Annotated in this window: 94 protein-coding genes and 1 pseudogene (1 of these 95 running past the window's edge); 51 read left to right on the forward strand and 44 right to left on the reverse strand. The window is 55.2% G+C overall.

Annotated elements, in window-relative coordinates:
• Positions 1–191: 191 nt before the first annotated feature.
• Positions 192–2,249 carry a prolyl oligopeptidase family protein gene (locus H6F59_RS00025; RefSeq protein ID WP_190694067.1) on the reverse strand — a complete coding sequence of 686 codons (2,058 nt, stop codon included), beginning with the start codon at positions 2,247–2,249 and terminating at the stop codon, positions 192–194.
• A 283-nt stretch (positions 2,250–2,532) separates the two neighbouring features.
• Here H6F59_RS00025 and ligA point away from each other — a divergent pair, with 283 nt between their 5' ends.
• Positions 2,533–4,641 (forward strand): NAD-dependent DNA ligase LigA, encoded by a 2,109-nt coding sequence (gene ligA / locus H6F59_RS00030; protein ID WP_190694068.1) that lies wholly within the window; start codon positions 2,533–2,535, stop codon positions 4,639–4,641.
• A gap of 447 nt (positions 4,642–5,088) precedes the next feature.
• On the forward strand, positions 5,089–6,351 hold the full coding sequence (locus tag H6F59_RS00035) for an EAL domain-containing protein (protein WP_190694070.1): 1,263 nt from the start codon (positions 5,089–5,091) through the stop codon (positions 6,349–6,351).
• A gap of 122 nt (positions 6,352–6,473) precedes the next feature.
• Here H6F59_RS00035 and H6F59_RS27460 read toward each other — a convergent pair whose 3' ends face one another.
• A complete protein-coding gene (locus H6F59_RS27460; RefSeq protein ID WP_190694072.1) occupies positions 6,474–6,866 on the reverse strand; it encodes a DUF559 domain-containing protein in 393 nt (130 codons plus the stop codon).
• Positions 6,867–7,150: 284 nt separating this feature from the next.
• On the opposite strand from H6F59_RS27460, the gene glmS reads away from it, so the two are divergent.
• The 4 genes from glmS (at position 7,151) to H6F59_RS00060 (ending at position 11,368) form a co-directional block, all read left to right on the forward strand.
• Positions 7,151–9,058, forward strand: coding sequence for a glutamine--fructose-6-phosphate transaminase (isomerizing) (gene glmS / locus H6F59_RS00045; RefSeq protein WP_190694074.1), 1,908 nt, complete (start codon positions 7,151–7,153; stop codon positions 9,056–9,058).
• A 280-nt stretch (positions 9,059–9,338) separates the two neighbouring features.
• A complete protein-coding gene (locus H6F59_RS00050; RefSeq protein WP_313887073.1) occupies positions 9,339–10,208 on the forward strand; it encodes an HNH endonuclease in 870 nt (289 codons plus the stop codon).
• Between the two features lie 132 nt (positions 10,209–10,340).
• The gene (locus tag H6F59_RS27465) at positions 10,341–10,433 is read left to right on the forward strand and encodes a nucleotidyltransferase domain-containing protein (RefSeq protein WP_279308332.1); all 93 of its coding nucleotides are present in this window, start codon (positions 10,341–10,343) and stop codon (positions 10,431–10,433) included.
• A gap of 302 nt (positions 10,434–10,735) precedes the next feature.
• Positions 10,736–11,368: a hypothetical protein gene (locus H6F59_RS00060; RefSeq protein WP_190694075.1), complete on the forward strand. Its 633-nt coding sequence runs from the start codon at positions 10,736–10,738 to the stop codon at positions 11,366–11,368.
• Between the two features lie 86 nt (positions 11,369–11,454).
• Here the strand turns inward: H6F59_RS00060 and H6F59_RS27470 are convergent, their stop codons facing one another.
• The 3 genes from H6F59_RS27470 to H6F59_RS00070 form a co-directional block, all read right to left on the reverse strand.
• A complete protein-coding gene (locus H6F59_RS27470) occupies positions 11,455–11,598 on the reverse strand; it encodes a hypothetical protein (RefSeq protein ID WP_348251347.1) in 144 nt (47 codons plus the stop codon).
• Positions 11,535–11,864: a hypothetical protein gene (locus tag H6F59_RS00065; RefSeq protein ID WP_199325438.1), complete on the reverse strand. Its 330-nt coding sequence runs from the start codon at positions 11,862–11,864 to the stop codon at positions 11,535–11,537. The genes H6F59_RS27470 and H6F59_RS00065 overlap by 64 nt, the downstream gene beginning before the upstream one ends.
• 268 nt (positions 11,865–12,132) lie before the next feature.
• Complete coding sequence (locus H6F59_RS00070) at positions 12,133–12,369, reverse strand: helix-turn-helix transcriptional regulator (RefSeq protein WP_190694078.1); 237 nt, start codon at positions 12,367–12,369, stop codon at positions 12,133–12,135.
• Between the two features lie 102 nt (positions 12,370–12,471).
• On the opposite strand from H6F59_RS00070, the gene H6F59_RS00075 reads away from it, so the two are divergent.
• The 6 genes from H6F59_RS00075 to H6F59_RS00095 all read left to right on the forward strand — a co-directional run bounded on the left by H6F59_RS00075 (position 12,472) and on the right by H6F59_RS00095 (position 17,121).
• A complete protein-coding gene (locus H6F59_RS00075; RefSeq protein WP_190694079.1) occupies positions 12,472–12,834 on the forward strand; it encodes a hypothetical protein in 363 nt (120 codons plus the stop codon).
• Positions 12,835–13,433: 599 nt separating this feature from the next.
• Complete coding sequence (locus tag H6F59_RS00080) at positions 13,434–13,799, forward strand: hypothetical protein (RefSeq protein ID WP_190694081.1); 366 nt, start codon at positions 13,434–13,436, stop codon at positions 13,797–13,799.
• Between the two features lie 484 nt (positions 13,800–14,283).
• Positions 14,284–14,820, forward strand: coding sequence for a hypothetical protein (locus H6F59_RS00085; RefSeq protein ID WP_190694083.1), 537 nt, complete (start codon positions 14,284–14,286; stop codon positions 14,818–14,820).
• Between the two features lie 19 nt (positions 14,821–14,839).
• Positions 14,840–14,962, forward strand: a complete 123-nt coding sequence (locus H6F59_RS26635) for a hypothetical protein (protein ID WP_277882353.1) — start codon at positions 14,840–14,842, stop codon at positions 14,960–14,962.
• Positions 14,963–15,523: 561 nt separating this feature from the next.
• A complete protein-coding gene (locus tag H6F59_RS00090) occupies positions 15,524–16,405 on the forward strand; it encodes an SAM-dependent methyltransferase (RefSeq protein ID WP_190694085.1) in 882 nt (293 codons plus the stop codon).
• 137 nt (positions 16,406–16,542) lie between these two features.
• The gene (locus tag H6F59_RS00095) at positions 16,543–17,121 is read left to right on the forward strand and encodes a hypothetical protein (protein ID WP_190694087.1); all 579 of its coding nucleotides are present in this window, start codon (positions 16,543–16,545) and stop codon (positions 17,119–17,121) included.
• 68 nt (positions 17,122–17,189) lie between these two features.
• Here H6F59_RS00095 and H6F59_RS00100 read toward each other — a convergent pair whose 3' ends face one another.
• Positions 17,190–17,675 carry an orange carotenoid protein N-terminal domain-containing protein gene (locus H6F59_RS00100; protein WP_190694089.1) on the reverse strand — a complete coding sequence of 162 codons (486 nt, stop codon included), beginning with the start codon at positions 17,673–17,675 and terminating at the stop codon, positions 17,190–17,192.
• Between the two features lie 412 nt (positions 17,676–18,087).
• Here H6F59_RS00100 and H6F59_RS00105 point away from each other — a divergent pair, with 412 nt between their 5' ends.
• Entirely contained in the window at positions 18,088–18,660 is a 573-nt protein-coding gene (locus H6F59_RS00105; RefSeq protein WP_190694090.1) for an HdeD family acid-resistance protein, read from the forward strand.
• A 146-nt stretch (positions 18,661–18,806) separates the two neighbouring features.
• Here H6F59_RS00105 and H6F59_RS00110 read toward each other — a convergent pair whose 3' ends face one another.
• The 3 genes from H6F59_RS00110 to H6F59_RS00120 all read right to left on the reverse strand — a co-directional run bounded on the left by H6F59_RS00110 (position 18,807) and on the right by H6F59_RS00120 (position 21,779).
• Positions 18,807–19,718 carry a DUF5996 family protein gene (locus H6F59_RS00110; protein ID WP_190694091.1) on the reverse strand — a complete coding sequence of 304 codons (912 nt, stop codon included), beginning with the start codon at positions 19,716–19,718 and terminating at the stop codon, positions 18,807–18,809.
• Between the two features lie 190 nt (positions 19,719–19,908).
• On the reverse strand, positions 19,909–21,252 hold the full coding sequence (locus tag H6F59_RS00115; protein ID WP_190694092.1) for a hypothetical protein: 1,344 nt from the start codon (positions 21,250–21,252) through the stop codon (positions 19,909–19,911).
• A gap of 257 nt (positions 21,253–21,509) precedes the next feature.
• The gene (locus H6F59_RS00120) at positions 21,510–21,779 is read right to left on the reverse strand and encodes a GlsB/YeaQ/YmgE family stress response membrane protein (RefSeq protein WP_073610913.1); all 270 of its coding nucleotides are present in this window, start codon (positions 21,777–21,779) and stop codon (positions 21,510–21,512) included.
• Between the two features lie 736 nt (positions 21,780–22,515).
• Between H6F59_RS00120 and H6F59_RS00125 the strand changes: the two genes are divergently transcribed.
• The 4 genes from H6F59_RS00125 to H6F59_RS00140 all read left to right on the forward strand — a co-directional run bounded on the left by H6F59_RS00125 (position 22,516) and on the right by H6F59_RS00140 (position 28,081).
• The gene (locus H6F59_RS00125) at positions 22,516–24,441 is read left to right on the forward strand and encodes a 3-oxoacyl-[acyl-carrier-protein] synthase III C-terminal domain-containing protein (protein ID WP_190694093.1); all 1,926 of its coding nucleotides are present in this window, start codon (positions 22,516–22,518) and stop codon (positions 24,439–24,441) included.
• Positions 24,438–25,343, forward strand: a complete 906-nt coding sequence (locus H6F59_RS00130; protein WP_190694095.1) for a DUF6999 family protein — start codon at positions 24,438–24,440, stop codon at positions 25,341–25,343. The genes H6F59_RS00125 and H6F59_RS00130 overlap by 4 nt, the downstream gene beginning before the upstream one ends.
• Before the next feature lie 83 nt (positions 25,344–25,426).
• Positions 25,427–27,244 carry a M3 family oligoendopeptidase gene (locus tag H6F59_RS00135; RefSeq protein ID WP_190520207.1) on the forward strand — a complete coding sequence of 606 codons (1,818 nt, stop codon included), beginning with the start codon at positions 25,427–25,429 and terminating at the stop codon, positions 27,242–27,244.
• A 282-nt stretch (positions 27,245–27,526) separates the two neighbouring features.
• On the forward strand, positions 27,527–28,081 hold the full coding sequence (locus H6F59_RS00140; RefSeq protein ID WP_190694097.1) for a DUF421 domain-containing protein: 555 nt from the start codon (positions 27,527–27,529) through the stop codon (positions 28,079–28,081).
• Positions 28,082–28,085: 4 nt separating this feature from the next.
• Here H6F59_RS00140 and lepB read toward each other — a convergent pair whose 3' ends face one another.
• Positions 28,086–28,643: a signal peptidase I gene (lepB, locus tag H6F59_RS00145; protein ID WP_190520204.1), complete on the reverse strand. Its 558-nt coding sequence runs from the start codon at positions 28,641–28,643 to the stop codon at positions 28,086–28,088.
• 552 nt (positions 28,644–29,195) lie between these two features.
• Here lepB and H6F59_RS00150 point away from each other — a divergent pair.
• A complete protein-coding gene (locus H6F59_RS00150; protein ID WP_242021184.1) occupies positions 29,196–29,405 on the forward strand; it encodes a DUF2949 domain-containing protein in 210 nt (69 codons plus the stop codon).
• Between the two features lie 46 nt (positions 29,406–29,451).
• Here the strand turns inward: H6F59_RS00150 and H6F59_RS00155 are convergent, their stop codons facing one another.
• A complete protein-coding gene (locus tag H6F59_RS00155) occupies positions 29,452–30,513 on the reverse strand; it encodes an AI-2E family transporter (RefSeq protein WP_190694099.1) in 1,062 nt (353 codons plus the stop codon).
• Positions 30,514–31,000: 487 nt separating this feature from the next.
• On the opposite strand from H6F59_RS00155, the gene H6F59_RS00160 reads away from it, so the two are divergent.
• The 6 genes from H6F59_RS00160 to ilvD all read left to right on the forward strand — a co-directional run bounded on the left by H6F59_RS00160 (position 31,001) and on the right by ilvD (position 39,936).
• Positions 31,001–32,329, forward strand: a complete 1,329-nt coding sequence (locus H6F59_RS00160; protein WP_190694101.1) for a C1 family peptidase — start codon at positions 31,001–31,003, stop codon at positions 32,327–32,329.
• Between the two features lie 196 nt (positions 32,330–32,525).
• The gene (locus H6F59_RS00165) at positions 32,526–33,584 is read left to right on the forward strand and encodes a diguanylate cyclase (protein WP_190694110.1); all 1,059 of its coding nucleotides are present in this window, start codon (positions 32,526–32,528) and stop codon (positions 33,582–33,584) included.
• A 599-nt stretch (positions 33,585–34,183) separates the two neighbouring features.
• Positions 34,184–35,341 (forward strand): hypothetical protein, encoded by a 1,158-nt coding sequence (locus H6F59_RS00170; RefSeq protein WP_190694112.1) that lies wholly within the window; start codon positions 34,184–34,186, stop codon positions 35,339–35,341.
• Positions 35,342–36,215: 874 nt separating this feature from the next.
• Positions 36,216–36,716 (forward strand): hypothetical protein, encoded by a 501-nt coding sequence (locus tag H6F59_RS00175; RefSeq protein WP_190694114.1) that lies wholly within the window; start codon positions 36,216–36,218, stop codon positions 36,714–36,716.
• A gap of 498 nt (positions 36,717–37,214) precedes the next feature.
• Entirely contained in the window at positions 37,215–37,661 is a 447-nt protein-coding gene (locus H6F59_RS00180; RefSeq protein ID WP_190694116.1) for a hypothetical protein, read from the forward strand.
• A gap of 430 nt (positions 37,662–38,091) precedes the next feature.
• Positions 38,092–39,936: a dihydroxy-acid dehydratase gene (ilvD, locus tag H6F59_RS00185; protein ID WP_190694118.1), complete on the forward strand. Its 1,845-nt coding sequence runs from the start codon at positions 38,092–38,094 to the stop codon at positions 39,934–39,936.
• Between the two features lie 43 nt (positions 39,937–39,979).
• On the opposite strand, the gene H6F59_RS00190 is transcribed toward ilvD, so the two are convergent.
• The 4 genes from H6F59_RS00190 to H6F59_RS00205 all read right to left on the reverse strand — a co-directional run bounded on the left by H6F59_RS00190 (position 39,980) and on the right by H6F59_RS00205 (position 51,203).
• Positions 39,980–44,077, reverse strand: coding sequence for a PAS domain S-box protein (locus tag H6F59_RS00190; protein WP_190694120.1), 4,098 nt, complete (start codon positions 44,075–44,077; stop codon positions 39,980–39,982).
• A 180-nt stretch (positions 44,078–44,257) separates the two neighbouring features.
• Entirely contained in the window at positions 44,258–45,490 is a 1,233-nt protein-coding gene (locus H6F59_RS00195; RefSeq protein ID WP_190694122.1) for an EAL domain-containing protein, read from the reverse strand.
• A 635-nt stretch (positions 45,491–46,125) separates the two neighbouring features.
• Positions 46,126–48,786, reverse strand: coding sequence for a PAS domain-containing sensor histidine kinase (locus tag H6F59_RS00200; RefSeq protein WP_190694124.1), 2,661 nt, complete (start codon positions 48,784–48,786; stop codon positions 46,126–46,128).
• Positions 48,787–48,794: 8 nt separating this feature from the next.
• Complete coding sequence (locus H6F59_RS00205) at positions 48,795–51,203, reverse strand: PAS domain-containing protein (protein ID WP_190694126.1); 2,409 nt, start codon at positions 51,201–51,203, stop codon at positions 48,795–48,797.
• A 483-nt stretch (positions 51,204–51,686) separates the two neighbouring features.
• Between H6F59_RS00205 and wecB the strand changes: the two genes are divergently transcribed.
• On the forward strand, positions 51,687–52,835 hold the full coding sequence (gene wecB, locus H6F59_RS00210; protein ID WP_190694128.1) for a non-hydrolyzing UDP-N-acetylglucosamine 2-epimerase: 1,149 nt from the start codon (positions 51,687–51,689) through the stop codon (positions 52,833–52,835).
• A 62-nt stretch (positions 52,836–52,897) separates the two neighbouring features.
• Here wecB and cobN read toward each other — a convergent pair whose 3' ends face one another.
• The gene (gene cobN / locus H6F59_RS00215) at positions 52,898–56,857 is read right to left on the reverse strand and encodes a cobaltochelatase subunit CobN (RefSeq protein WP_190694129.1); all 3,960 of its coding nucleotides are present in this window, start codon (positions 56,855–56,857) and stop codon (positions 52,898–52,900) included.
• A gap of 178 nt (positions 56,858–57,035) precedes the next feature.
• On the opposite strand from cobN, the gene H6F59_RS00220 reads away from it, so the two are divergent.
• Positions 57,036–59,207 (forward strand): ATP-binding protein, encoded by a 2,172-nt coding sequence (locus H6F59_RS00220; RefSeq protein WP_199325444.1) that lies wholly within the window; start codon positions 57,036–57,038, stop codon positions 59,205–59,207.
• Positions 59,208–59,415: 208 nt separating this feature from the next.
• On the opposite strand, the gene H6F59_RS00225 is transcribed toward H6F59_RS00220, so the two are convergent.
• From H6F59_RS00225 to H6F59_RS00235, 3 genes are all read right to left on the reverse strand, one after another.
• The gene (locus H6F59_RS00225; protein WP_190694309.1) at positions 59,416–60,144 is read right to left on the reverse strand and encodes a TPM domain-containing protein; all 729 of its coding nucleotides are present in this window, start codon (positions 60,142–60,144) and stop codon (positions 59,416–59,418) included.
• Positions 60,145–60,501: 357 nt separating this feature from the next.
• Positions 60,502–61,917, reverse strand: a complete 1,416-nt coding sequence (locus H6F59_RS26145) for an ATP-binding protein (RefSeq protein WP_199325458.1) — start codon at positions 61,915–61,917, stop codon at positions 60,502–60,504.
• A complete protein-coding gene (locus H6F59_RS00235) occupies positions 61,914–62,612 on the reverse strand; it encodes a response regulator transcription factor (RefSeq protein WP_190520164.1) in 699 nt (232 codons plus the stop codon). Before H6F59_RS00235 ends, H6F59_RS26145 begins: the two co-directional genes overlap by 4 nt.
• Positions 62,613–62,740: 128 nt before the next feature.
• Between H6F59_RS00235 and H6F59_RS00240 the strand changes: the two genes are divergently transcribed.
• Positions 62,741–63,307, forward strand: a complete 567-nt coding sequence (locus H6F59_RS00240; protein WP_190694131.1) for a hypothetical protein — start codon at positions 62,741–62,743, stop codon at positions 63,305–63,307.
• Between the two features lie 155 nt (positions 63,308–63,462).
• Here H6F59_RS00240 and lgt read toward each other — a convergent pair whose 3' ends face one another.
• Positions 63,463–64,326, reverse strand: a complete 864-nt coding sequence (gene lgt, locus H6F59_RS00245) for a prolipoprotein diacylglyceryl transferase (protein ID WP_190694133.1) — start codon at positions 64,324–64,326, stop codon at positions 63,463–63,465.
• A 268-nt stretch (positions 64,327–64,594) separates the two neighbouring features.
• Positions 64,595–65,626 (reverse strand): TOBE-like domain-containing protein, encoded by a 1,032-nt coding sequence (locus H6F59_RS00250; protein WP_190694135.1) that lies wholly within the window; start codon positions 65,624–65,626, stop codon positions 64,595–64,597.
• A 351-nt stretch (positions 65,627–65,977) separates the two neighbouring features.
• Between H6F59_RS00250 and H6F59_RS00255 the strand changes: the two genes are divergently transcribed.
• From H6F59_RS00255 to H6F59_RS00280, 6 genes are all read left to right on the forward strand, one after another.
• A complete protein-coding gene (locus H6F59_RS00255; protein ID WP_190694137.1) occupies positions 65,978–67,054 on the forward strand; it encodes a sulfate ABC transporter substrate-binding protein in 1,077 nt (358 codons plus the stop codon).
• A 93-nt stretch (positions 67,055–67,147) separates the two neighbouring features.
• On the forward strand, positions 67,148–67,993 hold the full coding sequence (gene cysT / locus H6F59_RS00260) for a sulfate ABC transporter permease subunit CysT (RefSeq protein WP_190694139.1): 846 nt from the start codon (positions 67,148–67,150) through the stop codon (positions 67,991–67,993).
• Positions 67,986–68,858: a sulfate ABC transporter permease subunit CysW gene (gene cysW, locus H6F59_RS00265; RefSeq protein WP_190694140.1), complete on the forward strand. Its 873-nt coding sequence runs from the start codon at positions 67,986–67,988 to the stop codon at positions 68,856–68,858. The genes cysT and cysW overlap by 8 nt, the downstream gene beginning before the upstream one ends.
• Positions 68,859–68,869: 11 nt before the next feature.
• Entirely contained in the window at positions 68,870–69,181 is a 312-nt protein-coding gene (locus tag H6F59_RS00270) for an NIL domain-containing protein (RefSeq protein WP_190694142.1), read from the forward strand.
• Positions 69,182–69,367: 186 nt separating this feature from the next.
• A complete protein-coding gene (locus tag H6F59_RS00275; RefSeq protein WP_190694144.1) occupies positions 69,368–70,168 on the forward strand; it encodes a Crp/Fnr family transcriptional regulator in 801 nt (266 codons plus the stop codon).
• Positions 70,169–70,198: 30 nt separating this feature from the next.
• The gene (locus tag H6F59_RS00280; RefSeq protein ID WP_190694146.1) at positions 70,199–70,627 is read left to right on the forward strand and encodes a GNAT family N-acetyltransferase; all 429 of its coding nucleotides are present in this window, start codon (positions 70,199–70,201) and stop codon (positions 70,625–70,627) included.
• 45 nt (positions 70,628–70,672) lie between these two features.
• Here the strand turns inward: H6F59_RS00280 and H6F59_RS00285 are convergent, their stop codons facing one another.
• Positions 70,673–71,248 (reverse strand): NADPH-dependent FMN reductase, encoded by a 576-nt coding sequence (locus tag H6F59_RS00285; protein ID WP_190694148.1) that lies wholly within the window; start codon positions 71,246–71,248, stop codon positions 70,673–70,675.
• A gap of 323 nt (positions 71,249–71,571) precedes the next feature.
• Between H6F59_RS00285 and H6F59_RS00290 the strand changes: the two genes are divergently transcribed.
• On the forward strand, positions 71,572–72,018 hold the full coding sequence (locus tag H6F59_RS00290) for a DUF2267 domain-containing protein (RefSeq protein ID WP_190694151.1): 447 nt from the start codon (positions 71,572–71,574) through the stop codon (positions 72,016–72,018).
• A 142-nt stretch (positions 72,019–72,160) separates the two neighbouring features.
• Here the strand turns inward: H6F59_RS00290 and H6F59_RS00295 are convergent, their stop codons facing one another.
• From H6F59_RS00295 to H6F59_RS00320, 6 genes are all read right to left on the reverse strand, one after another.
• Complete coding sequence (locus H6F59_RS00295) at positions 72,161–73,027, reverse strand: nitrate ABC transporter ATP-binding protein (RefSeq protein WP_190694153.1); 867 nt, start codon at positions 73,025–73,027, stop codon at positions 72,161–72,163.
• A 356-nt stretch (positions 73,028–73,383) separates the two neighbouring features.
• Positions 73,384–75,390, reverse strand: coding sequence for a nitrate ABC transporter ATP-binding protein (locus H6F59_RS00300; RefSeq protein ID WP_190520864.1), 2,007 nt, complete (start codon positions 75,388–75,390; stop codon positions 73,384–73,386).
• Between the two features lie 210 nt (positions 75,391–75,600).
• Positions 75,601–76,452 (reverse strand): nitrate ABC transporter permease, encoded by an 852-nt coding sequence (gene ntrB, locus H6F59_RS00305; RefSeq protein ID WP_190520142.1) that lies wholly within the window; start codon positions 76,450–76,452, stop codon positions 75,601–75,603.
• A 277-nt stretch (positions 76,453–76,729) separates the two neighbouring features.
• Positions 76,730–78,076 carry a CmpA/NrtA family ABC transporter substrate-binding protein gene (locus H6F59_RS00310; RefSeq protein ID WP_190694156.1) on the reverse strand — a complete coding sequence of 449 codons (1,347 nt, stop codon included), beginning with the start codon at positions 78,074–78,076 and terminating at the stop codon, positions 76,730–76,732.
• Positions 78,077–78,376: 300 nt separating this feature from the next.
• Positions 78,377–78,556: a hypothetical protein gene (locus H6F59_RS00315; RefSeq protein WP_190694157.1), complete on the reverse strand. Its 180-nt coding sequence runs from the start codon at positions 78,554–78,556 to the stop codon at positions 78,377–78,379.
• Between the two features lie 234 nt (positions 78,557–78,790).
• Positions 78,791–80,431: an energy transducer TonB gene (locus H6F59_RS00320; RefSeq protein WP_190694159.1), complete on the reverse strand. Its 1,641-nt coding sequence runs from the start codon at positions 80,429–80,431 to the stop codon at positions 78,791–78,793.
• 297 nt (positions 80,432–80,728) lie between these two features.
• Between H6F59_RS00320 and H6F59_RS00325 the strand changes: the two genes are divergently transcribed.
• From H6F59_RS00325 to H6F59_RS26640, 10 genes are all read left to right on the forward strand, one after another.
• A complete protein-coding gene (locus tag H6F59_RS00325) occupies positions 80,729–81,376 on the forward strand; it encodes a MotA/TolQ/ExbB proton channel family protein (RefSeq protein ID WP_190694161.1) in 648 nt (215 codons plus the stop codon).
• 107 nt (positions 81,377–81,483) lie between these two features.
• A complete protein-coding gene (locus H6F59_RS00330) occupies positions 81,484–81,891 on the forward strand; it encodes a biopolymer transporter ExbD (RefSeq protein ID WP_190694163.1) in 408 nt (135 codons plus the stop codon).
• Positions 81,892–81,922: 31 nt separating this feature from the next.
• A complete protein-coding gene (locus tag H6F59_RS00335) occupies positions 81,923–82,951 on the forward strand; it encodes an iron ABC transporter permease (RefSeq protein WP_190694165.1) in 1,029 nt (342 codons plus the stop codon).
• 75 nt (positions 82,952–83,026) lie between these two features.
• Positions 83,027–84,076, forward strand: a complete 1,050-nt coding sequence (locus tag H6F59_RS00340; RefSeq protein WP_190694167.1) for an iron ABC transporter permease — start codon at positions 83,027–83,029, stop codon at positions 84,074–84,076.
• A gap of 151 nt (positions 84,077–84,227) precedes the next feature.
• Positions 84,228–85,040, forward strand: coding sequence for an ABC transporter ATP-binding protein (locus H6F59_RS00345; protein ID WP_190694169.1), 813 nt, complete (start codon positions 84,228–84,230; stop codon positions 85,038–85,040).
• Between the two features lie 36 nt (positions 85,041–85,076).
• On the forward strand, positions 85,077–86,063 hold the full coding sequence (locus tag H6F59_RS27210) for an AraC family transcriptional regulator (RefSeq protein WP_190694170.1): 987 nt from the start codon (positions 85,077–85,079) through the stop codon (positions 86,061–86,063).
• Positions 86,064–86,293: 230 nt separating this feature from the next.
• Complete coding sequence (locus H6F59_RS00355) at positions 86,294–88,828, forward strand: TonB-dependent siderophore receptor (RefSeq protein WP_199325460.1); 2,535 nt, start codon at positions 86,294–86,296, stop codon at positions 88,826–88,828.
• A gap of 195 nt (positions 88,829–89,023) precedes the next feature.
• The gene (locus H6F59_RS00360; protein ID WP_199325462.1) at positions 89,024–89,833 is read left to right on the forward strand and encodes an iron-siderophore ABC transporter substrate-binding protein; all 810 of its coding nucleotides are present in this window, start codon (positions 89,024–89,026) and stop codon (positions 89,831–89,833) included.
• Between the two features lie 323 nt (positions 89,834–90,156).
• Positions 90,157–91,446 (forward strand): MFS transporter, encoded by a 1,290-nt coding sequence (locus H6F59_RS00365; protein WP_190694172.1) that lies wholly within the window; start codon positions 90,157–90,159, stop codon positions 91,444–91,446.
• 79 nt (positions 91,447–91,525) lie between these two features.
• Positions 91,526–91,660: a hypothetical protein gene (locus tag H6F59_RS26640; protein ID WP_277882355.1), complete on the forward strand. Its 135-nt coding sequence runs from the start codon at positions 91,526–91,528 to the stop codon at positions 91,658–91,660.
• Here H6F59_RS26640 and H6F59_RS27475 read toward each other — a convergent pair.
• Positions 91,631–91,828: an EamA family transporter gene (locus H6F59_RS27475; RefSeq protein ID WP_199325469.1), complete on the reverse strand. Its 198-nt coding sequence runs from the start codon at positions 91,826–91,828 to the stop codon at positions 91,631–91,633. The two genes, H6F59_RS26640 and H6F59_RS27475, sit on opposite strands and share 30 nt — an antisense overlap.
• 68 nt (positions 91,829–91,896) lie before the next feature.
• Positions 91,897–93,804 (reverse strand): ABC transporter ATP-binding protein, encoded by a 1,908-nt coding sequence (locus H6F59_RS26155; protein ID WP_242021186.1) that lies wholly within the window; start codon positions 93,802–93,804, stop codon positions 91,897–91,899.
• A 58-nt stretch (positions 93,805–93,862) separates the two neighbouring features.
• Between H6F59_RS26155 and H6F59_RS00380 the strand changes: the two genes are divergently transcribed.
• Both H6F59_RS00380 and H6F59_RS00385 read left to right on the forward strand, forming a co-directional pair.
• Positions 93,863–94,246: a four helix bundle protein gene (locus H6F59_RS00380; RefSeq protein ID WP_190694173.1), complete on the forward strand. Its 384-nt coding sequence runs from the start codon at positions 93,863–93,865 to the stop codon at positions 94,244–94,246.
• Positions 94,247–94,433: 187 nt separating this feature from the next.
• Positions 94,434–95,027, forward strand: coding sequence for a Uma2 family endonuclease (locus tag H6F59_RS00385; protein WP_190694175.1), 594 nt, complete (start codon positions 94,434–94,436; stop codon positions 95,025–95,027).
• A gap of 295 nt (positions 95,028–95,322) precedes the next feature.
• Here the strand turns inward: H6F59_RS00385 and H6F59_RS00390 are convergent, their stop codons facing one another.
• The 3 genes from H6F59_RS00390 to H6F59_RS26645 form a co-directional block, all read right to left on the reverse strand.
• Positions 95,323–95,682, reverse strand: a complete 360-nt coding sequence (locus H6F59_RS00390; protein ID WP_190694177.1) for a hypothetical protein — start codon at positions 95,680–95,682, stop codon at positions 95,323–95,325.
• A gap of 210 nt (positions 95,683–95,892) precedes the next feature.
• Positions 95,893–96,048, reverse strand: coding sequence for a hypothetical protein (locus tag H6F59_RS00395; RefSeq protein WP_190694179.1), 156 nt, complete (start codon positions 96,046–96,048; stop codon positions 95,893–95,895).
• The gene (locus H6F59_RS26645; protein WP_277882356.1) at positions 96,023–96,145 is read right to left on the reverse strand and encodes a hypothetical protein; all 123 of its coding nucleotides are present in this window, start codon (positions 96,143–96,145) and stop codon (positions 96,023–96,025) included. The genes H6F59_RS00395 and H6F59_RS26645 overlap by 26 nt, the downstream gene beginning before the upstream one ends.
• A gap of 526 nt (positions 96,146–96,671) precedes the next feature.
• Here H6F59_RS26645 and H6F59_RS00400 point away from each other — a divergent pair.
• Both H6F59_RS00400 and H6F59_RS00405 read left to right on the forward strand, forming a co-directional pair.
• Positions 96,672–97,229, forward strand: coding sequence for a hypothetical protein (locus H6F59_RS00400; RefSeq protein ID WP_190694181.1), 558 nt, complete (start codon positions 96,672–96,674; stop codon positions 97,227–97,229).
• A 188-nt stretch (positions 97,230–97,417) separates the two neighbouring features.
• Positions 97,418–98,251 carry a VanW family protein gene (locus H6F59_RS00405; protein WP_199325471.1) on the forward strand — a complete coding sequence of 278 codons (834 nt, stop codon included), beginning with the start codon at positions 97,418–97,420 and terminating at the stop codon, positions 98,249–98,251.
• A 351-nt stretch (positions 98,252–98,602) separates the two neighbouring features.
• Here the strand turns inward: H6F59_RS00405 and H6F59_RS00410 are convergent.
• Positions 98,603–98,883, reverse strand: a pseudogene (locus tag H6F59_RS00410) (hypothetical protein).
• 2,371 nt (positions 98,884–101,254) lie between these two features.
• Between H6F59_RS00410 and H6F59_RS00415 the strand changes: the two are divergent.
• Complete coding sequence (locus H6F59_RS00415; RefSeq protein ID WP_190694183.1) at positions 101,255–101,779, forward strand: hypothetical protein; 525 nt, start codon at positions 101,255–101,257, stop codon at positions 101,777–101,779.
• A 307-nt stretch (positions 101,780–102,086) separates the two neighbouring features.
• Here H6F59_RS00415 and H6F59_RS00420 read toward each other — a convergent pair whose 3' ends face one another.
• Entirely contained in the window at positions 102,087–102,296 is a 210-nt protein-coding gene (locus tag H6F59_RS00420; protein ID WP_190694185.1) for a hypothetical protein, read from the reverse strand.
• Positions 102,297–102,549: 253 nt separating this feature from the next.
• Here H6F59_RS00420 and H6F59_RS00425 point away from each other — a divergent pair, with 253 nt between their 5' ends.
• Together H6F59_RS00425 and H6F59_RS00430 are read left to right on the forward strand one after the other, a co-directional pair.
• Positions 102,550–103,152 (forward strand): DJ-1/PfpI family protein, encoded by a 603-nt coding sequence (locus H6F59_RS00425; protein ID WP_190694187.1) that lies wholly within the window; start codon positions 102,550–102,552, stop codon positions 103,150–103,152.
• 315 nt (positions 103,153–103,467) lie between these two features.
• Positions 103,468–104,019 (forward strand): DinB family protein, encoded by a 552-nt coding sequence (locus H6F59_RS00430; RefSeq protein WP_190694190.1) that lies wholly within the window; start codon positions 103,468–103,470, stop codon positions 104,017–104,019.
• Between the two features lie 91 nt (positions 104,020–104,110).
• On the opposite strand, the gene H6F59_RS00435 is transcribed toward H6F59_RS00430, so the two are convergent.
• From H6F59_RS00435 to H6F59_RS00475, 9 genes are all read right to left on the reverse strand, one after another.
• A complete protein-coding gene (locus tag H6F59_RS00435; protein ID WP_190694192.1) occupies positions 104,111–104,482 on the reverse strand; it encodes a DUF1636 domain-containing protein in 372 nt (123 codons plus the stop codon).
• Positions 104,483–104,484: 2 nt separating this feature from the next.
• A complete protein-coding gene (locus H6F59_RS00440; protein WP_397192542.1) occupies positions 104,485–105,441 on the reverse strand; it encodes an ABC transporter substrate-binding protein in 957 nt (318 codons plus the stop codon).
• A gap of 243 nt (positions 105,442–105,684) precedes the next feature.
• Positions 105,685–108,168, reverse strand: a complete 2,484-nt coding sequence (locus H6F59_RS00445; RefSeq protein WP_190694197.1) for a TonB-dependent siderophore receptor — start codon at positions 108,166–108,168, stop codon at positions 105,685–105,687.
• A 348-nt stretch (positions 108,169–108,516) separates the two neighbouring features.
• Positions 108,517–109,446, reverse strand: a complete 930-nt coding sequence (locus H6F59_RS00450; RefSeq protein WP_190694199.1) for an AraC family transcriptional regulator — start codon at positions 109,444–109,446, stop codon at positions 108,517–108,519.
• Between the two features lie 168 nt (positions 109,447–109,614).
• Entirely contained in the window at positions 109,615–110,622 is a 1,008-nt protein-coding gene (locus H6F59_RS00455) for a sucrase ferredoxin (protein WP_199325472.1), read from the reverse strand.
• Position 110,623: 1 nt separating this feature from the next.
• Positions 110,624–111,520 carry an iron-siderophore ABC transporter substrate-binding protein gene (locus H6F59_RS00460; RefSeq protein ID WP_190694201.1) on the reverse strand — a complete coding sequence of 299 codons (897 nt, stop codon included), beginning with the start codon at positions 111,518–111,520 and terminating at the stop codon, positions 110,624–110,626.
• 561 nt (positions 111,521–112,081) lie between these two features.
• Positions 112,082–113,188, reverse strand: coding sequence for a TonB-dependent receptor domain-containing protein (locus tag H6F59_RS00465; RefSeq protein ID WP_190694203.1), 1,107 nt, complete (start codon positions 113,186–113,188; stop codon positions 112,082–112,084).
• On the reverse strand, positions 113,137–114,774 hold the full coding sequence (locus H6F59_RS00470) for a TonB-dependent receptor plug domain-containing protein (protein ID WP_190694205.1): 1,638 nt from the start codon (positions 114,772–114,774) through the stop codon (positions 113,137–113,139). The genes H6F59_RS00465 and H6F59_RS00470 overlap by 52 nt, the downstream gene beginning before the upstream one ends.
• 116 nt (positions 114,775–114,890) lie before the next feature.
• Positions 114,891–115,343, reverse strand: the 3' end of a protein-coding gene (locus H6F59_RS00475) for a helix-turn-helix domain-containing protein (protein ID WP_190694208.1). 543 nt of this gene lie beyond the right edge of the window; only the last 453 of its 996 coding nucleotides appear in the window; the start codon falls outside the window, past its right edge — the gene reads right to left on this strand; its stop codon occupies positions 114,891–114,893.

Genomic DNA, 115,343 nt, shown 5'->3' on the forward strand with positions numbered 1-115,343 from the left:
CCTGCAACTCTCCCACCCCAAAAGAAAAACCCCCTGATTCATCAGGGGGCATAACCTTGTGTCACCCATGGGGGCACAACCTTACAGCGCGTGACACACTGCAATGCCCCTACGCAAATCCTGGCGATACGCCAAAAACCCCTATACCTCGGCATTTAGCAAATGGCTTCGCCCTGCCGAATTGGGAATAGCTACATCCCCAAATTCGCCGCCAAAAACGCCCACTTATCTGACACTTCTTCGATCACCTTCGCCGTCGGCTTACCCGCCCCGTGCCCCGCCTTCGTCTCAATGCGAATCAGCACCGGAGCCTCGCCCCCGTGGGCCGCTTGCAGCGCTGCCGCAAACTTAAAGCTGTGGGCCGGCACCACGCGATCGTCGTGGTCGGCAGTAGAAATCAGCGTCGCCGGGTAGGCCGTCCCCGGCTCCAAATTGTGCAGCGGTGAATAGCCGTAGAGCACCTTAAACTCGTCTTCGTTCTGGGGCGAGCCATAGTCCGACTCCCAAGCCCAGCCAATGGTGAACTGGTTAAACCGCAGCATATCCATCACCCCCACCGCAGGCAGCGCTGCCGCAAACAGGTCGGGCCGCTGGGTCATGCAGGCCCCCACCAGCAGGCCGCCGTTGCTGCCACCTGCGATCGCCAGCTTTTCCGCCGACGTATAGCCCTCAGCGATCAACCACTCCGCCGCCGCAATAAAGTCATCAAACACGTTCTGCTTATTCAGCTTCGTGCCCGCCAGGTGCCACTCTTCGCCATACTCGCCGCCGCCGCGCAGGTTCGGCATCGCATAGACGCCGCCCATCTCCATCCACACCAGGTTGCTCACCGAAAACGACGGCGTCAGCGAAATGCTAAAGCCCCCATAGCCATAGAGCAGTGTCGGGTTCTGCCCATTCAGCTCAATTCCTTTCTTGTGGGTGATGAACATCGGTACGCGCGTACCGTCTTTGCTGGTGTAAAACACCTGGGTGGTGGTGTAGGCACTCGGGTCAAAATCCACCTCGGGCTGGCGGTAGAGGGTGCTCTCCCCTGTCACCATGTCGTAGCGATAGATCGTGGGCGGTACCGTAAAGCTGGTAAAGCTGTAGAAGGTTTCGATATCTTCCCGCTTGCCGTCAAAGCCACCAGCGCTACCAATCCCCGGCAGCTCTACCTCCCGCACCAGCTCCCCGGTCAGCGAGAAGATGCGAATTGTGGTGTAAGCATCCTTTAGATAATCCGCCACAAACTGGTGGTTGAGAATGCCAACGCCCTCTAAGGTGTTGTCGCTTTCGGGAATGATCTCTTGCCAGTGCGATCGCTCCGGCTGGGCAATATCGATCGCAATCAGCCGCCCCTTCGGCGCATCTAAATCAGTGCGAAACCAAAATAGCGTGCCGTCGTTATCCACAAAGCTGTAGCTGGCCTCAAACTCCGAAATCAGCTCTACCACAGGGCTTTCCGGGTTGCTCAGGTCTTTGTAAAACACCAGGTTGTTGGGGTCAGTCCCCTTCCACACCGAGATGATTAAATAGCGCCCGTCCTCGGTGACGCCGCCGCCAAAACCCCACTCTTTTTGGTCGGGGCGCTCGTACACCAGCACATCCTCACTTTGGGGCGTGCCCAGGCGATGGTAGTAGAGCTTCTGGTAATAGTTGATTGCCTCTAGCTTGCTCGCCTCATCTGGCTCGTCGTAGCGACTATAAAAAAAGCCCTGGTGGTCGTGGCTCCACGACGCACCCGAGAACTTCACCCACTTCAGCAAGTCGTCGGTGTCTTCACCGGTTTCAATATCGCGCACGCGCCACTCGATCCAGTCTGACCCCGCGCTCGACAGACCATAGGCCATGTATGCCCCGTTCTCACTCACCTCCATGCCGCTGAGCGAAACCGTGCCGTCTTCTGACAACGTGTTGGGGTCAAGCAGCATGCGGGGCTCGGCCTCTAGGCTAGGCAGGGTGTAGAGTACGCTCTGGTTTTGCAAGCCGTCGTTTTTGAAGTAAAAATATCGCCCGCCTCGCTTGAAAGGAGTGCTGTAGCGCTCATAGTTCCAGATTTGGGTGAGGCGATCGTTAATTTCCCCACGCCTCGACAGCGTTTGTAGATAGCCCTCAGTAACCGCATTCTGGGCCTCAATCCATTCCTGGCTGGCAGGAGATTGCGGGTCTTCAAGCCAGCGGTATGGATCAGGTACCGCCACACCGTGGTAGGTATCGACCTGGTCGTGCTGGGGGCTGGGGGGGTAAGTGAGGGAGTTGGCAATCATAGGGGCTTGAGATAGACCAAGGGCTAGTAGTAACCCTAACAAGAACCGTAGAGAATCGCGCACGTAATCATGCCCTTCGTTAATTCAGGAATCCATGCCTAGGGTGGGCTATTTGCCTAGTTTTTTATAGCAGTGTTCGAATAGCTGCTAAAAACTTCTAAATTTATGGTCACAAGGCTTTGGAACCTATACATATTCTCTATTGACGAATGGCGGAAACTGAGCGGCACTGGGGGCATTGCAGCGCTACACTAGCCACCGGGCGATTTTAGGAAACCGAGCCATGGGCGACAACGGCAACGACGACACAGCGGCCAGGGTGCAGACGCTCAGGTCGCAGCTGCAAGCCGCCAGCTACGCCTACTACGTGCTCGATGCCCCCGACCTGCCTGATGAGGTCTACGATCGCCTCTACCGCGAGCTGCAAGACCTCGAAGCCGCCCACCCCGAGCTGATCACCCCCGACAGCCCCACCCAGCGCGTTGGCGAGCGACCCGCCACCCAGTTCACCTCCATTCGCCACAACATCCCCCTCTACAGCCTGGAGAATGCCTTTGACCTGGTCGAATTTCGCGCCTGGGAAGACCGCTGGCGCCGGCAGGCCCCCGACGTTGGAGCGGTAGAGTACGTCGCTGAACTGAAAATCGACGGCAACGCGATCGCCCTTACCTACGAAAATGGTCTGCTGGTGCGGGGTGCTACCCGAGGCGATGGCACCGCCGGCGAAGATATTACCCCCAACGTGCGCACCATCCGCTCGGTACCCCTGCGACTGGCCATCGAGAACCCGCCAACCGTGGTTGAAGTGCGCGGCGAAGCCTTTCTCCCGCTGGATGTGTTTGAGCAGATTAACCGCGATCGCACCGCCAAGGGCGAAGCCCTCTTCGCCAACCCCCGCAACGCCGCCGCCGGCACCCTGCGCCAGCTCGACTCCCGCATTGTCGCGGCCCGCAAGCTCGACTTCTTTGCCTACACCGTCCACTGGGGAGAAGCCGTGGATGAGTCGGTGATTGGAAGAGCTGACGACGATCAGCTGGCCCAAATCGAGGCCACGAGCCATGCTCCAACGCAGGCCCTCACCCACCCTCCCACGACCCAGTGGCAGGCCCTCGAATTTCTCAAGTCTCTGGGCTTTCGCGTCAACCCCAACCGCCAGCTCTGCCAATCTGCTGACGACGTGCAGGCCTACTACGATGATTGGGCTACCCGGCGGCTTCAGCTCTCCTACCTCACCGATGGCGTGGTGGTCAAACTCAACGACTTTGCCCTCCAACAGCAGTTGGGCTTTACCCAAAAATTTCCTCGCTGGGCGGTAGCGCTTAAATATCCCGCTGAAGAGGTGCCCACCATCCTCGAATCCGTCAGCTTTCAGGTGGGCCGCACCGGGGCAGTGACCCCCGTGGCTGAGCTGCGCCCGGTGCAGCTGGCGGGCACCACCGTCGCTCGCGCCACTCTGCACAACGCCGATCGCCTCGCCGAACTCGACATTCACCAGGGCGATACGGTGATCGTGCGCAAAGCTGGAGAGATCATTCCCGAAGTGGTGCGGGTGCTGGCCGAGCTGCGAGCAGCCGGGGCGATCGCGATCGCCATGCCCACCCACTGCCCCCAGTGCAGCAGCGCCCTGGTCAAACCCGACGACGGTGCCGTTACCCGCTGCATCAATATCTCCTGCCCCGCGATCGTGCAGGGGGCGATCATCCACTGGGCCAGGCGCGACGCCCTCGACATTGAGGGCCTGGGCGAAAAGTGGGTAAAACAGTTGGTGGAGCAGGGCTTGGTCCGATCCGTTGCCGATCTCTACAGCCTAACTGAAGAGGATCTAGCACCTCTCGATCGCATGGGTAAGCGGCTGGCCGAGAAGCTGCTGGGGGCGATCGCCGCCTCCAAAGCCCGCCCCTGGGCCTCGGTGCTCTACGCCTTGGGCATTCGCCACGTGGGTGCTGTCAATGCCAAAACCTTGGCCCAGCATTTTCTCAGTGCCGCCGCTCTCGCCGCCGCTAGCCCTGAGGCGATCGCCTCCGTCCACAGCATCGGCCCCGAAATCGCTCAGGCCGTCTATGAATGGTTCCAGGTGCCTGCCAACCAAACCTTAATCGATCGCCTGCAACAGGCTGGTCTGCAACTTGCCTCCGCAGAATCCGCCGCCGCCCCAGCCGCTGGCCCCCTAGAAGGCAAAACCTTCGTGCTCACCGGTACCCTGCCCACCCTTACCCGCCAGCAGGCCACCGACATCATCGAAGCCGCTGGCGGCAAAGTCACCAGCAGCGTTAGCAAAGCCACCGACTACCTAGTGGCGGGTGAAAAAGCCGGCTCAAAACTCGTCAAAGCGGAGAGTCTAGGCGTTGCCATTCTCACCGAAGCAGACCTGTTAGCGCTGGGGAAAGGATAGTACTCGCCAAGCTAGTTGTGATTAGCCCTGGGAACCTAGAACTCAGGATCTCAGGCTTAAGACAAACCGTGAACCATACACCTTAAACCCCAAACCACTACCAACCCATCACTACTGACTCGACAATCTACTCAAATTAGTAATCTAATTTTCGCCTCTAGGGCGGGGCAGCGCTAGCATAGAAAAATCCATCCCTCTCTATAGAAAATTGGCCACCTAATAGGGGCGATAATAGTATCTGAGTGATACAAAATGAAGTAATCCCCTGATTTGCAGCCTTAGGGCTTGAGCCGAGAATATCGGTGATGCCATGCCACAGAGCCGTTGTTAACCAAATATCCGTACTTATGCTCTTGGCCTGGCCAAATTATCGGGTTACGTCTAGAACCATCTGAAACTGAAATCGTCTTAAGTACTGCTGCGGAATACTGTTTGGAGTACCGCTCAATGGTTGGACAACTGGGTCCGGACCCGATAGCTAACAAGCTATCGTTGCTCCCTTACGTCTTTTTGTCGGCATCTAGTGCTGAGGGAGAATCGATCGATGAGGTCGTGCTCGATGCTCTATGCGCCATTCGCCTCTACCTCGATATGGAGGTGGCGTTCATTGCTGAATTTTCGGGTGGTAGACGCCGATTTCGCTATGTCGATTCATCTTTAGAGCATCCACCAATCGCCGTGGGTGACTCAAACCCGCTCGAAGAGAGCTATTGCCAACGCGTTGTCGATGGTCGGCTGCCAGAGCTGATTCAAGATGCCTCAGCAATCCCGGCGGCGCTAGAACTACCGGTCACTATGGACCTGCCGGTGGGAGCCCACCTCAGCGTGCCCATCCGCTTGGGAAACGGGCAGCTCTACGGAACATTCTGCTGCTTCAGCACTCGGCCCGACTTTACCCTGGGCAATCGCGACCTGTCCATCATGCGCGTGTTTGCCAATTTTGCTTCCCGCCAAATTGGCCGAGAGCTAGCCACCCAGCGCCAGTACCGAGAGATGCGCCAGCGCATTGTCTCAGTGCTAGAGTCTGAAGCGTTTACCATCGTCTACCAGCCGATTGTTCACCTAGGAGACAACAGAATCATCGGCTTCGAGGCGCTGACCCGGTTTTGGTCTAGGCCCATTCGCACCCCTGATGTGTGGTTTAACGAGGCGGCTGACGTGGGCCTCAGCGAAGAGTTGGAGATGGCGGCGATCGCTAAGGCCCTCACGGGCTTCGACCAACTCCCCGACGATATCTATTTGTCTATCAACGTCTCGCCTGACAACATCTTGAATGGCGCTATCCATCGAGCCCTCCACAATGCGCCGCTCGATCGCATTGTGCTGGAGGTCACTGAGCATGTGCCCATTCCCGACTATTCCCAGTTCGGCCAAGCCCTAGCACCCCTGCGCGATCGCGGCATTCGCCTCGCCGTCGACGATGCTGGCTCGGGCTACGCGAGTTTCCTGCACATTCTTAAGCTCAAGCCAGAAATCATCAAGCTCGACATCGGACTCATTCGCGATATTGATACCGACCTTAACCGCCGCGCCTTAACCGCTGCGCTAGTCGGGTTCGCCCAAGAAAGCGGCAGCCAACTCGTCGCCGAAGGGGTAGAGACAGCCCCAGAGTGCACCGCTCTAAAGCAGCTTTGCGTCAACAAAGCGCAGGGATATTTGCTCGGGCATCCCCTACCGATTGGCGAAACCGCAGCGCTGTTCCAGGGCTAAGGCTAAGCGGTTTTGAAATTGCCTCTCCACTACTCAAAGTCCCCCAGAATTGGGGGATTTAGGGGGCCGACAGCTCTGGGCAAGCCCCCAGAAACCCTTGTAACTCGCTGTGGTTTGGCTTCCTAACCCCTCAATCCTGAAGAGGACCGGGATTCTGCAACTTGAGCAATGCGATCGAGAACAACGGCTAGATTGTTCACGACCTCTGCGTTTGAGAATCGTAAAACGCAATAACCGAAATCTTGAAGATGCTCTGTCCGAGCTTTGTCGTAGGCTTCTTGCTGGTTATGAACGCTACCATCAACTTCAATAACCAATTTGCAGGATGGGCAGTAAAAGTCAACAATGAATCGTCCCACAGGATGCTGACATCGAAACCTAAGTCCGTTCAGTTGCCGTCCTCGCAATGCTTTCCACAGTCTTGTCTCAGCAGGGGTAAGGTTTTGCCTTAACTCTCGGGCCGCCTGCTCAATTGACCGGGTAGTACCACGAATCCTTGGAAAGTCCTTGGCCATTGATGGATGTTGATAGAATTTCCTCTATTAAAATTGCCCAGCGCCACTCAAAGTCCCCCAGAATTGGGGGATTTAGGGAGCCAGATAGCTTTTAGCAGACCACCAAGACTCTCTTGTAACCTGCTAAAATTTTGCCCCCCTGCCCCCCAGAATTGGAGGTTCTGACAGACCCTACCGATCTCACCCGCCGAGACAGCGTGTATTCTAGAGTGTCAGTCTGACCCGAGACACCCGCCCGTACCCAGGCAGTTACCCCCCAGGCAGTTACCTAAGGAGACAACGCTATGTGTGGCATCGTGGGATACATTGGCACCCGGCCCGCCGCCGACATCTTAATGGATGGCCTGCGTAAGCTTGAATATCGCGGCTACGACTCCGCCGGGCTCGCCACCGTGCTCGAAGGCGAGCTGCACTGCGTGCGCGCCAAGGGCAAACTGCAAAACCTGCAAGACAAGCTCGACGGCGAAGAAAACCCTGCCCGCCTGGGCATCGGCCACACCCGCTGGGCCACCCACGGCAAGCCTGAAGAATATAACGCCCACCCCCACCGCGACGGCAGCGGGCGTCTGGCCGTAGTGCAAAACGGCATCGTTGAAAACTACCGCGAGCTGCGCGAAACCCTCAAGGCCCTGGGCCATGAGTTTACCTCCGACACCGACACCGAGGTGGTGCCCCACCTGATTGAGTCGCACCTGAGCCAGCTCAACCTTGACGATACCCAGGGCCGATCGCCTCTGCTAGAAGCCACCCGCCGCGCCTGTCAGCAGCTGCACGGGGCCTTTGCCCTAGCAATTGTCTCCGCTGACTATCCCGACGAGCTGGTGGTGGTGCGCCAGCAGGCCCCACTAGTGATTGGCTTTGGCCAGGGCGAATTTTTCTGCGCCAGCGACACCCCGGCGATCGTGCCCCACACCCGCGCCGTGCTGCCCATGGAAAATGGCGAGCTAGCCAGCCTGACGCCCCTGGGGGTAGAGGTGTATAACTTTGCGGGCGATCGCCAGCGCAAGCACCCCATCACCCTGAACTGGAACCCCATCATGGTGGAGAAGCAGGGGTTCAAGCACTTCATGCTCAAGGAGATCTACGAGCAGCCTGGCGTCGTGCGCACCGCCCTCGAAACCTATATCAACAGTGCCTGGACGGCGGATAGCGCCAATACCCCCCTATCGCCCATTAGCCTGGGCCTGCCCGCCGATTTGCTCAGCGGCCTAGAGCACCTGCAAATTGTGGCCTGTGGCACCAGCTGGCACGCCGCCCTGGTAGGCAAATACCTAATCGAAGAGCTGGCCAACCTGCCGGTGATGGTGCAATATGCCTCGGAGTTTCGTTACTCGCCGACGCCGCTGATTCCTAACACCCTGACTATTGGCGTCACCCAGTCGGGCGAAACCGCCGATACCCTGGCCGCTTTGGAGATGGAGCAAGACCGCCGCGCTGCCCACCCCGACCCCCGCTTTGCCCCTCGCATGTTGGGCATCACCAACCGGCCCGAAAGCTCGCTGTCGCGGCTGATACCCCACGTTATCGACACCCACGCGGGCATTGAGATTGGGGTGGCGGCAACCAAAACCTTTACTGCCCAGGTGATGGCCTTTTACTTCTTGGCGATCGATCTGGCCTACCGCCGCCAGACTTTGACGAGCGATCGCATCGAGGCCATTCTCAACGGTCTGCACCAGTTGCCTGCCTTTATTGAGCAGGTGCTCGAAAGCCAGGAGCGCTATATCGAAGAGCTGGCCCACGAGTTTAACGAAACCCAGGACTTTATCTTTTTGGGCCGGGGCATCAACTTCCCCATCGCTTTAGAGGGGGCGCTCAAGCTCAAGGAAATCAGCTACATTCACGCCGAGGGCTACCCAGCAGGCGAAATGAAGCACGGCCCGATCGCCCTGCTCGATGCCAAGGTGCCGGTGGTGGCGATCGCCATGCCCGGCAGCGTCTACGACAAGGTGCTCTCTAACGCCCAGGAGGCCAAGGCCCGCGATGCCCAGCTGATTGGCGTGGTGCCCATGAATGACACCGATGCCCAAGAAACTTTCGATCGCCTGCTGCCTGTGCCCGTGGTGGATGAGCTGCTGTCGCCAATTGTGGCGGTGATTCCGCTGCAACTGCTGGCTTACCACATCGCCGCCCGGCGCGGATTGGACGTTGACCAGCCGCGTAACCTCGCCAAAAGTGTGACAGTCGAATAGGGGTTTTGCGCAAATATTGAGCAGGCAACTAGCCTCAGTCGTTTGCTGGCGCGCTAGGGGCTGTCTTGGTGCGCCGCTGGGTTCCCTGACCGATGAATTCTAAGACCGCCAGGCTATCTTGGAGAAGCCTACGCTATATATATGAATAGCCTGAAGCAAGCTTAGCGCTAGATGCCCCTCTAGCTAAATGATGCCGAAAGACCTGTCATACTACGCCAAAAAGTTTGCGAAGCTGAACGTCAACAAACATAGAGAGCGAGGGGCGGCTCCTCATGAGCCTGTGCTCTTGATTTCAGTCATTGAATTAATTGATCAGGGCAAGATTCGACTGAATCAGGTACCGCTGTCACCAGAGCTAATCTCGACGTTTCTGAAGTATTGGCGCAGCCTAGTAAGAACGGATCACCGCTCTGATATCTCACTACCATTTGTGCATTTGACGGGGGATGAGTTTTGGCACCTAACGTTTTACCCTGAGAGCGAAACGGCAACACCGACGGGGTTGGGCCGCAAGGGCGTTACGGCTGTTAGACGCATTGTTCAATACGCGTCTTTTGATCCTGAGCTATCTGTCATCTTGCAGGACCCAGGACAGCGAGTAATCTTGCTGCGGGTGCTGATTGATAGCTGGTTTTCAGGGCGATCAAATGAGATTGAGCAGCTGTCACTAATCGATGAGTTTGAGTTGGTGAAAACCCAGCTTTTGCGAGAAGGCGGGGCAACTTACAACGTTGAGGATTTGAAGAATGAGGAGAATATCGTTGTCAGGAATGGGGCGTTTCGCAAGATTGTGGTGTCGCTTTACGACCAGCGCTGCGCATTTTGTGGGTTAAGGATTATCAGCGCTGATGGGCAAGATATTGTAGATGGTGCCCACATCAAGCCGTTTTCTGAGTTTAGGGATGATCGCTTTGTAAATGGGCTGGCGCTCTGCAAGAACCATCATTGGGCGTTTGACCATGGCTGGTTTGGGGTGGATGACGACTACCGAATTGTGATTCCGCAGGAGCGGTTTATGGAGGAGCCAGCGGTGGAGAGTCGGGAGATGGTGGCATTTAGGGGTGAGGCGATCCGCTTGCCGGAAGAGCGAGAGTTCATGTCCAGTTTAGAGGGTTTGAGGTGGCATCGGGAAAGGTGGAGGATGGAATAACCAATTTGTCAAAAGGAAGTAGCCCACATTACAAGGGACATCATGGTACTGCAGGCAGCGCCACTGGATGAGCGGGTAAAAACCCAACGAAACAGCATTTTGAATATTGCTGAGCGTTATGGTGCTTATGATATGTGGGTGTTTGGGTCAGTTGCCCGCGGTGAGAGCCACCAAACCAATGATGTTGATTTTTTATGGAGATGCCGCCAAGGCACAGCCTGTTAGATCGCATTTCCCTAAAGCAAGATTTGGAAGTTTGCTAGGATGCCGGGTGGATGTGGCAACTCTTAGGACACTGCATGAGTGCGTTAATGACAAAATCTTGCAGGATGCCAAGCCACTATAAATGGGGATAGACTTTACCTGAATAATTTAGAGTAGGCTAGCGGGAAGCGTTGAGGGAGCAGGGGGGATGCACTCGTTAGAAGTTTATATGCTGCTGCGGCTAGCCAGGTCAGTATGCGAGAGAAAGTAGCACTTAGGAGCGAATCGATCAGACCATTTAAACATAAGTATTTTGGATCACCATGAGTCAATCTAAGCTTTTCAATATAAGTAACGCCCTAGCATTAGCAATTGGCTTGTTTGTTGACCTTATAGCTATCCATGAGTTGCTCAACAAAACCAACACAATTGAGGCTGACGGAAATTTAGGCTTATCAGCCATTTTCTTCGTTAGCTCAGTATATCTTTTGATTTTTGCTGGAATAGGGACTAGAAGATTCTTTCACAGTCGAGCAGAATCGTCATCATCGAAATTCTTGAGTCAAAAAGCTTTCAATGAGATTGAAAAAGTAACATCACTCACTCAATATCTTCTAGCAATTCCTTGCGGGATTCTTTTTGCAATAATTCTTCCTTGGGATGAGATACTAGGTTTTTGGCTTTATGAACATCCTCTAGGTTCTTTTTTTTGGAGTGCTAGCGATGCTTTTATTCAATTTTTCCTTTTGCTTCTCTTCTTATATGTCATCGTGGAAATATCCAGGTATTCCTCTAGAACTTTTTATTTGTCGTTGACACCCAGTTACCGGGTTAGAGTTCCTAAGAAAAATTTGGACTTAAGTCCAGCTACCGTAATGCTAGAGAGACAACAGAGGAAGAAGGATTCCCAATTACGAAGTTGGGAAGCGCAAGAAGACGATAATTTGAATACATAACTGAAAGTACAGCCTTAAGATAAGTATGTGAACACTGCTTACCACCCAATCTGTTCGCTGATACAAATGGTATGGTGGCACTATCTCTAACCAGAAGCTAGCAGATCCTCATAGGTTATAAAGTCCCTGAGCAGCAGGATATCAACGGTTTGAAACTTGCCGAGCGTCAGCAGATCTTTATCACCCGTGATGATGCAGGCTGCATTGCTAGCGATCGCAGTTCCCAGAATTTGGTCATCATCAGAATCTCGGCAAACACCACGGCTAACACAGCAGGCTCAACCACCTGCATCCTAGAGCGCAGGAGATCTTCCACCGTCTGGGCATCTTCAGCAGAGTATTTGAACTTCTGAGTCAGTTTCTCCCGCAGTTCCTGAAAGATAAATTCCGAGATAGTAACAGTGTGAGTCCTCAGACAATGCTCGACTAGAGTGTGGTAAAAACCTTGAGCAATAAATGCGGCAATTAGAACGTTGGTATTCAATACCAGGTTCATGACACCATCTCAAAGATGTCATCATCTGTATAGTCCAGCCTGCATTTTTTGCAAGAGCTGTTCGCGCAGCGACCTGAACTGATGCACAAACACAAACTCTTGCAATGCCCTTTGTAGCACCCCCTTGGGAGACAAGCCCTCAGTCTGGGGCAGGCGATTTACAGCAGCCCTGAGTTCTAGCGTAAAAGGAATTGTAAGAGTATCTTCCATCGCTCTAGACCCACTAAAACTACACACACGATAGCAGTCAACAACGGCAGCATCTACCCTACAGGTCTTTGATTTCTTCACCTAAGTAGCGCTCTACGAAAGCTTTTGCTGCTAAAGGATGCAGCGTTTTCAAGGCTCTAACGATATCTACAATCGTTTCACCCGACGGGTCACTCTTCTCATTTGCCCATCGGTACACGCTGTTACGTTCAATATCGAGAGCCGCCGCAAGGCTGTATTGGCTCACCTCAAACTCCTCAAGCACTTGCCTGAGCACATGTCCTGCTTTTCCCATGCCTTCATGGTGTCAGACCAGCACAAGCGAGTAAACAACTGATCTGTTGACGGCAACCAACTTGTTGACTATGATGCTAGTCATCGTTTCTGTTGACACACTATGCAAAACCCCCTTTCGGCAGGCTCAGAGCAAAATCCCACCCCCGCTGCTCGCTACAGTGCCCGCATCATCACCCCCGACCCTGCCACAGGTGCAGAGCCAGCCGACCCCGGCCAAGTCCACCTCGAACTCACCCTCAAGCTCCATAGCTACCCCAACCCAGACCGAGAGCCCGTCAAAATTCTCGTTATTGGCAGCAAGCGATCGGTTAGCTCTATCGTCGTCGCCCTTCACCAGCTCGGCTTTGCCGAAATCTTTGAGTGGACAGACTTTCTGAGCGCACCTAATGCTGATAAGCCGCTTCAGTTCCAGCCTGGTGAAGTTATGAAAGCACTGGTGAAGTTCTTACCCCGAGAAGAGTAGCGGGCAGAAATTAGGCTTGGCTGTCCCGATCAAGTAGCCAAGCCGACCACACAAAAACACTATAAACACGTTCGCCTTAGAGTCTCTGCCTCAGCACTCAGCCGTTGACCGCAACCGCGATCGCCCACTCCCCAGCCGCTAACGCTTATACCTCAAGGCTTAAAACATAAACCAACCAGATTAATGCCTTCTCTACAACAGCTCATGAGTTCTGCTTAAGCGTAAAGCAGTTTGACCTAACAGATAATGAGTTCTCTGTAGCAGTTAGTGAGTTCTGCCCAAGCGTAAAGTAGTTCGACCTAGCAGTTAATGGGGTCTCAGTAGGGCTTAGCTAGTGCCCTACCCGCGTTAATGCTTAGACCTTAGAATCTGTAGCCCAAACAGGCAAGACTATTTTTTCTTCCTCAAGACATTAAGCGTAAAACTACAGAACTTCTTTTACTCCACTTAAAGAGTTCTCACCCCCTGCATAAAGCTTCCATATCCCCTCACCTTCTCTGGATGCTTCTAAAGCGCGGGCGTCAACTCTGAACCCAAGTTGATTAACCAGTCAGCCCCTCCAACCCTCAAACTCAAACTCCCAAGGAGGGAGTACCACCATGGCACGAGCCAAACGCACATCTACCTCTCTACAAAAAGCAGAACGTCGCGCTTCCGCAATGGGTTCCATCGCCCGCAACCTTGACCTGGGCAACGGTATGACCCTCGCCTCATTCTGGGCCGACATTGAAGCCATGCGCGATCGCCAGAACAAGTACAACGAGATGCTTTCCACCGTCGATCAGCTCTACAACGAGATGCTCGCCGCCGAAAAAGCCTTGGCCGAAAAGTCTGAAAGGATGCTCAATGCCGTAGCCGTAGTCTATGGCCGCAAAAGCTCTGAATATGAAATGGCAGGCGGCAAGCGGCGGCCTGAGCGGCGACGGGCTAGCCAGTCTGCTCCCGATCAGCAGTCAGTTGCTTAGACACTTAACCCAAAACCAAATCAGTTTGAGGGGCGATCGCATAGCAGTATGCGATCGCTTCTTTCGTCTCAGCCCCTAGCTACTGCTGCAACTCTAGGTGATGAGCGCTGCCCACCCGACAAGATTTCATTAAACTATTGCTCATCTCCCATATATTGCTGTACAAACGCCTGTAATGCTTTAGGGTTCAGCATTGCCCTGCACCAGCTCGGCTTTGCCAACATTTGAGAACACCATACCCACCTGAGCAATCGCTACTTTCCCTAGACTAGCCACTAGGTCATCCTGCTTTCTATCAATATCGAATTAGCGAGCTGTTAGATAAGCAAGTCAAGGTTTAAAGAACTTTTTGCTTAGTTATTACGAGCTCCCCAACCTGTCCAAGAATGCGACAGTAGAATAGGGGTACTTTCTCAGAAAGACCGTTGTTTGCGTCGATCGCTTAGCCATGCCAGCCCAGCCTAAAACCAGACCCCTCGGAGAAATGTTGCAGCGGGCAGGATTGCTCTCCCAAGCGCAGCTTGACGTGGTGCTTCAGGATCAGCAATGGCAGCCTGATCTGCGAATAGGCGACATTCTTGAGCTGCGCGGGTGGGTCAAGCGCGACGCCATTGAGTTTTTCGCTGAACAGTGGCCAAAGCTTGCCACTATCGGTCGGGATAACCCCATCGGGTATTACTTTCAGCAGGCGGGGCTGCTGAATTCTCAACAGGTAGACGCCCTGCTGCGAGAGCAGGCACAGGCAGGGTTGAGAATTGGGGCGCTGGCGGTTTTACACGGATGGCTGTCTCAAGAGACGCTCGATTGGTTTCTGCGATCGCTAGCACCGGAGGAGTCTGCCTCCTCTGCCTTTATGAAGCGAAAGCAGGGGAATGGGAGCGATCGCATCAGCCAAGCCGGTCAAGCTCAGTCAAAACCGCAGGCTACTCAGGTGCAACCCAGTCCACCAAAGACGGTTACAGCCCCGCCAGCTAAAGAGCCAACCAAGCCCAGCCTGGATGATATTTCCTGGGTTGATTAAACAGGACAGTGGCCAAACTATGGGCATGACAGCCCTTCCCTTACTGACTCAAGAGCTGCTAGGGCAAATGACGGAGACCATTGATCGGGAGGGGCGATCGCACTTGCCAACAGCCTGTATGCTGCTGCGGTTAGCCAGGTGAATCTGACTGAGGATTAGAGCGATCGAAGCCAGGGTTAGATGATGACTTTCGTCATGCAATGGGAGAATCATGACGCGTTTATAGTGTATCGATCAAATTTGCTAGCTACAAAAAACCCCACTGTTGCGAGCGGGGTAGGTAGGTCGTTGTTGTTTAGGAGGAAAGTCGTTGGGTTGTCTACCGGGCGTGGAGAACGCTGCGATAAATCAAATCTGCGGACTGCTAGCAATGAATCAATAGTCCCCTAAATCCTCAACTCAGGAAGTGATAGAGGTATTGGTCACTCGGTGATACTTATAGCCCTATAACGTGAGCGATGCCGCCCAGTGAGATGATGCAGATCACAACTCCAAACTGACCCAGCCAAACAGAGCAGCCCGTATCCGATGAAACAGCTCTACAAAATACCGGGGCAGAATCAGACCAAACTATAAGAGAGCGTCTACAAAAGGGGGAGACCAAGCCTGAACATTGTCTTCGCACGAGGAATCAGCCAACGACTCAAGCTATAACTAATCCCTTGCTAAACAGCCCCCAAAACCCAACTTCTAAAAATTTCCTGTGCCCCCGACCTCTGCCGATCCCATCTCCTACACCGCCAAAATTGTGGCGGCGAAGCGAGCCATTGAGCAATCTCTGCCGCAGCCACTGTTCGACGACCCCTATGCGGCGGCCCTAGCGGGTGACGAGGTTGAGCATCTTCTGGCCAAATGGCAGCAAGTCTCTAATCAGCAAGAACGCTCTCTAGAAGAAGTGGTCGCCAAGCGCACCCGCTACATCGCCATTCGCACCCGTTTCTTTGATGACCTACTGCTAGCCACTCTGCCCCAGCTACCCGAGCCTCAAGTCGTCATCTTGGGTTCAGGGCTAGATACCCGAGCCTATCGACTGCCCTGGCCACCTGCCACCTGCCTCTACGAAATCGATGTGCCAGCAGTTTTAGACTACAAAGCCAACATCCTGCGAAACTACGAGCCAAACTGTTGCCACCACCTAATTGCTGGTGACTTAGAAGATGTTCAAACCGGCTGGGTGGCTCGCCTTCTAGAGGCAGGCTTGAGGCAACTGCCAACGATTTGGCTCCTCGAAGGCGTGACGATGTATTTGCCAGAGCCTTCAGCCCACTCTCTACTGAGGACTGTTGCTACACTAAGCTGCCCCGGCAGCGTTTTGGGTATGGATGGGGTCAACGACGGTTCGATTCGGGCGGCTCAGCGAGCTAAGCGGGATGACAGAGGGCGTGTAGTGCGCCACTGGCAGTTTGGCTGCGACGATCCCCAGCAATTGCTAGAGCGTTATGGCTGGAGCGCTAGAGTCAGCCAACCCCAAGATGTTGGCATTGCCCACGGTAGATACCCAAAGTCCATGCCAGTTACAGCAGAGGTCGGTGGCCATCAGTCAGAGAGAGGAGTTTGGCTAGTGCAGGCTAAGAAAGACCCGTAAACCCGATCGCATCAACCGCGTTCTAAATTAAAGAAATAATTGACGGCCCGGAATTCTACCAAGGGTTGATGATTAGCTCTGTATGGAGCCGTTCTGCGAGACGGACTTCTGAAACAGTCAGCAGCGAAGGCAACCTGATGAGACAAATTCAACTGCGTAGCGTTTTGGCTTTAGCGCTGGTTAGCTTGGCTCAGCCTGCGATCGCCCAGTCTGAGCGTTACCCAAACGCAACAGAGCTCCAACAGCTAGCCGAGGAACTCAGGCGCAAGATTCCAGACCTTCAAGCCAGTGGTTTCTACAGTGATCGCCGCACCTTTGAAGAGTGGCAAGAACGATCGGCTTATGCAGAAGCTTGGGCTGACGTTGACCCTGCGATCGCCCCATTTCTGGGCGAATGGACTGCCATTGAAGAATCTCTCTATATCTACCCATCTGCTCTCAGAGGAGGGGTCTGCATTCTCGACATATACCAAGATCAGAGCAAGTTCTACACTGGCCAGGTGAGAGACAACAAACTACACACCGACCAAAACGTAGTCTTCTTTCTAGACAACAACTTTTTGGGCAACGTATCGGTCTATGAAAATCAGCCCAGCCTTTATGAGTATGCTCACCCCCGACCGCTGCCCAGTTCATCAGAAGAGCTAAGGCAGTTTTACCCTGAGACTGTAGCTGCCTTTGAAGCAGCAGGTTGTCTTGTGGGCCTGCCTCAGTAGCTTAGCAATTTCAGAACACTTCCTCCCAACGCTACACGATCCGCTGGGAGGAAGCACCTGCGTTAAATCTAGATGTTGGAGCCGCTCGCGGGTTCTGCGCCCATGCCAAGGGCAGCGTCGCGCAAAAAGGTAATCTGCTCTTCAAAGCCCATCGTCTCTAGGGCAGCCAGCAGATCTTGCCCTTGATTATCAAGCTCATAATTTTCAGGCATTGGGATAATTTCACCGCTATCCATGCCCTGAGCCAGGTAATACCAAAAAGCGAGTTTTGTGTTGGCGCTCAAAGAACCGTACTCTCGGCCGATTTGGTTAGAGGCGTCACACCGTGCGATCGCGCGCATAATCTCAAGCTGCTCTTGCTGATCGACCTCTTTGACCTGGTTATAAAGACCGGTAGCAATTTCAGGGGATGCAGAGCCAGGGGCAGCTGGCGTGATCCGCTCTCCCATCTGCTCATAGACAAACCACAGCAGTGCCAGTTGCGCATCTATATCTAAGCCCTTAAAGACATTCAGAGCTTGGTTAGGATCGTTAGCGGTTGTGTAAGCAGTCATAAAAAATCCTTTTGTTGCAGCTTGTACAAGTGGCCCTGGAAAGCACGCCTCAGCAATGAAGCCCGTACTCGGAGCCGATACCTGCAAGTTAACGGAGGATTCAACTCCCTTCCTCCTGCTATGGCAATAGCCGAAGCTATGCCAGTGGATGGGTAAAGGTCATCTAACGATGCTCTCAACCGTTTGCTGTTACTGCCACGATCGCTTGTATTTCATGCATTGTACGGTTTACTAAAGGTCTGAGCTAACCGTTAAAACTAACTGAAAAAGACTTTGCACTTCAGCGTTGCATCTCAACCCAAAGTCGCTGCGTTTCCAAGCACGTTCTACCCTTTGGTTCTACTCGATCGCTGCAAGATTTCTTAACTTGAAGAAGCTCACAGCTAAACAGCTAAATCAGAGGGAATATCTCATGGTCAGCAATACTTCAGTAGATGTTAAACAGGTTCGCGATCGCTCGTTATGGACTGGCGTTGTTCTAACGATTTTGGGTGTAGCTGCGATCGCGCTGCCCATCGTCTCGACCCTTTTTGTTGAAACTTGGGTAGCCGTAATTTTGGCTTCCGCAGGGGCGGCAAAGCTCGTTTATGCCTATCAAACCCGTGACAAAGGTGGCACCCTTTGGAAAGCGCTGCTTGGTGTTCTCTACATCGCTACCGGCATTATGTTGTTTGTGAATCCACGCTCAGGGGTACTCACGTTGACCCTGTTGCTTGGTAGCTTTTTACTCACCGAAGGCGTGTTTGAACTCATTCTGGCCTTCCGTCTACGACCCCAGCAAAATTGGACCTGGGCTTTGGGCAATGGCATCATCACCCTGATTCTGGGCGCTATGATCTGGTTTCAGTTTCCCTTTAACGCTCCCTGGTTGCTAGGTACTTTGGTCGGTGCCAGCATTCTCTTCACGGGCATTTCTCGCATTGGGCTATCCCTCAAAACTCGGGAATTTTCGGAGCGCGAGTCCGAATCAGCCGCTTCTGCTTGAGCGCTGTAGACTGCCGCAATCCCTCGATCTACAGCTACAGGGCTGAACCCACTGGCGATATTAATTGGCCAGTGGGTTCACACTGTTTTAAACCCTGATTTTGTGGACTCCGTGGGCGATCGCCCCCTCTCCCCTACTGCGCAGCGCTATTTGAACCAGGTCTGTTGCAGCGCGGCGGCATCCCAGTTGGCTAAATTAGCAGCAGCCTCATAGGTGCTGTGCAGAAATTGCAGCAGCGCCTGGTCAGGGTCAGCGGCCTCGCGTACGGCATCGTAGGGCAAAACAAACTCCCCTAGCCCCTCATGAAAGAAGGCTGCCTCCGGCTGAACCGGCGCATCCTTAAACCCCTCCGGTACCGGATAGGCATAGGAGTAAAAGGCCGGGTAGCCTAGGCCCATCCCCGGCCAAAACCCAGCGCTGCTCACCTCTTGGCAGTAGGCTTCCTTAGCAACATCGTCGGGCAAGTTGGGCACACCCCCGCCATGCTCCGGTGCCGGTCGTCCCGAAAACCGTGTCACCGCCAGATCAAAGCTGCCCCAAAAAAAATGTACTGGGCTCACCTTGCCTGCAAAGTGAGAGCGAAACTCCCGAAAGACGCGATCGCTCTGCAACAGCACCCGCCAAAACCGCTGCGCCGCATCGGCGTCGTAGGCCCCATGGGTTTCATCTTGCTCAAAGGGAATCGCATCCGGGATTTCATTAGGCGTAGTGTGAATGCGAACGGCAATATTCAGCTCTGCCAGGGCCGCCATCACCGCCTGATAAAAGTCAGCCACCGACCGAGGCCGTAGCTCAACCATTTTCACGCTGCCTTCGCTGGTGGCAATGCGCAGCTGGTGATCAAAAAAGTCGAAGTCGATCTGAAAAATTTGATCCGCGCTCGGAATAGTACTTGTTGTCAGGCCCCGCGCAGTCAAATATAGCGGCACATGCCAAGAGTGATTAATCCAGGGCGTTTGCACCAGCCGAATTTTACCCACAATTTGAGTCCACAGGTGCAGCGTGGCGTAGGTGTCTTGCCAATCATCGAGAGGTAGCTGTGGCCAGACGTTAGGCATAACGTTTCCCCCAATTGGTTTAAGACAAATTGGAGCACAAGATTAGCAATTTGTGGAAATGGGGGCGATCGCCCCCATTTCCGCAGGCCCACAGCGCAGGATTTCCCTCAGTAACCAATGAGTCTGCCCTAATCCGCGCTGGGAGAGCGTAGTCGGCTAACGTCACAACAGATGCTCTGTTGAACAGCCTCTAAACGGCAAAGCCGGTTTTTTGCTTCTGTTTGCCCTTTGACTTTTTCTTTGAGGAGCCTTGATCTACCTCTTGCATCGCTTCCTGAAACAAGTCTTGCAGATGCATAGGCACACTTGCAATCTCTGGAAGCTTAGGCTCCAAAGGCTTTCCGGCCTGTACTAAAACATCGTCTAGATCATCTATGGTTAGATCTGAGCGGTTGAAATGTCTCCCCAAAGCTGCCATCAACGGCGTGGCGTTGTCTTCAGCAAAGCAATGCCAAACGTAGGCGTTGACCGCATCTTCCTTGAGATATTTTTGAATGAGCTGGTCCGCCTTGCTTACAGATGCGTCATCGGGCGCTTCAAACAGCTGGGTCAAGCGCACGTAGTCTTTGAGGAACGTCTGTCCCCAACGGGGATGAACAAACACCGTCACAGCTTCTGCCCGACGCAGCTCATCAGGAAGGTTGATGGGCGGCGTTGCCATCTTAATCGCCTTATCATCCTTGAGGAGCCGGTCCACCTCTTTCCCGTCTTTGCCAAACGAGGCCATTGACTCAGCCACCTCTTCCTCAGAAACCCCAGACTCAGCGACCAGTTCTTTAAGCGACTTAGAACTGTCAATGCCGAGCGCCTCTAAACGACGCTGGGTAGAAATCTCTTGATACTCTTTGAGCTTTTTGTTCAGCTCATAGCCTGACAGAGTAATGCGATCGCCCCCAAAAAAATCCACAAAATCGTGGTGGTAGCGCTCCACAGATTTCCAGGCTTCTTCTAAAAGCTCAGGGGCATCACCATACAGATGGTCAGGAAACCAGTTTTTAAAGTTGCCGATCGCAACGGCTAGCTTCGGCTTACCCAGCTTGCCCAGCAGCATCAAAGGGCCTGAAAACGTCCAGACATCATTCACATCTGGCGACAGCCGAGTAACCACAATCTCTCCGGGGCTAAGACGAGCCAACTCTTCGGCCGACTGCGCCCCACTTGGCTCGACCCAATAGAGCTTTTCCGTTAGCCAGTTCATCACTTCATAGCGTTCTGGCGTAGCCTGAAGTACTTTGAACAGGCCATTAAACGTTTTCTTCCAGCTCTCAGCCAAAGCCCGGTCACTCGGGGATAAGCTGGGCTGATTTTCAATAAAGATATCCAGCACCGATTGGCCAGCCACCTGACCTTCCGTTAAAAACATGTCGATCGCTAGGTTTGAGCGACTAATGCCTTGCAGGTTAGTGGCTGACCAAAGCTTCAGTTGATCGGCACTGTAGCGCTCTAAGGCCGTTGCTAGATCGCCCTCAGCATCTAACACAAAGGCATGCAATGCCTGTTTCAAAACCTGAGACTGATTTACGTTATCGCTCACACAGAACCTATCAACACAACGCAGGCAAAACTGCTGCTAACCTACCTCAAAAAATGATTTAGGACAACTCTTGCACGGCTGCCCAAACCATTACACCCATACAAACGAAAAAGATAAGCCCAACTAACGGAGGAAGAGCCGTTGTTCTAGGCATATTGCCTAGGTCGACCCTGAGCGAGTGGTGGCGATCGCCACCACTCGCTACAATCCAGTTAATTGGTACTTATCTATTTTTATTCGTAGCGGATAGCTGGTGACTAAACGGCACGCTTGGCAACTGCGTAGTAAATGAACAGAGCAACGATGGCGCCCAAAACAGCGATTACCACACCACCAATGCTGAGACCCGTTGCCGTGAGGGCTAGCGATCCTGTGGTCAGTAAGGTGTAGAGGCTACCACCAACAAATGCACCAATTACACCCAAGATCAGCGTGCCCAAGATGCCGCCGCTCTGATGTCCAGGGTAAATTGCTTTAGCAATCGCACCTGCAATTAAACCCAACACGATCCAAGCTAGAATATTCATGCCTTCTCTCCAAATGTTTTAGTAGGCAACCAGTGCCTTTTCCTTACAATCAAACAATAACTAAACAAGCTGAGTTGGCGAGACCACCCAAAGAGATAGTTGGCCTTTGTCTAAAGGCATACATAGGTTTTGGTGGCCAAAATTACTGGTACTTTGTTGGCTTTTTCGCGTTTTGCCCACCTACTTCCTAGGGTTGAGCGTCAAGCAAGGTTTATGAACGGCAGGTCAGCCATGCTAATAGCCAGTGCAGTTCTAAGGAGTCTCGTTAAGTTGACTGGGCACCAGTTTTCTTGCCGCATAGGGCGTGTGGTCAATTCAGGCCAAAATCCTGTTCCTATCAGCATTACCCCGCCCAAAGAAGATTAGGGACCGTAACTGCTGACGCTTGAGCCGTCGCAATCAATGGACGACACCCCTAGACAGTATGTCTAATTTAGGCAACAAACCGTTGGCCTCCTTGGCTATAAGGTCAAACTCTAAAGCGGCTCGGTTTAGTTCAAGGCGCTGGGCAGCAGTGCTTTACTGGGCAAATGGCTCACCTGACAAAAGGTTTAGGGCTAGGTCAATTGGGGCATCTTGAGACGATGCATCTCGTCAACTGTTTTTTGTGGATGATTCTGCTTTAGCTTCTGGCGGCGTGCTGTCAGGACCGAGATCGATTCACTTGCTATAGCGCAGCACCAACGGGCCGCACAGGGCGGCAACTGACAGACTCACGCTTAGAGGTCTAACCCCCATGACGTCTTTCACCCCCTTCGACCGGGCTCAGCCGCGAGCGGCCTACATCACCCACATTGGCAAATGTCTGCCGGGAGACCCGATCGCCAACGATGAGATGGAAGCCTATCTAGGCCAGGTAGGCGATCGCCCCTCCCGAGTCAAGGCCCGCATTCTCAAAAGCAACGGCATTCAGCAGCGCTACTACGCCCTCGATCGCCAGCAGCAGACCACCCTCAGCAATAGCCAGATGGCGGCAGCCGCGGTGCGAGACACTTTGGCCCAGGCTGAGCTAGACCCCAAGACCATTGATCTGTTAGCCTGCGCCACCACCTGGCCCGACCTGCTGGTGCCGGGCTTTGCCAGTATGGTGCATGGGGAACTGCCGGAGCTGGCCTCGGTAGAGGCGACCTCTCACCAGGGGGTGTGCTGCGCTGGCGTGGCGGCGCTCAAATACGCGGCGGCCCAGGTGCAGCTGAGTCAAAAGCGGCAGGCGATCGCGGTGGCCTCAGAACTGGCCTCGCGGTTGTTTAAGCACACCCGGTTTGAGGCCGAAACCGCCCATCAAGCGCGGGCTGCCCTGCCCTTCGACACCGAGTTTCTGCGGTGGATGCTGTCGGATGGCGCGGGGGCCTGCTTGGTCAGCGATCGCCCCAGCGCTAGCGGCCTCAGCCTCAAAGTCGAGTGGATTGAGTCGGTCTCCCACGCCAACTCCCATCCGCTGTGCATGTATGCCGGGGTCGATACCCCCACGGCGCTGACCAGCTGGATGGACTTTCCCGATCAGGGGGCAGCGGCAGCGGCAGGAGCACTCAACCTGCGCCAAAATATTCGTCTGCTCGACCAGGTTGTGCAGCTGGGCGTGGAGGGCTGGATCAGGCTGATCGAAGCTGGTCGGGTGCACCCCGACCAGGTGGACTGGCTGCTGTGCCACTACTCGTCACATTTCTTTCGCAGTCAAATCATCAATCTGCTTGAACAGGCGGGCTGCATGATTCCTGAGGAGCGGTGGTTTACCAACCTCTACACCCGGGGCAACACCGGCTGCGCTTCAATCTACCTGATGCTGGAGGAGTTATTTAACTCGGGCAAGCTGTGGCCAGGGCAGCAGATCTTTTGCTTTGTGCCCGAAAGTGGCCGGTTCACGACCGCCTACATGCTGCTGACGGTGGTGGAGGCGACTGGGCCAAGCCAGGATTTTAACGCCACGCTGCTGCCGGCCACTGCGGCGATCGCCTCCCCTGACCGTCCCCCCTCAGCAACCGCTGCCCTGGAAACCGAAACCCCTGACACAGTCTCTGAAGCGCTGTTGCGCCAGCTGATGCTGGTGTGGCTGACCTTTGAGCGAGAGCTGCGGTCCGTCCCCATCGTCAGGCGATTGCACCGGGGGGAGTTTACCCTCGCAGACTACCGGGCGCTGCTGCGAGCCTTGCGCCCCCAGGTGGTCGATGGCGCCCGGTGGATTGCCCGAGCCGCGTCAAATATGACTGACTTTGAGCTGCGATCGCACCTGATCGGCCACGCCCGCGACGAGCACCGCGACTTTCAAATGCTGGAGCGCGACTACGTCTCGGTCGGGGGGCAGCTCGAAGAGATTCTGGAGGCTGAGCAAAACATTGGTTCAGAAGCCCTATCTTCCTTTATTTTCCAGCGCGCTTCCCGCGAAAACCCGATTGATCTACTGGGCAGCATCTTCATTGTGGAGGGGCTGGGCAACCGCATGGCGGGCCAGTGGGCTGCGCTCATTCAACAAAGCCTGGGGTTAGATAAGACCCAGATCTCCTTCCTCAGCTACCACGGCGAGAACGACGAGGCCCATGTGCAAAAGCTCGATGCCTTTCTTAATGCCGACTGGATGACGGCGGCGATCGCCGCCCGCATTGTCAAAACGGCCCAGGTCACCGCCCGCCTGTACCGCCTGCAACTAGAAGAGATTGACCTATGACCTATACCCCCGTGCCCCACAACCGGCAAGACCCTAACTATTGGGATGCTATCTATGCCGACTGGGCCATCCCCCTCGACCCCACCGCCAAGGCCTACATGGTCAAAGACCTGCAAAGCTGGTCGCGCTCCTACCTGCTGCTGCCGATCAAGCTCTTCGCCAACCTGGTCATGGCTTTGATTATGACGCTCAAGCGGCTCTTGCCCTTTCAATTTCGCAACTACTGGCTGATGCACCAGTTAGCCGTCTGGTTTCTTAACACCTTCACTACTCCCGAAGCCTGCTACCTGATTGTGCGCCACTTTGCCATTGGCTCTAATATCGTCAATTTTTTAATCGACAATGGCCCCGACCCGACCCTGCCCCACGCCACTCTCTACCCTCGCCGGGTGGAGGACCTGGCCGCTAACGCTTTTTTAGAGCACGACATCAACCTCTACAACTTTGTGCTCGACTATCATCGCGCCCAAGAGCAGCACCCCAATTGGCTAGAGAGTGTACGTCAGCGAGGGCTCAGCTATGGGGGCATCCGCCCGGTGTCCGTCGAGATCGACATCACTCGGCGGGGCTGGCTCCAGGTGCTCGATATGGAGTCCTCCCTGGAGCTGTTCAAGATCTGCTATTCCCTCTGGGTCACCAGCGACGAGTTTGAGCGGGCAGTGCTTTCCCTTCAGTTCGACGAAAGTTTTGCCCTCTACTTTAGCCGGGTAACCGGCGACTACGCCTGGAACCACACCGTGAAGAACCGCCATCCCCTGGCTCCCAACAGCCCCTTTGGCTCAGCCCGCAATCTGCTGCTGCACGGTCTGGCCTCAGAGTCGCTCCAGCGCTATTTGGAGCTAGCCACGGCGGATAGCTGCCCTGAGGCTAAAGCTGTCGCAATAAACCGCGTTGCTCCTTAATGGCGCGATCGCATCTTTAGGGGCTTAGCATATTCTGAGAGGTTAGGTAAGCTAAAGGCAATGCCCTTTGCTCCATTGCCTTTATGCCCATCCTCCATCAAACCTGGGATAACAGCCACTTCTTCGCGGGCAGTGATGATCCCCAAATTGCCGCAACGGTTGAGCGGATCAAAGCGGAAATCGATACCCTATCCACCCTCTGCGCCCCGTTCATCGAGCACATCGAACCTGCCGAACCCCTTACTCAGGAAAAGTTTGAGGGGTTGCTGGCTCAAGTTAGAGCCGCCCACCAGCAGCGCACCGCCACCGCCAAACGCCTGGGCAACCTCCGCACCTTTATCTCCTCTATTCTCAGCGTTGACTCCCGCGACGCCAGCGCCAGCGAGTGGAAACCCACCCTGCAACAGCTCGGTGCCGAAATCAGTCAGGCCACTAAGGCCTTAGACATTTTTCTGCTGCGGGTCGACAACGCCTTTATCCAGGCCTTGATTGCCGATCCAGTCCTCGAAGAGCTGAGTTTCTCCCTGCTGCACCAGCGTCAGCTCAACGACCAGCTGCTCAGCCTAGCCGAAGAAAAGCTAATCACCGGCCTGGCCGTCAACGGCCTGCAGGGCTGGGGCAACCTCTACACCGAGCTATCGGGCACCCTGCAATGCACCGTGGCCGGTGACACTGTGGGCTTGGCCAAGGCCTTTAACCTGCTCAGCTCCCCCGATCGCACCCTGCGCTCCGAGGCTTGGCATGGGGTCAACGCCGCCTGGGAGAGCCGGGCCGAGACGGTTGCCACCGTTCTCAACGCCATCAACGGCTGGCGGCTAGAGGAAACCAAACAGCGATCGCGCCACCGCAGCCTGCACTACCTCGACAAAAGCTGCCACCAAAGCCGCATCGATCGCACCACCCTCGACGCCATGATGGAGGCTACATACCAGCGGCGTAGCCTCGGCCAGCGCGCCCTAACGGCCATGGGCAAAGTGCTCAAAATCGAGCCCATGGCCCCCTGGGATTTGTTTGCTCCGCCCCCGGCGGCAGACCAGAGCGGGGGGTTTGCCTTTGAGGCGGCGATCGAACTGGTCGCCGACGCCTTTCGACAGTTCAGCCCAGCCATGGGCGACTTTGCCATGATGATGGCCGAAAAGGGTTGGATTGACGCCCAACCGACCCCCAACCGGGCCACGGGGGCCTACTGCACCAGCTTCGCCGAGCCCAAAGAACCGCGCATCTTTATGACCTTCGAGGGCAGCATGAACAACGTGCTGACCCTGGCTCACGAACTGGGCCATGCCTGGCACAACTGGGTTATGCAGGATCTGCCCCGCTACAAAACCTTTTACCCCATGACCCTGGCCGAAACCGCCAGCATCTTCGGCGAAACCCTGGTGCGCGATGCTCTGTTTGAGCAGGCCAGTACCCCCGAGCAGAAGCTCAAAATTGCCTGGGAAGAAGGGTCTGCGGCGGCGACATTCTTGCTCAATATTCCAGCTCGGTTCACCTTTGAGCAAAAACTGGTCGAGTCCCGCAAGCAGGGGTTTGTGATTGCTGACAATCTCAAGACCATGATGCGCGACAGTTGGCAGCACTGGTACGAAGACAGCCTGGCCAGCTATGACGACATGTTTTGGGCCAGCAAGCTACATTTCTCGATCGCAGAGCTGGGCTTCTACAACTATCCCTACCTGTTTGGCTATCTGTTTAGCCTGGGCATCTACGCCCAAAAAGACCAATACGGCGCTCAGTTTAACGACCTATACACCAAGCTGCTGCGCGACACCGGCAGCATGACGGCGGAGGATGTCGTGCTGCGTCATCTCCAGCAAGACATTCGCCAGCCTGAGTTTTGGCAGGACAGTTTAGACATTGTCGATCGCGCCGTCAGCCGATTAGAAAGCCTGGTGGTGTAGACGCAAGAATCCACAGCATAGTTATTGCCAGTCACTAGAGCCTTGTGCTGTGGCGAAGTTTGGCGATCGCCAAATTTCGCCTGCTTGGTTTATAGACAATCTTTGCGGCCAACTTGAGGCTGAGCAGATGCTTAAGCAGGCTTCTGTTACAGCATTGAACACCTGCTGATTCACAAACTCTGTAACAAGTGAAGACTAGTTAGGACAGCCCAAAATACCGAAATTCAAGCTCGTTGAGCATCTCTTTCATCTTTCGCTCCTCTATTCTCGTTCTTCTAAGATATGAACATCATTCACGATCTGTGGATACCCAACATATCCATTCTTGAAAAGATTATTCGGCCAATTTTGGTCTATGGCTTTTTGCTCATTGCCCTGCGGCTGGGGGGCAAACGAGAGTTAGGGCAGCTGACGGGCTTTGACCTGGTCGTGCTGCTCATGCTTTCTAACGCCGTGCAAAACGCCATTATTGGCGACGACAACTCGGTCTTAGGAGGGTTAGTTGGGGCGACTACCCTGCTGATCACAAACTATTTAGTGGTGCGTTTAGCCTATCGCTATCCTCGCATTCAGCAGGTGGTCGAAGGCCGATCGACGCCGCTGCTGTTAGATGGGCAAATGATTTCAAAAAATCTGGCCAAAGAGCTGATTAGCGAAAAAGAGTTTCGCACGGTGCTGCGCCGTCAGGGGTTTGAAAACCTAGCGGAAATTAGAGAAGCCATTTTAGAAACCAGCGGCAGCATTACCGTGGAGCGAGCCACCGATTTACCCACCCCCGTTGAGGCAGAACTGCTGCGCCGGCTCGATCGTATCGAGCAGCGGCTCCGGCAGCTATAGCGGTTTAGTCAAGATCCCCAAGGCGATCGGGAGGCCAAAACCGGAATACGGCGCGGCCAATCAGATGGTCAGCCGGCAAAAAGCCCCAGTAGTGAGAATCAAAGCTCTTGTTGCGGTTGTCGCCTAAAACTAGATAAGAATCATCAGGCACCGTCACAGGCCCATACTGGTAGTCGGGCTTAGCCGCGATGTAGGGCTCTGACTGGGGCTCGTTGTCGACGTAGAGCTGGCCGTTTTTGACCTCAATCACGTCTCCCGGTAGACCAACCAGCCGCTTAATGAAGGCCTCGTTCTGGCCTAGGGCGTCGGGGGGACGAAACACTACGATGTCGCCCCGCTGGGGATCGCCAAAGTCATAGCTCACCTTGTCGATGATCAGGCGATCGTTGATTTCCAGAGTGGGCAGCATTGAGCCCGAGGGAATGTAGCGCGCCTCAGCCACAAAGGTGCGAATGCCCAGGGCCAGCAGCACGCTAAGACCTAGGGTTTCGACGGTTTCACGCAAAATTCCTTTGCCTCTGGGGGCCGAAGGGCGGGGAGGGGTAGAGCTGGAATCGATCATGACTGACTCACTTACAGGGGGTGAAAGCTAATTTTCGCTGAGGCAGGGTCATTGTTGACATAAACAAGGCCAATCACGCCATCGTCGCTGCCACAATGCTAGCGGTAAATAATCCGGTGAGCATAGGTGACCTCAAGAATGCTCTGGAGGTAGCTAGCCATAACGACACGATCGCGGTTGTGATTGAGCCAATCATAGGCGATAGAACCAGGAGACTTAGCGTGCAGTAGGTCAAAATTACCAGTGAATGCTGTTTCCCTAGCCCAGCCGATAGAGGAAACAGCTGATGTGCTGCTTAAATAGGTGGACCATCCTATCGATACGATTGATTTCTACCCATGGATTCTAGGCTATGGGCTATGTATGTCATTACAGTGGCATGACTGTGACAAAGCAATCGATTTAGGCCCTATGCAACCAGGCTGAAACGCTAGCGACACAGTATTGCCACAACCGCTGTTTACGCTTTGCCTTCAAATTGGACTGTCCTGATTAGCCCACTGCGGCTACTGATGGGCAAGACCAACGCTCCCTCACACTAGGAAACTTGCTATGACCTCACCACTGCTCAGCCGGTTGGTTAGCTTCGTGCAAACCGAATTTGGGGTATCCAACGAAGAAGTGGCTACCGCGTTCCACCACAGTGACTCTGCCACCCAGCTGCCAATGATTCTCTGGCAGTATGGCTTTATCAACACAGCTCAGCTCGACGCACTGTTTGCCTGGCTAGAACGGGCCAGATTTCGCTCCGTTGAGGGGTAGAGCGATTAGGGTTTGGCCAGCGATCGTAGGTTCTCCATGCCGCCGGTCAACCGACTGGGTTAGCCCCTGAGGATGGCTCAGAGGGTTGATAAATCTCCTCAAAGATTCGCTTGATTGCTCCCGCCAGCGGCACGGCCAGCAGCAACCCCAACACCCCCGCGATCTGGGAGCCAATCAACAGCAGCACCAAAATCCACACGGGGTTTAGCCCAATGAGATCGCCCAAAATTTTGGGGGCAACGGCATTATCAATCACCTGATCAACCAGCAGAGCCACCACTACTAGCTCTCCCCCTAGCAAAATGCTGTGAAAACTCACGATGATGGTAGCCGTAAAGATGCCCACAACATCGCCAAACGGAATCAGCGTCATCAGGCCAATGCCGATGCCAAACACAAGCCAATAGGGAATGTGGAGCAGAAAGAAGACGGTCGTTAGACTGGTGACCATGAGTAGCGCGATCGTGGCCTGCCCCACAAAATAGTTCTTAAACTTTTCCTGAAACGCCAGCCGAATCTGACCGCCAAGGTTGCCCGGTAGCCAGCGCAGCAGACCGCTCCAAAACTCATCCCCATGCAGCAGCAGGTAGAGCGTCAGCACGACCGTAATCAATACTTCCACTAGGCTGTCAGCGACGCCAACAACCACTTCAAGCAGCTGATCGGGTAGCTGAGCCACCTCATCGGGCAGCATTTGCGCCACCTGTGTCGCCAGCGCGGTGACATTTAAAGGAATATGTTGAACCGCTAGCCAGGCATCCAACGCCTGAAACTCCTCGCTACCCGACTCTAACCAATTAGGCAGGCGAGTTTCCAAATCTCCCAACTGCTGAAGCAGGGCCGGCACTAGGGTAAAGCCCAAAACTCCCACTAGCCCAAGTGCCAAAAGCAAAATCAGCGCGATGCTGACACCGGGTTTAATGCCGCGCTTTTCAAGCTGCTCAATCGGATAGCTCAACAGAAACGACAGCAGCGTGGCGGCAATCAGCATGGTAAATGGTGTTTGAAAGGTCTGAAAGACCCTGTAAAGCAGCCAGATGTTCAGAATGGTCAGAGGCAGGGCAATTTCCCACACCAGCCAACGGGGCAGCTTATCGAATGCTTGCATGGTCAATGGGCGTAGCCTATCAGTACGGTCTATAAGACTTAAGGTAGCGTCTTGCGATTGAGGCAAGCGGCGCGCTGAGGTAGAGATTAGCAGTCAGTGGATGCCTTACATTAAATCCCGAGCTAATGTCCCCCGATTTGTAGGGACGTAGCATGCTACGCCCCTACGGGGTTCCTGATTACGAATTGGGGTCTACCAAATCGGATTTGGTATTAGATGATCTGCCCTAAGGGATCCACAAATTAGAGTTCCGCTTGAACCTCATTTTTGGGGAGAACTTTGAACCTGGATAGCCTATTTGTTATCGGTACTGGCGACTTCTTCCAGGGTGAGTGGGCGCGTGAGGGCCACAGGCAACAAAAGCCTCAGCAGACTCCGCTTCAAACTGCCTTACCGTTCTTTAAAGGTAGTGCAATATTGGGCTGCCATGCTGCGCTCGCTAGGGGTGTGGGGGGAATGCTTAAGAAGCCATTCCTCAAGGTTATACATGTTTACGCAGACCCGTAAGTTTCGCATTGGCGGTTATCAGCCGGGGCAAAAGCCGGACGACGTTAAGCATCACCAGATTGGCCGATTTGGGAAAGAGGAGTTGCCGGGCCGGGTCGATTTGCGCCACCACATGACTGAAGTGGAAGCGCAGGTGGGCAACAGCTGCGTAGCCAATGCCTTTGTAGGGGCCTACGAATATCTGGCCAAGCGCGATCTGGGTGATGCTGGTAACGTCAGCCGTCTGTTTGTCTATTACAACGCGCGATCGCAAACCGGTAGCCACAACGAAGATGCTGGCACACAGATGCGTTGTGCGATCGAAACCCTAATGCAGCACGGCGCCTGCTCCGAAGACCTCTGGCCCAATGACGAAGAGCTAATCTTCACCGAGCCTGACACCGGGGCTTATGACCACGCCTCTAACTTCAAAATTGTCGAAACCGAGACCATCGATACCGACCTAGACCTCTGGCGACATACATTAGCTGAGGGCTACCCGATCGCCTTTGCCCTCAACACTTTTGAATCGTTTGACGAGGCCACCCGCAACAAAGGCCGCGTCCCTCAGCCCAAGCGCTCCGACAACGTGCGCGAAACCCACGGTTGGCACGCTATGCTCTGCGTCGGCTACTCCGACAAAGACCGCTTCTTTATCGTGCGCAACTCCTGGGGGCCAGAGTGGGGCGATCGCGGCTACTGCTACATTCCCTACGACTACGTCATCCACGACGACTACAACGGCCACGACTCCTGGATTATCAAGTCTCTCAGCGATCTCGACTTTAGCGCCGAAGTTTGGGAAGAGGACGAGTCATTCTTCGCCGATGAATGCTCGCTCTTGCTATACGACTTTTACATTCATACCGAAGACCCCGAAGGCTTCACCGACGCGCTTGCCGCCCTCTGCCTCACCTACGTCGAAACCGAAGACGACTACTACTTCGACTACGACTACAACGAAGACGAAGGCAGTCCCTATTTACTCAACATCCTCAACTTTGACCTCAGTGTTGAGGACGGTACTGAGTTTGTTGCCGAGCTAGACGCTCTCTGCCAAGAGTACGCCGTTGATGAATCTTATAGCTTCGGCTACGGCAGCAGCGACGAAGAAGCGACTGAGGAAGACGAAGCCGTAGAAGAAGAATCCGAAGAAGAGTACGCCGAGGAGGAATCTGAAGAAGAGTACGCTGAAGAGGAGTCTGAGGAAGAATACACCGAAGAGGAATCCGAGGAAGAGGAATATTCTGAGGAAGATGAGGAGGAGTACGCCGAAGAAGAATCCGAGGAAGAGGAGTATTCTGAGGAAGAGTACACCGAAGAAGAATAGCCGACTGACGGTACCTTGATTTCGATTAGCATGGCTTGCAGCGGCAAATTCTCCCAATGCAAGCCATGCTTAGGACGGTTGAGGATAGTTAGCTATAGGCGGGTAAATGCGTCGCTCTAAGCCACATAACAAAAGCCGCTCAAGCGGGTGCTACGCTTCAGAAGCTCTCTACGCGTCGACAAGCTAAAATCCTTGAATGGATGCTGATTACATCTCAACGCTGAAACAGCGGGTCAAACAGCTTGCTCTAGAACTCGAGCAAACCAAGGCTCAACTGAAACTGGAACAGCAAGAACGTGCCCAGACAGAAGCGACCCTGCGCGCAAGTAACGAACAGCTCCAGCAAATTCTCAACTCTACCGACGCGGGTATTGCCCTTGTCGACGCCGAGCGACGATACCAGTTTGTCAACCGGTTTTATGAAGTACGCTTCAACCGTTCCCGAGAGAGCATTCTAAATAAATACGTCTGGGATGTAATTGGTGAAGAAGCATACGCCTCTGTCAAAGACTATGTTGAGCGCGTTTTAAAGGGAGAGCCTCAAAGCTTTGAATTTGGCATGGTCTATCGCAATGGTGACTACGTCTATCTCACCAGTTGTTTAACGCCAGCCTTCAGCAGTGACCAGGAGGTAGTTGGCTACTATTTATTTGTTTTTGACAGCACAGAGCGCCGTCGTCTTGAGCAATCTCTCCAGGCCGCCAATACAAAGCTAGAAAAGTTAGCCACCGTAGATAGCCTCACTCAAATCGCAAATCGACGAAAATTTGATGACTATCTAGAGCAGGAATGGCAGCGCGCCCTACGCAGTCAGCAGCCGCTCTCGTTGATTATGTTTGATGTTGACGCATTCAAACGCTATAACGATTACTACGGTCACCAAAAGGGTGATGACTGCTTAGTTAGCATTGCTCAGACGGTTAAATTAACAGTTGAACGGACGACTGATGTGGTAGCCCGCTACGGGGGCGAAGAATTCGCCGTTGTTTTACCCAATACTGATTTGTTTGGCGCAACTGCGATTGCAGAGCAAATTCAACAGGCCGTTAAAGCCCTAGCCATCCCCCATGAAACCTCAACAGTCAGCACCGTTGTTTCGATTAGTTTGGGTGTTGCTAGCCTAATACCCACCACCATCGGGTCGCCCAAGCAGCTTATTGCCAGTGCCGATCGGGCGCTCTATGCCGCCAAGCAGCAGGGGCGCGATCGCTACGTTGTTGACAGCACCCAAGGTCAAGGCTCCACACCGTCATAGAAGGGTAGGAAAGGATGTTGGCGTCGATCGCTCAGTTTCCCGCATGCCTGGAGCTTCCATATTAAAAATGAAGGATGTGAATACGATCGCAGAACAAGCTAAAGCCTAGGTGGCCAAGTGCTGCTGCCGCCCATGGCGATTGAGGGTACGCGCAAGTTTAGATAACGGCGATCGCGACCGTCATCTAAACGAGAACCAGGCAAGCAAAGAAGGATCATGACTTGCTTACACCAGCAATCATGGAATTTGCTTGACTTGGGCAGAATAGACAAAAAACTTTAACTAAATTCCAGATTCTCAATCGAGAATCTGGTGAAAAACAGCTAGCAAACAGTGCGCTTGATCAGCAGGCAACCTCAAACTCAATCTAGAGGTCTTCAGAAGTTCGCTCTAAGCAGATTGTTAAGCTGCAATCGTACTTGCTGTTGTACAAGTAGCTTGAATAGTCTTGGCATTCGGGCACTCAACGAATTTTAACCTATCGTGCCTCCCTTCTATGCCATTCGATAGGTCCTTCCGCTTGAAGAAATTTTTAGCATTACCTAATAAACGCCTCGATTTAACCTCTTCAAACCTCAACTCTAATTCTACCTAATCCCATGAGCTTTCTTTCGCTAGAAGAACTAAAAGAACTCGTCGAACAGCCACAAGGATTGTGTATATCGATGTACATGCCGACCGTACAGGTAGGTTCAGATACAAAGCAAAACTCTGTCCGGTTTAAAAACCTAATTCGGCAAGCAGAAGCACAGCTAGAACAGTATGAATCGCGTCCAGATGATTCGGCTCAATTCTTTGCGCCCGCCCTCGAATTAGACAATGATGAGTTTTGGCAGCATCAGAGCGCAGGATTGGCTTTGTTTGTCGCAGAAGGATTCTTTCGTTATTACTGTGTGCCGATCGAACTGATTGAATTGGTGGTTGTGAGCGATCGCTTCCACCTTAAACCGCTAATTCCACTGCTAAGCGGAGATGACCGTTTTTATATTCTCACGCTTGGTCAGCGCGATGTGCGTCTTTTAGAAGCCAATCGTTACGGCATCACTCGTGAAATTGAAATCGAAGGCTTGCCAAAGGATATGGATGAAGCCTTGCAGTATGACGAAACATCGAAGGATCAACAGCGGCGCCAGGAAGGTGGCGCTGGTCGTGCAGGCTTACAAGGAGGTGGCTCATATCACGGACAGGGAGCCGATCGCGAGAACGTCAAGGAAGACTTATTGCAATACTTCCTGCTAGTGAATAAAGCGCTGCACAACTTTTTCCGCAATCGCCGTGCGCCGCTTGTTCTAGCTGGGGTTAGCTATTTGCTGCCGATTTACCAAGAGGCCAATACTTACAATTTCATTGTGGAAGAAGGTATTCAACACAACACAAAGGAACAAACAGCGCAAGAGCTGCATGCAGAAGCTTGGGCGATCGTGGAGCCACAGTTTGAGGCAGGCAAGCAAAATGCGCTCGACTATTATCACGAGTCGAGTGCCGCTGGTAAGGGCTCGGATGACTTAAACGAAGTGATTCAAGGTGCGTTCTATGGTCGTGTAGAGCAGCTCTTCGTTCCTGTTGGAGTGCAAAAGTGGGGGCATTTCGATCCAGAAGCAATGGAGCTTGAAATGCACAATGATGCTCAACCGGGTGACGAAGATTTACTGAATGCAGCAGCGATTCAGACGATCTTTCATGGTGGAACAGTACATGCAGTTGAACCGCAGACGATGCCGGATGACGCCCCGATCGCAGCAGTATTTCGCTACTGATTGCGTGTGAAAAGGCGCAACTGCCTCTGCTCGGTCGGTAGAGACCTTTGTGAGCGATCGCTATCCAAGCCTTCCCTCAAAGATTTGGGTGGCGATCGGATTATGCCGAAAAAAATGGTGTTGGGTTCACTATGAATCCAGCCTGTGAGCCGGATGATTGTACCCTAGCTACCCCGCTTACACTGCCTTAGCGGGTAGCTAGGGCAGTTCGCGTTCTATTTTCCTTTACCTGCCCCGCCCTGGGGCAAGCCTTGCTCACTAACCATAGAAGGAAACAGAACCCATACCTCAATGCCTTGAACTAGCCGCCAACGGGGCGTCCAATCTTCTACCTGTTCAGCCTACCAAACCCCATCCTCGGTCAGAGCGAGTGCGCCACATGATCTATAGCAGCCTCGCCGGGCTAGACCGCACTATCAAAATTCTCCCTGTCCTCGGCTATACCAACCCTACTAACTGCTACCCCGATTCCACCCAGCATTGCCAACTCAGAGGAAATGGCACGGTCGTTAGGAGATGGGGCGTGGATTGATCATTAAGACCAGAATTGCGCGAATCGAGTAAGCACTTCTTTCTTAAGAAAGTTGTTTACCAGTTTGAGTATAGTGATTTGGGCTACAAGCCCTGGCTGCATCTCCCTCAAACGGAGGGCTGGTTTAGTCCTGGTTTCTGCCCTTAGAGCGAAGGAGATATTCATTTATTCTCCTAGGCTGAGACCATATTCAATCCGCACATTCCTAAACCGCTAAGACCTTCTTAGCATCAAATGCGGAAATTTCACCTCAAGTTAGTTACTTCACTGAATCTCAAATTGCCTCCAAAACTTTATTGGCGGGCAACCGACCATCAATTCTTGAAAATATTGGATAGTGCCATGATTACACTTTTTCGTTCTTTTTTGGTCGCGGTTTATCGTCAGCTTCCTGGCTTTTTAGCGCGACTGGGCTCAAGCTTTCAAACTGTGCAAATGCGCCAACCTCTAACTCGCTTAGCCGCCCAAACGGCTATTGTTAGTGTGTTGGCTATGGCCTTGTGGGTGGGCTCCATCGGTGCCTACACCCAGTCTGCCCAAGCAGGCGACAATCTGGATGGCAGAGTCTATGAGGGCGAAGCTGTGCGTCAGTCCCGCGAGCCCGGTAGCCGACATAATGTCACTGGTAGCGACCAGCCAGTAGGAACTCCGCAAGGGCTCTCCAAGGCACCCGAAGATCAGGCTCAGGGCATTCTAGACAACGTCAAGGATGCGGTTCAGAGCGTCTTGCCCGGTGAGCCCGGCAATGGAGTTGGCCAAAATGCCTACAACCCCAACACCAACCCAGACACTAACCCCAATACCCACGCCAATACCAATCCTGTCTCTACCCAGAAGCGCTAGGGCAGAGACTTAGTAACCCCATTACGGCATTTTTGCAGGCTAGTAAGGCACATGAACTGCCCTAAGACCTTTGGCATCTGGGTCCTAACCGTGCCTTATGTCGCTAGGAAATGCTGCATTGCTCCCTCTCTCGAGGACTCTCTTACCCTTCTACTCAAAAATGAGCGATCGCGCTATGCATCGCCTGTTTTAAGAGTGGAGGGTAAGTTTTTTTGATATCAATTTTTTTAGTAGTAACCGCTCTGCTCAACGCAGATAATCTTGACCGATATCTTCCCTTACAAAAATGAGGCAACCAATCGGAGTCTTTACAGCCCCTTTCAAGAGGGCAGTGAAGAGAGGATCCAAAATCTATAGTGCTATTTCACAGATTTGATATGCCAATAGCTATCAAATTCTCTCAAAATCGGGCCAGAAGAAAGTCTATCTAGAGGATGTTTTAGCAAAGAGGGTTAGCAAGGTAAAACTGGATAGTTAAATTCTATGAGGACTATGTCTATGAAGTCTAATCGTTTTATGAACCAACTTTCGACCCTAGGTCGTAAATTGACTGCAACCATAGTTTGCCTAGTTGCGATCGCCTTTGTTTGGCAGAGCCCACTGGCCTCAAATATCTCAGCCATGGCTTCCCCCGCTGGAACTCTGATTGCGTCCGCAGACGCTGGTAACCAGGTCAAGGGTGCCGCTGAAGATATCAAAGGGGCTTCTAAAAATATCATCCGCGGTACGGAAGACAAAGTTAAAGATGCTGCTAGAAGCAATGCCTCCAAAGTCGATCAGGCTGACGAAACAGGGAGCGCTGTTGAGGGCAAAGCCAAGCGTGATCGCAACCGTATTGAGCAAAAAGCATCCAAAGATGCCGATCGCACTGAGCAAGCAGCAGAAAAATCCATGAACGCCGTTGAGCGTGCCGTGGATAACATCAAAGGTGCTTTTAGCGACTAGTTTTAGCGCCTGAGAGTGTAGAAAAATAAGGTGGTAAACGCCTTAAGTAGCGCTCTTTGATCTCGTTATCAAGCTCTAGATGCCCACCAACCCGATCGGGTTGGTGGGCGTCCCTTATTTATAAGGACAAACGCAGCCAACCTAACCTGTGCGTTCTTCGGCTAGGGCGGACAAGAAGGCTAGGCGACGGGCTCAACTGCTTTAGAAGTTACTGCGCTTTTCAGCGCCTCACTCTGACTTGGCAGTGCGGTGGGCGATCGCGCCTATCAAGCACTGTCGCTTAAAAAAATCTAGAGCCAGACCATAGGCAATCCGTTGGGCAACTTGAACCGTATAGTCAGCTATTGTGGTTATTACAGTTTGTAGTCTCGCTCGTGTCTTGCAGGCGCTAGGGCCAGACTATAGACAATCCTTTAGTCTAGAATGCGCCATGCCGACCTATCGCTCCAAAACCTCCACCCAGGGACGCAACATGGCCGGGGCTCGCGCCCTCTGGCGCGCCACCGGCATGCAAACCGCAGACTTTGAGAAACCCATTATTGCGGTGGCCAACTCCTTCACCCAGTTCGTGCCGGGCCACGTTCACCTCAAGGATTTGGGTCAGCTGGTGTGCCGCGAGATTGAGGCCGCAGGCGGCGTCGCCAAAGAATTCAACACCATCGCCGTCGACGACGGTATCGCTATGGGCCACGACGGCATGCTATATAGCCTGCCCTCCCGCGAGATCATCGCCGACTCAGTCGAGTACATGGTCAACGCCCACTGCGCCGATGCCCTAGTCTGCATTTCCAACTGCGACAAAATCACCCCCGGCATGCTGATGGCGGCCCTGCGACTCAACATTCCCGCCGTGTTTGTCTCCGGTGGCCCGATGGAAGCGGGCAAGACCAAGCTTTCGGAGCACAAGCTCGATCTGGTCGATGCCATGGTGGTAGCGGCTGACAGCAGCATCAGCGATGAAGTGGCCGATGAGTACGAGCGCTCCGCCTGCCCCACCTGCGGATCCTGCTCGGGCATGTTTACCGCCAACTCCATGAACTGTCTCACCGAGGCGATCGGCCTGTCGCTGCCGGGCAACGGCACCACCCTGGCCACCCACTTCGATCGCAAAGATCTCTTCCTCACCGCCGCCCGCACCATTGTCGATATCACCCGCCGCTACTACGAGCAGGACGACGAGTCGGTGCTGCCCCGCTCGATCGCCAGCTTCGAGGCCTTTGAGAACGCGATGATGCTGGATATCGCCATGGGCGGCTCCACCAACACCATTTTGCACCTGCTGGCTGCCGCCCATGAGGCTGGGGTCAACTTCACCCTCACCGACATCGATCGCCTGTCACGCCAGGTACCCCAGTTCTGCAAAGTCGCCCCCAACATCCCCGACTACCATGTGGAAGACGTGCACAGGGCCGGCGGCATTCCCGCTATCTTGGGCGAGCTGGATCGCGCAGGGCTATTGCACACCGACGTGCCGACCGTCCACAGCCCCACGATGAAGGACTCCCTCGATCGCTGGGATGTGCGCCGCACCAACGACGAAGCCGTCCACACCTTCTTTAGAGCAGGCCCAGCAGGCATTCCCACCCAGCAGGCCTTTAGCCAGTCGACCCGCTGGCCCACGCTCGATCTCGATCGCGAAAAAGGCTGCATTCGCAGTGTCGACCATGCCTACAGTGCCGAGGGCGGTCTGGCGGTACTCTACGGCAACCTGGCCGAGCGCGGCTGCATTGTCAAAACCGCTGGCGTCGATGAGAGCATTCTGGTGTTTGAGGGCAAGGCCCGCATCTACGAAAGCCAGGATGCCGCCGTCAACGGCATTCTGAAAGATGAAGTGCAGGCGGGCGACGTGGTGATCATTCGCTACGAGGGGCCGCGCGGTGGGCCGGGCATGCAGGAAATGCTCTACCCCACCAGTTACCTAAAGTCGAAGGGGCTGGGCAAGGTCTGCGCCCTGCTCACCGACGGACGTTTCTCGGGCGGCACCTCGGGGCTCTCCATCGGCCATGCCTCACCAGAGGCGGGAGCTGGCGGCAATATTGCTTTGGTGGAAGAGGGCGATCGCATCCTCATCGACATTCCCAACCGCACCATCAATGTCGATCTGTCCGCAGAGGAGTTAGCCAACCGCCGGGTGGCCATGGAGGCCAAGGGCAAAGACGCTTGGAAGCCTGCCCAGCCCCGTCAGCGGCGGGTAACCGCTGCCCTCAAAGCCTACGCCCTGCTGGCCACCAGCGCCGACCAGGGCGGCGTGCGCAACCTGGAGATGCTGGAGTAGAGACTCTCGCTTAGCATGTCCCGTTGCCCAAACTGGTCTGCCCTCACCCACCGAGCTGAAACACACGGTAGCGATCGCGCCCCTGCTGCTTGGCGGCGTAGAGGGCGGCATCGGCCTGGTCAATTAGGGTTTGAGCCTGCTGCTCAACGGTGGGTATAACGCTGGCAATGCCGAGGCTAAGGGTGATGCGCTGGCCCAGGGGCGAGGCGCCGTGAAACAGCGCTAGCTCCGCCAAGGCCTGCTGAATGGCGCGGGCGATCGCCTCAGCTCCGGTCTGGTCAGTGTCGGGCAGCACCAGGGCAAACTCCTCGCCGCCGTAGCGGGCTACCAGGTCAGCCGGGCGTTTGGCCATCTGCTCTAGGGCATGAGCCACCCGCTGCAGGCACACATCCCCCGCCGGGTGACCGTAGGTGTCGTTGTACTGCTTGAAGTGGTCAATGTCGCACAGAATCAGACTCAGGGGAGCCTGGGCCCGCAGCAAACGCCCCCACTCCTGCTGGAGGTAGGTGTCAAAGCTACGCCGGTTGGCCACCTGGGTGAGGCCGTCGTGGGTGGCTAGGTGTTCCAGCTGGCGGTTGACGGTTTGAATATGCTGGTAGAGCTGCGACTGCTGAATCGCGATCGCCAGCTGGATGGCCAGCCGCTTCAACACATCTAGCTCAGAGGTTTCCCAAGGGCGTGGCCCCTGGCTGTGGTGGGCCATCAGCATGCCCCAAAGCCGATTGCCCTGCACAATTGGCACCACCACCTGAGCCCGGGCCTGGGTAAAGCCATCGAGGGGGCAAAGGCGATCGGGCTCGGCCTGAAGGTCGGCAACCGCCTCTAAGTTGCCCTGCTGCAACTGCACCAGCCGCGCCTCAGCGATCGGACTGTGCACCTGTTGCCCCAGCAGCGGTGGACAGCCAGCGGTGATGGCCTCGGCGATCACCATGCCCTGGCCACTGGCCTCCAAACGATAGATCAGCACTCGGTCGGTGCGCAAAAACTGCTGCACCTCAGTTACGGTGGTGGTAAGAATTGCCTTCAGGTCAAGGGTTTGGCGAATGCGTTGGGCAATTTCACTCAGCAGCCGCTCCTGCTCAGCTCGCCGCCGCAGGGCCGCCACCTCCGATCGCCTGAGCTCAGTAATATCGGTGAACGAGAGCACTACCGCGTAGGGCAAGCGTTCATTGGGATGAAAGAGGGGACGAGTATTGCAGGAAATCCAGGTAATGCCGTCGGGTTTGACCACGCCCATCACCTGGTTGTTAACCAGTTGCCCCGTGCTCAGAGTGAGTAGAGCTGGGTGCTCCTCCTGAGGGCAGGGAGAACCATCTTCCCCAATCATGTACAGGTTCATATCGGCTAGGGAGCGGCCGACGATCTGCCAACTTTGCAACCCTAAAATCTTGGCCGCACTGGCATTGCAGGTCAATAGAACGCCATCGGCCTGCACCACGGCTACCCCTTCTGAAAGGGCCGCCACCACCGAACGATAACGCTCCTCACTGTCTTGAAGCTCTTGCAGTAGGGTAGTTTTGGCCTCAAACTCCCTGGCTAAGTGTAGGCTGGCCGCCAAAAAACCAGCCATTAGCTGTAGGGTTTGTCGATCGGACCCCGTAAAGGCGTTGGGCTGGCATGAGAAGACTTTGATCACGCCGACCCGTTCTGCCTGATAGGTCAGAGGCACCACCACCATCGATCGCAGCCCCAGCGCCTGAATAACAGAGGACTTGCTCCACCCCTCCCGATCGACATCGGCGCAGTACAGCGTGCGGCCCTCGGTGAGGCACTGACCGCCTAGGCTATCGGCCAAGGGCAATCGCCAGCCTAAATGGGCTTGAGCGATGCCGCTACCGGCCTGGCACACCAGTTCGGCACCTTCGAGGATCTCAACGGCGGCCCCGTCGGCACGGGTGAGCGATAGAGCACCTGCGGCAATCACCGCCATCACCTGTTCTAGATGAGGATTGACCAGGGCCACCTTTTGTTGGGTCTCGACGACCTCAGATAGGCGCTCTAGTTCCTGTTGCAGAGCACTTTCGGCCTGCCTGCGTTCAGCTTCGAGCTGGGCTCGTTCGCTAATGTCTTTCATAAAGCAGTAATGACCCTGGCGCTGCTGCCGGTCATCGTAGGCCGTCACCATAAACAACTGCTTATGAAAGATTGAGCCATCCTTACGCAAGCCTCGAGCTTCGATATTGACATTGCCCTGGGCCAGCATGGCGGCATAGGCCTGGTTGAGCCGATCTAAATCATCAGGGTGAACGGTAATTTGCCAAGTTTGGCCCACCAGTTCCTCTGGGGTATAGCCCACCATGGCGGCATAGGCCTGGTTGACGCTGATGTAACGCCCGGCGTTGTCCAATCGCGAAATGCCCTCGACGGCATGGGCTAGAGCAGTGCTCATTTCGCGCAGCTCTCGCTCGGCCTGCACACGATCGCTAATGTCTTGGGCAATGCCGTAGAGGCGCACGACCTCGTCCTGGGCATTGCGTTCGGCCTGGCCCCGGTCATCGATATAGCCCACGGTGCCGTCACTGCGGTTACACCGAATTCGGATGCTGTAGGGTTCACCGGTCGTTAGGGCTTGTTCGACCGACTGGCGCAGGTAGTCGCCGTCCTCTGGGTGGTAGAGCCGCAGCAGTTCGTCGAAGCCAGGCTCGCCCAGGGCGGGGTCGCGCCCTAAGATGCGAAATTTTTCGGCTGACCAGGTGACTTTTTGGGTGGCAACGTCGTACTCCCAACTGCCAATGCGGCCCACGCTCTGGGACTCTAGCAACATGGCCTGGCTTTTGCGCAGGGCAATTTCTGACTGTTTGCGCTCGTTAACATCTTGAATTTGCGAGACAAAATAGAGCGGAACCTGCTGCTCGTCGGTGACAATCGACACGCTCAGCATCACCCAGATCCAGTGGCCCTGGCGGTGGCGGTAGCGCTTTTCTAGGTGGTAGTGGCGAATGTCCTGGTTGAGCAGCTGCCGCACCAGGTCTAGGTCGGTGTCTAGGTCGTCGGGGTGGGTGATGGCTTGGAACGTGGTGGCCAGCAGCTCGTCCTCGCTGTAGCCCGTGATTTCGCACAGGGAGCGATTGACCTCTAGCCAGTGACCTTCTAGGCTAACTAGCGCCATGCCGATGCCAGCGTAGTCAAAGGCGTTGCGAAAGCGCTGGTTGCTGAGGTGGAGGGCCTGGTTGCTGGTCTCTAGCTCGGCGTTGCGCTCAGCCAGCTCGGCGGTGCGCTCGGCCACCTTGGCCTCTAGGGACTGATTTAGCTGGCGCAGGGCGATCTCGGTGCGTTTGCGATCGCTAATATTATAGGCCGTTGATCGGCTGCTGACGTAGTTGCCCTGCTCGTCATACTCGGCGATCGCGTTGAGCAAAATCCACTGGGTGGAGCCGTCGGCCCCCACTAGCTCAAACTCTAAATCGCTAATGCGGCCCCGCTGCTTAAACAGAGAAAAGTTAGCAGCAAAGGTGGCCTGGCTGGCCGGAGTGATCACATCCCAGAAGCGCAGCCGGCCTACTACCGCCTCGCGCTCATAGCCCAGCCACCCCAGCTCGGTGTCGTTAATTTCAATAAATACCCCGTTGCTGTCGAGCGAGTGGTAGCCGCAGGGAGCCTGATGGTAGAGGTTATCGATGGCCACCCGCTGGGCGGCAGTGGTGGCGATCAGCTGACGGCTCGACAACTGCAGCTCCAGCTGCTCCATCACCACGGCGGCCAGGTCAGCCAGGGTTTGAGTTTCATTAGCGGTGAGCTGGCGGGGCTGGTGGTCGATAATGCACAGGGTGCCGATGGCCATACCATCGGCAGTGGTGAGGGGAGCGGCGGCGTAAAACCTGAGGCCCAGCTCGCCCTGCACCAGAGAATTGGACTGCGTGCGTGGGTCTTGACGGGCATCGGTAATGGCGTAGACCTCGCCCTGCAAAATTGCCGAGGCGCATAACCCCAACTCTCGGTCAATTTGCTCTAGGGTGACTCCATAGCGCGACTTAAACCAGATGCGATCGCGATCGACTATAGTCACCAACGCAATGGGCACCTGAAACAGGCGGGCCGCGATCGCCGTAACCCGGTCCAAGGCCTTATCCGACTGCATATCAAGGATGTGGTAGCGATGCACCGCCGCCAGCCGTTCAGCGTCGTCGGTTAAATTGTTCATCCTGGCCTGTGTGGCGAATTGTATGCAAATGTATGGGTTTGCACGCTTTCTTTATGATGCCCTTACATAGCGTTGGGGTGATCGAGGCTTCCTCGACCTTCACAGTCTGTAGTTAACGGCTTGGGCAAACCCGGCACTAAGGACACCCCTATCTAAACTGTAAAGCCCCAGGTCAGTTTCCTAGCTCTCCCTCAGGGCATAACGATCGCGCACGGCTAGCCAAGGCCAAAAATCGTCGCCAGCCAGGGGGCGAGCAATGTGGTAACCCTGGGCCAGGTCGCAGCCAATGGTGGTTAGAAAATCGAGGGTTTCGGCGTCTTCAACCCCCTCAGCGGTGCAGCGCAGCCCCAGACTGTGGCCCAGGTCAACAATAAATTTCACCACCGTGCGCGACTCGGGAGACGTCATCGCTGTCATCACAAACGACTTGTCAACCTTAATCTCTGAGAAGGGCAGCCGCACCAGCTGCAGCATCGACGAAAACCCAGTGCCAAAGTCGTCAATCGACAGGTGAAAGCCAATCATGCGCAGCCGGGTGAGCAGATCGAGGGAGGCCACCGGGTCATCCATGGCGCTGGTTTCGGTGAGTTCAAAAATCAGCCGGGCGGGGTCAACGCCCTGGGCACCGCAGCGCTCCTGCACGCGCTCAAACAGCGCCCCGTTGCCCAGGGTGCGGGCCGAAATATTCACCGACAGCATCAGCTGATCGCCGATCGCCGCAGACAGCGGTGTTGCCCCCGCCGTGCAGAGCGGCCCAAACCAGGCTAGGGCCTGCTCAATCACCTGATCGGTGAGAGGGTCAATCAGATCACAGCTCTCCGCCAGGGGAATAAACCGCCCCGGCGGCAGCAGACCATAGACAGGGTGAGCCCACCGCACCAGAGCCTCAACCCCGGCCAGTTCACCGGTGGTACAGAGCACCTTAGGCTGGTAGGCCAGCACAAACTCACGGCGATCGAGGGCTTGGAGCAGGTCAGCCGGGGTCAGCTCCGGCGGCTGGAAGGGGGCACCGACAACCGGGGGCGGCGGGGGCGGGCTGGAGACTTGGCCCAGCAGCATTTCCCGCAGCTGGTTAGGCGAAAAGGGCTTGGCCAGCACCCCGGCAATGTCGAGGCCGTGCTCAACCGCCGATCGCCCAGCGGCATCAAGCACTCGACTGCCAACACCGCTGGTAATAATAATTTTGGCCCGGCAAGACAGCTTGGCCAGCCGAGCCATGACTTGCACCCCATCCATAGTGGGCATCACCAGGTCAAGGGCAATGTGGGTGGGCTGCCACTCGCGGAGCAGGTCAAAGAACCGGTCAGGGTCGGGGGTAAAATATACCTCCAGCCCAGCAAATTCAGCGATTCGCTGAATAGTCTCCCCGGTCATAGGGTCGTCATCTAAAATCAACAGTCGGCGATCGCCCATGCCCTACCAATGCCCCCCTCAAACCGTCCTTGTGCTGCCATGGTCCCAGCCAGCCCCCTCTCAGCCTGCCCACCCACCCCTACCCATCCAGCACGTCACAAACTTTTTGGGCTAAATCGGCCTGCCGGTAGGACTTACTTAGCAACTTGACTCCAGGGTCAAGCCGCTCTAGGTGAACAATGACCTGCGCTGAACAGTAGCCAGGACCGCTGGGCCGCTTCTGGCTACTGTCATCTGATACCCCAGCTGCTCTAGCTGATTTTGCCCGTAGCTCGTGCACCAGGTTATCGTCTTTGACTGAGAGAAACCGTTCTTAACCAATCGCAGAGACTGCCATCGCTGCGCTTTCAGAAACGTCCTGGATTCGTTGATGTCTGGGTGAATACAGCCTAACCGTCGTGCCCTGACCTAACTCCGAATTAATTGTGATAAATCCGTTGGACTGCTGAGCAAACCCGTATACATGCTAAGCCTTAGCTTGGGACCCTGACCCGTATCTTTCGTTGTAGATTGGGGCTCACATAGGCGAAATAGATATTCTTTATCAATGCCTACTATTGTTATGTTGAAGACGGCATTCAGTCCGAATAAAGTCGCCGCTGCTCAGCTAGAGAAGGTGGGTTGGGGAGTTTGTATCAGTGACAGGGAGCAGTCAGCGCCTCTCGAATCTTTCGCGAAAGTTCGGTGCGGCCGTAGGGCTTGCTGAGCAGCTGTATACCTTCATCTAAGCGACCTTGATGGACAATAGCATTTTCGCTATAGCCCGAGGTGTAGAGCACCCGCAGCCCCGGCCTGATCTGCTGGGCCAGGTCAGCTAGTTCGCGCCCACTCATACCGCCGGGCATCACCACGTCAGTAAACAGCAGGTCAATGTTGTCTTGCTGGTAGAGCATGGCCAGAGCTGCCGGACCGCTGGTGGCCACCAGCACTCGGTAGCCTAGATCAACCAGCTGGTCGTGGGCGTAGCGGCGCACTAGCTCGTTGTCTTCCACCAGCAAAATCAGCTCTGAGTGGGCGGCCACCACTCCCTCTGGAGCAGGCAGGGAGGGCTGAACATCACCCCAAAATCGGGGTAGATACATTCGGATGGTGGTGCCGTGGCCCAGCTCGGAATAGATCTTGATGTGGCCTCCCGACTGCTTGATGAAGCCATAGACCATGCTCAGGCCCAAGCCGGTGCCCTTGCCCTGTTCTTTGGTGGTAAAGAAGGGCTCAAATACCCGCTCTAGATGCTTGGGATCAATGCCCACGCCCGTATCCGACACCGACACCATGACGTAATGCCCCGACACCACCTCCACGTGTTGGCTGGCGTAGTCTTGGCTAAGGTATGTGTTGGCGGTTTCAAGGGTGAGCTGGCCCCCTCGAACCATCGCATCGCGGGCGTTGAGGCAGAGGTTGAGCAGGGCGTTTTCTAGCTGGGCCGGGTCAACTAGGGCGGGCCACAGATTGGCCTCTGCCACGATGTTGATGTCAATGTGCTCGCCCAGGGTGCGACGCAGCAGCCCATCCGTAGCGGTCATCAACTGATTGACATCAACGGGCTTGGGATCGAGGGCCTGGCGACGGGCAAAGGACAACAGCCGCTGGGTGAGTTCGGCCCCCCGCTGGGCGGCGCTGCCAATCATCTGCGCCAGGGGGTGCAGGTGAGGGTCAGCTTCAAGCATTTCGCCCAGCAGCTCGGCGTTGCCCAAAATGACGGTGAGCAGATTGTTGAAGTCGTGGGCAATGCCCCCAGTCAGCTGCCCTATGGATTCTAGGCGCTGCGATTGGTGCAGACGCTCTTCAAGGGCTATGCGATCGGTCACATCTTGAAAATACACCGCCAGGCCCTCGTGGGATGGATAGGCTCGCACATCTAACCAGACGTTTAAGGGGGCATAAAACTCTCGAAACTCGACCGATTGCCCCTCATTTACCGCTTTTTCATACTGCTGCTGAAAGACACTGCCGCTCGCCTCTGGAAACTCATCCCATGCATATTTGCCCAGTAGATCGACCCGCTCACGCTGCAAGAGTTGTTCGGCCTGGCGGTTGATAAAGGTAAAGTTCCACTGGCGATCGAGGGTAAAAAAGCAGTCGGTAATGCTCTCTAAAGTGGTGTTGAGGCGATCGGCGATCTGGCGGGCCTCCTGTTCAAGCTGCTTTTGGTCGTGAATTTCGATCGCAGTGCCGTACCACTTAACAATTTGCTCGGCTTCGTCACGAATGGGCACCGCCTGCACCAGATGCCAGCGGTAGTCGCCGTCGTAGCGCCGCGTCCGAAGCTCAACCCGGTAGGGGCTGGCAGACTGCACCGCCGCCGTCCACACAGTCAAGCAGAGGTCAACGTCGTCAGGGTGCAGCAGGGTCATCCAGATCTGGCTCGGGGGCGTATCAGGGTCATAGATGCCGGTGTAGACCCTTAGGGCGTGGCTAGCGTAGTCGACGGTGCCGTTGGGGTCGGCGGTCCACACGATCAGGGGCATGGCGTCGGCCAGCTGGCGAAACCGCTGCTCACTGCGCTCTAAAGACACTTCAGCCAGCTTTTGCGAGGTAATGTCTTGAAAGGCCCCCTGCACGGCCACGATAGCGCCCTGCTCGTTGCGCACGGGCTGGCCAATAGAGCGCACCCACAGCCGGCGCTGGCGGGCCGTAATAATTTGCAGCTCTTCGTCAAAGGGCAAGCCAGTCTTGACGCAGGCGGCAAAGACAGCGGTAATGCGATCGCGGTACTCAGGGGCATAAAACTCAATGCCCTGAGCCACCGTGGGGGCGAAGCCCGGCTCGACCTCGTGGATGCGACACACTTCCTCAGACCAGACCGCTACATGGGTGTCGAGGCGCACCAGCCAGCCGCCTAGATGGCCAATCTCGCTAGCGATTTGCAGTAAAGTCTGCTGCGATCGCAAGGTATCGTAGGCCTCGCTGAGCAACCGCTGGGTCTCTTTCACCCGGTGAACGTATTGCAAAATCGCCAGGGTGAGCCCACCGGTGGTGGCGGTTGCTAGAGCTGCCACCAGTCGATTGGCGATCGCGTAGGCCAGAGCCGCCCCGGTCAGATTCGAGGGTGACACAAAAAAGCCCACCGCCGTTAGCCCCACACCGGCCACGGTTGCTCCCACAACCCACCAGCTATTGCGAGACAGCCCCGCCACCGCCACCCACGGCATATACAACATGCCGTGGGCAAACCCTAGGGGCGTCACCATATCGGCTAGGAACACCCCCACAAAACCGGCGAGGGTCAACCCCCGAGCCCAGCGGGTCGAGGGTCGAGGCAGCCGAAACGTCATAGCTGGGCCGCGAGAAAACATTCCCTAGGTTAACCTTTGGCAAGGGCTTGACGAACATGACGGGCCAGCTCAGCCCGCTGGTAGGGCTTGGCTAGCAGTAGAATTCCAGGCTCTTGCGCCCCCTGGTGAATCAGGGCATTTTCGGTATAGCCAGAAGTATAGAGGACCCGCAGCTGCGGCTGCAGCCGGTGAGCCGCAGCTGCTAGGTCACAGCCCGTCATGCCGCCGGGCATGATCACATCGGTAAATAGCAGATCGATTTCAGGCCATTGATGCAGCAGCTTTAGGGCTGCTGGGCCATTTTCAGCCGCCAACACCCGGTACCCCAGACTTTCGAGCTGCTGCTGGGCGTGAGCGCGCACCAGAGCGTTGTCTTCAACAAGCAAAATTAGCTCTGAGCCACCAGAATAGGCATCTGACCATGCAGGGGAAGTCTCTGGGCCATGACAACTCTCTAAAGCCGGTTTAGAGCCATGATGGCAGCGGGGCAGGTATAGTCGCACGGTGGTTCCTGCTCCTGGCTCAGAGTCAATGGTGACGTAGCCGTTGGACTGGCGGACAAAGCCATAGACCATGCTCAGTCCTAGCCCGGTGCCTTTGCCCCTGGCCTTAGTGGTAAAAAATGGCTCAAAAACCTGGCTCAGCAGCTCTGGCCCCATGCCCACTCCATTGTCCGACACGGCAACTAGAACATAGTCGCCTGGGGAGAAGTCGCCCTGGAACTTGTCGCCGGGTGAGATGATGCAGGTCTGGGCGGTCGTGAGGGTGAGGCGGCCCACGCCGTTCATGGCATCGCGGGCGTTGAGGCAGAGGTTGAGCAGGGCGTTCTCTAGCTGACTGGCATCGACTAGAGCAGACCCCAGCTGAATATCATAGCTACAGCGCACCTCGACCTGTTCTCCCAAGGTGCGGCGCAGCATTGCATCCATACGACCAATCAGCTGGTTGACATCAACGGGCTTGGGGTCCAGGATTTGGCGACGGGCAAAGACCAGCAGGCGCTGGGTGAGGTCGGCTCCTCGCTGGGCCGCCCCGCTGATCATATCGGCTAGCGATCGCAGCCGGGGCTGGGTGTCGAGCAGTTCGACCAGCAGCTCGGCGTTGCCCAAAATCACCGTCAGCAGGTTGTTAAAGTCATGGGCAACCCCGCCGGTGAGCTGGCCAATGGCCTCCATTTTTTGGCTTTGCAGCAGCTGCGCCTCTAGGTTCTTTTGCTCAGTTAAATTGAGCATGCCGCCAATCATCCGAAGCGCCTGCCCCTGCTCGTTGCGAATCACATAGCCGCGATCCATGACGTAGGCATAGCGGCCATCGTGGCAGCGAAATCGGTACTCGTTCGTCCAGATGGTGGCGTCTCCCTCTAGAGCTGTCTGTATTGAGGCCAGCAGCCGCTGGCGATCGTCGGGGTGCAGGCGGCTGTGCCACCAGTCGTAAGAGGTCCCAAGGTCATCATCGCCATAGCCAAACAGCATTTTATACCCCTCCCCTCGCCAGGTGATATCGGCGAGCAAATCCCAATCCCAAATGGCGTCGTTGGTGGCCTTCGAGACCAGTCGAAACCGTTCTTCACTGGCCCGCAAAGTGACCTCAGCCGTCTTCTGGGCGGTCACGTCGATTACCGTACCCAGCTGCCGGGAGGGTTGTCCCTCGGCGTCCACTTCGATGTTGCCCCGATCCGACAGCCAGCGCACATCCCCATCGGGGCGACGAATGCGGTAGGTGACCTCCAAAGTTCCGCTAAACCGATTAACTTGGGCATGGTTGCTCAGCAGTTCGGGCCGATCTTCGGGCAGCACCCACTCGATGAACCGTTCAAAGCTCTCAATAGGATCCTCGGGACGCAGGCCAAACAGGCGATAGGTGCCCACCGACCAGACTAGGTGGTTGGTGTTCAAGTCGAGGGCCCAACTGCCCATGTTGCCAATGCGTTCGGCGCTGGTAAGCAAAGTGGCCTGCTGACGAATACGGGTGGTCAACAGCGCCTCGGCTCGGCGGCGTTCAGCGTCAAGCTGCATCTGTTCGCTGAGGTCGCCCCCCGCCCCTGCCACCGACCCCGATCGCGGTCTGCGGCGGCGTGCCAGGGCACAGTCCAGGGCCCGCCCAATTTCGGCGGCGGTTTGTCCCCAAACTAGGTAATCCTCGGCTCCAGCCCAGACGGCCTCTAACCCCAGGGCCGCCTGGTTTGGGTTGACCAACACAATCACCGGCACGTCGGGGGCTTGTGCCTGAAGCGCCTCTAACGGAGCCAGCCCCGCCGTGGCTGAGCCAGCTAAATTCAGCAAAATGCCGTCAACTTGATGGCCAGCAGCGAGGTAAGCCAAGGCGGCATCGACCTGGTCTAGGGCAACTAGCCCCAGTTGGCATGCAGGGCGATCGCACCCCAATGCTGCTGAATTCTCTCCTACCCAAAGAATCTGATTGGCCAGCTGCCCGGTCATAGGATACCTCTTAGGCTCCATGGATGTGGCCCTATGGCGTGGGCTACTCCCCATAGCAATCGGTCGACAAACCGTTGTTTTTGTCTATGGTAAGCATCGAGTCACCCCTAAAGCTATCTATGGCAATAATTATTGTCGAGTGGTGGACTGCGATCGCGGCAAATTCCCTGTCATTGGTGAACTTGTACTAAATCCTGAATGAATACCCCCGCTTTGTAGGGGCGTAGCATGCTACGCCCCTACAGGGTTTCTGCATCATGAATTGGGGTTCATCAAATCGGATTTCGTGTTCGGCCTGAGCCAGCAGCTACCGTCTTATCGCGGGTCAAGTTTAAGTTAGGGCAGCCCAAAACGTCAGAGTTCAAACCTGTTGGGCATTTTTTCCATTTTTCGTTCTTTTGCTATGTCTGGGTACCGCCATCTGGGATGGTGGCATGAACAGGTTATTCTGAGCATGATTTTGCATTCAAAGGGCAGCTCCCTATGGTTCCACCGTTTAAAGTCTGCATTGTGTTGGGCACTCGCCCTGAGGCGATTAAACTTGCGCCGGTGATTCAGTGTTTTCGTCAGTGCCCCGACTTTGACACCCAGGTGCTGCTCACCGGCCAGCATCGGGAGATGGTGGATCAAGTCATGGCGCTGTTTAACCTGGGTGCCGACCGCGATTTGGCGATTATGCAACCCCGCCAAACCCTGACCGACATCACCTGTCGCAGCCTCCAGGGACTAGAAGCCCTGTTTCAAGAGAGTCGCCCCGACATTGTGCTGGTGCAGGGCGATACGACGACGGCCTTTGCCGCGGCCCTAGCGGCCTTTTATCAGAAAATTCCGGTGGGCCATGTCGAGGCGGGTCTGCGCACCGACAACATCTATAACCCCTTCCCTGAGGAGGCCAACCGACGGCTGGTTTCCCAAATTACCCAGCTGCACTTTGCGCCCACGGCTCTGTCGGTGCAGCACCTAGAGCGATCGGGGGTAACCGGTAATCTGCACCAGACCGGCAACACCGTGATCGACGCCCTGCTGTCGGTGGCCGATCGCCGTCCCGACTGCGAGGTGCCGGGGCTAGACTGGAACCGTCACCGAGTAATTTTATCAACGGTGCATCGGCGCGAAAACTGGGGCGCACCTCTAGGGGCGATCGCCGATGGGTTTCTCAAAGTACTCGAACGGTTTCCCGACACCGCCCTGCTGCTGCCCTTGCACCGTAACCCCACGGTGCGAGACCCTCTCCAAGCCGCCCTCGGCGATCATCCCCGAGCTTTTTTGACTGAGCCTCTTGACTACACTCAGTTGGTGGGCGCGATTCAGCGGTGCTACCTGGTGATGACTGACTCGGGTGGCTTGCAGGAGGAAGCCCCCAGCCTGGGTAAACCGGTGCTGGTGCTGCGCGATAACACCGAACGCCCCGAAGCCGTGATGGCCGGCACCGCTAAGCTAATTGGCACCGACGCCGATCGCATGCTGGCGGAGGCCGAGACGCTGCTGCTGAATTCCGAGGCTTACCAGACCATGGCCGAGGCGATCAACCCCTTTGGCGACGGCCAGGCTTCCCAGCGGATTCTTGAGATTACGCGGGCCTATCTGCAACAGACCACAGAAGCCACGGTTCGGCAGCCCCTGGCGTGCTAGTAGGTGGCGGAGTTCGGAGGCTGGTATGGCCCCCCAGGTAGACAGGGTCAGCGCTCAAGAGGCTACTCTGCCTGCCCCTGCCCCTGGTTAAACTGCTGGGTTTCTAGCACTCCTTCCGCCTGGTTGGCGATCTGCCGCAGGCTATCCAGCATCTCGGCCTTGGCTGTGGCCCACAGCCCCCGCTGGTTGGCTTCGAGCAGGCGCTCGGCCATATCGCGCAGCGCCCAGGGGTTTGAGGTTTGCACAAAGGCCTGCACCGCTGGATTGAGCAAGTAGGCCTGGGCCACGCCCTCATACATGTGGTCGGCGACGCAGCGGGCGGTGGCATCGTAGGCAAACAGGTAGTCAACGGTGGCGGCCATCTCAAAGGCCCCCTTGTAGCCGTGGCGCATGACGCCCGCGATCCACTTAGGGTTGACCACGCGAGAGCGGTAGACCTTGGCAATTTCGGCTTCCAGCGATCGCACCTTGGGCTTGGCCGTTACCGCATTGTCGCCAAAGTAGGTGGCGGGCTGCTGCCCCTGGAGAGTTCTCGCCGCCACCGTCATGCCCCCCTGAAACTGGTAGTAGTCGTCAGAGTCGAGCAGGTCGTGCTCGCGATTGTCCTGGTTGTGGAGCACCACTTGCAGGTGCTTGAGCCGCTGCTCAAAAGCTTCGGGCATAGCGTGGCCCTGAGCATCGCGACCATAGGCGTAGCCGCTCCAGTTCAGGTAAGCACGGGCCAGATCTTCGTCGGTGGTCCAGTTTTGCGATTCGATTAGCCCCTGCAAGCCAGCTCCGTAGGCCCCTGGCTTAGAGCCAAAAATGCGGTAGCGCGATCGCAGCTCCGCATGCTCTGCCGTTAGTCCTTGGGCCTGCCACTCGGCACTCTCCTGCCGCGATCGCGCCGCCAAAGGATTTTGTTCCGGTGGTTCCTCCAGAGCCGCCACCGCCGCCACTGCCTGGTCTACCAGGTCGATCAAATTAGGGAAGGCATCACGAAAGAAGCCCGAAATCCGCAGGGTGACATCCACCCGCGGCCGTCCGATCGCTGACAGTGGCAGCACCTCAAAATCGACCACCCGCCGCGAGGGGCCATCCCACACCGGACGTACCCCCATCAGAGCCAAAGCTTCGGCAATGTCGTCTCCGCCGGTACGCATGGTGGAGGTGCCCCACACCGACAGGCCGAGGGTTTGGGGGTACTCGCCGTGGTCTTGGGTGTACTGCTCCACCAGCACTTCCGCCGCTCGTCGTCCCACATCCCAGGCGCTCTCGGTGGGGATGGCGCGAATATCCACCGAGAAGAAATTGCGGCCCGTGGGCAGCACGTCGGGGCGATTGCGGGTAGGCGCTCCGGCGGGGCCACTGGGCACGTAGCGACCGTCGAGGCCCGCCAGCAGGTTGGCGAGCTCGTCCGTGGTGCGGGTTAGCGCAGGAATGAGGGTGTGCTGAATCCAGTAGAGTTCAGTGGCGAGGGCTGTTCCCCTCTCCCCCGGCCCCTCTCCCTGAGGGAGAGGGGAGTTGGAATTTTCTCCGGTTCCCTCTCCCTCAGGGAGAGGGCTAGGGAGAGGATAGCTCGGGGCAGTAACTTGCAGCAGCAACCCTTCCACCAGGCGGGAAGCTTCCTCTTCTAGGGCCTCGATCGCGTCCCCCACAATCCGGCAGTTGACCAACCCGGTGAAAGGCTCCCCAGGATCAGCGGTGAGGGGGTCGAGGTCAAGGCCCCAGGATTCGGCGATCGCCCGCGTCAATCCCTGGCGGCCAGGGCCGGGGTGGCGGGCGATCGCCACGATCAAATCCCGTAGCTGGCGGCTATCGGGGCACTGGCCAAAGATATGGAGGCCGTCGCGGATCTGGGCTTCCTTTAGATCGCAGAGGTAGGTGTCGAGAGTAGGAAGGAGAGTGGGGAGTGGGGGAGTGAGGGAGTGGGGGAGTGTAGGGCTTTGCCCTTCTCGAAGAGTGGAGGCGGGGGAGATTTCAGTCAGGAGGCTGGTTTCGGTGAGTAGGGTGAGGATGCGATCGCCGATCAGCGCCAGCCTTGAGGGATCCAAGCTCTGGGCTTCGTAGTATTCATCCACCAAGCCTTCAAGCTTTTCGAGGGGGCCATAGAGTTCGGCGCGGGTGAGGGGTGGTGTCAGGTGGTCGAGAATTACCGCCTGGGCGCGGCGTTTGGCTTGGGAGCCTTCGCCGGGGTCGTTGACGATAAAGGGGTATAGGTGGGGCATGGGGCCAAACATGGCCTCGGGGTAGCAGTCCTGCGATAGGCCGACGCCTTTGCCGGGCAACCATTCCAGGTTGCCGTGCTTGCCCAGATGAACGATCGCCTGAGCCCCAAAGCTATGCCTCAGCCAGAGATAAAAAGCCAGGTAGTCGTGGGTCGGCTCTAGATCGGGGGAGTGGTAGTTGAGGGAGGGGTCGAGGTCGTAGCCCCGGCTCGGCTGAACACCGATGAAGATGTTGCCGAGTTGGAGTCCGGAAATGGGGAATTTCGAGTTTTGAGTTTTAAGTTCTGAGTTTTGAGTTTCTTCCCCGGCCTCCCCACCTTCTCCATCTCCCCCTGGAATGCCCCAACGAGCGCTCATGCCAGCGCGCACTGCTTCCGGCATAGTTTCAAAATACTGGCGGTAGTCAGCGAGGGGAAGAGACTGGTGAACTTGACGAAAATCCCGGCCTTCGGGGTCGTTAGTCACCCCGGCGGTGAGCTGGCGAATCAGGTCGTCGCCATCGGTGGGAATGTCGCCCAGGGTGTAGCCCGCCGCCTTGAGGGCCTGGAGAACTTCGATCGAACTCTGGGGCGTATCGAGGCCAACGCCGTTGGCGAGGCGACCATCGCGGTTGGGGTAGTTGGCGAGAATCAGGGCGATGCGGCGATCGCCCACAGGAGTACGGCGCAAGGCGGCCCACTGGGCGGCCAGGTCGGTAACAAATTCTATACGGTCAGCTACCGGCTCGTAGGTGACCACGTCGGTTTCTAGCGTCTCGCTACGTTGGTTGACCGATTTAAACGAAACAGCGCGGGTAATGATGCGCCCATCTACTTCCGGTAGGGCCACATTCATAGCAATGTCGCGGGGCGAGAGGCCCAAGCTCTGACTTTCCCAGGCGGCTTTGGTACCGCCGCTGAGAATCACCTGCAGCACCGGCACGTCTAAGGTTTCCCACAAATCTAAATTGGGGGTGGCACCGTCTAGCTTCGCCACCGAAAAGCTGGTAGTGTTCAGCAGCAGGTCAATGCCCTGGTCACCCTTGGGCTTCAGCAGAGCGATCAAATCCTCCTGCACCTCAGGATCTTGCAGTGACGATACAAATACGGGCACCGGGTGCAGCTGTCGTTCTGCCAGCGCCGCGCATAGCGCATCAATAGGCGCAGTATTGCCCGCCAGGTAATGCGCCCGGTAGAAGATCAAGCCCACTTTGACGGTTTCACGCTCCAGTCCCCCTCTCCCTATGGGAGAGGGGCTAGGGGAGAGGGGGTCGGGGTACTTCTCCTGTTGACCAGTGAGATACACCCCAACTTTAGGGATGGGCTGCGGGGCCGGGGGGTGGTAGGTGGTATGGAGAATGCGATCGCACACCTCCATCAACCCATTCGCCATATTCTCGACGCCGCCTTCCTTGAGGTAGCGCCACAGCTGGTTGGCCACCGTCAGCGGCACGGTCGAATGGCTGATCAGGTTAGGGGCGGGGCGATCGTCGCCGGGCAGCACAATCAGGGCGGCCCCGGTTTCGGTGGCCACCTCCCTGACCACTTCCAGACCGTAGGGCCAGTAGGCGCGCCCCCCCAGTAGCCGCACCACAATAATCTGTGCGTGGCGCAGCACATCGTCGGCGTAGGTGTCGATCGCCAACTGCTGCTGAAGCTGAAGCAGGTTGGCCACCCGCAGGGCCGGAAAATCGGCGGGGAAACTGGCCCGCGTCAAGCTTTGAATTTCGGTATCGGCGGCGGTGAGAAATACCAGGGGTGCCGGGGTTTGCTCGATAAAAATAACGCCTTCAGTATCCGGCGTCCAGCCGCCGGGGGTAGCGGCTAAGCGATGCATGGGCGATCCCTAGGGCAACAACAAATCTGAAGGAACTCTAGCGTAAGTCAGGGTAGGCCCAAAACGAAAGTTACTATGGGGACTCCTTAGGATGAGGATCCTTAAACCTTAAGGCTTTCTTTGGCAACTCCCCGTTTCAAACCACCGCAGTGGGCGCCCTCGGCCTCAAAATATAGAGATGCCTGACTTTATAACCCGTGGCACCGAACAGGTCATGCCCAAGGCTGCTCTAGTTTTGCTGGGGCAGTTTTTGCGTCAGTACTGCCAGCAGTACCAGCTGACCCTGCTCACCGAAACTGACCTCCCCGCTGACACTTCTAGCGGCGACAGTTTTTGGTGTTTAGAGGGGCCAGAGCTTGCGGTAGTCGTAATGGCGCGCTCCCAGGATGACGATCGCGCCGTGGTTGGTCTCACTGCCGAGGCTGCTGTCATAGAGGCGTTCTTGGCCCGGCGGGGCTTGAGTCGGACCTTACCTACCACCAGCCTCAACTCCCTCAGCCAGTTTATGCTGGCCTGGCTGCAGGCCTGTGCTGAGGTTCCAGCTCAAATCGTTATCAACCGGCAGCGAGAGCGCCGCTTGCTGCTCAACCAGGTGATCACCAAAATTCAGGGCAGCTTGGAATTGGGTGAAATTTTAGAAACCACTGTAGCCGAGGTGCGCCAGTTTCTTCAGGCCGATCGGCTGCTGATCTACCAGTTTGACCAGGTGCCTGCCACCCCGGTTCAGCCTATGGATAGCGATGCTCCAGCCCACTTCAGCGGGGCGCGCCCAATTGGCTATATCACCTACGAGTCGCGATCGAGCAATCGCCTCGCCTCGGTGCTCAACTACACCGAAGACCTCTGCTTTAACGACCACCCCGACTACCCCCACCAAGAGCGCCGCTACCGCCACGGTCGCCCCCTCGCCATCGACGATGTGGGCAAAGCCTACCCCCATGCCCCCTGCATGGAAACCTTTCTTCAACAAATGCAGGTGAAGTCAAAGGCCGTGACGCCCATTCAGGTAGGGCAGCAGCTCTGGGGGCTGCTGATTGTGCACCAGTGCGACGACCTGCGCCAGTGGCAGCCCTGGGAGACCGAGTTTTTGCAGCACATTGCCGAGCACCTAGCGATCGCCATCAACCAGGCCCAGCTCTACCAACAGCTTCAGCAGCAGACCCAAAACCTGGAGGTTTGCGTCGTTGAACGCACCCAAGACCTGCGCGATGCCTTAGTGGCCGCCGAAGCCGCCAACCGGGCCAAAACCGAGTTTTTGGCCACCATGAGCCACGAGCTGCGCACCCCTCTCACCTACATCATTGGCATGTCGGCTACCCTACTGCGCTGGTCCTTGGGCGAACTCACCCCCCGCCAGCGCGACTACCTCTCCACCATTCAAACCAGCGGCGAGCATCTGCTGCGCGTCATCAACGACATTCTCGACGTGTCAAAAATTGAGGCTGGGCGCACTGTTCTAGAAGTGCGCCAATTTTCCCTCACCTCCCTCTGTCGCCAAAGCGTCGATGGTTTTCGCACTGAGGCCGCTCAAAACGACATCGACATTGCCCTCGACCTCAAGCTGCCCAACGGCCAAGACACCTTTTTAGCCGACCCCCGCAGGGTGCGGCAAATTCTCGCCAACCTGCTCAGCAATGCCGTCAAATTCACCGATGCTGGTGGCAAGGTCGTTCTGCGTGTGCGGCGTGAGCAAAACGATGCCGTCTTTCAAGTCCAAGACACGGGCATTGGCATTTCAGCCGCCGCCCAATCCTTGCTGTTTGGCAAGTTTCAGCAGCTTGAGAATGTGCTCCAGCGAGAGCACCCGGGCACAGGCTTGGGCCTAGCCCTCACCAAGCAGCTGGTCGAGCTCCACGGCGGTTCTATAAAAGTGAACTCAGAGGTTGGCAAGGGCTCTATTTTTACCGTCAGAATTCCGGCGCAGCGATCGACCGAACCCCTAGCGGCCGAGCCATTGCTCACCGCCGAACCCATTGTGGGGCGCATTGTGCTGGTCGAAGACAATGAAGAAACCGCTAGCGTCATCTGTGACATGCTCACCGCCGCTGGCTACCAGGTGATCTGGATTGTGGATGGATCGCGAGTGCTCGACCAGGTAGCTCTGCTTCAACCCGCGGCCATGATCACCAGCCTCAGCTTAGCCAGCGCTGATGGCAGCGACATCATTGCCACCCTGCGCCAGGGCTCAGACTCCCCAGGGCCAAAAATCCTAGCTTTAGTCGATTTAGACACCCCTAACCAAATAGAGCAAGCCCTCAAAGCAGGTGCCAATGACTGCGTCAGCAAACCCATCGACCCCCGGCAACTGCTAGCAACAGTCAACGCCGTTATGACTGCCCAGCCGGTGTAGCTAAGAAATTGGGTAGAGGGTCTTGACCGAATAAGCGATCGCCATGCAGCAGAACAATGTCGGTCCAAAATAACCAAAAATGTCAAAATTCAAGCCTAATTAAACATTTTTCGTTCTTTCGCTACAGCTCTAAAAACAGAGTGGGCATTGTTCTGACGAACAATGCCCACAGCCCACACCTAGTGCAGGTTAGCCAAACCACCCGTCGTTAGGTCTCAGAAGAGGCCTGATTGCCGAGAATTGGAGTCAGAAAGGCTACTAAAGCGCCAATCAAAAAGCCAGCGACGTTACGCGTTAGGGGCAGCCAGTCACTGGTACGGGTTACTACCGGGCCAATGCCAAAGGCAAAGAACAGAATCCCCCACAGCGGCGAGAAAATCAGCACCCACTGCCAGGCGAAAATTTGTCCGGGCTTGCGAGGGTGGGCCGCAAATCCACAAATTACGCCGCCAACAATGGAGGTAATCAGTGTTAGCACCCACTGCTCTTGAGGCAGACCAGGCACCACGTTGCACCCCCCCTGGCGCAGACAGCCCTGAATCGATTCCAGGGCGCTGAGAATAGAGTTGTCTTCGCCGTTTTCGCGCACAAAGAACTGATTGCCGTAGCGGGTTTGCAGCTCAATCCAGAAGGTGCGGGGCAGCAAGTCATAAACGGCATCACCCACACTGAAGTTGAGTAGATTGCCGCCGCGCGGGTCAGCCACTAGCATAATGCTGCGATCGTCGAGACCCCAAAAGTCCTTCACCGCCCGGCCTGGGGTTTGGTCGTACTGGGTCAGCACCCGCAGCTTCCAGCCAGTTTCGGCTTCAAAGTCATTGAGCTTAGAGTCGAGGCTTTCTTCTTGGCGAGCGCTGAGCGACTTGGCCAGATCAATGATGGCAGTCTGGGTATCGGGCAAGAGTTCTGGGTTGTCGTAAGCCAGGGCCGGTGCCATCGGCAGCCAGGCGCAGAGGCTTACTACACAAATGACCAAAATGTTTAGCACGTGTCTCATACTGGCTTGCCGTAAGAACATAGAACTGACAACGACGAAGGCGACCCACCGCTGGCCCAAAGTAAAGCCAATAGTGAAGTATTTTCCTTAATTTAGTCTATACCTTTGTTAACAGATGTTTACATAACTCTAATATTTCTCTTTCAGTAGGACAAGAACTTGGCTGTCTGGGTTGGATGGTGTCAGGCCGAATTTAGAGGTTGAGTACAAGGCCTAGGGTTTAGGGCAAGACTTGGACCCTAGACCTTGTACCTGAAACCTTACACCCAAGTCCTCTCCTGTAGCTTGTACCTTTGATTAGCTAGAAGACAGGGGCAAGTGCAACTCCAACCGGGCCTCCCCATCGGGGCTAGGGGCCAGCGCCAGATTGCCGCCGTGGGTACGGGCGATCTCGCGAGCGAGGCTGAGGCCTAAGCCCAGCCCTTCGGTTTGGCGGGCGCGGGCGGGGTCGCCCCGGTAGAAGCGATCGAACAGGCGGCTGGCTTCGGTGGCGGTGAGGGGTGCTGTGGCGTTAGTTAATGTGAACTGCACTTGGGAATCAGCGCGGTTGACCGCCACCCGCACCCAGCCCTGGGGCAGGTTGTATTTGGCCGCGTTGGTGATCAGGTTTTGGATCACCTGGGTCAGGAGATCGCGATCGCCCATCACTCTCACCCCCGGCTCAATCTCAGCCGTCACCGCCAGCTCAGGGGCCAGCAGCGACAGATCTTCCAGCTGATCTTGCACTAAAGCGCTGAAGTCGACCGGCTGGCGCTGAATGCTCATCTGCCCGGCATCGGCCAGCGACAACAGCAGCAGTTTGCGTACAATGCCGCTTAGGTGGCGCACCTGGTCGAGCAGTTGGCTGAGAGTTTGCTGAGCCGCCGAGCCGGTTTCAACCTGTTGAATGGCTCGCTCTAGCTCGCCCTGGAGAATGGTCAGGGGCGTCTTGAGTTCGTGGGCGGCGTCGCCGCTGAAGCGAGATGCCTGTTGAAAGCTGCGCTCGAGCCGCTCTAGCATGGCGTTGAAGGCGGAAATTAGCGGTGCAAACTCGGGGTCGGGGTCGGCGGGCACCCGCTGGTGCAGCCCCTGGGCCGTCACCTGATTAATGCTTTGGCTGAGCTGGCGCACAGGCCGCAGCGCTTGGCCCGCGATCGTCCAGGCTCCGCCCCCAATCACCAGCAGTAAGCCGGGGATGGTCAGGGCGTAGATGCGTCGCAGGGTGGCCATCTCTTGACGGAGCGCGTCGAGGTTGGCAGCGATCGCCAGCTGACCCATAGGCGTAGCTCGCACCACCACTCGCCAAGGTCCGTCCGGCGTTCGCACTGTCATCAACCGGCGTGGTCCCCGACGCCCTTGAGTTGGGTCGGGTACAGGGGAGATTTGGGCGATCGCGCTGGGCCACTGGGGCGATTGATAGATCACCTCCCCCGTGCGGCCCACAATCAGAAGCCCCACCTCGGCATCGGCGGGCAGGCCCAGGTCTCGAGCCAAATCCGGTTCTGGGTTGGGGGGCAAGCCACTGCGATCGCCGGGAGAAAAATTGCCGCGATCGCCGGGGCGACCTGGGGGAACGGTGCGTTCTAACCGGGCATCAAGGCTATCGAGCTTGGCCTGGTAGATCAGCCAGCTCGATAGCAGGGCAAACCCCAGCAGCGCGCCCCCAGCCAGAGCGGCAGACCACAGCGCCAGCCGCAGCCTTAGGGAAAGTCGGGGCAGCGGCGATCGCGTCACGGGCGTTCCCCTCGGGCGCTCTCTTCGGGAGGGCGAAAGCGATAGCCCACTCCCCGCACGCTCTCGATCCACTGGGCCGCGTCTAGGGGGTCGAGCTTTTTGCGCAGCCGCTGAATGGCCACATCGACGACGTTGGTGCTGGGGTTAAAATCGTAGCCCCAGACATGCTCCAAAATTTGGGTGCGGGTCAGCACTCGGCCGGGCGATCGCATCAGATACTCCAGCAGATTAAACTCCCGCGCTGTTAGCTCAACCTGGTGCCCGCCGCAGGTGACCTCGCGGGTGATGCGATCGAGGCGCAGGGGGCCAGCGGCCAAAAAATTTTGTCGTTCTCCGCTGCTGCGCCGCACTACCGCATGGATGCGAGCTACCAGTTCTTCGACATAAAAGGGCTTGGCAATGTAGTCGTCAGCCCCGAGATTTAGCCCGGCCAGGCGATCGTCTAGCTCGTTGCGGGCAGTAATTAAAATCACTGGCACCGCGTAGCCCGCCCCTCGCAGCGCCTTGAGGATGGCCAGCCCGTCCATCCCTGGCACCATGATATCGAGCAGCACCACGTCGTAGGTGCGATCGGTGGCCAAGGCATAGCCTTCGGTGCCGTTGGGGCAGGTGTCAACCACAAAGCCCTGTTCTTGCAGCCCCTGGGCCACAAAACTGGCAATTTTGGCCTCATCTTCGACTAATAAAACGTTCATAGGCGCTCACAGCCTAGCACCGCCAGCGAACCACAAAAATGACAAAGCTGTAATTTGGCGGCCATGGTTTTGCCATAGTGCCCAGGCTTAATAGGAATCGTCAACCTAATCACCGGAGCAAATCATTCATGGTAATTCATCGTTCACTGCTGACTGCTGGCCTGGCGGCTGCCCTGGTTGGTGGTCTAGGTTTGGCCGCCTTTAGCCAAACCACCCAGGGTCAACCCCCGCAGCCCGAAGCCACTCCAACCGAGCCCGCTCAGCGGCCCGAAGGCCGGGGGCGAGGTCACGGTGAAGGGCTGGCCAACGCTGCGGCAGATCTAGGCGTTAGCGAGGCCGCCCTCAAAGCTGCCCTGGGTCTGCCTGCTGAACCGCCGCCGCGCCCTGACCTAGCCGCCGCCGCCACTGAGTTAGGGGTTAGCGAAACTGAGCTAGAGGAAGCCCTACGCAGCGGCAGAGACGGCGATCGCGGCCAAAGACTGGCCACCGCCGCCACACAGCTGGACGTCAGTGAAGCCGCCTTGAAAGAAGCCTTGGGCCTACCCGCTGAGCCCCCGCCGCGCCCTGAGCTGGCCGCCGCTGCTGCCGAGCTAGGCGTCAGCGAAACCGATCTTCAGGAAGCCCTGCGCAGCAACATAGGAAGAGGCGGCGGCCCCGGCAACTGCGGTTCCGAAGACAGTTCCCCGTCGCAGTAGTCCTCCAACCCCTATCAATCGTCACTCCCCTTGCTGCGCCTTGGAAATCACAACGAGATTTCCAGGGCGTTTTTTGGTTGGGCAATACGGCAGCAAATCAGAACGCGCACAGTGACAGGTGGGAGCCTTTACCTACGTACGCTCTCGATTGAGATTTAGCTGCCTTTGGCCACATCCGGCAGCGATCGCCGACCCACATACAGCCACAGTAACCCAGCCACTCCCAACGCTATACCGGTGAGGCTCACTACCTGGGCCATTCGCAGCGGCCCCAGCATTAGGCTATCGAGACGCAGGCCCTCGATCCACAGGCGGCCTAGGCTGTAGGTGGCGAAGTAGACCAAAAAGAGCGTACCCGTCTTCAGCCGTTCAGGATGGCGCAACCCCCAGAAAAACAGCCATAGCACCAAGGCAAACACCCCCAGGTTCCACAGCGATTCGTAGAGAAAGGTGGGGTGATAATACTCCACGGTTTCCAGACCAGGGGGGCGCTGGGCGGGGGGAATATAAACTCGCCAGGGCAGATTGGTTGGGCCGCCAAAGGCTTCGGAGTTAAAGAAATTGCCCCAGCGACCAATAGCTTGGCCCAGCACCAGGGCCGGAGCCACCACATCTGCCAAGGCCCAAAACGACAGTCGATTGAGACGAGCAAACAACAGCGCCGCCAGCATACCGCCCAAGATAGCCCCATGGATGGCAATGCCCCCCTGCCAAATGGCAAAGGCACTCAGCGGGTCATCGGCATAACGAGCCCACTCAAAGGCGACGTAGTAGAGACGGGCAGCAGGCAAAGCTCCCAGCACCAGCCAGATCGACAGGTCGGCAACTGCCTCTGGGTCAAGCCCGCGTCGCTGGGCCAGCCGTTGCGCCAGGGTAATGCCAATTGCCAGGGCGATCGCAATCAGCAGCCCATACCAGCGAATAGCCAGTGGCCCCAGCTGAAAGATAATTGGCCCCGGTGACGCCAGCTGCGCCAATCCGTTGACCGCTAGCCCCAGTTCTATGCCTGCTAACCCCATTGCCCGCCTACCTGCTTACGTCTTGGCCTCCAGATCGGGAATGCCAAAACCACTATGACATTATATTGAGGCTCTCCGGCTGACATACTGCTAGACTAAACCAGCTAAACGCCAGTTAAGGGTCAAAGCACTGGGCCAGGGGCAGGTCTTGGCCCAGTTTTACCGATCGCCAACATTGGGCTGCAACAAAGATGCTCGCAAGCAATTTCCCCTACCCTCCGAAAACGGGGGGTGGGGGAAATCGAGGTTTTTACAGTTTTCCTGAGCGCTAAGCTACCGATGGTGCGTAGCCCGCTGTGGCTGCAAAGCTGCGAATGAGCTTGGCCCGCAGGTAGACCGTTTGCCCCGTCTCAACACCCAGGTCGCGGTACTGCTCCCGGTTGATGTGGGCAGTAATCGGGTGGCCATTTTCGAGGGTGAGTTCGATGCGAATTGTCCAGCCCAGGTGGATGATGTGGTTGATCGTGGCAGCGACACTGCCGTCTTGATGGTCGGTGAAGATCTCAATGTCGTGGGGGCGTAAAAACACCTCCCCGTGGGTGGGTGCGTCGCGGTGAAGCGATTTCCAGGTGTTGTCCGGTGAGAGGACGTTGACTGCACCGATAAAGCTCATCACAAAGGGAGTGGCCGGGTCTTCGTACACCTCAGCGGGGGAGCCCACCTGCTCGACTCGACCCTGGCTCATCACCACGATTTCGTCGGCAATTTCCATCGCCTCTTCCTGGTCGTGGGTAACGAAGACAGTGGTGACATTCACATCGTTGTGGAGATGGCGCAGCCAGTCGCGCAAATCCTTGCGCACCTTGGCATCGAGGGCACCGAAGGGCTCGTCGAGCAGCAGCACCTGGGGCTCAACGGCGAGGGCCCGCGCCAGGGCCACCCGCTGCCGCTGACCGCCCGACAGCTGAGAGGGATAGCGATCGCCCAACCCATTTAGCTGCACCAGGTCTAGCAGGGTATCAACCCGATTCTTAATCCGCTCTTTGGGCCACTTTTGTAGCTCTAGGGCAAAGGCCACGTTTCTGCGCACGGTGAGGTGCTTAAACAGCGCGTAGTGCTGAAATACAAAACCCACCTGGCGATCTTGCACCGTCTTGTGGGTGGCATCTTGAGCCGAAATGTAGATTCTGCCGGTGTCGGCCTGCTCTAAACCGGCAATCACCCGCAGCAGGGTCGACTTACCCGAACCTGACGGCCCCAGCAGGGCCACCAAAGAACCACTCTTAATATCCAGAGTGATGGGCTCAAGGGCCTGAAAATCCCCAAATCGTTTTGAAACGTTGTCTACTCTGATTCCCACGGGCGTTTCCTAAAATCGACAGTGTGCTTCAACGGGGATGCGACATCGGAGCTTAGCGAAGCGGTGCCACTTTTCCCATCACCTCAAACCCAAATCTAGACAGCAGGGGCAGGGTGCGCCTCAGTTCTCCAGGGGCGATCGCCCACCGACCGAGCTGCAATGTGAACCTACGCTACCCCACCCACAATAAAATTGCAACTCATCCCAAAACAAGATCGATCTGGTTCCAAAAAAATGTGCAAATGGCTTCAACTTCATTTTGGATCTAAGTCCAAAATTTTATGATACAGTCCATAAACGTAATCCTCGAAAACCCTATCGAGATACCGGAGATTCTTTGGAGAGCTACCCATGACATCACCTCAACGTTATATTTCGCGGCGATCGGCAATCTTGTTTGCGGCTGGCCTGGGGCTAGCGGGTACCCTAGCCGCCTGCGGTAGCACCACATCGACTCCCGAAGCCAGCAATGGCGAAGCGACCACTGCTGCCGCCGGCCCCGTAGAGCTCACCCTGGTCTCCTACGCCGTGACCCAGGCAGCTTATGAGCAGATCATTCCTAAGTTCACCGAGAAGTGGAAGGAGGAAACTGGTCAGGATGTCACCTTTAATCAGAGCTACGGTGGCTCAGGCTCCCAAACTCGGGCTGTGCTCGATGGGCTAGAAGCTGATGTCGTCGCCCTGGCCCTGGCCGGAGACACCAAAAAAATTGAAGAGGGCGGCCTGATTGAAGCTGGCTGGGAAAACGAAGCCCCCAACAGCGCCATTGTGCATTCCTCAGTAGCGGCGCTGGTCACCCGCGAGGGCAACCCCAAAAATATCCAGGGCTGGGAAGACCTGGCCCGCGACGATGTGCAGGTGGTGACCGCCAACCCCAAAACCTCCGGCGGTGCCAAGTGGAACTTTTTAGGAGCCTGGGGTTTTCAGACCCAGACCGGTAGCGATGACGCCGCTGCCCTAGACTTCGTCACCAAGATTTATCAGAACGTGCCGGTGCTGCCCAAGGATGCGCGAGAATCCACCGACGTGTTTTTCAACCGAGGCCAGGGCGATGTGCTAATTAACTACGAAAACGAGGTGCTGCTGGCCGCCCAAAATGGCGAAGAGCTGCCTTTTGTTGTTCCCGATGTGAATATTTCCATTGACAACCCCGTTGCCGTTGTCGATGCCAACGTGGATAAGCACGGCACCCGCGAGGTCGCTGAAGCCTTTGTGGAGTTTCTGTTTACCCCAGAGGCCCAAGAAGAGTTTGCCAAAGTGGGCTTCCGCCCCTCCGACCCAGAGGTGGGTGAACAGTTTGCCGATCAGTTTCCTAAGATTGAAACCCTGTTTACGGTGGCTGATTTAGGGGGCTGGGAAGAGATTGACAAGAAGTTCTTCGCCGATGGGGCAATCTTTGACCAGGTTCAATCTAAAGTTGGCAAGTAGGTAGATGGCCCTTGCCTCAGCCCTATCCGATCGAGAGCAGGCTGAGGTGAGGGTCACCCGAAACGGACTGATCGACATGTTTTCTCTGCACCTATGACTTCATCCCCACCGTCTTCATCCCCGGGTCTTTGGCACCAGATTCTCCATGCTCCCTGGACTTGGCGGGTTACCTGGTTCTATCTCATTCTGTTTTTGTTTTTGCCGATGGCGGCGCTCGTACTCAAGGCGCTGACCCTCAACCCGGCAGAGATTTGGCGCATTGCTACCGATCCGGTGGCCATCTCGACCTACAACGTCACCTTTTTTACAGCGCTGGTGGCTAGCATTATTAACGGCTTTGCTGGGCTTATTATTGCCTGGGTGCTGGTGCGCTACGAGTTTCCGGGAAAGCGATTTTTAGATGCCATCATCGATCTGCCCTTTGCTCTGCCCACGGCAGTGGCTGGTTTAACCTTGTCCACTATCTACAGCACCAACGGCTGGATTGGCGGCTTTCTAGAGCCCTTTGGCATTAGGGTATCGTTTACCCGACTGGGGGTGCTGGTAGCGATGATCTTCATTGCGCTGCCCTTTTCGGTACGGACGGTGCAGCCGGTGCTGCAAGACATGGAGTCGGAAATGGAGGAGGCCGCCTGGTCTATGGGGGCTTCCCAGTGGCAGACCTTTAGGCGGGTAATTTTGCCGCCGCTGATGCCTGCCATTCTAACGGGCGTGGCCATGGGCTTTTCGCGGGCGGTGGGCGAATACGGCTCAGTGGTGATTATTGCGGGCAATATTCCCTTTCAAGACCTAATCGCTCCAGTGCTGATTGTTCAACGTTTGGAACAATTCGACTACGCCGGGGCCACGGTAATTGGCACGGTGCTACTGCTGATTTCGCTATCGGCACTGCTGGTGATCAACCTTATTCAAGCCCGCGGGAGGCGCTTCTATGGCTGATTCATCTCTAAAACAACCCATTGCTGCCGCTGGGTCTAGATCTCAGAGAGCAGCGTTTCAGTGGGGCAAGTGGCTGCTGGTGGCCTTTGTCTTTGGTTTCCTGGGGCTAATTTTGCTGGTGCCGACCCTCAACGTATTTTTTCAGGCTTTAAAGGCGGGTCTACCCGGGTTGCTCGACACGTTTAGCAACAAGTTCTTTTTGAATGCGGTCAAGCTGACGTTGATTACGGCAGCGATCACGGTACCGCTGAACACGGTGTTTGGGATCTGTGCGGCGCTGTCGTTGGCCAACAAAAATTTTCCAGGGCGATCGCTCCTGATCAGCATCATCGACCTGCCCTTCTCGATCTCGCCGGTGGTTGCGGGTCTCATGCTGGTGCTGCTGTTTGGCAACCGGGGTTGGTTTGGGCCTCTGCTCGATGCCAACGGCATCAAGATTATCTTTGCCCTGCCGGGCATCGTCATGGCCAGTATCTTTATCACCATGCCCTTTATTGCCCGTGAGGTGCTGCCCGCCCTCGAAGAAGCGGGCACCCAGCAAGAAGAGGCGGCTGCCACCCTGGGGGCGAGTCAGTGGCAGACCTTTTGGCGGGTCACGCTGCCGTCGATTAAGTGGAGTTTGCTCTACGGCCTAATTTTGACTAACGCACGGGCAATGGGTGAGTTTGGAGCGGTGACCGTGGTTTCGGGCAACATTGTCGGCAAAACCCAAACCTTGCCCCTCTTTATTGAAGAGGCGCACATCCAGTACAACAGCCAAGCGGCCTACACTGCCGCCCTGCTGCTGGCCTGTTTGGCCGTAGTCACCCTGGTGGTGAAGTTTGTGCTAGAGCGCGGCGCCGGCATTCAGAGCAAAAGTCACTAAGGAGGCTTGCGATGGCGTCTATTTCTCCCGACTATGGCCTTGAGGCAATCCACCTTAAAGACCCAGAAAGCCTGGTGCAAACCCAAGTCAAAATTCGCATTCCCAAGGCACGCCACCCCGACCCGGTAATCTCAAACCTGATCAACCGCTACGGGCTCAAGGTGAATATTCTGGGCGCGCTGCTGGGTGCCAACGGCCAAGAAGATGGCTGGTTTGATCTGGCCATTGAGGGCCAGGCTGGCACTGTTCACGAGGCCTTGCTCGATTTGGTGGAGCTAGAAGCCGATCTGTGGTTCAACACTGAAACCGACGACGGCTACTAAGTTTGTTTAGGGGTGGCTCGATGGCCTAAGGCCATCGAGCCACCCCTACCACTCACTGTCAGCTCAGCTGCCCACCCGGTTCAATTCTCCAATTCAAATACAAGTCAATCGAGATTGCGGTCAAGAATTCTTGAGCAAGCGTAGTTTTCGAGGGACAATGGCGGGGTAACGAACCTGTAGTGCAGTATGGCAAGGCAAAAAGGCCAGGTTGCGGCGACTGATGCCGTCGAAACCTTGACCACGAAAAGTTTTTTGTTTCAGGGCCTAGAGGCCAAAGACCTGCTCAACGGGTTAGACCCCAGCGTCTTGGTCGTAGAAAAGCTGTACTCCAATCGGCCGGTGTATACGGCCTTTCGTCCGCAGACTTGGTTAGAGCACCTTTACGTGGTGGTCGAGGGCGGCCCGGTGATCATGCGCAGCACTCCCCTCGACCGGGTGATGGCCATGACCTACCCCGGCGCCTGTTTTGGCATGCGCAATTTGCCCGTGGGGTTTGGGCCGGTGGTGCGGGCGTTTCCTAGCCTGGTGGAAGCCTACAAAACCACCGACGTGATCAAGGTGCCGGTGGCGGTGGTGCAATCGCTGTACGACCAGCATGAGGCCTTCCGCGATCGCTACTCTCTGTTATTTGAGCTGCGCGAGAAGTTTCAGTATCACCTGCTCAATTGCAGCACATACCCTCCCCAAGCGGTGGCGGCGCTGCTGCGGGCATTAATCTATCAAGAGCGCAGTCTGGGCAGTCAACCGAGCCAAGGCAGCAGCACTAGCTACTGCTTTGACCTGCCCATTGACCTCATCGCCCGCGCTTGCCAGCTCAACCACCGCACCGTTGAGCAGGTTTTAAAGGGACTGACTAAAGCGGGCTACATCAAAACCAGCAAAACTGCCGAGTCGGCCAATGACCAGGTGCAGGTGGTTGACCCCGAGGGGCTAAAAGAAGTGTACGGGGCCACCCGCGATAAGGTGTCGTGGTGGCCTTTAAAGTAAATCCTTGCATTGCGCTGGACTCGATCGCCTATGCAAATTAGACCCGGCGAGGTGGCAGACAGCGTTGCGATCGCGGCCCTGCTCACCGAGCTCGGCTACCCCGTCACCCCCGACTTTGTCATTCACAGCCTCCAGCGGCAGCTCACCCATGCCGATGCCGCGATTCTGGTCGCCATAGAACAGGACGCCATTGTTGGCTTCATTTCGCTGCACTTTATTCCGCAGCTGGCGCTGCCGGGAGACTTTTGCCGCATCAGCTACTTTTGCGTTGACCCGGCGGCACGGGGGCAGGGAGTGGGGGCGGCGCTGGAAACAGTGGCCAGCGATCTAGCTTGGGCGCGGGGGTGCGATCGCATTGAAGTGCACTGTCACAGCCGCCGCGCGCAGGCCCATCGGTTTTATTACCGGCAGGGCTATGTTGAGTCGCCCAAGTATCTGGTCAAACCTGCTCCTCCCTAGCGGCAGCGAGGCGCTAATGCTTGAGACATTGTCACGGGTTACTGCCTAGAGGTGAACCGCTGTGGATGGTTCGATCTCGTTGATGAGTGCCATGATGGCAGCGCTCAATTCGCCCGCAATCTCTGGCTCAGCCAGAATTCCAGCGACATCCAGATTTTTGCCCAGCAAAGAAACCGTGATGCAGGCTTCAGGCACAATACGCCCTGCCATAGTGGTCACAATTTCGATCAGCGAGGCTTGGGCGTAGGTGGCACGAGGCGAAGCATTGAATATCGCAACCGGCTTGCCCATAAACTCCTCACCACTCACTAACCAATCCAGCGCGTTCTTCAACACACCTGGTACGCCGTGGGCATATTCTGGGCTAGAAATTATGATGCCATCCGCCCATTTCACTTGGGCCCGTAAATCAGTTACCGCTAGTGGTTCCGCTGGCTCAAGGTCAGGGTTGAAATGGGGTAAATCATCGAGTCCACCATAAAGGTTCATCTCAACGAATTTAGGCGATAGGGCGATCGCAGCCTTAAGCAAAGCCATATTAGACGAACCCTGACGCAGACTGCCTGAAATTGCCAAAATATGTACGATTCGAGCTGTGTTCACAGCGTCTGTAGAAGTCATTGTTTTATCAGTCTATGCCTGAGGGGCTGATTGAGCAGTCGTTTGGGACGGAAAAAGCTGGCGCCATACAGGTTGAAAGTAAACATCCTACAGGTTTGGCAACTTGAACCTTGAACAGTTAACCGTCTCAACCAATAGCCTAGCGAGCTGACTATCAATTCAACCTCAATTCGAAATTAACGAGTGCTACGCTTGGCACCTCTACCAGATGGCTCCGTCAAAAGACGGATGGAATCTACCTTTACACTTCGCAACATGTAGTGGAACCCCGATGAATTGATTTAGTTCAATTCATTTTTTTGCAGAAGTTGTAGTGAGAAATTATGGCAAGTCAAACCCAGCAACAGTCTTTTCTTGACAAAGTGATAGAGCGGAGTAGTTTGAAAACCGCTAACGATGCCGAGCGGGCCACAAACATCGTATTCCGAATTTTGCGGGATATGATGTTGAACAAAACCAGCGATCAGATCGAAAAAGACCTCAAGGCAGGCGCATCTGAATCGGAGCAAGAAGTGCTTGATCTTTGGAAAGATCCCAACGTCATGGTCGCTTTCTTCAGCCGCATTAGCCCTGCGCAAAATTTACACATCAAGCCAGGGACATTTATGCTGCGTCTGCAACAAGAAGGTGCATTGCCCTCCGGGGTTGCTCCTGAGGAGGTAACAGCAGCCGTGTTCTCAGCTATGAAGGAAATTTTGCCTGCTGAACGAAACCAGGAAATTGCTTCAATCCTTCCCGGTGAAATTCGGCAAATTTGGGAGCAGGCGTAATGATCACCACTTCATAACTGAAGGGTGACCATAGTTAAAATTTGCTCTTAGCGCAATCCGTAGGGCAGAGATTCCAAGGTTCTAGTTCTGGCTCTACAAACTGGCCAGCAAACTTAGCTAGAGCCTTGGAATTTAGCGGTTGCTAGCTTTCGTCGTGGGCAAAGCGGTTGTAGAGAAAGTCGAGGGCGTGGTTGCGTAGCTGGTAGTACTGCGGGTCTTCCATAATCTGGTCGCGATCGCGGGGCCGTTCGAAGGGAATATTCATTACCTCGCCGATACCGGCAGCGGGACCGTTGGTCATCATCACTAGGCGATCGGCTAGGAATAATGCCTCGTCGATATCGTGGGTGATCATCAGCACCGTGCAGCGGTGGTCATTCCAGATTTTGAGCAGTTCTTCCTGGAGTTCTTCTTTGGTGATGGCATCGAGCGCGCCAAAGGGTTCGTCGAGAATCAGTACTTCGGGGCGAATGGATAGGGCGCGGGCGATGGAAACTCGCTGGCGCATGCCGCCGGAGATTTGGTCGGGGCGCTTGTCGGCGGCTTCGGTAAGCCCCACCATGGCCAAGTGGTCGCGCACGATCGCCCGCTTTTGGGCCTCGGGTTTGTTGGGCCACACCGATTTCACTGCCAGGTAGACATTCTCAAACACGGTGCGCCAGGGTAGTAGGGCGTAGTTTTGGAAAACAACCATGCGATCGGGGCCGGGTTTGAGGATGGGTTGCCCGTTGAGGGTGACAGAGCCTTGAGTAGCTTGCTGAAAGCCCGAGACTAGGCTGAGCAGAGTTGATTTGCCGCAGCCAGAGTGGCCAATGAAGCAGACAAATTCGCCTTGTTGAATGCTCAGGTTGACGTTTTCTAGTACTGGGAATCGGCCTTTGGCAGTGGGGAAGCTTTTAGAGACCTGATCGAAGACCAGAAAACCTTGGTCGGAGGAGGGTTGGGTATAGTCGGCCTGTCCGGAATGGGCGGGGCGACGAGACTTGAGTTTGAGAGGGGTGGGCTGCATGGTTTTACTCCTTAAAGATGGAATGTTCTAAGCGTTGAGATGTTGGTTGCCGAGAAAGCGATCGCCTAGGGCGTAGGATGCTGGGCTGACGAAAGTGAGGTAGCAAAGCCAAGGTTGCTGCTGGGGCCATTTTGCAGGCCCCAGACCCCCATCGACAAGGACGTTCCGTCGTCCTTGACCTCACGGAAAGGATTGGCTGGTCATCGGTTTAAACGCCTGTTCTGCCGATGGAGGTATCAAAGGAATCAAACTGTGGGGTTCCAAACCTGAATTGGACGGAAGGCTCCAAACTCTGACTAGATGAATGAAGAAGCAAGCGTCACCCATCCACCCCCTACCCATCCACTCCCCACCCCCTACGCAGCCAAGGCTGCCATCCGTCCATCCAACACCACCTCAGCAATGGTGATGTCGCGCTTAATAGCGAGGCTGTTCAAATACCCGATGGGATCTTGGGCGTCAAAGTCGGTGCCATCGAATAGGTGAATGCTGCCGCGAGTAAATTTGGCATCGAGCAGGCCCAGTTCGCGGGCGGCGGTGCTATAGACATCGACTCGCACAATGCGTTCGAGAATCTCCAGCCAGTTGCGGGGGAAGGGCACGTCACCCCAGCGGGCGAGTTGGGTCATGTGCCAGAGGTGTTCGGTGCGGCTGGGGCGGTTGGCTCCGTCGCCAAAGAACAGGTGGTGGGCGTACTCGCGCATGGGCTTTTGCAGCTCGCAGACTTTGGTGTTGGGGTCACCTAGCTGGATGTAGTCGATGGGGGTGCCCAAGTAGGCGCGCTGAGAAAGAATCTGGCGAATCTCTAGCTCGTTTTCGGGGTCGGCGCAGTAGCGGCAGGCGTCGAGCAGGGCCTTGGTGAGGGCGATGTGGGTGTTAGGGTAGGCGGCAGCCCAGTCTTCGCGCACGCCGAGCACTTTGCCGGGGTGGCCGTCGTAAATTTCGCGATCGGTGGCGATGGTGAAGCCGACCTCGTCCATGGCGGCGCGCAGGTTCCAGGGTTCACCGACGCAGAAGCCGTCGATCGCATTGTTCTTCAGATCCACCACCATCTGGGCGGGGGGTATGGTTTGCAGAGCCAGGTCGCGATCGGGGTCGATGCCGCCCGCTGCTAGCCAGTAGCGCAGCAGCAAATTGTGCATCGACGACGGGTGCACCATGCCCATGCGGTGCTGGGTCTCGGGGGTGCGGTGCAGCATATCGCGAAAGGCATCCAGGCTGTGGACACCCTGGTCGTAGAAACGGCGAGATAGGGTGATGGCGTTGCCGTTGCGGGTCATGGTCAGCGCGCTGATCACGGGCAGCGGGGTATTTTTGTGGCCACCCAGGGAAAACCACAGGGGCATACCGGAGGGCATTTGGGCAGCATCCAGGTAGCCGCCGGCGATGCCGTCCACAATGCCGCGCCAGCTGGTTTCGCGGGTCAAGTTGACTTCCTCCAGGCCGTGCTTGGCAAAGAAGCCTTTTTCCTTGGCGATCGCCACCGGGGCACAGGCGGTCAGTGGCACAAAGCCAATGTCCAGATTCACTTTCTCTAGCCCGTGGCGAGCCACCGCCGTGGTTTTTCTGGCCCGCAGCTTTTTGATTCGCTTTTGCTGGTTGAGGAAGTAGATGATTTCGCTGCGCAGGCTGTAGTAGCTGGGGTGCTCAACCACCTCCATGCGCTGGCGGGGGCGGGGAATATCGACCTCTAAAATGTTGCCGATCTCGGCTCCGGGGCCGTTGGTGAGCATAACAATACGATCGCTCAGCAGCACCGCCTCATCCACATCGTGGGTGACCATCACGGCAGTGACTTTGTTCTCGTCGCAGATGCGCATCAGCTGAGTTTGCAGATTGCCCCGAGTTAGCGCATCCAGCGCCCCGAAGGGTTCATCAAGCAGCAGTAGCTTGGGGCGAATGGCCAGGGCGCGGGCGATCGCCACCCGCTGTTTCATGCCCCCCGAGAGCTGGTCGGGCCATTTGTCGGCGGCGTGTTGCAAACCTACCAGGTTAATGTGCTCTTCGACAATGGCGCGGCGATCAGCCTTAGACTTGTCGCCGTAGACCGAATTTACCGCCAGAGCAATATTTTCGCGCACCGATCGCCAGGGCAACAGCGAATAGTTTTGGAATACCACCATGCGATCGGGACCGGGTTCGGTGATTTTCTTACCCTCCAGGGTGAGCACTCCAGAACTGGGCAGCGAGAGGCCCGCGATCATATTTAAAAGGGTCGACTTGCCACAGCCCGAGTGGCCAATAAATGAGACAAATTCGCCCGTTTTAATTGTTAGGTCAATGCCCTTGAGGGCGATGTACTCGCCGCCGTCGGATAGGTTAAAGACCTTATCAACCTGATCCACTGCCACCAATAAGCTCATAGTTCTATCCTCGCGATCGTTGTTAAGTAATGCCGTGGGGTGGGCACTGCCCACCAACGAAAATGTCAAGCGTTATAGATTTCCAACCCGTTGGGTTCCGCTGGCGCTCCACCCAACCTACAGTTCTGGATTCCGGCTCCCCTCTCCTCCCTGGGAGAGGGGCCGGGGGAGAGGGCAAACCCAGACCGAGCGGATTTCCCCTCAAAATTCCTACTTCCGAGCCGGAGCAATCTTCGTCTGCAAAAAGGCGATCGCGCGATCGAGCAGCAGACCGACAAAGCCGATGTAAAATACCGCCAAGATAATCTCGCTGATGTAGTTCTGCTGGTAGGCATCCCAGATAAAGAAACCGATGCCCACAATCCCCGACATCACAATTTCTGCTGCAATAATCGCCAGCCAGGCCAAACCGATCGCAATTCTCAGTCCGGTGAAAATGTAGGGCAGTGCCGACGGAAACAGAATGTTCAAGTAATAGTCTTTGCGAGACAGTTGCAGCACCTTAGCCACATTGTCGTAGTCTTCTGGAATCTGACGCACACCCTCAATGGTGTTGATCAAAATCGGCCACACAGAAGTGATGAAAATTACGAAGATGGCAGCGGGCTGGTTTTGTTGCAGCGCCACCAGGGCGATCGGAACCCAGGCCAGGGGTGCCACCATCCGCAAAAACTGAAAAATGGGGTAAGTGGCTTTATTTAACCAGGGGCTAGTTCCCACTAAAACCCCAACTCCAATGCCAACTACAGCAGCAGCGCTGTAGCCCTGGGCAACCCGGCCTAGGCTAGCCAGAGTTTGCCAAAACAGCCCCTTATTCAGGCCACCCAAATCAAAGAATGGATATAGCAATAGCTCGCGGGTGCGCGTATCGGTCCACAAACTTAGCGGCCCGGGCAGTCGGGTAGCTCCCGACCACGACACCAATTGCCACACCGTCAAAAACACCGCAATACCAATGATGGGGGGAATCAGGTCAGGGCCCCGCTTTTGCCAAAACTCCTGAACCGAGCCTAGAAAAGGATTAGGGCGTGCCTGCTTGCGAACTGGAGAGTGAGTAACCATAGTTGCCGTACCTAAGTTAGAAGGAAAAATCACAAACGCTTTGAGGAGGAAACCCACCCCGGCCTTTCTTTGGGGAGACCGACCGAGGTAGGCTGGTTCAGGCACCGAGGCAAGGGGGAATGGGGCTGCTGTGGACGATGGACCCCATGCTCTTGCCTTTGGTCATCTCTCTCTGAACCAGTGCTGTTTGGAGTTAGGGGTAGATGGGTGGATGTGTAGATGGGCGTAACTACCTCGCCTACCCATCCACTCGCCCACTCATCCACCCTTTCTCCGCCTAGACCCGCTTAATCTGAAGACTGTTGAGATATGCCTCAGGGTTGGCCGGGTCAAACTTGATGCCGTCAAAGAAGGTTTCAACGCCGCGAGACGTATCGGCAGGAATATCAGCGGTGAACCCTGCTTCGGTAGCGGCTTCACGCCAGAGGTCTTCACGGTTGACGGAGTCGACAATGCGCCGCACAGTGTCAAAGTCGGTGAGCTGGTCCTTGTGGAAACCCCAACGCATGCTCTCGGTTAAAAACCACAGGTCGTGGCTCTTATAGGGGTAAGACACGTTGCCTTTGGGGTCTTTCCAGTAGAGAGGGCCAGCGTTGATGTCGTTAACATCGGCTTTGCCGTCGCCCATGGTGTACTGGCCTTTGTAGGGCGGCGTGAGAATCTCGGGGGGAATGTTGAAGTAATTGCGACCAGAGGTAATTTGTACCAGTTCAGCCCGATTGTCAGGGTTGTCGCACCACTGCTGGGCCTCCATCAACCCTTTTAGCAAAGCCTTGGTGGCTTTAGGATTTGCATCGACCCAGTCAGCTCGCAACGCCAGGTATTCTTCTGGATGAAAGGCCCACATTTCGTGGGTCAGACCCGCCATGAAGCCAACGTCGTCGGCCACGATGCGGTACGGCCAGGGGTCGCCGGTGCTAAAGGCGTCCATGGTGCCGTTGCGCATGCCCTGCACAGTTTCGGCTGGGGGCACCGCCAGCAGGTCAATATCTGTGTCGGGGTCAACGCCACCCGCAGCAAACCAATAGCGAATCCAAAAGTCTTGGTTCACGTTGGGGAAGGTGTGAGCCGCTTTAAACTTGCGGCCCTGGGTGCTGGGAAACCCTTTGATGTAGTCAGCGGCACTTGAGATATCTAACCCAAAGCCTTTGCCGGCATGGGTGTTAGCAATGGCAATGCCATTGCCCTGAGTATTGAGCTGGGCCAGCACATACATAGGAACCTTTCGGCCGTTGGTAAGAATGCCTTCGCTGATTAGGTGAGGCATGGGCATTTGCCACTGACCTCCATCGATGCCGCCCCCGGCAGAGCCAATGGTGACGTTGTCGCGCGCCGAGGCCCAGTTAGCCTGCTTGGCAACTTCTACCTCAGTCATGCCGTACTTGGCAAAGAAGCCCTTTGTCTGGGCAATGATTATCGCTGCCGACTCCACAATGGGAATGTAGCCCAGCTTGACCTTAGGGGTCTCGGGCGTGTCAGCGGCGGACAAAGGGGCAGCGGCAGCTACCTGCGTGACGGCAACCGTAGCCGATGGGGGATTGCCCAAACAGCCTTTGAGTAGCAGCGAACTAGCCGCCGATACACCAGCGGTAACCAGAAACTTGCGACGCGAATAATCGGACATAGGACCTCCTTTGAGCAATCTCCGCAGGGGGAGCGCCGGTAGCTAAATGACTGTGGATTAGTTGAACAGCTGTGGGTGAGCAGACTGGACCACGAGGCTTACGCCCCAAGAAGCCTAGGGCTTCGACCAAAGAGAACATCTAAAACGTACATTGATTAAAATCAATTACACATTTGTTTTGCATGAAAGTAAGTCTATAGGCATTTTTGAACCAGTGGATCACCTTGAGGCGCAAGTTTGCAATGCAATTTTTAATTCAATTGATAGGTTTGGCTTATTTGAGGTGATCTATCTATAGCCTCAATTAATATTGCCGCCATATTTACGGCTGGTTGCAGCCCTGAGTTGTCCCATCCCATGGAGAGGCAGACCCAGAAAATATTGACCGGGGTTAAACCAGAGCACAATGGAGCCAATGGGCGATCGCGCTAGATCGGGCACCCGGTCGCCGCTATATAGAAAGCCCCGGCTAGACACCAAGGTGCAGCCGCAAGAAGCAAAAGCTTCTTGCGGCGTTGCTATGATCTGACCCCCCAGTCTTGGGGGATTTGAAGGGCCATGCAGAGTCTGAAGGCTTTGCCGGTTCATTCCTCATTCAGCAACACCGCTTTTGTTCATGCCAAAAGCAGTGCGTCCCGCGTCGGCAACCGACGCGGGACGCACCAAGACAAACAAGGCTTGGCTTCAGAATATAAGTTCAACCTTGCGCTGCATCTACTCCCCAGTTGGTGCAGCTGACGGAGCCGGCTCCGCTGCTGGCGGAGGACTAGCCGGGGGCGGTGAGGGTGGTGCAACTGGCGCGGGTGGCGGAGCCGCCGGCTCCTGCGGCCCCGGCGGTGGGGGAGCGCTGGGCGCGGGTGGACTAGGGGTAGGCGCTTGCACCGGCGGCGGGCTCGCTGGTGCGGGCTCTGGCTCTGGCTCTGCGGGTGCGGGCTCTGCTGCCTCTGCGGGTTTCGGCTCTACAGGTTCTGGCTCTGCTGCCTCTGCCTCTACGGGTTCTGGCTCCGTGGGCTCTGGTTCTGACGCCGCTGGTGGAGTTGGAGTTGCAGCTGGCTCATCAGCCTCAACAGGTGGAGTCGGCGTGGGCGTTGGTTCGGGGCTGGGCTCGTTTGTTGCTGTCTCGGGAGTAGGGTTGGCCTCTGGCGGTAGCTCTACCGCTTGGCGATCGCCCCGACGACGGGCATCGCGGTTGCGACGCGACCCTTCAATGGTCAGGTCATACTCGATAGGAACGCTGGCTCCCCCACTAACTGGCCGGAACCGAGAATTTCTGGCGGCCTGAATGGCGGCTTGGTCGATCGCCGGGTTGCCACTAGAGCGAGTCAGGGTAACACTGCGAACGCTGCCATCGGGATTGATATCAACACTGACCATGGGTTGGCCTTCCGCTCCGGCATCCAGAGCGCTTTGAGGATAAGCGGGACGCACGCAGTTTTGACAGGCTACAGTGCGCGAACCCTGGCCCGTGCCACTGCCGCTGCCACTACCACTACCACTGCCGCTGCCGCTACCACTACCTGTGCCGCTACCACTACCACTGCCGCTTCCACTGCCGCTACCGCTGCCTGTGCCGCTGCTACCACTGCCGCTTCCACTGCCGCTACCGCTGCCTGTGCCGCTGCCACCACTGCCGTTGGAAGGAGCAGTGGCGACTCCACTGCCGTCGCCAGCAACACCACCTCCAGCAGCTGAGTCAGCGGCAGTCTGAGCTTGTGCATCGCGCAGACGCTGCAAAAAGTCGCGCAGGTTCTCAGCCTGAGATTCTGTAGACTCAGCAGTTAGAGCTTCTTGCTCTAAGTCTTCTGTTTCTGAGGTTTCTGGCTCAGTCTCTGACTCTTCTTCCGAGATTTCCGGCTCTTCTGTTTCTGAAATTTCTGGTTCAGTCTCTGGCTCTTCTTCTGAGATTTCCGGCTCAGCTTCAGGTTCCTCAACGACTGAATCGGCTTGGGTGTTTCGCTCAAGTTCAGGCTCCGATTCAACCCGCTTTACAGGAGGTGCGACTCGGGCAGGGGCAGGGGGTGCTGTGACCTGAGCTGCCGTAAAGTTTCCACCACCGCCGCCGCCGCCGCCACCGCCACCGCCACCCCCCGGTGCGGCGTCATTAACTTCGGTGCTGATTTCAGCGGGCAAGTTTGGGTCGGGAATGGCTTCAGGTGTATCGGGCAGGGGTTCGACGACAACCAGCTCGATTGGCTCAATGTCATCGGCAGCCAGCCTCTGCCAAAAATCGAGCTGGCTGAGGCCAAAACCTACCCCATGTGTCCCCACAGAGCCTAAAAGCCCCCAAAGCAGAATCTTGCGGAGTTTTTGCTGCTCGTGCTGGTGTTGTTGACTGCAAATCTCTGAAAGACTCATTAGTGCTTGCCCAAGAAACGGCAAAAATCTTCTTAGCTATATTACACAATCGGCAAACAGTTGCATTAAGACTGCGGTTTTTAATGCCGAATTATCCTTAGAAACGATCGCTAATAAAGATCGAGATTTTGCCAAAAGCATTCCTGAACAAGGGTTCTACACGTTTCCATCCTTAGTTTACTCTCTGAAATTGCTGCCAAGGCCAGACCTGCTGATGAAAATAATCCTAGTTTTAATCTTGACATTGGCTCGCAAATCAGAGTGAATGCTTGTTGACACTATTTTGCAGCAAAGCCTATGGATACTATTTTTGCGGCGGGCGGCATCGTCATGTGGCCACTGCTGGGGTTCTCGATTCTGGCGATCGCGCTCATCATTGAGCGGACGGTCTTTTGGTTTCGCATCAATCGCCGCCAGCGTCCAGTAATGCAAGAAGTTTTGCGCACCTATCGGCAAGCCCCGATGGATGTGTACCCCAAGCTGCGACAAAACGTGAATCTGCCCACGGCCCGCATTTTTCTTGAAGCCCTAGAGCTAGAAGGTGCTAAACCCAGCCAGTTTCATCTGGCCCTGCTCAGCGCTATGCAGGCAGAGCTACCTCATCTGCGCCGGTTTAATACAGTTTTCGCCACAATTGTTACGCTCTCACCATTGCTGGGCCTATTAGGCACTGTTTTGGGGCTAATTGCGGCCTTTAGCGCCTTAGGAATTGGCGATATCAACTCGAATGCGGCTGCCGTGACGGGTGGCATTGCCGAAGCTCTGGTCTCAACCGCCGCAGGGATGGTCGTAGCCATCGGCACACTGCTATTTGCCAATATCTTCAAGGGTCTCTACAAGCGGCAGGTGTCGTTGATTCAAGAGTACAGCGGGCAACTTGAGATTCTCTATGAAACCCACTACGACCGAAAGACCCAGCTTAGGGAAGAGACCTTTGCCAGATAGGGAATAGGTGTCAGGTATTAGGTACCGGATACAGGTAAAAAAACTACAACTGGCACCCATCCACTCCCAACTCTCCTACCCATCCACCCTCCCACCCATCCACCCCTATGTCCTACCTTCCTGAAGAGCCAGAAGAAGAGTTTGAGCTAAACGTCGTGCCCATGATCGACGTTATTTTTGCGATTTTGACATTTTTCATTATGTCTAGCCTGTTTTTAACTCGCTCTGAGTCGCTGCCGGTGAATTTGCCCAAGGCGGTTAGTGCTGAGATGCAAAAACAAGATCAGATCACCGTAACGGTGCAGGAGTCGGGGGATATTGCCCTGAATAAAGAGGCGATCGCCCTAGATAAGCTGCAAACTGGCGTGCGCGATCTGATGGGCACATCTCAGGAATCAGTGATTGTGATCAACGCCGATGAAGCCGTCAACCACGGTCGCGTGATTGCGGTGATGGACGAACTGCGAGCGATCGAGGGTGCAACCTTGGGGATTGCGACTCAGCGAGGCGAGTAGGAATCGTTTCGGTGGTTTTCGATCAACTGATATGGATGCAAAGTCGGTGCAAGCCCAACCCCTAGCTATCTCTAAATCACCTGTATCCCTGGCGCTGGGGTTAGGGTTGGGCATTGGTGTCTTGCTGGTTTGCCTGCTGTGCAGCATTCTGCTGGGGGCGGCAGATATTAGCCCCGCAACAGTGTGGCAAGCCATTTTTCAGTTTGATGGCTCGACCGAACACTTGATTATTCGCACGGTACGGCTGCCTAGGGCAATTTTGGCGGTGGTGGTGGGAGCGGCGCTAGCGGTAGCGGGGGCGATTACCCAAGGGTTGACCCGAAATCCTCTGGCAGCCCCAGACATTTTGGGTATTGATATGGGAGCAGCGCTGGCGGTGGTGCTGGCAATATTCTTTTTGGGCAGCGGTGGCAGCTATGTAGGGTTTGCCTTTGCCGGAGCCGCGATCGCCGCCATCACCGTCTACTGGATGGGCTCCCTAGGCCGCAGTGGCCTCACACCGCTGAAACTGGTGATCGCCGGAGCCGCCATTTGGTATCTGCTCAGCTCGCTCACCTATGGCATTCTCATCCTCAGCCAGCGCACCCTAGACGAAATTCGCTTCTGGCTAGCCGGGTCGCTAGCCGGGCAGGATATGGCCAGTATGCTACCGGTGCTACCCTACATCGCCCTGGGGCTGGTCGCATCTCTGGCCCTAGGGCGGCAGCTGACGCTGATGAGCCTGGGGGAAGAAGTAGCCCAGGGCTTAGGGTTGCAGACGGCTTGGGTGAAAGCGGGGGCAGCGATCGCGGTGGTCTTGTTGGCGGGCAGCTCCGTCGCCTTGGCTGGCCCCATTAGCTTTGTCGGCCTAGTGGTGCCTCACGTGGTGCGCTTTGCCGTCGGTGTCGACTACCGCTGGATTTTGCCCTATTCAATGCTTTTTGGGGGCATTTTGCTGTCAGTCGCCGACCTCGCTGCTCGCCTAATCATCCGCCCCCAAGAGCTGCCAGTAGGCATTATGACGGCACTGGTGGGGGCACCATTCTTTATTTGTTTAGCTAAGTCAAAGATCAAGCGGTAGGGCACAGGTTGATAGTGGGCAATGCCCGCCCTAGACAAGCCTAAACCTTAAACCCGTCACCTTAAATCCCTTCCCATGTCCACCACAAAACCCTGGCTTTCCCTTCGACCCCGGCGATTTCCACTCTCTTTTCGGGTTGATCGCCGTGTCCCTGCGGTTTTAGTGGCGCTGCTGCTGGTTGCCCTGCTGTCGCTGGTGTTCAACGTTAGCCAAGGAGAATATCCATTGCCGCCCCTGGAGGTGGTGAAGACGATTTTGGGCTTCTCAGCGAACCCTGACTATGCCTTTGTGGTGAATACCCTGCGGCTACCCCGCGCCCTAGTGGCGCTGCTGGTGGGAATGGGACTGGCGGTAGCAGGGGCAATCCTACAGGGTATAACTCGCAACCCCCTAGCCGCTCCAGAAATCGTCGGTATTAATTCAGGGGCCAGTTTGGTGGCGGTGGCGCTAATTGTTCTGTTTCCGCAGGTGACGACGGGCTGGCTGCCAATTGCTGCGTTTTCAGGCGGTCTAGGGGCAGCGATCGCCATCTATCTGTTGGCCTGGAATGGTGGCAGCTCTCCCATTCGCTTGATTCTAGTAGGCATTGGCCTGACGGCTCTGACCAGTGCTCTCAGCAACCTGATGATTACCTTTGGCGAAATCAACACGGTCAGCCAGGCGCTGGTGTGGCTGACTGGCAGCGTCTACGGCCGCAGTTGGGAACATTTGTGGCCGCTGCTGCCCTGGCTGGCCATTTTTTTGCCCCTGACCATGGTGCTGGCCAGGGATCTCGACACCCTCAACCTGGGCGATAACCTGGCCCAAGGCCTCGGCAGCCGAGTGGAATGGACCCGCACCTTGCTGCTGCTCTGCACCGTAGCCCTGGCCGGCGCCTCCGTCGCCACCGCCGGCACCATCGGTTTCGTCGGCCTTATGGCCCCCCACCTGGCCCGGCAATTAGTTGGCCCCTCCCACGCAGGCTTGCTTCCCGCTGCAGCTCTCACCGGAGCCTGCATTGTCGAACTCGCGGACATTGTGGGTCGCCTCGCCTTCGCCCCCATCGAACTGCCCTGCGGCGTCATCACTGCCGTCATTGGCGCCCCTTATTTCCTGTGGTTGTTATATCGCGACCGCAACCAGTAATGCAGAAAAGGCAAAAGGCAAAAAAATGCAGGTGCAGAGTGTTAGGTGCAAGGTGCAAGGCAGAACCATAAACCCGAAACCTAAAACCCCAAATTAACCCACCCAACTACCCATCCACCCACCTACTCATCCACCCCGTCACCCCGCCGCCATGCTCACCAACACCGCCACCCAAATCGCCCTCACCACCCGCAAGCTCACCCTGGCCTACGACGGCAACGTGATTATTCAAGGTCTTGATCTCGCCATTCCCCAGGGGCAGATCACCACGCTGGTGGGGCCAAACGGCTGTGGCAAGTCGACTCTGCTGCGGGGCATGGCGCGATTACTCAAGCCCCAGGGCGGCACGGTGTATTTGGATGGGGATGCGATCGCCCACCTGCCCACCAAAGACCTGGCCAAACGCCTGGGTATTTTGCCCCAAAGCCCCGCTGCCCCAGAAGGGCTAACCGTGCGTGAGCTCGTCGCCCAGGGCCGCTACCCCCACCAAACCTGGCTGCAACAGTGGTCGAAGGAGGATGAACTGAAAGTAGAGGAGGCGATCGCCACCACCCACCTGCACGAGTTTGCCAACCGCTCCCTCGACACCCTCTCTGGCGGCCAGCGCCAGCGAGCCTGGATTGCCATGGCCTTGGCCCAAGACACCGAAACCCTACTGCTGGACGAACCGACTACCTACCTCGATCTAGCCCATCAAATTGAGGTGCTGGATCTGCTCTACCAGCTCAACCGCCAGGCAAAGCGCACCATCGTCATGGTGCTCCACGACCTAAATATGGCCTGTCGCTACAGCCATCATCTGGTTGCTCTGCGCGACGGACAGGTCATTGCCCAGGGGCAACCCACCGCCGTTGTAACCGAAACGATGGTGCAGCAGGTTTTTGCTCTAAAGAGCCGCATTATTACTGACCCCGTGTCTAATACGCCGCTGTGCCTGCCCATCAGCCAATCTATTGAGAATTAGTCTGATCATCGGTGCCAGAAGGAGGACCAGCGGCCTGTGACGACTACCTTTAAAAATGGCGAATTGCGCCAGCTCCTTCGAGAGCATGTTCAGAACACGCAGCCAGAGCTATTGGCAAATAAACGGGATCAAACCCTAACCTATCCTGACTGGCTAGGTACTGGCTACAAGCGCGATATTGATCTGCCCAGCGGCATCGCTCTAACCCTGCACCGCTACCGTTTGCACCAAAATCTAGTGCAGGCCTGTTCACCAGAGCAAAGCAGCTGTTTTGAGTTTGTTTTTAGCCTGACAACTCACAGTCAATACAACGAAGGGCCAGTATTTTGCGATCGCCAGGCCCATTTGCTCGGCCCAGAATGGCAAGACAGCCGCTGGCGAGAATTTGCGGATCAAGACTATTTATCGGTCGATATTCATCTCGATCCACCCCTGCTAACGGCGTTAGCTGAAAGTCACAGCGCTAGGCTACCAAAAACGCTGCAAAACATGATGGCGGGAGAGCAGGAATTTCCCTTTGTTGACCCCATCGCGATCACGCCAGAAATGCAGACCGCCCTCTGGCAAATCCTACAGTGTCCTTACCAAGGACTGACCCAAACCCTTTACCTAGAGGCTAAATCCCTCGAACTGATTGCTCTTTTTCTAAACGCAATGGATGATGGCACCGTTGCTAAGTCCATCCTTCATCAAGATGATCTAGAACGTATCCACCAAGCACGGCAAATCCTGCAAAGTAACCTGCAAACACCCCCTTCCCTAATCGATTTAGCCCGGCAGGTGGGCCTTAACGATCGCAAGCTCAAGGAAGGATTTCGTCAAGCATTTAACACTACCGTTTTTGGCTATCTCACCCAGCAGCGGATGGAAAAAGCTTGCCAACTACTTGGGCAGCAGCGCTCCGTTGCGGTCGTTGCGGCGATCGTCGGTTATACCAGTCCAACCGCTTTTAGCGGTGCCTTTCGGCGCAAGTTTGGGGTGACGCCAAAGGCGTATCAGTTGGCAAACTGTCGGGGAGCTTAGGGGTTAGTTTTAAGGTGTAGGGTATAGGGTCTAAGGCTGAAGAATTAGCTATAGGTCCGACGCTTTGCACGACTATTTTTTTGCTGCTTCAAAAAGTCCCGATCGAAGAGAAAAAAGTCCGGGTCGCAGAGAAAAGCCCTGCCTAAACCCCATAGTCTGAAGCTGGCTTAATTGAGAATACTTCTCGTTTGTAAGCGCCGACAAGCTAGTGGCTAATTGTGGTGTGGGGAATGATGACTTCGAAAACCTTGGGTTTTGGACTGTTTGTAATGGGCTTGCTGGCGGGTGTGACCGCCCCTGTAGCTAAAGCAGAACCGCTAGCGCTTCAGGAAGCTGAGCGAGTTTCAGAGGCAATGGCCCAGATTGACTCGGCGGCACTCACCGTGGAGGAGTGGATGGCCCAGGGACAAACCGCCGCCGCAGTGATTACCGACGTTGACATTAGCGATAGCTCAGAGGGCTTAAGAATTGAGCTGGTTAGCGATCGCCCCCTGGCGATCGGCACCTCCCGCACCGAGGGCAACGCGCTAATTGCTGACATTCCCAATGCGACGCTGGAGTTGGTCAACGAGGCTACTGCCGAGCAGTTTGCCCCTGCCGAGGGCATTGCCCTAGTCCAGCTAACGAGCCTACCCGACGGCACCGTGCGGCTGTCGATCACCGGCACTGATGGGCCGCCTACCGCCCAGATTGACACAGCCGCAGGCAACCTAGTCTTCAACATAGCGCCAGGAATTGCCCAGCTTGACGGTGCTGAAGACGCTATTCAAATTGGGGTCACGGGTCAGGGACAACAGGATTACCGAGTTCCTAACGCTGCCGTCGGGAGTAGAACCAATACCCCTCTGCGCGATTTACCGTTTTCGGTGCAGGTAGTACCCCAAGAACTTCTGGAAGATCGCCAGGTACAAAGCGTCAACGAAGCCCTGCGCACCGTAGTAGGCGTTAGTCCTGACAACTCGTCTCAGTCCGCCTTTGAGGGCTATACCATTCGCGGTTTTTCGGGTAGAAACATTTTGCGCAATGGATTGCGCGATGACACCAACATTACCTCCCGCATCGCGATTCCTAACATTGAGCGAATTGAGGTTCTAAGAGGCCCGGCGGGGGCCTTGTTTAGCCAAGGTTCACCCGGTGGCACCGTCAACATTGTGACCAAAAAGCCGTTGGCAACCCCACACTACATTGTGGAGGGAACAATTGACAATTTTGACACCTATGGCGGCTCCATAGACTTTACCGGGCCGCTCAATCAGTCTGAAACCTTGCTCTACCGTCTCACCGCAGGCGCGTCTAGTTCGTCAACCTTTATTGACTTTTTTGAGCGCCGAAATTATGTCATTGCGCCCACGATCAGTTGGCAAGCTGGACCTAACACCCAAATCAACTTTGAAGGCGAGTATACGATTTCTGAACAGCCCAACGATCGCGGGCTACCCGCATTGGGCACAGTTTTGCCTAACATCAATGGTCAGCTGCCCCGCAATCGGTTCATTGGAGAACCCAATGATGATTTAGATAAAAACGATCGCTACGTGCTGCGACTAGGGTATACCCTCGATCACCAAATCAACCCCGATTGGCAGCTGCAAAATTCGTTTCGAGCTAGCTTTCAGCAGCAGCCACAAAATTCCCTCTTCCCCACAGCGCTGCTCGATGATCAGCGCACTCTAGAACGGGGTCTTTTTACGGCCGGCGACCAATCTCAAGATAACTACTCCTTTGATACTAGCCTGACGGGTAGAGTACAAACAGGTAGCATTTCTCACCAGCTCTTATTCGGTTTTGATGTCAATCGCGATATCTACGCGAGCGGTGGTCAAGAATTTGTTCTTGATCCCATCGATATTTTTAATCCGGTCTATGGAGTAGCTCAACTGCAGTTCGTGGCTAGCTATCCTAGAGAACCTCTGATTACTAATTCGGTAGGGGTTTATGTTCAAGATCAAATCGACCTGCTGCCCCAGTTAAAACTGTTACTAGGAGGGCGGTTTGACCTGATCAGTCAGCAGACGCTCTTTGCCGATGGTTCAGAGGCTTTCCAAGATGATCAGGCCTTTAGTCCTCGTCTGGGGTTGGTGTATCAACCCAGTGATGAACATGCGCTTTATGCCAGTTACAGTCGCTCGTTCTTGCAGAGCGTGGGCACAGCCTTCGACAATAGTCTCTTTGAACCTGAGCGAGGCAACCAGTACGAAGTCGGGATTAAATCCGACTGGCTCGACAATCGATTCTCGACCACTTTGGCACTTTATCAAATCACGCGGACTAATGTGTTAACTGAAGACCCCATTAATCCGAACTTCTCGGTGCAAACTGGGGAGCAGAGAAGTCGCGGGGTTGAACTCACGGCTACGGGCGAGATTTTGCCTGGATGGAATATTGCGGCGGGCTACGCCTACACAGATGCTCAAGTCACCGCTGACAATACTTTAGCCGTAGGCAATCGCCTCAATAATGTGCCAGAACACGCCGCTAGCCTGTGGACAACCTACGAACTGCAATCGGGAGCGCTCCAGGGTTTAGGCTTTGGGCTGGGGCTATTTTATGTGGGCGATCGCCAAGGCGATTTAGATAACTCATTTCAAGTGCCGGGCTATACCCGAACCGATGCCTCTGTGTTTTACAACCGAGATGATTTTCGGATTGGGTTAAACATCGAGAACCTATTTGATATCACCTACTTCGAAGCCGCAGAAAGCCGCCTGCGCGTCTTCTACGGCGCGCCTTTTACCATCAGGGGCACGGTTTCCTGGTCGTTTTAAGGATGATAAATGAGTGGTTAAGAACGTAACGCTATGATCGATAAATCCTGGTGGCGACGCGTCCAACTGTTTTGGAGCGGAGTCTTGATGGTAGCCCTGATCCAGAGCTGTACTGGTTCAGAAAACCAGCCGTCTGCGAGTTCAGTGCCCGAGTCGTCTTGTCACATGGTTCGCCATGCTCTGGGAGAAACCTGTGTGCCAAATCAGCCGCAGCGGGTCGTTACCCTGAGTGTGCCTAGCCTGGGAGATGCGATCGCCCTGGGGGTCAAACCAATTGCCACCGTCGTCTATTTTGACGAGCCACCGCCTTACCTGGCAGAACAGCTAGACTCCATTCAAATATTGGGCAAAGAAGAACAGCCCAACCTTGAAAAAATAGTCGCCCTAAAACCTGATCTCATCATTGGCATTAAATATGCTACCGAAGCCATTTACAGCCAGCTAGCGCAAATTGCTCCTACAGTGGCCGACGACTGGGAAGGGTATCCCTCTTGGCGACAGCACGTTGACTTTGTCGCCAACGTATTGGGAAAAACAGATGCAGCTCAACAGGTGTGGAACCGTTATAACCAACGCATTCAGTCTTTGAAAACCGCCCTAGAAGATAGCCAGCAAAACCCGGAAGTCTCTTTTGTTCACACCTGCTGTGGCACAATCGACCTAGACTTAAAAAATTCCTTTAATGGCAGCATTCTAGCTGATGCAAACTTACGTCGACCACCGGCTCAAGCTGTACCGGTTGCTGGCGGCATCGTGAAATTGTCTGAAGAACGACTGATGGATATTGACGGCGATATTTTATTTGTCGCTACCGATGGTTCTGAAGCGGCTCAGACAATTACCGAACTCAAACAAAATCCGTTATGGCAGCAGTTGCGGGCTGTTCAGAACGATCGAGTCTACTCGGTTAACTATCCGACCTGGAGAGGCGGCAATCCATTGGCTGCAGATGCAGTAATAGACGACTTATTCAAGTATTTGGTAGAAGATAACCAGCCAGCTTGATGGATCTATGATCAACCCCACGCTACTGCATTGACGGGAGATAAAAGCTGTCCTAGCCATTGGCAAAACTTAATCAAAGACAGCGATTATGGCGAAATTGTTGAAACACCTTCATCCCCAACCCCTTCTCCCAAAAAAGGAGAAGGGGAGCCGGATTCAAAGTCTCGCTCGTTCTGAGAGAGGGATTTAGGGTAAAGCTACAAAAGTGGGATTCACTCTGTTGCTCGGCAACAATTTCCAGAGGACCCAAAACTAAACTTATCGCTTAAATCCCGCCCTTCTCGTGATTCAGACGAAGCACCCTAAGGCTAGAGAACAAGTTTGTGCGTACTTTTACGATCATCTGGTTGGGCCAGCTCGTCTCGACTATTGGTAGCTACATGACCGAGTTTGCCCTGACCCTTTGGGCCTGGGAGATGACGAAATCGGCCACGGCTTTAGCACTTGTGGGATTTTTTTCGCAGCTATCGCGCATCCCGATCACCCTGGTGGCGGGGCTGGTTGTCGATCGCTTCAACCGTAAGCACCTGATGATACTGGGTGATGCTGTCGCTGCTCTCTCTACAGTTGGCATTGGCCTACTTTACTTAACGAGCCACCTGCAAATTTGGCATTTGTATCTGGCCACTATGCTGAACGGTAGCTTTGGGCAAATTCAAAGCTTGGCCTATCAGACCTCGATTTCTAGCCTGGTGCCAACCTCTCAACTAACGCGGGCCAACAGCATGAATTCGGCAGTCCACTACGGGGCGACTATCTTTGGTCCGGCCCTAGCTGGGGTGCTCTATCCGCTGGTGGGTCTGCTGGGGATTGTCGGAATTGATACGGTGAGTTTTGGGGTGGCGATCGCCACGCTCCTTTTCCTTCAAATTCCGCAGCCTGCGCCCCCAGCCACCGTTGAAATTGAAACCCTGTTGACCAAGCTGACCTTTGGCTTTCGCGAAGTTTGGCAGCTACCCAGGCTGCGGGCCTTGCTGCTGATTAGCACCCTGTTTTGGTTTTTCCACGATCTGGGTGGTGCCATCTACGAGCCAATGATTTTGGCCCGCTCCAACGGCAGTGCCCAGGTGCTAGCCAGCACTGCAACGGCAGCCGGCATTGGCGGCGTGGCCGGAGCAATCATCCTCAGCGTTTGGGGTGGCCCAAAACAAAGAGTAGGCGGCATGCTGGCCGGATTCATCGGTGCGGGGCTGAGCAAGACAGTGTTTGGGCTGGGGCGATCGCCCCAAGTCTGGGTTCCGGCACAGTTCTGCTCGTCGCTCAATTTTCCTCTGCTGGGCAGTTCCGAAACCGCCATCTGGATGACTCAGATTGCCCCCGCGCAGCAGGGCCGAGTCTTTGCCGCCAATGCCCTAGTACTACAGGTCGTGAGTGCCGGCGCCGCTCTCATGGCTGGCCCCCTGGCCGATCGCATCTTAGAGCCAGCCATGGCCTCCAAAACGAGTCTCGCTAGAACATTTGGCGATCTGATGGGCACTGGCCCCGGCTCTGGTATGGCATTCCTGTACGTGGTTTGTGCCTTGGCGATGGTGGGAGTGGGTCTAGGGGGCTACTGGATGCCCAACCTCAGCAAGCTAGGAGACCGTCCATCACGACCCCATGGCAGCACTTAGGGCTAAGTCAGTCTTGGGTGAATGCCACAAAAGCCGTGCCCTGACTTTTCATCGTTGAATCGGCTGCCCTTTTTTGGGGGTGACCAAGCGGCTGTATTTTCAGTGGAAGGGGTTTGAGCTGATGGCGCTGCAGCTCAATGGCATTTTGAGCGATCGCCTGCCCAGACCCAGCGAAACCAGCCTTTCACAGGATCAGCACCAATGTCTCAACTAATAGCAGCACTGTGCCTGCGACGACCTTTATTGTTAGCGGCTCACCCACAAATAAGACAGAAAGCAAGAGGACTAAAATCAACCCTGATTTATCGACCGGCGCAACTAAAGACGCATTTCCAATTTGCAACGCTGTGAAGTAACACAGCCACAATAGCCCAGTTGCCACTTCCGACAATACTAAAAACCATAGTGTCCTTGGCGAGATAGTCAGTATTGATTGAAATTGACTGCTGGTTATGACTGAATACGCCCATTTTCTAAAAACAGAATTTGGCTGGCTCGATTGAGCACTGAAGGACGATGGGAGACGACGAGGCAGGTGGGGGGAAGGGGTGGATGGGTGGATGGGGTAAATATCTGCTCCCACAGGCGCTGTTCGGTCTCCACATCGAGGGCGCTGGAGAGGTCATCGAATACCATCAGGGCAGGTTGGCGCAGCAGCATGCGGGCAGCGGCGGCCCGCTGTTTTTGCCCCCCAGAAAGGCGAAAGCCGCGCGTACCGATCAGGGTGTCGAGACCCTCGGGCATGGCGGCAAGGTCGCGATCGAAGACGGCGGTGGCGATCGCTCGGTCAAGCTGTTCTTGTCCCACGGTATCGCTAAGCCCCAGCAGCAGATTTTCCCGCAGTGAAGCACTGAAGAGCTGGGGAATTTGGGGTGTGTAGGCAGCCCGAGGCGGCACCAAAAAAGTCGCCGGGTCAAGAATCGGCTGACCGTTCCAATACAGCACACCAGACTGTCTGGGCAGAAGACCCAATAGCACCCGCAACAGTGTAGTTTTACCCGCCCCCACCCGTCCGGTAATCACCGTCAAACTGCCCTGGGTGAGAGTAAAACTGATGTCGCTAATGCCGCCACCGCCCGGATAGCAGTAGGTCAACCCCTCGACGCGCAGCTCATTGAGGGGTTCGGATGCAATGGTCGTCACCATCGACGGTAGCGCAGGCCCTGAGCTAAGGATGGGTTTGAGGTAGAGGGGGTGAGGGTGGGTGAGGGGGTGAGGGGGTGGGAGGGTAGGCGGGTGGGTGGATGGGTAGATGAGTGGATGGGTAGGCGGGAGGGTGGATGGTTGAGATTCGGTTATTTCATGGGTGCTGGTGTCGTCGACTTGCCCACGCTCCCACGCTCCCACCCGCCTACTCTCCCACCCGCCTACTCTCTCACCCTCCCACGCTCCCACCAACTTCCCCATGCGCTCAAAGGAGACTTCGCTTTGCTTGATGGTGGCGATGAAGCCGCCGAGGAAGGCGAGAAAGTAGGTAACAAACGATAAGTAATAGACGAACAGGGCAAAGTCGCCGACGGTGAGGTCGCCTTGGGTGCCGAGGCTTTGAGAGGCGACTAGCAAAATTAGCCCGGTGCCGATGCTGACAATATTTTCAAAGCCGGAGTTGAGGATGGCGGTGAAGACTTGGTCGCGCACCATCAGATCGCGGCGGCGATCGCACCGTTCCTCTAATTCCTCCAGCATTTGGGCTTCAGCCCCGGCCACCTTCACCGCTTGCACGGCGGTGAACAATTCGCCAATTAGCCCGGTGACCTGCTGGGTGGCTTGGCGGCTGGCGCGGCGGTAGCGTTTGAGGCGGTGCTCGGCCTGGTGGGCGAGAAGGGCGATCGCGCACAGCGGCAAAAACACCAGCAGCGTCATCGTCGGGTTGACGCTGATCAGCAGCGCCACCGACCCTACAGCAAACACCCCCGCGCCAAAAATCTCGTTGGTGCCCACCACCACATCCTCGATCTGGGCTGCATCGTCGCGAAAGTAGCTGAGAATTTCGCCGGGGGAAGCGTTTTGGCCGTCGGCCCCGCCCGTGGCAAGTTCGGCTCCGGGCCGCTTGAGCAGTTCATGCAGCAGGTTGTGTCGCACCAGGCCACTGATCAAAAAGCGATGCTGGGTCTTGGTGATGCGCCCCACAAAAATGGCCACCACCCGCGCTACCCCTACCGCCAGCAGCAGCCCAATCCACACCCAGGGCGACGCGCCAAAGCGAGACTCTCCGGTGAGGGTGTCAAAAAATTCGCGAATGATCAGCCCCGGCACCGCTGGCAGACCCAGAATGAACAGCCATAGCAGCGTATCGACCCAGTAGAGCCGCTGGGCGTAGCGGATTAGCTGCCAGAGGAGGTGGGTGATAGGGGGCATAGGGGTAGATGGGTGGATGGGAAGTATTTGGGGGAGATGGTAGGGAGAGAGTAGAGGGATGGCTGGGGGATTGGTTAGGAGTTATAGGGATTTGGAGGTTTATCAGGTGGCTTTTGCCGCAGCTATGGAGATTTTTGAGGTGTCTAAACGGTTTCCGGTTGAGGAAAGATATTCTTTGACGGACAAGATTCGAAGATCGTCTCGATCAGTGTGTGCCAATTTGGGAGAAGCTTGGCGCAAGCGACGATATCAAGCTGCTTTTGTGGCAAAAATCAGCGACTGTCAGGCTGAAGCTACAGAAACTCAAATTTGGTTAGAGTTTGCAGTCAAATGCCAATATTTAGATGCTGAAGTTGGCAGAGACCTCTATAGCAACTACGACCAAGTCTTAGGTCAACTCGTCAACATGATCAAAAACGCTTCCAACTGGACAATCCAATAACCCATCCCCTCATCCACCCATCCACTCATCCACCCATCCACTCTCCCACCCCCCCACTCTCCTCAGGAACCCCTGCCGGATTTTTTTGGCTGCTGAACGGAGTTTCTATAGAGGGCTGTGCTGGTTGATAGGATGATTGCAGATTGGCTTGTAGGCTAAACCTTGATTGTTGATGTTGCCCAGTGCCATGGTTGCTTCGCCGCAGTATCTCACCCCCGAAGATTACCTTCAACTCGAAGCCGAAAGCCCCGTTAAGCACGAGTACTTCGACGGTCAAATCTATGCCATGTCGGGGGCTAGTGATGGGCATGTCACCATTGCGCTTAACCTAGCGGCGCTGCTCCGCAGTCATGTGCGTGGTACGGGTTGCCGGATCTATATGTCAGATATGAAGGCCCGCATTGAGGCTCGTAACCGCTTTTTTTACCCGGATGTGATGGTGACTTGTGACCCTCGCGATCGCGAGGTTGCGGGCTACAAACGCTTTCCTAAGTTGGTGGTGGAGGTGCTGTCTGAGTCTACGGAGGCTTTTGACCGGGGCGATAAGTTTGCGGATCATCAAACTCTGGAGAGCTTAGAAGAATACGTGTTAATCAACACGCGCCATCAGCGGGTGGAGTGCTTTCGCCGCAACGAGGCGGGGCTGTGGGTGTTGCAGTATTACACGCCCGAAACGGCGACGTTTTGCCTGGAGAGCATTGATTTCACCGATACCATTGCGGCCTTATACGAAGATGTGACGCTGGAGCCGTCTGAAGAAATCTTTGATGCCAAATCCTGAATGAATATCCCCGGTTTGTAGGGGCGTAGCATGCTACGCCCCTACGGGGTTCCTGATGATAGAGCAGGGTTTACTGAATCGGATTTTGTTATGAGGTTTGATGCTAGTTGCCTGCTCAGCCAAAGGCGACAGGTTATGCGGAATTTAGTTTCGTTAGCCCTGGTTGGGTTGGGCAAACGGCGTTTGCCCCTGCGGGAGACGTGGCATGGCTGATTTATACCGGTGTTTAGCAATGCCAAAGCCCCCAGAACGTTGAGAGCTCTGGGGGCTTTTTTGCGGTTTTGGTTTGGGTGGGTTAGGCGGCGCGGCGGCGGGGGCGCTTGCGAGCAGATTTTTTCTTATAGCCAACGGATTGGGCTTCGTGGCTGTCGAGGCCAAACAGGCCGCGCACCGATTCTTTCATAGCCATGACGCTGTTGTGAAAGTCCCACTCGGCTTGGCGGGCTTCGTCGGCAGCGGCTTTGGCTAGGGCCGCTAGTTCGGTTTCTTTTTGTTGTTTGGCCTGCATGGTGGTCAGGTTGGTTTGCAGTGCCTCGGGGGTGGCTTCGGGGCGGCGAGCTGTGTAGTCGTTTACGGCATTAAGCCCTTCGTAGGACTCAACATCTTGCAAAATGACGCGGGTTTGGAGACGGCGACTGGTATCGACAATGGCCATGGGTGGCACCCTTAATAAGGTTAATAGGTTGGTGTTTTTGGAACGTAGCAGCAACAGGGCAAGATTTTCAGGGGTTGAGTGGTGCAGGGTGGGGCGGTCGCCATTGCACCGGGTAGAGCGTTGTTTCGCATAAGCTCATACTGCCCTTGGGGTTGAAACTCGCGCTAGGGCAGACAGTTTTGCGGCAAACATCGGTCAAATGGCGGAGCGCTATCGCAATGCAGAAGGGCGCGCTTTAAGTTGACCCGCCGCATGGCTGTACTCTGGGCCTGCAATGCCGAACTGCTGTGCCACATTAGCGATCTGCTGTGCCGCATTGGCGATCGCAGGGCGCAGATCGCTAAACTGCTGTGCCAGTTTCGTCAAACTGCTGTGCCACATTGGCGATCTGCGCCTTCAAATCACTAAACTGCTGTGCCACATTGATGATCTGCTGTGCCACATTGGCGATCGCATGATGCAATACGCTAAACAGCAGTGTCAGTTTGGCGATCGCAGGACGCAGATTGTCAGTAGGGGCGATAAGGTACCAGGTTCCTGTGCTCGTAACCTGGTTTGGGCAGCAGCAATAGGAACCCGGTATGTGTGACGAAGAGACTTACTCAATCAGCACGGTTTTGGTGAGAATCGCCATCCACGGTTGAGGCTCGCTAGGGTGTCGCGGCTCGATGCTGGTAGGGGGCGCGGGGATGGGGTCGCTCCAGTCGTTGGGGTCGGCGTAGCCGTGGGCGTGGAGGATTTTGATGGTGCGATTCTCCTTTCTAGAGACGCTTCGCGAACGATGCCTGCAAGGCTGCCGTAGAGCGTGTGGTGCACCCGCTCTGGGCGAACTGGCGGGGTGCTGGGTGAAGACGGCGGAAGATTGGATGCGCCGCTGGCATCGGGGTCGAGATATTTAACCGCAAAAGTGCCAGATAATACGGAAAATATAGGGTCTTATCTGGCAAATCTGACACTTAATACATACTTATGCTGCTGAGGTATGGGTTATGAAAAGGTCGAACTCTATCTTCTGGGCGCTCGCAGGCGCAGCACTTCTATGGGGAAGCGTCGCACTCGTCAGCGCCAGTGATGGAGTGTCCATGTTGGATTACGTATTCTACTTCCTTGGCGGCCTTGCCTTCGGTGCAGTCACAGTTGCCATCGCTGTTGGCTTGCTAGGAAGGGGGCTAAGGAAACGTGAGCGGCTGATTAAAATACTCCCTTACCCTTTCGTAATCCAGTTAGTTTTTCTTGCCATCGTCTTTGCGGGCGTCAGTTTCGATCTCGCGTTCGCGGCCAGATTCACCGCAAGTCGCTCTGCGCTTGAGAGGGCTGCAACAGACACGCGCTCAGGGACGGGGCCACGCGCACCGACGTGGATTGGCCTCTTTAAGGTTAGCGAGATAGACAAGGCTGGCAACGCAGTACGCTTCATCATTGGTGAGTGCGGTCTGGCAGATGACTGCGGCGTCGTCCATAGCCCAGACGGTACGCCTCCGATTGTTGGAGAGGATTGGTACGCGCCGATGAAAAGCTCTTGGTGGAGCTGGAGGCGGAGCTGGTAGACCGAGGAAAAGATCAGTGATGGGTGCTGCAACTTAACATCGGCATGCAGCGGGCGCGCATCCGGCAGGCCTCCCATCATTAAGGGCTATAGCGCGCCGCTGATGCCCGGCACTAGCTTTTACTCTAGATGCGGAATTGCTTGATATCTATTGAATCTATTGGGTAAATAAGTAAAGGAGTCGCCGTTTTGAAAGAATGGAAACGATCTCTACGTATTAGCCTCAAGTACGCTAGGAGCCTGCTTCGTGGTTACCCTTTCTTTTATGCTCGGCAACAAACTCATGATCAGTCACATCTTTACCCTCATTTATGGTGTGATTCTGTCACAGCTATTCCTGACCGTGGCAGTCCAGAAATTCGGGAAAATCGTGTCTTAAACTTGCAACTGGCTGCAAGCAAAATTCACCAACTTCAACTTAATCCTGGGCAAATCTTCAGCTTCTGTAATTGCGTAGGCGATCCAAGCTTAAACAATGGGTTTAAGGCAGGACCCGTGTTTGTGCGCGGTCAAGTGCAGACGGGAGTTGGTGGCGGACTATGCTTAATTGCTACCAACCTGTTTCATACGTTTTTGGTTTCAGGCTGCCAGATTCTAGAGCGACATTGCCATAGCATTGATGCTTACGGGAGCGATCGCTTTTACCAGCTTGGTCAAGATGCTTCGATCGCTTATGGCTATAAAGACTTGATCGTTCGGAATCACAGTGCTGTGGCACTACAGTTGCGCTTACAAGTGCTACCGGAGACGGGTCAGGTAGTCTCTAGTTTATGGGGGCAGTCTCCTTGCCCCTGGAAGGTTAAGGTTGACTCTGTGGTTTTGCAAGAGTTGTTACCTTCTTCAACAACTAATATTTCTGGTTGGATCGTTGAAACTCGACGATCTGTGTGCGATCAAGTGGACGATTCAAGAGCAAGGGCTGACTCGGAAACCATGACTGAAGAACTTTCATGGCAACTTGATTATCGCGCCATTAGTGTTTATAAACCTTGTACTGACAGCAGTTTGGAGACTACTGTTTAGATCGATAAAATGGTATGAGCAATGCCTGCGAGAGTGATAGCCATTGTTCATGAAAGCTGTTAGTGACAAAAACCAGCTTTTCTAAACAGCGATCTCAATAAGCTATACAGCTATGCCACTTCTCTATACAGCTGTGCCACTTTGCTACACATCGGCCTGTGTAAGCTAAACAGCTGTGCCACTTCGCTATACATCGGCCTGTGTAAGCTAAACAGTTGTGCCAGTTTGCTTTACGGAGGTCTTAGTTTGTGAAACGGGCTGCTCAGTCGGCCAAGTTGCGAGCGGTGAGCTTGATATTGGTCGCCGCCCCCGACGACAGAGGGTGCTGCCATCGGGGACGGGCAAGGTGCGTTACTCAATCAGCACGGTTTTGGTGGCGATCGCCATCCAGACGGTTCCCTTGAAGAGGTTGCGCCGGTGGTGTCGCTGGTGGGCGGCACGGGGATGGGGTCGCTCCAGTCGTTGGGGTCGGTGTAGCCGAGGGCGTGAAGGATTTTGATGGTGCGATCTATGCCTGCGAGGCTGCCGTAGAGCATGTGCCGCACCCGCTCTGGACGAATTTGGGGGGTGCTGGGTGAAGACGGCGGAAGATGAGATGCGCCGCTGGCATCGGGTTCGAGATATTCAAACATGGGTTCTGTCTCCAGTTGTTGTTTAGGAAGACAGAACGCGAAAACCCTAGCCACCCGCAGTTGAAGTGCAAACTGAGGGGGCTAGGGTACGATGAACCTAGCCTCGCAATCTGTGCAAGAGATTTGCGGGGTTAGCTGTCTGTTGGTGTACCAGCACCTTCAGGCAGCGCTAAAGTCTTCGAGTTCTGCGTAAGCACTGCTCTGCTGAACGGCTTAATGTAAGAGAATAGTGGTACAAAAGCTCCCCGTCAACCGTAAGACAGCCTTGGTTAAGAAATCCAGCATTCATGAACAAAAAAGAATCTGAAGCCTGGAGATACTTCAGCGCTCGGGCGTTCATACAAAAAATATTTCTATATTAAGATCCTATGTTCTGCGTTTAGACTAGAATCTTTCCGCCTAAAATCCATATAAAAATATTTAGGCTGATAGACTTCCACCTAAGCTCCCACAGGAGAGTATTAGGCAGAATTTTTTCCTCTAATTATGAGTTAGATCACTTGAGTTGTCTGTGAGGACAGCCGCTTGAGAGCTATCTGTAGAATGATCTCAAGAACAGAATAGACAACATGTGAGTACTTTCATCAGAATCATCTAACAGCAATGTTGGGGGAGTTGAAAATATTAATTTTGGATTAAGTTTATATTTTGTACTCCTTGTAAAAGCTTTTATAACTACGCACCAGTTCTCTAAATTCTAAAGAGGAAGTTTCAATGACACGATTATTAAGACAGCCAGGTTTCATTCGACGTAGATTACTCGTTGCTTTCGTAGTTACCTTACCTGCTTCTGGCTTCTTTATTTGGCTGAGTCTCGTCTTCTTCGCTGCTCCATCTCTGCTTAATTCAGATAGTATTATCCCAGCTTACGCTGGATTTCACATTAATTATCCATATCCAAGTCTTATGGGAGCCGTGCACAATCTCCGCTGCCGCACTAACGGAGTAGTTATTCCGGATGGCTTTTCCTACTCCTGCCGCTTTAGTATGAAACCATCGAATGTTGAGCAGTTTATTCAGTGGAGGGAACTAAGCTCTACCAAAAGTAACCACTGTATAGAACGGTTAGCTAAACCTGGAACAGAGTTAGCTAAAACGAGTTGGTTTCCTCCAGAGGATTGGTGGAAACCCTTAGAATTAGTCGAAGGACAATGCTACTCAAATCCCGATCGTCACTTCACACTGTTTTATTCCCCAACAAGCCAAATTGCTTATCTAAGTCATTCTGATTACTAAGTAGCTATTTGCAATTTATGCTTTTTAAGCAAGCGATCGCGGTTTAACAATGCTTGTGCACACCGGACACAAAGAAGTTATTTGTTGCAATAGCTTACGCAAATATAGCTGCAGTACTAGCTGACCAGCAGCGGTTCCAAGAAGCTGTGTAGTGAGACTCGTCGCAAGCATATCCCTAGCCTTATTGAGTAGTTGGATGCTGACGGTTGGTAACCTAGAGTGGCACCGGCTGTGTAACAAGTCGATTAAGCGGAAAAAGGAGAAATTTTGGTGATCTGAGATTATCTGCAACCGCTTATATTGGTCATCAGGCCACTTGAGTTGCTTGCGGGAACAGCCGTTTGAAAGCTATCTGTGAAATAACTGCACAAACAGGATAGATAGCCGTGATTATTTCTTCGGACTTGCTTGATGTCAGCGTCGAGGGACTTAATAATATTAACTTTAGATTGGTTTTGTATTTGGTATTCTCCACAAAATTCCTATGACTACACACCAGTTCTCTAGATTCTAAAAAGGAAGTTTCAATGATACGATTATCAGGACAATCAGGTTTCATTCGACCTCGATTACTCATTGCTTTTTTGATTGCCTTCCCTGCTTCTTGCTTATTTATTTGGATATGTCTCTACCTGTTCAGTGTTGCACATTTACTAAATTCAGGCCGTACTATTCCGACCTATTTTGGGTTTCACATTCAATATCCATATCCGTATTTTATTGGAGCTATACATGACCTCCGCTGCCGTACTAATGGAGCAGTTATTGGTCATTCCTACTCCTGCCGCTTTAATATAAAGCCATCAAATATTGAGCAGTTTGTTCAGCGGAGGGAGCTACGCTCTATCGCAAGTAGCCTCTGTATAGAACGGTTAGCTAAACCTGGACCAGAGTTAGCTAAAACGAGTTGGTTTCCTCCAAAGGATTGGTGGAAACCCTTAGACTTAGTCGAAGGACAATGCTACGCAAGAGATCACTTCATACTGTTCTATTCTTCAACAAGTCAAGTTGCTTATATAAATGATTCTGATCATTAAGAGCGATCGCAGATCTCCTATAGGTTGGGTTGACGGTGGATGTTGGGTTTCGCTAGCTCAACCCAACCTACTAACTAGACTTTAAAGAGGAAGTTTCAATGACACGATTACTAAGACAGCCAGGTTTCATTCGACGTGGATTACTCATTGCTTCCCTGGTTACCTTACCTGCTTCTGGCTTTTTTATTTGGCTGTGTCTCGTCTACCTCGCTGTTCCACATTTGCTAAATTCAGGTCATATTATTTCCATTTATTTTGGGTTTCACATTCAATATCCATATCCGCATCTTATCGGAGCTGTACATAATCTCCGCTGCCGCACTAATGGAGTAGTTATTGCAGATGGCTTTTCCTACTCCTGCCGCTTTAATATGAAACCATCAAATGTTGATCTGTTTGTTCAGCAGATGGAACTAGCCTCTACTACGAACGACGATTGTATCCAGCGATTAGCTGAACGCAGAAACCAGTTATCTGAACATAGTTGGTTTCCTCCAACGGATTGGTGGAAACCGTTAGACTTAGTTGAAGGAAAATGCTACGCAAAAGGTTCTAGTGACTACACCATATTGTTTTATTCTCCAACAAGTCGAATTGCTTATATAAATGATTCTGATTATTAAGAGCGATCGCAGATCTCTTATAGGCTGGTTGACAAAGCAAACCCAACAATCCCAGAAAGATTTCACTCTCGCCCACTGTGGTATTACATAGTGCTAAATCAACGTTGGGCGTTGGATTACTCTGCAAGAAGGTAAAGCCTACGCTAACTCAACTCAGCCTGTTAACTGCTACGTGGGCGATCGCTCCGAAGACTAGCCAGCAGCCAAACATACTAGAGTACAGTTTCAGTGGGCAAAAAAATGGATTAGGCAGCGCCAATCCATTACGTAGCGTTTATCGCCATTAGTCTTAAAGACCACAACGAAATTATTCAGAGTCTTGGTCATCGACTTGCCCCATACCTGCGCCCTCTTCGTCGCGGCGATCGCCGAGCATTTGAGGGACGACAGCAGGATTTGAAAGGATTTCTTGAGGGTCTTTGTCGTAGCCACCCTTATTGACTAGATCACGAGGATCAAAGGTTTCCGCATCAGCGGATTGGGTGTTGTCGGGATTGTTATGTTGATTCTCAGTCATAAAACCACTTCTTTTACGTCGGCTCCTAAGAGCACTTGTTTGTTAGCGTAAGCAGCAATAGCGATCGCTTCATCCCTCATCCGCCATACATTAAGTGCGATCGCAAATCTCTTGCAGGTTGGGTTGACAAAAGAAACCCAACAATTCCAGATAGTACATAGTGCTAGATTAACGGCGGGTGTTGGGTTACTCTGCCAAAAGGCAAAGCCGACGCTAGCTCAACCCAACCTACTGACTCCTTCTTACCGCCAGCATGCGCATAGCAATCCTCACATTTCAGGGGTTCAACGAACTGGATTCTCTCGTTGCACTCGGCATACTCAACAGAATCAAGCAGACAGACTGGCAAGTGACCCTGTGTTGCCCCGAGCCAACTGTCACGTCAATGAATGGAGTCACAATCCAGGCCCAATCGAGTCTCGACGAAGTTGAGTCTGCCGATGCCGTCATCATTGGCAGCGGCGTCAAAACCCGAGAGATAGTAGCTGACAAAGAACTTATGTCGCGGCTGCGCCTAAATCCCCAACGCCAATTGATCGGAGCGCAATGCTCCGGAACGCTTATCTTGGCGAAGCTCGGCATGCTCGGTTCCGTACCCGCCTGCACAGACCTCACAACAAAACCCTGGGTTCAAGATGCTGGGGTCGAGGTTCTCAACCAGCCATTCTTCGCAACAGGTAACGTCGCCACAGCCGGCGGTTGCTTCGCCTCGCAATACTTGGCAGCCTGGATCATCGCCAAAAGCGAAGGCGAAGAAGCTGCAAAGGCAGCATTGCACTACGTCGCACCTGTAGGCGAAAAGGAAGAATACGTCTCGCGGGCCATGAAAAACATTGCTCCGTACCTTGAGCGCTGACGCCTAACCCCTCGCTCAACCGGACAACAACTGCGTGCGATCGCCTGGGCCACGCTTTACTGAGTACGATCGCAGATCTCCCGTAGGTTAGATTTTCTTCGTCAACCCAACCATTTCAAAAGGATTTTGTACCCAACCCACTGTGGTATTGCACAAGATTTACCTATTGGGAATAGACCTAGGATACGTAGTGGAGTGTTGAGGTAACGGTAGGTGTTGAGTTCAGCTAGCTCAACCCAACCTACTAACTAGGCGATAATAAGCACTATATCAAGTCATAATCGGGACAGGATTGAGTTTGGAGTAAAAGCCGTAATGAACTTTTCTGAAATAGCAAAAAGGTTGACTAGATACAAAGCCTGGGCAAATGAAATTACATTTTCAGCCGTAAAATCCTTGCCAGAAGGTGAGGCAACCAAAGAACGCAAAACCCGTTTCAGAAACATGGTTCATACGCTCAATCATACCTATGTCATCGATTGCATCTTTAAAGCTCATCTGGAAAAAGAAATTCACCCATATACTGCAAGAAATACTGAGACTCATCCACCATTAGAAGATCTGTGGCAAGCAGTCAAGACCGTTGACCAGTGGTATGTTGACTATGCTCATTCGATTTCTGAGCAGGAGTGGCTAGACATCGTAAACTTCCAATTCGTTGACGGCGGTGAAGGTGCGATGTCCCGTAGTGAAATCATTCTGCATGTAGTGAATCATGGCACTTATCATCGGGGCTTCGTCAGTGACATGATGTATCAGGTTCCGGCTGTACCCCCAGCGAATGATCTAACTGTTTATTTAAGAGACGTGATATACAGTTCGCAGTTGAACAATTCTGTTGCACACCGACCCAATAAAGTCAGCTAGTGAATTTGAGAGATTACTAGTGGCGGGTGAATAGGGTCGTTGGGTTGACCAAGGAAATCAAACAATCCAACCTACCAACTGCCCGCCACTCTTAAGGTGCAGGCGGAATTCGCGCCATTCTGCGAGGTTGAAGCTCATCAGGCAACTTGAAGCAGGGCACCATGCCGTCTTTGCTGTCGAGATATAGCTCAGCAGCCGTGAGCAGATCGGCAGCGCAGGTAGCAGGGTCTAGGTCAGCGAAAAGATAGGTGGGTTTGCCCGTGCCCACGTAGGCGATCGCGCAAGCCTTTTCACAAACGCACAAACACCCCGTCGTCGCAATCGCCAACTCACCCTTGCGAGACCACTGCGAATGTAGCGCCTCCAAGTGCTTCAGCAGGTGCTCCCCGCCCGTTTCCCCATCGCGCTTCTCTTCATCTGCTGAAAAGCCGCAGCTTTTGCACACAATTAACTGGTCAGGCATGCCTACGATGGCTCCACAAGATATTTAAACAGGTCATCCAAAATGGCATTGGCGGCGATCGGGCCGCTGCCAATCCAATAGCTAGGTACGGTGTAGACCCGCCCAGCCTGCACCGCTTTAAGCTTTTGCCAGAGCGGGTCTTGTTGCAGCGTTTCTAGTTTTTGCTGCGCCGTTGCCATCGCCTCTGGGGTGTTCTCACCAGTCCAGAGAAAAATGACATCGCCATCGGCCTGCCCCAGCAGCTCCCGGCTAATGCTGGTTTGAATTGGGTTGTCGAACAGGGCCTTGGCCTCATCGGCTCCAATATCTTGAGCGGTCGGTCGGGCCAGCCCCGCATCTTGCAACACAGTGCCCACAAACGAATCGCGCAGGTAAAGATTGATCGTGTCGGGATAGATGCGGACGACCGACACCTGAAGGTTGTCTAGGCGAGCCCCCATCTGTGCCTTAAAATCGGCCATGCGGGCATCGTAATCGGCCATTGTCTGCTGCGCTGCATCGGCTTGGCCCAGGGCCGCCGATGTCCTTTGGAACGAGTCTTTCCACTGGCCACTATGTTCAAAGTGAAAGAGCAGAGTGGGCGCAATCTGCGTAGCTTGAGCGTAGGCCCCCTGGTTATCGTCGAGCCCCACAATCAAATCAGGCTTGAGGGCAAGCACCTCCTCTAGATTGGGTACTCCCGTCTGCCCCACGTTTTTAACCTGGGCCACTTGCTCAGACATGTGTTCCATCAGGCCACCTACGGCTGTGGCAATGGGGGAGAGGCCCGCTGCGATCGCATACTCAAACGTCACCCCATCGAGCGTTACCAACCGCTCATAGGTTTCCGGCACACAGGTCGTTCCAGCAGCATGTTCAACCTCAGTGCAATCCACCGCAGTCGGTTGGTTAACGGTTGATTCTCCCCCCTGACAAGCAACCACTAACCCCAAGGTCACCAGCGCCAGGACAAGGTTGATTGCCCACTGTTTTAGAACTTGTAAGCTCAATGTCTAACCTCACTCTTTCATCTTGCGATCGCTTATTCACTCAGGCCCGTCCCAATTTTGTCGGCCCACCTTGCGGGAAGGAAGCTGCACCTAAATCCCTCTCCCTGAGGAAGAGGGACGTTGAAAATCCGGTTCCCCTTCTCCCTAAGGGAGAAGGGGTTGGGGGATGAGGGCCACAAACTTACAGAAGTAGGATGCACCCTACCAACTTTCCTAAAATTCCACCCCCACCCTAGCTGAAACCGTCAGCGGGGCTCCGGGAGTTACCCCCAAAAACTGATCCGACGAGGTGAAATAACGGCTGTTGAATAGGTTTTCAACATTGAGCTGGGCTCGCCAGTTGTCGCGGCGATAAAACAGCGCTGCATCGGTGCGGAAATAGCTGGGCAGCGTAAAACTGTTGTCAGAATTGCCCGCTCGCTGGCTGACGTAATACAGTCCTAGACCAAAGCCTAGCCCCTCCAAACTACCCTCTTGCAGTTCGTAAGTGCTCCACAGGCTGAACTGGTTATCGGGGACATTGGCCAAACTATTGCCCACTGTAAGGGTGTTGTCTTTGCTGACAAAAGCATCTAGCAGAGTGTAGTTGGCAGTGAGGTTCCACCCCGGCAAAATTTCGCCGCCCAAGCCTAGCTCAAAGCCTCGGCTGGCCACTTCTCCAGTTTGAATAGTAAACGCTGGGTCGTCGGGATCGGTGGTTTGCACATTTTGGCGGCGAATATCGAACAGGGCCGCCGTAAAGCTGAGGCTGTCGGTAATATCGCCCTTAACCCCCACCTCAAACTGTCGGCCCCGTTCGGGGGCGAAGGTGGATTCGTCGGCGTTGCGGCTGGCCCCAAAGGAAGGCTGAAATGAAGTGGTGTAAGACGCGTAGAGCGACACCGGCTCGATCGGTTGATAAACAATGCCAACCCGAGGCGAAAGAGCGCTGTCTGTCTGTCTAAATTCTTCGCGGGGCTGACCGATATCGCGGGTCGTGCGAAACTGATCGGCGGTGTCGTAGCGTACCCCAGCCAGCAGCTTGAGATTCGGCAAAATATCGATCTGATCTTGCAGATAAATGCCTACAGTTCTAATCGTGTCGTCCCTAAAGAATTCGGGTTCGATCGCGTAGGGAGTGCCCGTGTAGACCGGGTTAAAAATATTAATGGAGTTGTAGGAATTGCTGAACTGAAACTCGGGTTGCTCCAGCGTGTTGCGATATTCAACGCCAAACAATACCTGGTGAGGAATGGAACCGGTGTTAAAACGCCCAACGGCCTCTGCATTGGTGTAAAAGCGCTGGTAGGTGCCACCCGCAAAGTAGGCCAAGCGCCCCAGCTCGCCGGTCGTTTCGTCTAGCGAATCGAATAGGGGGGCGTAGCGGCGCGGCGCATATCGTTGGTACTGGAGGGTATGGCGCAGGTCAAGATTCTCGTTAACCTCGTGGTTGAGGCGATAGCCCAGGTTGAACTGCTCTTGAGAAAATTCGCCAAAATCTTCGCCAAAAAAGCGATCGCGCGGCAGATCGATAATGCCATTGGCACCGACCACTAAACCTTCGTCGATGGTTTCGCGATCGCTCGTGTACTGCCCATACACATCCAGCGAGGTGCTGGGGCTAATATCCCAGGTGATAATCGGCGAAATTAGCAGCCGGTTACCATCCACCAGGTTGCGGAAGCTGTTGAGACTTTCGTAGGACACATTGAGTCGATAGCGAAGAGCGCTGTCGTCTGTGATGGGGCCTGATAGGTCAACCGCCCCGTCGTAGCTGCCAAAGCTATCGACACCCACAGAGATGTCATAAAACGGCTCACTCAGCGGGCGCTTGGGTACCAGGTTAATAATGCCACCCGGCTCACCCTGGCCAAACAGCACCGAGGCAGGCCCGCGCAGCACCTCGACCCGCTCGATGTCGTTGGTGCTCAGCCCCCCTAACGAAACCGCCTCGACCCCATTGCGAAAAACGCCGCCCCGGTTCTCAAAGCCGCGAATCAAAAAGCCAGGGCCAAACACGCTCAGCCCCCGACCGCCGTTGTCGGCCACCGAACCCGCTGTCTCCAAGGCGTTGCCCAACTCCCGCGCATCTCGGTCTTCAATCACCGCCTGGGGGATCACCTGAATCGACTGGGGAATGTCGCGCAGAGGCGTATCGGTGCGCGTAGCCGTGCTGGAATCACTCGGAGCATAGCCTTCATCGCCCTCGCCTGTCACTCCGATGCGGATGACCTCATCATCGGTGGAGGCCAGCCCCACCCCTGGCGCAATGCCCAGCACCAGCCCCGCTGCCCCAGCATTCACATTTACCGCTGGCGGCCCGTCGCTACCGGTGATCGAAACCCGCACCCGGTTATCCTCCAAGCTGGTCACGCTCACCAGGGCAATGCCCTCGGCAGGGCCAAACTGTTCAAAGCTCTCCCCCTCGGGCAGGGCCAGCACCGCATTGTGAATCTCGGCCACCAGCGCGTTGCCCACCACCGAAGTGGTGGGCTCCCCCAACGGCCCGTCGGCATCCAGCACCAGGCGAATTCCCTGACCGTCGGGTTCTACCCGCACGCCAGTAATTTGCGTTGCCCCCTGGGCTAGATTGAGATCTGCCGCCTGCCCGCTGGGTGCCGCCTCCACTAACGGCAGCGCCGTTTCAGCCTGAGCCGCCATTGGCACTAGCGCTAGCCATCCCGCCAACAATACCAACCGCTGCAATCGAACTCCCATCACACCACCTGTAAATTGTTGAGGACAATGCCTTAGCTGCCTATAGCTTTGAGGCAATCAGGAATACTTCTCAACAAGATACAGGTCAGTGGCAGTCGCTAAAGCGAAAGATGATCCCTAGACGGAGTTTTTGCGATCAGATTTGGGAGTTTTTGGGAGCAAGTGGGGGAGTGGATGAGTGGGCGGGTGGATGGGTGAGTGAATGGGTGAGTAGGTAGGTGGGTAGGCGAAGTGTGAGACGAGTAAAGGGTAGAAAAACAATCTCCCCACATTTATAAGCATGTAGGTGTGCAGTGCAGAGCATAAAGCGGAACCATCTACCCATCCACCCGCCTACCCACCCACCCCTCACGCCCTCCTCCCCCTCACATACACCCCCGGATTCACCCCATACTTGCGGCGAAAGGCGGCGGCAAAATGGCCCCGGCTGGCAAAGCCTACGGCTTCGGCGGCGGCGGTGACGCTGAGGTCGCCCGATTCGAGTAACTGACGCGATCGCTCCATGCGGTGCTCGTGCAGATAGCCAAACACCGTGGTGCCAAACACCTGGCGAAAGCCCACCTTGAGCTTGTGGTCGTTGATGCCCACCGCCCGTGCCAGCTCAATCAGCGTGGGGGGATGGGCAATCTGGCGGCACAGCAGCTTACTGGCGTAGTGAATGCGTTCTACATCGTCGGCTTTGAGGGCTGGTGGGCTGAAGCTGTCAGCCATTGTTTTCAGGTCCTCAATCAGCAGCGCCATCAGCTCCCACACTTTGCTTTCCAGGTAGAGCCGCTGGGTTAGCCCTTGAAATGGACAGTGCAAAATTGCCTGCACCGCCATCTGCATCGCCGCGGTTGGGGTACCAGAGCGCTCTAGGTAGCGCTGATCCGCAGGGCGCAACAGGTCTGGGAGATCGTCGCAAGCCTCCCCGATCCACTGGTGGAAGGCGTAGGGATCGATATGGACGTTGATCCCGACAACCCGTCGATTACCGGGGATTCGCCAGGCCTCCGCCGGGGCTAACCCACTGCCAAAAAAGGTGTAACGCTGGCTGCTTTTGCCGCCGCTCTGAACTTGCTCAAAGATAAATTCCAGCGGATGTTCGCGATCGCAGTGTCTGATCTCCAGATCATCGTGCAGGCAGAGATCTTCAATACAAAGTTCGACGCCCTCACGCAGGGACATATAGCGCTGTTGCCCCCGCCCAAGGGCAGCAGGATAAGCCGTCACTTCACCCTCGGTTGCAGCCTCGTCGAGCCAGTTTGCGTAGTCAGACGGCGAAAGAGTAATGGTCATAGCGACGAGCGCAGCAGTGCTATAGCGATGAAACGGGAGTGATGAAACGGAGTTGCCCCAACGCCAGCCGACAATTCCTTGAAGGCAGCCTTTTGGAGCAACCCCTAGCAACCTACATCCAAAACATTAGATGTGAGAGAGGATGAAAAGATCCTATCCTAATTGGAACTAATTCTCAATAGTTTGAACTTTGGGTTTCGCCCTGGGCCTGAGCCCCCACCTCGAACAGACTAACGACTTTACCGAGTAGGGGGTGATCTCAGACAAGGACTGACTGGCACAGGAGCCCTTGAGCTGAGCGGTACGGCTTGGGTCAGCCACCACCTCAGCTCGATAGATTTGCTGCTCACCCCCCGGGGTTTTGTAGGATAGCTCTACTCGATTAAAGTCTTCTGCCTCGTCCTGCTCTATCACCTGGGCGATCGCAGCGCAGTTGAGCCAATCCCAGCCGTGGGTGAGCAGCAGCTGTTTTTCGAGCACCTGGGCGGCCCAGGGCAACAGGCCCCAGCCGCGATAGATCGTGTCTAGAGTGCGAATGTCGCCCTCGTGGGTGAGCACTGACCGCAGAGACTCAGCATCCAAATAGCCGTAGTAGCGGGCAGAGGGAAAGTCGATGGCGGTGGGGGCCATACGGTGGCCGCCGATGTGGCTGGTCTGCCAGATGCGGGTATTTTGCAGGCCCAGTTCGGCGACGAGTTTGCGGGCCTGATGGTAAATGGGTGCGCCAAAGCGAGAGCAGCAGCGATCGCGGCTGCCGTGGGTGCAGACCAAAATATCGCGGCTGGGCTCATCTACCGGGGTCGCACTGACGGGTTCTCCCATCACTATCTGCTGCACCAAAGGAGCTACGTCGTGGATATCCCTCAGATGAAATTCCTGCTTTTCGTAGCCCGTGGCCAAGCCGGAGGGCTTGCGAAACACTAGTACGCGAGTGCGGTTTTCTAGCTGCAGTTGGTCGTTGTGAATCAGCAGAAAGCGGGTCTGGTAACGATCGTAGTCGTCGTAAAAGGCTTTGCCGAGCAATCGCAGATTCTCGGGGATGCCTTTGGAGTCGAGGTCGTTGGATTCCCAAGGGGGCGAGCAGGCGATCGCCACATAGAGGCTGTGCTCAGAGGCGCTACCTGCAATATCAATGCCAGACTGACGAGCCTGCTCAGCGCAAAAAGATTGTTCCATGCTAATTAAGAGGGGTCAAAAAACTAAGATAACTATCCAAAACAGCCGCTGCTGCCACAGGGCCTCGAATCGTGGATAAACGCGCATCTAAAAAAAAGACTCGCCCTGCTTGAGACACCGGCATCTGACTTAACAGAGGAACGCTGTTCCACTCTTGCTGTAGTTTTTTCCATCCCTGAGTGTCGCTCTTTGCGGCATCATCCCAAGCAATAACAATAGCAATATCAGTGTCTAGTTGAGGCAAAACTTCAAACGAAATCGTAGGGTTGTCAGAGAGAACTGATTCTATGTCTACAAGCTGAAAATTCAGTTCCTCAATCAATCTTGAAAATACGGTATCGTTGTAAGAATAAATTGCCTGAGATAAACTTCCAGAACTAATCATTAATACCCGAGAATACTTGCTTGCAACTGAGGCTAATTGAGTGCGGGCGGCTGAAACTTTGGCATCATAGTCAGCCTTTATCTGCTGTAGTTGCTCAGGTTTATCTAGGGTTTTGCTGACAATCTCAATACTGTGCTGCCAACCGTTCTTGGTATCATCAACCAACACCGTCGGCGCAATTTTAGATAATAGATCATACTTGCCTTGGGTACCCTGCCAGCCCTCACCTAAAATCAAATCTGGCTGCATTTGAGCGATCGCCTCTAGAGAGGGGCTGTGGCGATCGCCCAGGTTAACCAGCTGGTTATTTAATCGACTTCCCAAATAAGGAATTTGTTGCTCAGGGTTGTCAAATTTAGGTCGCCGCAATAAGTCTTTGGTCACATCAGCCGCAGCATATCCGGCTGGCTCTACTCCTAGAGCCAGCATCATATCCAAAATGTAGGGGCTGAGGGCAACGATGGTAAGAGGCTGTCCGCAAATCTCTGTCTGCCCAGCGTCATGGGCAATCATTCGACAATCTGAGGAGATGCTCGAAGAACTTTGAGACGAATTACTTGACGGCAGACGATAACTACAGCTCCAACTCAATAGCAGAGTTAGACAAAGTAGAAAAAAAGGCTTGATAATTCGATAGCTATAGATCATCAATTTAATCGACTTACCAGGTAAATCTGTAGGAAAGACTCAGGGTTTTCCTGAACCTGCAAAATCAAGGGGGTCGCAGCAGGAAGCAATAGCCTGAGCATAAACTAAAAAACAGAGCGCATTGAGAATATTACTAATTCCTAGAACTAAATTTTCGTGCCCTAGCTGGGAGAGGGAGGTGGGCTACATACACCTCCCTACTTTCAGGAACAGTTTCCCCTAGGGTTGACAGTCATGGGTGCATCCCACTTTTGTAACCCTCGCCCTAAATCCCTCTTCCAAAGCAGGAGAGGGACTTGAATCCGGCGCCCCTTCTCCCGAAAAGGGAGAAGGGGCTGGAGGATATAGCTTGCTTCCCGCAGGGTGGGTCAACTTGCAAAACTAGGATGCACCGGAAATCATTCCCGCCTCAGCCCTATTACCTCTCTAAAACGTTGTTCGATAACTGAGACTCATCGTTCGGCCCTGACCCGCTCGATTGTCGCTGTCAAAGAAGGGGGCAAAGTACTGAGAATATACCGGGTAATACTGGGTGTTGAGCAGATTTTGAATGCCCAACGTTAGCTCGCCATTTCTAAGGCGAACACCACTCAAGAGATCAAGGGTGATGTAGCTATTGATAGGAGCACTATCGGCACCGACGTTAAAGCCGCGATCGCGGTCACCAGAGAACAGCAGTTGCAACCGGTTTCGCCAGCCCGGCAGGGTTTCGTTTTCTACGTAGGCGGTGAGCTTAAACGGCGGAATGATCAAACTATCAAGCGCTGTGAAATCCCCGTCTTCGTCAGCATCATCTGCACCCTCTAGCCATGCGGCGGTTCCTCCGAAGCTCCAGCGATCGCTGGGTTGCCAGTCAAGGGCACCTTCTATCCCATAGACTCGTTGGGGCGATCGCACCGTTTGCAGAGGACCACTATTCGATACGGCAAATCTTGTCCCCAGACTGGAATAGTTATAAAACGCGGCTACAGACGCCTGTACGGTGTTCCAGTTCCCCCGCAGGCCGATCTCGTAGTTATCGACCTTTTGGGGCTGCGTCAAATCAATGTCAGACTCAACGGCAAAGCCGGGCGGGGCAAAGCCCAGCACTCGGCCAATATCCGGCAATGAAAAGCCTTGGGAAAAGCTAGCAAATGCCGTCAAGCTATCCACAACTTCGTAGGCTAAGCCCAGATTGAAAACTACGTCGTCCGCAGTCAGCGTGCCGCCCTCAACGCTATTGCCGTCATAGGTGGTGTAGTCGTCAGTATCAATATTGAGGTTGACATACCGTGCCCCGCCGCTCAGGGTGAGGCGATCGACAACATCCCACTGCAGCTGAGCAAAAATGCCCAGATCGTTCAAGCGGTAGGGAGGGACAAAATCAACCTCACCAATTTTGCGAAAAACCAGTCCGCCGCTGGCGTCAAACTCATCGGGGTCAAACAGGTTAAACCGCTGCGAACTGTCTTCTCGCACATAATCGACCCCCCAAAGCAAGCTCAGGGTGTCTTCAGGATTAAACGACGTATTGACCTGAAGCCGCCCCCCCACTGCTGAGTGCTCCCAGGGGATTGGGAGATAATGCCAAAAAACTCCCGCAGATCGGTGGGCAGTCCGCCCACAAACTCATAGTTGCGGAAAAACACCTGCCCCGAAACCTCACTGTTGAGCAAGTCATCATGGAAGTACTGGAGGGTGAGGTTCGTGGTTTCTAGAGAGGCCTCATTGGGGGCATCAATAATTTGAGTGCCTGCCGGTAGTTCAATAGCTCGGGCTTTCTGCACCCCCGCAATATTGTCTACCTCAGGGTCACTGATATAGGAGACGTTCTGAATTTGGCTGAAGTGGTTAAAGGTGAAATTCAACCGCTGCGTGGGGCTGAGTTCTCCCCCTAGCCGAATCAACAGGTTCACCTCGTCTGTCTCGGCGTCGGTTAGGTCGCTGGGGATGCGATCGCCCTCCGCGTCGTAATACACTCCACGCGAGGTGTAAGACAGACTGCCCAAGAGGCTGGCCGTCTCCGTCGCTGCTGATACTGAATAGAGCGCGTTATAGCCAAAGCCATCCCCAGTCAGAAAGGCCTCGCTGAAGGCGGCACTGCCACCGATATCAATCGTTTGGCTCACGGGACTCGCATCCGGTTGCCGCGTGATGATGTTGATTGAACCCCCCGTGGCCTGCCCGCCATAGATCGCATTGGGGCCACGGACCACTTCAATCCGTTCAACCGAGCGCGGATCAATCGTGGTCAGCGCAGCGGGGACAGAGCCCAGGTTGCTGTTTTGGGGAATGCCATCGATCAACACCGAAATTTCGCGTCCCCGCAGGGTTTGCCCAAAGGTATTGGTGCGGCTGGTGGGGGCACTAAAGCCAGGGACGAGCTGAGACAAAATATCCCCCATGTCCTGGCTGAACCGGGTTTGTTGCTCAATGTCTTCCTGAGTAATCACCGTGACGGAGCGAGGAACATTTTGTAGTTCTTCTTCGGTTCGAGTCGCAGTGACCACAAGCTGAATGGCTTCCTCGGGCGCTTCCGCCTCGGTTGCCAACCCAAGGGTTACGGCCAGAGTTAAGCCCTGGGCAGCCGGGCTAACCTCTACACTGGGCGGGGCATCGTTACCAGTAATGGAAACTCGCACCTGATTGTCTGGCAAACCCGTGACGCTGATAAAAGCAATACCCGCCGTTGAGCTAGCCTGCTGAAACTCGCCCCCATCAGGCAGAGCTAGCACCGCGTTAGGAATATCGATAATCAGGGCGTTACCCAGCGATCGCGTGGCTGGTGCCGACAGCTCACCCGCCGCGGTTTCCAGCACCACCTGCAACCCTGCCTCGGTAGACTCTACCCGCACTCCCGTAATTTGCACCGTGGCCTGGGCGATCTGGGTCATCCCTTCGTCTACGGCGGCGGCAGGATCGAGGGTAGATGGGTGGATAAGTAGCGGGGTAGATAGGAGCGTGGGTTGTTCCAACTCATCCACCCGCCCACCCATCCACTCATCCACTTCCCCCACTCGCCCACTCGCCCACTCACCCACATTCCCACCGTTCGCCTGGGCCACCAGCGGTTGAGCCAGGGCCGCGATCGCCCCCATCACGCCAACCCACACGCTCCATCCCATCCGCTGCTGAGCCATATCCTTCACACCACCGTTCAACTATTCAACAGATTAGATGAAAGCTATTCTCATCTAGGTATAGAACTTTAGGGCGAAAGGTGCGAGCGCGTCTGCCTGAGAACGGAACAATTTAGTCACAGCACGGAATTTTTGAAAGCTTTGGGGCTAACCCCAAACTCGCGCTTGAAGGCGGCGGCAAAGTGCCCCGCATGGCTGTAGCCCACTTGATAGGTGACCTCTGCCACGCTCATCTCGGTGTCTTGCAACAGCTGCCGCGCTTTAATCAAGCGCTGCTGTCGCAGATAGCCAAATACCGTCGTACCCAACACTTGACGAAAGCCGCGCTTTAGGGTGCAGTCGTTTAGACCTACGGCCCGGGCAAGTTCCAGCAGTGACAGGGGATCGTCTAGGCGTTGGGCGACGAGATCTCTGGCCTGGTGAATGCGGTCAATATCTGACGGCTTTAGTCGCTGGGCCAGCCTTGAGGGGCCAGCCTCTAGCCACTGAGCCGTTTGCAGGGCAATCAGCTCCAGTGCTTTCCCCTCTAGATAGACTTGCTGAATGGATCCGGTATAAGGGCAGTTGAG

The organism is Nodosilinea sp. FACHB-141 (assembly GCF_014696135.1).
In the GTDB taxonomy this organism is placed as follows: domain Bacteria; phylum Cyanobacteriota; class Cyanobacteriia; order Phormidesmidales; family Phormidesmidaceae; genus Nodosilinea.

Coding starts and splice junctions, on each gene's coding strand:
- H6F59_RS00415 (WP_190694183.1), top strand. CDS start 101,255: ATGACACGATTACTAAGACAGCCAGGTTTCATTCGACGTGGATTACTC.
- H6F59_RS00155 (WP_190694099.1), bottom strand. CDS start 30,513: ATGCAAGCATTCGATAAGCTGCCCCGTTGGCTGGTGTGGGAAATTGCC.
- H6F59_RS26155 (WP_242021186.1), bottom strand. CDS start 93,804: ATGCCCCCTATCACCCACCTCCTCTGGCAGCTAATCCGCTACGCCCAG.
- H6F59_RS00445 (WP_190694197.1), bottom strand. CDS start 108,168: ATGGGAGTTCGATTGCAGCGGTTGGTATTGTTGGCGGGATGGCTAGCG.
- H6F59_RS00085 (WP_190694083.1), top strand. CDS start 14,284: ATGTTGCAGCGGGCAGGATTGCTCTCCCAAGCGCAGCTTGACGTGGTG.
- H6F59_RS00450 (WP_190694199.1), bottom strand. CDS start 109,446: ATGACCATTACTCTTTCGCCGTCTGACTACGCAAACTGGCTCGACGAG.
- H6F59_RS00180 (WP_190694116.1), top strand. CDS start 37,215: ATGAAGTCTAATCGTTTTATGAACCAACTTTCGACCCTAGGTCGTAAA.
- H6F59_RS00195 (WP_190694122.1), bottom strand. CDS start 45,490: ATGGGCGATCGCCGACTGTTGATTTTAGATGACGACCCTATGACCGGG.
- H6F59_RS00275 (WP_190694144.1), top strand. CDS start 69,368: ATGGCAAGGCAAAAAGGCCAGGTTGCGGCGACTGATGCCGTCGAAACC.
- cysT (WP_190694139.1), top strand. CDS start 67,148: ATGACTTCATCCCCACCGTCTTCATCCCCGGGTCTTTGGCACCAGATT.
- ntrB (WP_190520142.1), bottom strand. CDS start 76,452: ATGGTTACTCACTCTCCAGTTCGCAAGCAGGCACGCCCTAATCCTTTT.
- H6F59_RS00335 (WP_190694165.1), top strand. CDS start 81,923: ATGGATGCAAAGTCGGTGCAAGCCCAACCCCTAGCTATCTCTAAATCA.
- H6F59_RS00140 (WP_190694097.1), top strand. CDS start 27,527: ATGAACATCATTCACGATCTGTGGATACCCAACATATCCATTCTTGAA.
- H6F59_RS00095 (WP_190694087.1), top strand. CDS start 16,543: ATGAGACAAATTCAACTGCGTAGCGTTTTGGCTTTAGCGCTGGTTAGC.
- H6F59_RS00435 (WP_190694192.1), bottom strand. CDS start 104,482: ATGCCTGACCAGTTAATTGTGTGCAAAAGCTGCGGCTTTTCAGCAGAT.
- H6F59_RS00430 (WP_190694190.1), top strand. CDS start 103,468: ATGAACTTTTCTGAAATAGCAAAAAGGTTGACTAGATACAAAGCCTGG.
- H6F59_RS26635 (WP_277882353.1), top strand. CDS start 14,840: ATGGGCATGACAGCCCTTCCCTTACTGACTCAAGAGCTGCTAGGGCAA.
- H6F59_RS00390 (WP_190694177.1), bottom strand. CDS start 95,682: ATGGCCATTGTCGATACCAGTCGCCGTCTCCAAACCCGCGTCATTTTG.
- H6F59_RS00110 (WP_190694091.1), bottom strand. CDS start 19,718: ATGCCTAACGTCTGGCCACAGCTACCTCTCGATGATTGGCAAGACACC.
- H6F59_RS00460 (WP_190694201.1), bottom strand. CDS start 111,520: ATGATTGCCCATGACGCTGGGCAGACAGAGATTTGCGGACAGCCTCTT.
- glmS (WP_190694074.1), top strand. CDS start 7,151: ATGTGTGGCATCGTGGGATACATTGGCACCCGGCCCGCCGCCGACATC.
- ilvD (WP_190694118.1), top strand. CDS start 38,092: ATGCCGACCTATCGCTCCAAAACCTCCACCCAGGGACGCAACATGGCC.
- H6F59_RS27465 (WP_279308332.1), top strand. CDS start 10,341: ATGTGGGTGTTTGGGTCAGTTGCCCGCGGTGAGAGCCACCAAACCAAT.
- H6F59_RS00025 (WP_190694067.1), bottom strand. CDS start 2,249: ATGATTGCCAACTCCCTCACTTACCCCCCCAGCCCCCAGCACGACCAG.
- H6F59_RS00340 (WP_190694167.1), top strand. CDS start 83,027: ATGTCCACCACAAAACCCTGGCTTTCCCTTCGACCCCGGCGATTTCCA.
- H6F59_RS00035 (WP_190694070.1), top strand. CDS start 5,089: ATGGTTGGACAACTGGGTCCGGACCCGATAGCTAACAAGCTATCGTTG.
- H6F59_RS00135 (WP_190520207.1), top strand. CDS start 25,427: ATGCCCATCCTCCATCAAACCTGGGATAACAGCCACTTCTTCGCGGGC.
- H6F59_RS00425 (WP_190694187.1), top strand. CDS start 102,550: ATGCGCATAGCAATCCTCACATTTCAGGGGTTCAACGAACTGGATTCT.
- H6F59_RS00400 (WP_190694181.1), top strand. CDS start 96,672: ATGAAAAGGTCGAACTCTATCTTCTGGGCGCTCGCAGGCGCAGCACTT.
- H6F59_RS00130 (WP_190694095.1), top strand. CDS start 24,438: ATGACCTATACCCCCGTGCCCCACAACCGGCAAGACCCTAACTATTGG.
- H6F59_RS00455 (WP_199325472.1), bottom strand. CDS start 110,622: ATGGAACAATCTTTTTGCGCTGAGCAGGCTCGTCAGTCTGGCATTGAT.
- H6F59_RS00220 (WP_199325444.1), top strand. CDS start 57,036: ATGCCTGACTTTATAACCCGTGGCACCGAACAGGTCATGCCCAAGGCT.
- H6F59_RS00420 (WP_190694185.1), bottom strand. CDS start 102,296: ATGACTGAGAATCAACATAACAATCCCGACAACACCCAATCCGCTGAT.
- H6F59_RS00225 (WP_190694309.1), bottom strand. CDS start 60,144: ATGGCACCGGCCCTGGCTTACGACAACCCAGAACTCTTGCCCGATACC.
- ligA (WP_190694068.1), top strand. CDS start 2,533: ATGGGCGACAACGGCAACGACGACACAGCGGCCAGGGTGCAGACGCTC.
- H6F59_RS00065 (WP_199325438.1), bottom strand. CDS start 11,864: ATGAACCTGGTATTGAATACCAACGTTCTAATTGCCGCATTTATTGCT.
- lepB (WP_190520204.1), bottom strand. CDS start 28,643: ATGATCGATTCCAGCTCTACCCCTCCCCGCCCTTCGGCCCCCAGAGGC.
- cobN (WP_190694129.1), bottom strand. CDS start 56,857: ATGCATCGCTTAGCCGCTACCCCCGGCGGCTGGACGCCGGATACTGAA.
- H6F59_RS00300 (WP_190520864.1), bottom strand. CDS start 75,390: ATGAGCTTATTGGTGGCAGTGGATCAGGTTGATAAGGTCTTTAACCTA.
- H6F59_RS00175 (WP_190694114.1), top strand. CDS start 36,216: ATGATTACACTTTTTCGTTCTTTTTTGGTCGCGGTTTATCGTCAGCTT.
- H6F59_RS00080 (WP_190694081.1), top strand. CDS start 13,434: ATGGCACGAGCCAAACGCACATCTACCTCTCTACAAAAAGCAGAACGT.
- H6F59_RS00285 (WP_190694148.1), bottom strand. CDS start 71,248: ATGACTTCTACAGACGCTGTGAACACAGCTCGAATCGTACATATTTTG.
- H6F59_RS00310 (WP_190694156.1), bottom strand. CDS start 78,076: ATGTCCGATTATTCGCGTCGCAAGTTTCTGGTTACCGCTGGTGTATCG.
- cysW (WP_190694140.1), top strand. CDS start 67,986: ATGGCTGATTCATCTCTAAAACAACCCATTGCTGCCGCTGGGTCTAGA.
- H6F59_RS00330 (WP_190694163.1), top strand. CDS start 81,484: ATGTCCTACCTTCCTGAAGAGCCAGAAGAAGAGTTTGAGCTAAACGTC.
- H6F59_RS00165 (WP_190694110.1), top strand. CDS start 32,526: ATGGATGCTGATTACATCTCAACGCTGAAACAGCGGGTCAAACAGCTT.
- H6F59_RS00060 (WP_190694075.1), top strand. CDS start 10,736: ATGAGTCAATCTAAGCTTTTCAATATAAGTAACGCCCTAGCATTAGCA.
- H6F59_RS00270 (WP_190694142.1), top strand. CDS start 68,870: ATGGCGTCTATTTCTCCCGACTATGGCCTTGAGGCAATCCACCTTAAA.
- H6F59_RS00355 (WP_199325460.1), top strand. CDS start 86,294: ATGATGACTTCGAAAACCTTGGGTTTTGGACTGTTTGTAATGGGCTTG.
- H6F59_RS00125 (WP_190694093.1), top strand. CDS start 22,516: ATGACGTCTTTCACCCCCTTCGACCGGGCTCAGCCGCGAGCGGCCTAC.
- H6F59_RS00235 (WP_190520164.1), bottom strand. CDS start 62,612: ATGAACGTTTTATTAGTCGAAGATGAGGCCAAAATTGCCAGTTTTGTG.
- H6F59_RS00345 (WP_190694169.1), top strand. CDS start 84,228: ATGCTCACCAACACCGCCACCCAAATCGCCCTCACCACCCGCAAGCTC.
- H6F59_RS00200 (WP_190694124.1), bottom strand. CDS start 48,786: ATGTTTTCTCGCGGCCCAGCTATGACGTTTCGGCTGCCTCGACCCTCG.
- lgt (WP_190694133.1), bottom strand. CDS start 64,326: ATGGGGTTAGCAGGCATAGAACTGGGGCTAGCGGTCAACGGATTGGCG.
- H6F59_RS00205 (WP_190694126.1), bottom strand. CDS start 51,203: ATGACCGGGCAGCTGGCCAATCAGATTCTTTGGGTAGGAGAGAATTCA.
- H6F59_RS00470 (WP_190694205.1), bottom strand. CDS start 114,774: ATGGCTCAGCAGCGGATGGGATGGAGCGTGTGGGTTGGCGTGATGGGG.
- H6F59_RS00105 (WP_190694090.1), top strand. CDS start 18,088: ATGGTCAGCAATACTTCAGTAGATGTTAAACAGGTTCGCGATCGCTCG.
- H6F59_RS00075 (WP_190694079.1), top strand. CDS start 12,472: ATGCAAAACCCCCTTTCGGCAGGCTCAGAGCAAAATCCCACCCCCGCT.
- H6F59_RS00120 (WP_073610913.1), bottom strand. CDS start 21,779: ATGAATATTCTAGCTTGGATCGTGTTGGGTTTAATTGCAGGTGCGATT.
- H6F59_RS00070 (WP_190694078.1), bottom strand. CDS start 12,369: ATGGGAAAAGCAGGACATGTGCTCAGGCAAGTGCTTGAGGAGTTTGAG.
- H6F59_RS00150 (WP_242021184.1), top strand. CDS start 29,196: ATGACCTCACCACTGCTCAGCCGGTTGGTTAGCTTCGTGCAAACCGAA.
- H6F59_RS00385 (WP_190694175.1), top strand. CDS start 94,434: ATGGTTGCTTCGCCGCAGTATCTCACCCCCGAAGATTACCTTCAACTC.
- H6F59_RS00380 (WP_190694173.1), top strand. CDS start 93,863: ATGGCTGGGGGATTGGTTAGGAGTTATAGGGATTTGGAGGTTTATCAG.
- H6F59_RS00160 (WP_190694101.1), top strand. CDS start 31,001: ATGTTTACGCAGACCCGTAAGTTTCGCATTGGCGGTTATCAGCCGGGG.
- H6F59_RS00190 (WP_190694120.1), bottom strand. CDS start 44,077: ATGAACAATTTAACCGACGACGCTGAACGGCTGGCGGCGGTGCATCGC.
- H6F59_RS00290 (WP_190694151.1), top strand. CDS start 71,572: ATGGCAAGTCAAACCCAGCAACAGTCTTTTCTTGACAAAGTGATAGAG.
- H6F59_RS27460 (WP_190694072.1), bottom strand. CDS start 6,866: ATGGCCAAGGACTTTCCAAGGATTCGTGGTACTACCCGGTCAATTGAG.
- H6F59_RS00100 (WP_190694089.1), bottom strand. CDS start 17,675: ATGACTGCTTACACAACCGCTAACGATCCTAACCAAGCTCTGAATGTC.
- H6F59_RS00325 (WP_190694161.1), top strand. CDS start 80,729: ATGGATACTATTTTTGCGGCGGGCGGCATCGTCATGTGGCCACTGCTG.
- H6F59_RS00170 (WP_190694112.1), top strand. CDS start 34,184: ATGAGCTTTCTTTCGCTAGAAGAACTAAAAGAACTCGTCGAACAGCCA.
- H6F59_RS00320 (WP_190694159.1), bottom strand. CDS start 80,431: ATGAGTCTTTCAGAGATTTGCAGTCAACAACACCAGCACGAGCAGCAA.
- H6F59_RS00295 (WP_190694153.1), bottom strand. CDS start 73,027: ATGCAGCCCACCCCTCTCAAACTCAAGTCTCGTCGCCCCGCCCATTCC.
- H6F59_RS00280 (WP_190694146.1), top strand. CDS start 70,199: ATGCAAATTAGACCCGGCGAGGTGGCAGACAGCGTTGCGATCGCGGCC.
- H6F59_RS00240 (WP_190694131.1), top strand. CDS start 62,741: ATGGTAATTCATCGTTCACTGCTGACTGCTGGCCTGGCGGCTGCCCTG.
- wecB (WP_190694128.1), top strand. CDS start 51,687: ATGGTTCCACCGTTTAAAGTCTGCATTGTGTTGGGCACTCGCCCTGAG.
- H6F59_RS00255 (WP_190694137.1), top strand. CDS start 65,978: ATGACATCACCTCAACGTTATATTTCGCGGCGATCGGCAATCTTGTTT.